Raw genomic sequence first — 115,343 nt, 5'->3', positions numbered from 1 at the left:
AAGTTGCACAAAAACTTGAGCAACGGTTAAAACGACAACAAGGCGAGAAAGTGCCAAGAGTGACGAAGCCAACCTGTACGGAATACCGCCTTGAACTGGATTTATCTCAACAGAGAGTCGAACTCGCCAGCAAAGCGTATTTTGAGTCTTTAGGCTGGACAGTATTTTACACCGAAAATGCACTGCTTAATGCATTACTTGGTCTCACTTTTTGGGATGCGATTTTCGCTCCCATCGAAGGCGCATTCATCAATGCCTATCAACATCGTCCTCTGGATTTGTACCATTCTGATTTTGTTACCAAGCGCCAAGCTTTGATAGATGCGACGTTTGATGAGTTGGAAACGGGCAATACTCATACGTTGTTAACTAGGTACGATGAGAAGTTTGGTATCAGCAATCCATTTGTGCATTGGAGCTTAATAAGTAAAGAGCTACTCGAAACGGCACTCGATACAATCCCAACTAGCATGTTGGTGGCGCTATTTAAAATACAATTGAGTGACCTAAAGCTTTACCGCAATGGGATGCCTGATCTGATTGCTTTCAAAGGAAACGAGTTCGAATGGATTGAAGTAAAAGGCCCAGGAGATAAACTCCAAGACAACCAATGGCGTTGGATTAAAGAGTTTACTCGCCTTAATGTCCCGTTTGCGGTGTGTTACGTCGCAGCAACTTAACTTACTCTATATAAAGAGCTTGGTGTTTGTTCACTCAAACCGCCCCTCGGTTATCGCCCCTTGCTCTTTTTTCTAAACATTTTTTCGTTTCTTCACGATCGCTTCACGCTTCTTCACACAAAATGCGCTTCTACTCACTAAGTTGATTTGAAGAGGCAAAATAAAATGAACAAAACACTTCTTGCGTTACTTGTTACCTGCTCAGTTTCAGTATCTGCGGCTCCTTATGTAGGTCTGGAATATGGACTAGGCACCACTGACCATGATTTGGAACCTCACTTTTCAACTGACAACGTAACACTCAACCCTGAGCTTGAAGACGGTATTTTCTCAGGCTTTGTCGGTTACGCATTTAATGACAACTGGGCATTGGAACTGGGTTACAGCCAGTTTGACCTTGATGATAGTCGTTCAAAAAACCTAGGTATCAAGTCAATCGATGGCAAAGATTACCATCATGAAATGGATTGGGATTCCTCTATCACAGCCAAACAAGTCTCGCTAGCACCAGTGTTTAGCTATGCATTAAGTGATAAATGGACAACAAAATTCAAAGCGGGTTTAACTTACACGCAATACGACGCCAAGGTTGCTCAACATCAAGAATATGAGCTTGTCGCGAATGACGATGTGGAAATAAGCAACACGCTTTTCCATAGCTCGGAGAAAAGCAACGAGTTAGGCGCAATGTTCTCTGTGGGCGCGGAATACCAAGTGTTGCCAAAGCTCACCATTGGCGCAAACGCTAAATACCAACTAGACAGCTACGCAAACACTGCATCCTTTAACGTAGGCACAACTTATTACTTCTAATATAAGGAGATGATAATGAAAAGAGTATTGTTAACATCCATGCTTGCCCTACTTTCAAGCTCGGTTTTCGCCGCGTTTAATGGTCCAGAAGTCAGTGCAATCAATACGGTGAAAGAGGCGCGCAACGCAACCGACGACAGCGCTGTAGTGCTAACCGGGCATATTGTTCAATCATTTGGTAACGAGACTTACTTGTTCAAAGACAACACTGGTGAGATCGAAGTAGAGATCGACAACGAAGATTGGATGGGTCAAGAAGTGACACCAAAAGATACCGTAATGATTCGAGGAGAGGTTGATTCAGATTGGACAACTACGCAAATAGACGTTGAGACCATTCAAAAACGTTAAGAAGTTGACTAATACCTCAACACAAATAACACAGCCACATTTTAGTGGCTGTGTTACGCAATAATCATGGAAAACGCTCGTTTAGCTAGTCAAGCAAGGGCAATCTTGCGGTACGACTAATCGTATACTCTTAGGCTGAACATCAAATCTAATGGTTCTCGAATGATAGGGTTCTCCATCTAAATTAAGAGGTAATGGATTCGGGAAGTCTATCTCCAACCAGCTTGCTCTTGTGTACTTCACAAACTCTCCTTTCTCACTCGGGTTATTGATCTCGTCGATTACTTTAGGCAGCTCATGAGGTAAAAATGGGCGCACCAATGTTAGATCCATCAGCCCATCATTAATCATCGCTTTTGGAGCTAACTCTTGCCCACCTCCAGCAAGGCGCCCATTACAAAACGCACCGAGCAACATTTCTCCCTGATACGCACCACCTTCAATCGTTATTGTTCCGTCATATGGTTTAAAGCCAAGTGCTTTTACAACACCAGTTAGCGTGTAAGCTCCACCGCCAAGAAAGTTTTTGAGTTCAACAGGCGTTTCTGCTGTAACTTCTGCGCCAAACCCTGCTGTTGCCACGTTAATAAAGCAGCGATCGTTCGCTTTGACGCAATCGACCAAAGCGGACTGCCCCTCAACAGCAAGAGATAAAGACGCCTTAATGGAATTAGGTACTTGAATAGCGGTAGCAAAGTCATTGGCGGTACCAAGGGGAATAATGGCTAACTCAGGGCGTTTTTCTTCGTCAATTTGAATAATCGCAGAAGCCGCCTCATTGACGGTCCCATCGCCACCAGCGACAACAATACGTTCAATGCCTTCATCAACCGCTTCTTTTACTAGCCGCGGCATGTCTTGAGATTCCCACGTCACACGCACCTGTACGTCGATGCCTTTGTCTCTCATTTTCATGATTGCATCTCTTAACTCTGGATTCCCAGCTTTTTTTCCGTTAAGGATGGCACGTATTGTCTTTTTCATTGCACTTCCTATTGGTTGATGACTTTTCCTGCTTGCTTAATCTGTGAACGCAACCACTGATGGGCGCTGTCGTTTGTGCGACTAGGATGCCAGATTGTGCAAAGCTCATACATTTGTTCATCAAATGGCATTGATAAAGATTTAACATGATAGGTGTTATTGAACAAGTTGATCATCGACTCTGGCATTAAACCAATGTATTCACTACCACAAATAATTGGGAGCATTTCTAGTACGCCTGAGGCTCGATACTTAATCTTTCTCTTATCCAAGTCGACAATGTCATCGGCGTTTAACAGGCTCTTACGACTCTGCCACTGCGAAACTACTACGTGTTCTTCTTCAAAAAATTGTTCAGCCGTAATCTCGTCATTCAGGCGGGGATGCGCTTCGCTACATACCACTACCAAACGCTCCGTAAGTACAGTTTCCAGTTTTAGCACCGTTCTTGCTCTTGGTGTGATATCAATGATCAAATCGTATCGTTGTAACCGCAGATCACTTTCAAAATCTTCCGTAAAAAGCGGATGTACTTCTAATGCAACATTTGGCGCCGACACACGGATTTGTTTCATGACTTGAGGTAGCAACTCAAAACTTGCAACGGACACACAGGCAATAGAAAACACTCTATTCGACACTTTAGGGTCAAACTCACTAGAGGCCGATAATGTCGAAGTGAAATTTTGTACTGAAGCTAGAAGAGCAGGATAAATATCCATCGCAAACGAGGTAGGCTCGACACCTTTAACGCAACGATGAAACAATGGATCATCGTAGATATCACGTAGCCTTGCTAGCGCTTTACTCACCGCAGGCTGGGTGATGTTTAAACGCGCCGCCGCCCGAGACAAGTTACGCTCTTCATAGATGGCAGTGAAAATGGGAATAAGATTAAGGTCGGTCGGTTTCATGCTATTAAATTTTTCAAAAGTCACTTTCTCTATTTTAATCTAACAGCATGATCCTTCACGTAGCCAAGTGCAATAAATGGGCGGTATCGCTTGTTTTAATGAGTTTTAACTCAATTTTGACGCACTTCATTCACCACATAAACTGGCACCATAGTGCAACGTAAAGCTTGACTTAGGCTTTGCCTAGGTAAGGGGTAAGAAACTCGCTGACTTCCTCGCCGCATAAACCAGTTTCTACCTCTATACCTGCTTGTTTTAGAATCTCGATACCTCGACCACTGTTGCGTGGGTCGGGGTCCAATATGGCTACGACGACTTTGCTTATGCCGGATTTGACTAATGTCACCGCGCAAGCTGGCGTGCGACCAACAAACGAACACGGTTCCAGCGTAACGTATGCCGTCACCGATTCTAACGAGCCTTGATACGCATTCAGCGCTTCCACTTCCGCGTGATTGCCACCAATCGCTTGAGTATGACCTTCAGAAACGATTTGATTGTCTTTCACTAACACGCAGCCAACCGGCGGGTTGGGTTGACATTCAGGAAGCGCATTTTTGGACACTTCCAATGCGCGGCGCATAAACTCTTGGCTCATTTGAACTCTATTCTCTAATAAAAACGAGGCGCTATATTAGCGCCCCGTTTTATTCATTGCCATCTCTTCCAATGACTTTGTCCAGTTCTGGTAACGCTCGCGGAATACGGAATTTAAAGCGTTTTTGTTTGGTCTGGATTTTGCGCCACATCGACTTCAGTAAATGAGCGCTATTTTCACCATTTTGCATTCGCGACGCACTTTTTTGCCACGATTCACTCGTATCGGCTTTGGTCATTTCTAGCTCGGCCGTATTTAAACGCAATTGTTTGTACAATATGGTCCTTGCTTCAGACCAACGTTTAGCCTTTAACAAACGGTGAAACGTCAGCCATGCTGGTGTCGGTCTGTTGCGGTAGTAACGTTTAATGGCTACCAATGAAATAATCACAAAACCCAGCAACACAAGCGTGGAAACAATCCATTCAAAGTACGTTCTGATGAAGGACTTCAACGTGTGCTTCGCGGCAAAAGTTTTGCCCTCTAACATCACCGTTTCCACTTGCTGAGTCTTACTGTTCCACCAACGGAACTCATAATCCGGCAGGGTTAATTCACCACCTTGTTGAATCACGTACACGCTCTCTTCTGTGCGTGTTGACTGGTAATCACCACGTGTTTGCGTATCTGTCAAACGGTGGGGTTGAGGATATGCTTGATAACGGGTTGTTGATTCTCCTTTCAACAAGTCTGGTAGCAATACAGATAGTGAATCTTGAGCCAAAATGGTGATTTTACGCGTGATTGCATCCCCAACTTTGAGTGACTCAGTGGAGGTTTCCCACTCTTGTTTTACGTCTACGTGCGTTGCAGAAAACCAAGGCGTATCACCGCTCAACAATCCCGATGGCAAGACAGTTTTGAACTTAATCGGCTGCGTATAAAGTGTGCCTGACACCTTCTCGCCATCCGGCGCCGACACCTGAACGCCCACAGCGACAGGTGGAATCACAAAATCACCAGATGCTTGTGGATACAAAGTCACTTCCCAGCGTTGACGCGACCAAGTTTGTCCCTCTTTTTGCTCAGTAAAGTTGGTTGCTAGTTGATTACGTTGTTTGGCGATAACATTGGGTATTTCAATATTGCCAATTCTCGTACCACCCGTAAACCAACGCGGCGTTGCCACTTCGATGGTTAAAATAACTTGCTCATTGACGCTAAAACTTGGTGTTTTACGCTTCTCTCCAGCCGTTGGTTGTTTACCAACCCACGCTTGTAACTCAACACCATGCTTTCGTTGAACGTCACGAATATCTTGAGCCAACACACTACTGCTCAGGAGGAAACCGAAACAGATAACTAACCACAAGGGTAAAGCAAAGTGCGTAAAACGGTGGCTTTTCATCATTGCACCGCCTCCTCTGTATTTTCGTTCGCAGTAGAGGTTGATTCTCCGGTTTCTATTGAACGCAATTGAATCTGAAACTTCGCATTTAAGAAGTATTTAGGATCCGCTTCGACTCGCTTTAACCATTTGTCGGCTAATTCTTGGCTACCTAAGATGTCGTCTGCACTTAACGTCTCTTTAATCATCAACTCCGCTGACGTTTTTTCATCCGCCCCTTCTGCGGTTTGAGGGTTATCGCCTAGCTCGGTTGATGCTTCTTGCTCTGTTCCTGCCTGACTCTCACTCATACGGTTGATGTCCTCTACAATACCACCAATCACTTTCAAGTTATGCTCAACATCCGGTCTTAGCCTCTCGCTCAACGTTGGCTTGTTGGCTAGGGATTTTAACAAGTCACGTGCAGCCAAATATTCACGCTGACGCGCCAATGCACTCGCCGCATTATAAAGACCGTAATCTCGAACCTCTTCAGACGGGTCGTTTTGCATTTCCAAAAACGCACTGTGCGCGAGCTCAAACTCGCTAGCGTAGTAGTACGCCGTGCCTTTGCGTAATGGATCGACAAAGTGTTTTGCAGCTTCTAAATACGCTTGTTGGTTGAACAAACGCTGTCCTTGTTGGTCTGGCGTCAGCCACAAATCCCACCACCATTGCGCCACCTTGTCGAAGGTCGTCACTTTTTGCACAACTTGTGGCTGCTCGGCTTTAACAGAAATGTTCTCCGCCATTGCACTGGTCGGCATCAACAGTGTACCGCTCATCATTACAATCACGCACCACTGCACTAACCACCCTTTTCTAAACCACAGCATCATGATCAACGCGATTGGAAACAGAAGTTGATAACCCATGTCTTTCCAAGGCATTGAAGATTCGCCATTAAGCTGCATATTGCGCTCAACGTATCGGTTCAGTTGCTCGATATCACTATTATCGACAGTCACTTCCACCAATCGACCGTTAGTCTGACTAGCCAGTTTTTGTAGAGAATCCAAATCCATTGGGTTGTTACTCACAATGTCAGCATTCCCTGCCGCAAGAATTAACAGTTGATAAGGTTTGCCCGAGAAATACGCTTGGTATTGCTCAATCGTGGCTGGATTAACGCCATCACTCACCAACAGAACGGTGGAGCCTGGTTGACCTTGCAATTGTTGATCAATTAACGGCAAGGCTTTTTCGGCAAGCTTACCTTGCACGGGCATAATTTCTGGCGTAATGGCCGCCAAAAATGGGTCAAATACTTTGCTGTCTTGAGTTATAGGCATTGCGACATGAGCACTGCCCGCGAACACGACTAAACCCGTTTTTCCGCCTTTTCGCACGGCTAGCAAATCGCGTACTTTCTGTTTGGAACGCTCAAGGCGGCTTGGTGGGAGATCTTTTTGCAGCATCGAGTCGCTGTTATCAAGCACCACAAGCATAGAGGCTTTATCTTCGCCAAAGGGAGAAGGTTCTCGTTGCCACGTTGGGCCTGCACAAATCACAATGGCGATGAACACAATCAGCATCAAGAGCTTAAGCGGCAGTTGCTTACGCCAGCCTCGCTCACCTATCGTCAAAGCATTGCGTAAATGTTCGGGCAGAATATCCTTCCAGCTTGGCTCGCTTTCTTCTCGCCAGCGTAACCACACCAAGAAAAACATGGGGATCAAAGCCAGTAACCACAGTGGTCGAATAAAATGAAACTGCGTAAAGAATTGCGTCCAACTAAGAGAATCAAACATCGCTCTCTCCTAATGATGATCGTGTAACAGCCCTTCTTTTAAGTGTTGCGACGCTGAACGCGAGCAAATGCATGATGACCACTAACGCCATCAAGTAATGGTGAAGGCTTTGTTTTGGGCGGTATGTGGTGCTTTCGTAAAGTTGAGGTTCCAGTTTGCCAATTTCGTCGTAGGCAGCCGATAGTTCATCACGGTTGAGTGCTTCAAACGCTTCACCGCCGGATTCTTTCGCAATGCGATGAATCGTGTCCATATCCAACGCGGTTTCACCTATCGTTTCCGGATCGCCCATCGCAATGACGTGTACTCTCACGCCTTTGGCTTTCGCAACTTTCGCCGCATCAATCGGTTCAACAAAACTGCCCGTGTCGTTACCATCGGTTAATACAATCGCGACTTTTTCACGGTTTTGGTCTTGTTCTAAAGCACTACGCGACTTATCGCTTTGCTCAAAAACTTTAATCGCTAAACCAATCGCATCACCAAGATGGGTACTCTGCCCTGCCATTGCCACATCGGTTTGGTTAAGCAGTTCGAGCCACACTTTTTGGTCTGCGGTAAATGGCGTTTGCACGAAAGCAGCATCACCAAAAAGCACCAAGCCTAATCGGTCACCTTTACGAGACTGAACAAACTCCGACAGCACTTCTTTTGCCGCATCAAGACGAGAAATTTTTTCGCCTGTACGTGAGGTGAAATCTGGCTCGGCCATGGAGCCCGAAAGATCCACCACCACCATCACATCGCGGCCTAAACTCTCGCGAACTTGAGGCTCGCCTAACACGGTGGGTTTTGCCATCGCACACACCACCAAAAGCCATGAAAGAATTAACGTTGCTCGTTGCCACCAACTCGGGGTCAACTGGCTTGCACCTTCTGATGGCGTCTCGCCAATCGCTTCCACCAGCTGACTAAAAAACGGCACTTTGATCGCCATTTGCTTAGTGCGATATGCAGGCACCAAGTAGTACACCACCAACGGCAAGGGCAAAACCAGAAACCACATTGGGTGAGCAAATTCAAAACCAGACAAACCAGTTATCGATGCAAGAAGATCATTCATGTTGACCTCCCTGATGTGCTTTGCGTTTCAATCGTGGTGATTTATTTGCCGCGCTTTTTTGAGCATCACAACGGTGCTCACTCACCCAGTTTTTCGCACGAGCAATAAGCGTTACACGATCTTCGTTGGTTAGCGTAACGCTTGGGTCGACAATACTTTGTAGCCAGCGCTTTGAAAGCTCATCGTTAAAGACCACAAGCGAGTTTGCTTGAGAATCTTCGGTTTGCGGATACAGCGCATCGAGCTTGCGCAGAAAGGCGGTATCAAACAATTTCGCGTTGCGGCTATCAATATGAATCAGCACTACTTTAAGCACAGAGAATAATACTTTTGGCATGTCTTTGTCGCTCGGGTTGATTTGCGAAATCGCCAGTAGAGCTTCTTTTCGGTAACGATTATGCCACCATTGCCGAGCCAAGCGATATGCGAAATATACCAATGCAATGAACGCAACCGCCGCTAAAATTTTCCAGCCAATAGTTTGCGGGTACCAACTCACGCTAGATGGTACGGCCACATCATGCAGCTCTCTGAGTATGTAGGTACTTGGAGGCGTAGGAAGATCACTCATTTAACGCCCTCCTACCAGTTTTTGGAATTGTTTAATGTGCTCACCTGTCGTATCGAGTTCGATGTGCGGAAGGTGTTTCATCGCCATAAGTTGAGAGAGTGATTGACGCTGTAAGCTAGTTCGAGCCTCAAGCTTTGCGCTCGCAGCCTCTACCTTTGCTTTGCTGTCTAAATTGAGTTGATACTGCCCATCACCAACCACCCATTTCGATTTTGCCAAATCGTCTGGTAGCGCTTGTTCTAATGGGTCACTGACCATCACTGCAAGAACATCGTTGTGCTGTTGTAGCTGTTTAAGGTGATCAAGGTGGTGCTCCTCGCAGTCGCTCCAGTCGCTGATAAAAATCAAAGTGGATTGCTTGAGCTTCATGCGTTTAATAAGCTCAATCCATTGACTGAACGTTACTTTTTCGGAATTGCAGGAGTCCACATTGAGCGATTGATTGGCTTTAGCGAGACGTTTAAGTTGCGCCAGAAGATCGTTTTGCGAACGCTGTGCCTTGCTGTGAAACAACGCCTGCGGGGATGCGATGACAAAACCGACTCGGTCTCCATCTTTTAATACTCGCCACCCACACATCGCTGCGATCTCTGCCGCGACAACCGATTTCATTACTTGCGTCGAAGCAAAAAACATTGTGCTTCTCTGGTCGACACACACGATTACGTTGCGATCTTTTTCTTCTGTATAGCTGCGCACGTGCGGCTTACCTGTACGCATCGTAACTTTCCAATCAAGGTTACGAATATCGTCACCCAATTGGTAATGGCGCAGCTCTTCGAAGTTCAATCCACGACCGCGAAACAACGAATTGTGTCGGCCAGAGAGTACGCTACCCGCTTTTAGGTGAGGGAGTAAACTGAATGATTCTGCTTGTGCTTGCAGACGTACTAAACGAGCGTAATCGCAGTACAAACGGGGGTCCATCCCCTGTGATTTTGGCGCAAGAGTTGGCTTAGCCATAATGCCTCCCACTTACCCAATTTCTACACAATCTAGCAGCTCTTGTACGACTCGTTGATGATCGACCCCATCTGCCAGTGCATCGTAGGTCAAAGAAAAACGGTGGCCCAATACAGACGGAACCATGGCACGCACATCGTCAGGAGTAACGTGGTCACGTCCTTGCATCCACGCATACGCACGAGCGCATTTGTCGAGTGCGATAGAAGCACGAGGACTAGAGCCAATCTCAATCCATTTTGCTAAGTTTGAATCGGCATAACGCTCTGGCTTACGAGTCGCCATCACTAACGCAACGATGTAGTTTTCCACTAGGTCTGATACCACGATGTTTGGTAACTGACGACGCGCTTCTAGCACCACGTCTGGCTCGATGTGTTTTGGCGTAACAATTTCGCTGCTGGTTTCCGCACCCAATTCTTCACTGCGCACCAAACGAATGATGTCACGTTCGGCGTCATCTTCTGGATAATCGACGGTAACCTTCATGATAAAGCGGTCCATTTGCGCTTCTGGCAGTGGGTACGTGCCCTCTTGCTCTACTGGGTTTTGCGTTGCAAGCACCATAAATAAGTCTGGCAATACGTGAGTTTTATCGCCTACCGTGATTGTGCCTTCGGCCATGGCTTCAAGCAGTGCCGCTTGTACTTTGGCTGGTGCACGGTTGACCTCATCAGCAAGTACAATGCTGTTAAAAATTGGCCCTGACTGAAAATGGAGTTGCGGCTTACCATCCAGCTCTTGATAAACCTCAGTACCCGTCACGTCAGATGGTAAAAGATCCGGCGTAAACTGGATTCGACCAAAACTGGTGTTTAACAAGTTCGCCAACGATTTTACGGAACGTGTTTTTGCCGTTCCCGGTAAACCTTCTAGCAGAATATGCCCATTTGTTAATAACCCAATGACTAAAGCTCGAACCACGTGGCTTTGTCCAATGACGCTTTTTTCTGTTTGTTCGATGAGTTCTTTTATCGCTTGTTGTGCGTGGTTCATAGGATACCTTTTCAATGGTTTAAGCCGTCTTTTCGATAGTTAAGTATAAGAACAAATGAAATAACTTAAGGTTATATTCACTATGTTATCTTTGCGGTTCTTGAGATTGGAGAAGTTGTGCAAGACCAACCAACATCGGTAACGCATAATCAAAGAACATTTTGATTCCCGAACACAAATAGTTTAGACCACTCTCACCATTCGGCGTTTTGATCAAACGGTTTTTTGGGCACTCACCCCAACAATAAGGCAAGTAAGGGCATTGCTTACAATACGTCGGCAATGAATCGCGTTTTGCCATGCCAAAAGTATATTGTCTTGTAGAGAAGGCCATTTCATTCAGTGAGTGTTCATGAATGTTGGCGAGTTTGTATTCTGGATACACATAGTGGTCGCAACTGAACACGTCGCCATTGTGCTCAATCGCCAACCCTTTGCCACAAAACTCCGCCGTCACGCAAAGCTGAGACGGTTTCCCCATTACTTGCGCCACCGCGGTTTCAAACAGATTAACCAGCACACGGCCAAGATCGTTATTCACCCACTCTTCAAAGGTCGCCATTAAAAAGCGTCCCCAGTCTTCAGGATCGACTGACCAATCCGTTACAATCGACATTGGATGCCCCGGTTTAGCCAGATCACTGCCTTTGGTTGGGATCATCTGTTCGTTCCAAAACTGCGGCGCGGTTGTTTGAAAGTTGTTGGCTTCTACCACCGGCGCAAACTGAATATAAGTCACACCCAATTCTTGGGTTAAAAATCGATATACTTCGAGCGGGTATTTCGCATTGTGACGATTCACCGTGACCAACGCGTTGAATTTCACGCCATGCGCTTTGAGCTTATCTACCGCTTTCATCACGAGATCAAACGTTGGCTTACCGCTGCGGGTTTTGCGATATTTGTCGTGCAGCTCTCGTGGTCCATCAATCGACAAGCCAACTAGGAAGTTGTGCTCTTTTAAAAACGCACACCACTCATCGTTTAGCAAAATGCCGTTGGTCTGAAGGTCGTTTTCAATGCGAACGCCTTTCGGCTGATATTTCTTTTGCAAAGCTACGACATTGCGGAAATAGTCCAACCCAAGCAGCGTCGGCTCCCCGCCCTGCCATGAGAATACAATTTCTTCGCCATCCTGACTTTCGATATAGCTTTTCACGAACGCTTCCAGTGTTGCGTCGTCCATTTTTGGCTGCTTTTCTTGGTGCAGTAGATTTTCTTTATGCAGATAAAAGCAGTACTGACAATCGATGTTGCACTTTGCTCCGCCTGGCTTTGCCATCACATGGAATCGACGGTCATACGCGCCCAGAACAGGCGCTTTAGACGCCGTTTTAAGAGGAACAATAGGCATAGTAGTAGAATGGCGAGGGGAAATCTTACTCATACGTTTCTCACTATTACATATACCCAAATAACCTCGTGAGCGCTGTACAGCAAAAGTGAAGCTATTTGGGTATATAGCGCTCCAAAAAGCGCTATATAATCTTAATTTACTTAGAAGACTTAGGTACGAACGAACCTGCTTCCATACGAGGCGGGAATTCTTTGAATGTACCCATCACCTCTTTCACTGTATCCATTGCTGGCATCATTAAGAATGAACGCTCGTACATCCAACGAGAATAACCCATGCCTTGATCGCCTCGTTCAAATGGATCAATGCTCAAGTCAAAGATCAGTGGCACACGAAGTTTAGTGAACGGCTTACGCCATACATCCATACCCGTTTCATTCTCTTGAATCATAAAGTGGAACTTGTACTTTCCTTGGCGCAATGCCACAAGATCGCCGTCGTCGCTCCAGTAAACGAACTCATTTCGTGCGGATTTGTCTGACTTACCCGTTAAATATGGCAGTTGGTTGTAACCGTCTAGGTGAACTTTGTAGTCCATATCACCAACTTTTTTGCCTTTTAGTAGCTCGTCTTTAACTTTGGTATCACCTGCCGCAGCAACTAGTGTCGGGAAAAAGTCCTCTAATGACATCATGCCGTTGAATGTTTTACCTGCCTCAATTTTTCCAGGCCATTTAATCAACATTGGCACACGGAAACTCCCTTCCCAGCCAGTGTTTTTCTCTGAGCGGAACGGTGTCATCCCTGCATCCGGCCACAAATCCACCATAGGGCCGTTGTCAGTGGTGTAAACAATGATTGTATTGTCATCCACACCTAACTCTTTGATCTTGTTAAGTAGCTGACCGATTTGGTCATCGTGCTGCTTAACACCATCCGCGTAGAAACCGGCACCTGTTTTACCTTGGTATTCTTCAGGAACATGCGTGAAGTTGTGCATGCGAGTGGTGTTAAACCAAGTAAAGAACGGCTTGTCCGCTTTTACTTGTTTTTCTATGAAGCTCTCTGCGGCATCAAGAAACTCACCATCAACATTTTCCATACGCTTACGCGTTAGTGGACCGGTATCTTCGATTTTGCCATCAGCGTAAGAATGGATAACGCCACGAGGGCCAAATTTCTTCTTGAACTCCGGATCTTTAGGGTAATCCACGTTCTCTGGCTCTTCTTCTGCGTTCAAGTGGTATAGGTTGCCGAAGAATTCATCAAAGCCGTGGTTGGTAGGAAGATGCTCGTCTCGGTCACCTAAATGGTTCTTACCAAATTGTCCGGTTGCGTAACCCATTTGTTTAAGCACGGTTGCAATCGTCGGATCTTTTTCCGAGATACCTTCCGGAGCGCCTGGTAAGCCCACTTTTGATAGACCTGTACGTTTTGGCATTTGACCAGTGATGAATGCAGAACGGCCTGCTGTCGAGCTTTGCTGCGCGTAGAAGTTAGTGAACTTCGCACCTTCTTTAGCAATGCTATCGATGTTTGGCGTGTTGTACGCCATCATGCCTTGGTTGTAGGTACTAAGGTTCCAGTAACCAACATCATCACCAAAGATGACAAGAATGTTGGGTTTGTCCGCTGCATGTGCAACTGCAGATGCAGCGCCCAAAGCTAACGTACATGCGTTAAGTACGAGTTTTTTACTGCTCGTTTTGGTCGCATTTTTCATATTATCTCCAAGAGTTCGCTAGTGCGTAAAAATGGTATTCGCCTTTCAATACCATTGTTGATATAAGATAAAGCACTAATTTCAGGCGATAAATGCAGTCAAAATTAGTTAACCTATAAATTAAATTTATGAGTGATGTTATGGACTTGAATTTGATCCAAACTTTTCTTGTTGTTGCGGAGTTTCAATCTTATACAAAAGCCGCGGAACAATTAGGGCTTACACAACCTGCTGTGAGCGCTGCAATAAAGCGTTTAGAGCAAGTCGTCGATAAGCAATTATTCGTTAAAAAAGGGCGAGGTATCGCACTAACCTCCACCGCTTATCAATTACTGCCGCAACTCCAGCAAGCGGTTAATATTATTGACAATGCGATATCTGATAAAAATCATTTTGAAGTGTGTTGTTCGGAAATTTTGTTGCACATTATGGACCCGATAAAGAACACTATTTTTTATGAATCACCACCCGAAAAATTCCTATTATTTGAGCTGTTAAGACAACAAAAAGTCGATCTAGTAATCGATACGGTGATCACGAAAGATGCAGCGTTTATTATTGAAGATGCCTATGAGGAAGAAGCCGTGGTTATCTGTAGTGAGAACCATCCCCGTGTACACGGCACGCTCACAAAAGAGCAATTTTATGAGGAAACTCACTGTTTATTTTCAGGAAAATGGAACAACATGTCGGGGTTCGAGCAACTAGCAAAGGAAACAATTCAAGAAAGAAAAGTCGACTTGATCACATCTTCGCTAGCGGGCATGGCGCTGTATGTCGCCCAAAGAGACAGTTTAGGGATCGTGTCTCAATCTTTTGCAAACAAGTGGAGCAAAGCGCTCAAACTTCAAATTTTGCCCTGCCCCATTTCGATACGCTCTATCCCTTACAAGTTCGTCTACCATAAGCGAGAGGTAAACAACCCAGCCCACATCGCTCTACGTGAAAAAATCAAAGCCAACTTAACGGCAGCCCACTACGAACCAATTTGTTTATAAATCTTGTCAATTGAAGCGTTAGGCGTTTTCGTCATCAAGCTTTCTACAAACCTTAATAGATAGAATTTTACAGATAAAAAAGAGGCTCACTTTAATGAGCCTCTTTCTAGATGTGGAACTTCACTTAGCTTTTCTTACTTATTTGGGTTCTCTTTTAGTTTCTCCATCACTTGATCGAGCGAGAAGCTTGCTGCTTTTTGCCTTGGTGGGAACTCTTTAAACGTTTCAAGGAATCTGCCTACGTAAGCTTGCGCAGGAACAAGCATGTAAGCACGGTCTAGCATCCAATCGTAGTAAGTGTTAGAAGTGATATCAGCCACTTCGTAAGGATCCATACGCAAGTTGAAGATCTTAGGAACACGAAGTGTGGTGAATGGTTCAGCCCAAATACGCAACGTACCTTTTGCTCGTTGCTCCATAAAGACCAGCTTCCATTTGTTATAGCGAAGTGCAGTTAAGTCTCCATCATCTGAGAAGTAAAAAATTTCTTCACGTGGGGCCTTATCCTCTTTACCAGTCAAATATGGTAGGAAGTTATAGCCGTCTAGGTGAACTTTGAATTTCTTACCATTCGCACTATAACCTTTGAGCAATTTCTCTTTGATATTGTCATCACCCGCGGCAGCAACGAACGTTGGCATCCAGTCCATGTGATGCATGATATCATTCGAAACAGAGCCAGCTTTAATTTTACCCGGCCAACGTACCATCGCAGGAACTCGGTACGCACCTTCCCAGTTGGTATTTTTCTCTCCACGGAATGGCGTTGTGCCTGCATCTGGCCACGAGTTCATGTGTGGGCCATTATCGGTGGAGTAAAAGACGATTGTGTTGTCTTTAATACCCAAATCATCCACTTTTTTCAGCAGCTGACCTACATGATTATCATGCTCGACCATACCATCTGCATACTCGCTGATGCCTGTTTTTCCAGAGTTCTCTTCTTTCACATGAGTACGGAAGTGCATACGAGTTGCGTTCCACCAGACAAAGAAAGGTTTTTCAGCCTTGACTGCACGATCCATAAAGTCGAGTGCCGCATCTAACGTCTCTTCATCCACGGTTTCCATGCGCTTGCGAGTTAGAGGTCCTGTATCTTCAATTTTGCCATCAGCGTACGAACGGATAACGCCGCGCGGACCGAACTTTTTACGAAACTCAGGATCTTTAGGATAATCGACGTTTTCTGGCTCCTCCTCGGCGTTCAAGTGATAAAGGTTGCCAAAAAATTCATCGAAGCCGTGATTAGTAGGAAGGTGCTCATCTTTATCACCTAAGTGGTTTTTACCAAATTGCCCTGTCATATAGCCCATCGGCTTCAGCATTTCGGCAATGGTTGCGTCCTCTTCCTTCAAGCCAAGATCAGCACCTGGAAGCCCCACTTTACTCAAACCTGTTCTAAGAACGGTTTGGCCCGTAATGAAAGTAGAACGGCCCGCTGTACAAGATTGCTCACCGTAATAGTCAGTGAACATCATGCCTTCTTTGGCGATACTGTCTATATTTGGTGTTTTGTACCCCATCAAGCCAAACGTGTAAGCACTGAGATTGGACTGGCCAATATCATCACCCCAAATGACGAGAATATTTGGTTTCTCTGCTGCGATACTGCTACTTGTCGCACCGATTAAAGCGGCGGCAAGAATCGCTAATCGGCGTTTAACGCCATATTTCGCTGTCATATAAACCTCTGTGTGTATTAGAAAAGTGCTTCCTGCAACAGAATGTATAGTTCACAAATAGCGGATAAGCGAATTTACTAAATGAGAATTCTTTCTATCTTTGCCTAACATTACACCGTTATTTGTAGCTAATACGCACTCCAATAGCACTTTAGTTCAGAGCGCCATCGCACCATTCATCACTACTGGTAATCTCAAGTATTAAGATTGTCTACGCATATCACAGTGCTCATAAAGTACCTGATTGCTTTTACATAAATATTAATGATAATACGTTTTACTACTATTAATAATTAAGGTACCCGTGTGCTTGACTCCAAGGTTTCAAATGGAAAAACTTCCCAATGCCAACACAACGGCGTTCACCATAATGATGAGGAGCTATTACTAGATAAGCGCACTCACTCTGTGGTACTCAATTACTTGCCAAACAAGAAATCTGTTCAGTTGACAAGCATTCAATTTAAGCTGCTGCAAACTCTCACTCACCATCAAGATCAAGTACTTAGTAAGCATTTTCTTTACGAAACAGTACTAAAACGTGAATTTACTGAACATGATCGAGCACTCGATATGCACATGAGCAGAATGAGAAAGCGTCTAGTTCACGAAGGCGTTCCAACAGACAGAATTCAGACAGTCCACCGCCAGGGTTACATTTTCAAGCGCTCAAACAATCAACAGAAAAATTAACGCTAATTGACCCAACTTTTGGTAATTGACCGCTTATTTTGCTTTAATTAATGCAAATTCTAATCACGTAAAGTAACTCAATGAATTTGCGCTTAATTTTTACACTTTGCATTGCTACTTTGTTTGCCGGCTGTGCAACCTATGCTGGTCTTAACTATGACCAACTGTTTGGTCCACAGCTCGTGCGTGAACGCACAGTTGACGTGGAAACCCCTCAAGCAAACTTCTTCCAAAGCGAAGTTAAACCCATTATGGATAACCGCTGTGTCGTCTGCCACGCGTGCTACGATGCACCATGTCAGCTTAAGCTCTCTTCTGTTGAAGGCATTGACCGTGGTGCGAGTAAAGCACTGGTATATGAAGGAACAAGACTCACAGCCGCAGCACCAACACGCTTATTCGAAGATGCAGAAACAACCCAAGAGTGGCGCGATGCGGGTTTTCATCCGGTTCTCAACGAACGTGATCAAAGCATGGCAGCCAACATTGACGCAGGCCTTATCGCACGTTTGCTACAGCAAAAAGAGCGCCACCCATTGCCTGACCAAGTCCAGTTAGAAGGCTTTGACTTTTCGATAGACCGAGAGCAAACCTGTCCAACGATTGAAGAATACGAGCAATACGAAAAGGATAACCCAACCTGGGGCATGCCTTTTGGTATGCCAAATCTATCAAACAGTGAATACCACACTCTCATGACTTGGTTGGAAAACGGCGCAATAATGAACGTTCACCAACCTGTTAGTGAGAATGAGCAAGCGCAAATAGATAAGTACGAAACATTACTTAACCACTCTGATTTGAAAAATCAGCTGATGGCTAGGTATATATATGAGCATTTGTTTTTATCTCATCTCTACTTTTCGGAACTCGATGAAGATCCCCGATTCTTCACGCTCGTCCGCTCTGCGACACCACCAGGACAGCCCGTCAAACGTATTTCAACGCGTCGCCCGTACGATGATCCAGGGGTTGAACGTGTGTTTTATCGAATTATTCCAGAGCAAGGGACCATAGTAGATAAAACTCACATGCCATTCGCGTTAAACAAGCAACGCATAGAGAACTGGAAAACTTGGTTTATTGATGCTGATTACATGGTTAGTAAGCTACCGAGTTATGAACCAGAAGTTGCTGCAAACCCGATGACATCATTCATCGACCTTCCAGTGAAGTCGCGCTTTAAGTTCATGCTAGATAATGCACAAAATACAATAATGGCATACATCAAAGGCCCAGTTTGTCGTGGCCAACTGGCATTGAATGTTATCAATGATCGCTTTTGGGTGTTTTTCCTTGATCCAGATAAAGCAGACATCCCAGAAGTAAATGAGTTTTACCGATCTCAGGCTGATAACCTAAAACTACCGGCAGAACAAGAAAGTAACACGCTACCTGTTACCAACTGGGTCAAGTACGCGCGCCAGCAAGCTCGCTACCTAGAGGCTAAATCTGAGTTCACTAATAACTGGTTTAAAGAAGGTGAAAACCTATCCACCGATGTAATTTGGGACGGTAATGGCACCAACCATAATGCGGCATTAACGATATTCCGCCATTTTGATAGTGCTTCTGTTGTTCAAGGGTTAGTTGGTGAGCAGCCTAAAACAGTGTGGATTCTTGACTACGCGTTACTAGAGCGTATCCACTATTTGCTTGTTGCTGGGTTTGACGTTTACGGTAACTTCGGCCATCAGCTCATGACACGAATGTTTATGGACTTCTTGCGTCTAGAAGGCGAAAGTAACTTTATCTCGTTGTTACCCGCCGATATGCGCCATGAACTGCAATCTAGCTGGTATAAAGATCAAAGCCCGCAGTTGAGTGACTTTTTACAACGAAATGTGAAGCCGTTTAACCAACCAACCAGCGTTCAGTATAAGAGTGACGATCCAAAAACGGAGTTGGTGGAGTTGTTGAGCGAACATGTTTCAGATGTGCTTCTGCCTCGCTACGAAATTCAAGGCACAGCTCTTTCTGCGAGTAGTGAAAAGCAACTAAAAAGTATTGACCACGTTCGTGGTGAAGGCCTAAAAACCGTTCCGCAAATCACTATGCTTATGGTGAGAAGTCAATCAGGGGAAGATGAACTGTTCACCTTACTTCACAACAATGCACACACAAACATCTCTAGCTTGTTTGATGAAGAAAGTAACCGTGACTTTGCTAACGATGATATGACCATTGTACGCGGCGTTGTGGGAAGCTACCCTGCGGCATTTTTCTCGATCAACGAAAACCAAGTAAAAGATTTTGTCGATCAATTTAGTGCCATCCAAAACGAGTCCGATTACGTTAAGTTATTGGATAATTTTGCGATTCGTAGAAGCTCAGAAAAATTCTGGTCATTTAGCGATCGTTTACACAATTGGTACCGTACAAAACAACCGATCGAATTTGGATTACTTGACTATAATCGTTTTGAGAATCGATGATGATTTAAGGGGGTTCTCATGGGTATCCGAGATAACATTGCCGCTCTTGAACAACAGATTTACGTTGCTTGTTCTGAGGGAGACTACGAAACGGTCAATATGCTTGAGCATCAACTCGAATACTTACGTGGCAAAGTGGAACATCCTTTTGATGATGACCCTTATGCCCTAGACACTCGATTCGAGTGGGAAGATGACATGACCGAATAGAAAAAACCTCCGGAAAGCCGGAGGTTTTTTTATTTTCAATGCTCGATGGATTACTTCGCCATTAACTCATCCAGAGCTTGAATTGATGCAGACACTTGAGAAACTAAATCATCTTTAGTCGCATTATAGGTATCTAGAGGTTGAGGCGCGGCTTCAATTGCTTGGCAAGCGTTCATTAGCGCAGTTAGTCCTAAACTTCCTGCACTGCCCTTTAATTTATGGGCAAGGTTCTTTACTTCTTTACTATCATTGTCCTCAGCAGACGCTTGCAGCTTGCTTAATACATCGGTGCTGGTGGCTCTAAACAGATTAATAATGTGCAACATCTTATCTCTGCCCAAGATTTTCATATCGGACTCAATCACGCTCGGATTAATGATAACCACATCGGGTTCCTTTATTTTAGGTGCTTGAACGACCTTTGATTGTAGCTCTTGTTCTTGAGGTGAAATTTGATCAAACGGGGTACAATCGGCATTTTGTGGCAACAACAACGGCTTTCCGTCTAGCGCATCCTGAATCAATGCCGCGAGTGCCTCTTTTGCCAATGGCTTAGGCAAGTATCCGTCAAAACCAGCGGCTAGATAGCGCTCAACTTCTTCCGCAAAAACGTGCGCAGACACTGCAATCATTGGCGTGACGGCAAGCGCTTTATTGGCCGGCTTATCACACTCAATCCGCTTTAAGCGTTGGATCAACTCAGTTCCATCACAATCAGGGAGGTTGATGTCGACCAAAGCGATATCAAAATCTTGTGTGCTGATCAGTTGCTCTGCTTGTGAGCCGTTTTCTGCCATCACGACTTGATGCCCCATGCTTTCTAGAAAGCCTTCCGCGACCACTCGGTTGACTTCATTATCTTCTACCAGCAAGACCTTTGCTTTCACTTTGCAACGTGCGGTTGCCACGGTTCCTGTTTCAACAGGTTCGCTTTCCTCTAACGGAATAGAGAACCAGAATCGGCTACCATTTCCCTCTTCGGAATCGACTTCTAAAACACCGCCCATCGCTTCAATGATTCGCTTACTGATGGCAAGTCCAAGCCCCGTACCTCCAGTTTGGCTCATCCCACCTTCAGCTTGCGTGAAGGCATCAAACAACGTTCTCTGGTATTTTTTGGCAATTCCTATTCCAGTGTCTGATACTTCAAACAGGACTTGCGACTCGTCCTCAGGGTTCAGGCTAACGTAGATATCAATTTCTCCTTCGTCAGTGAACTTAATCGCGTTACCAACAAGATTGTTCAGCACCTGACTGATTCTGGTGACATCCCCTTTCCAGTAGCGACTAACATCACTTTCAATATGGTAGGAGAACAGCAGCTTCTTCTCTTGTGCTCGACTGTTCATTAACTGGAAAGTGTCCTCCACCATTTGGTGTAAATCGAAGCCCATGTGACGAATTTCTAAATGCCCCGCTTCAATCTTGGAGTAATCCAGCACATCATTAAGGATCGCAAGCAACGTTTTACCACTACGATTAATGATTTCCGCATAACGCTTTTGAATTGGGTTGAGGCCTGAGTCAATCAGCAAGCGTGCTGTCCCCAACACTCCGTTCATTGGCGTTCTTATCTCATGGCTCATCGTCGCCAAGAATGCCGATTTTGCTCGGCTCGCTTGCTCTGCTTGCTTGCGAGCTTTAGCGTGATTCAAAACCTCTTCATTCAAACGGCGGTTGGCTTGTTTTAACTGCGAAGTGCGTTGCTCAACAAGCTCTTCTAAATGCTCTTTATGCTCCTCAAGCTCTCGCTTGGCTTGAGCTTCACCCTCTGCTACCACTTTTAGTGCTTGCGCGGTATTACGAGCCGTGATGATGGCCTGCCCCATATGCGCCAACTCATCTTTGCCTTTCACTTCCAACTCAACCGCTAAGTTACCCTGTGCCACAGACAGCAACGCAGCGGAATATTCCGCTAACCGCTTCACAACAGAAAGGTACACCACACGCCATAAAATCAGCACCAATACAATCAAACCAACAATTGAAATAACGGTTAGAGACCACTGAGCGAATTTCAATGTGCTGGTCAATTGGTCTACAGCGACGGTAGTGGTTTTGTTTGAATCATCAACCAATTTGTTGACCGTGCCATTAAGCTCTGAGAACAACTCTAATGTCTTTTGCATCAGCTGTTGTGACTGTTCGTTATTCTCGTATTGCTGCATCAGTATAGAAAATACGACCTGACGCTTACCAAGCTCTATGAGCAGTTGGCTCATTTGCTTAGAGCGCGTAGGATCTTCCACAGCGAGTACACGGCGTTGCATGATTTTGAGGTTGCTATCGAAATCACTTTGAACCTGTTGAATTCGCTCAATATTCGTTAATGTCCGAGCCTCTTCAATCTGATTCAACATTTTAAAGGCCAACAAGTGCAGTTCATGCAATCGCTCAGTCAGATCAAGATCGACCTCCACCAGTGCATCTAGCGCCTGATAAACTTGCGACTTTTTATTCGATTCTAATAAGTCATAAATATGCGTGACGTTAGCAACAGCAATGGTGCTTGTATTCTGAACTTGCGTACGAGTTAGTTGTTCTAGCTCTTCACTGAGCAGACGCATTTCTTCAACACGAGTATCTATCTCTTTTGCAAGCCACAGCTTTTTTTCAACCGAAACACCGAGTTCTGCCAAATTGTCGATAACGTTCTGGACGTTATTCTCTAAAGCTTCTAACAATTGAGAATCGAACGACTCACTCCCGAGCTCCTTGATGTGAGTGAGTAAAGACTCGAGCTGTTCGAACAGAACTCGCCCTGACTCCTTTCTTTCCTGCTCGTTTCTTGCGTTCGACAACATTTGTACAGACGAAATAATACGAGTACTCAACTCAGAGACTTGTCTCGCCTCAATCATGGCGGGAATCGCAGAATCCACGACATTTCTTTCGGTTTTGGCAACCAAAGAAAATCCAGACACACCAATAAGTGCCGATAACATGACCAGTATTGCCATCGCAATGAAAGACAACAAAAGTTTACGACCGATGCTTGCAGTTGCTAGCAGCATATTTTCATGACCTTAATGTTCGTGTTCAGCGACATATTACGTTATATTTTGCAGTGTTTACTTAATCTATGCCAACGAACTTCATTTCATGGTTAAAAATCAACACGCATTTCGCACATTTTTCAAACATTCTGCAGCCACTTTAACCCTAGTTGCTTCTTTGCCAGCGGTTGCCGCAGAGAAAATATGTGCAATATACCCTCACCTAAAGGATTCATACTGGTTGTCAGTAAACTATGGAATGGTGTCCGAAGCGAAAAGAGAAGGTGTCGAGCTACGAGTCCTTGAAGCGGGCGGCTACCCAAACAAAACCCGTCAAGAACAACAACTCGCACTGTGTAACCAATGGGGAGCAGATGCGGTTATCCTTGGGACCGTGGACCCACAGGCTTACGAGCATTCACTTAAAAATTGGGTGGGGAATACTCCCGTTTTTGCTACTGTGAACCAACTCGACTTGGATGAAGAACAAAGTGAGTTGCTAAAAGGGACTGTCGGTGTTGACTGGCATTGGATGGGATACGAAGCGGGTCAATATTTGGCAGCTCGCCATCCAAAGGGGTCAGGAAAAACCAACATTGCCTTACTTTTGGGGCCGCGAACTCGTGGTGGTACGAAACCCGTTACTGCCGGATTTTATGAAGCGATACAAGGAAGTGATATCAACATTGTTGACTCATTTTGGGCAGACAACGACAAGGAGTTACAACGTAACCTAGTTCAACGTGTGATCGATATGGGAAATATAGATTACATTGTTGGCAGTGCAGTGGCGATTGAAGCGGCCATCAGTGAGCTGCGCAGTGCCGGCAAAGCTGAGGAGATCGGTTTAGTTTCTGTGTACTTAAGTCATGGTGTATATCGAGGCCTGTTACGTAACAAAGTACTCTTCGCACCAACAGATAAAATGGTGCAGCAAGGTCGGCTTTCCGTGATGCAAGCAACGCATTACTTAAGAGGTGAAGCTTATGACAAACATGCCTCACCAACCATCAAACCACTGACTCCGAAGACGCTTCATGACGACACGATCGAAGAATCGTTATCTCCGTCAGAATATAGGCCGACATTCCGTGTTAAGGCTGTTGATTGAAAGACCAAAAACGTGTTCTATTGAGTCACAACAATTTTAAAATCATACAAACGGAAACATCTTGATGCAAAAAACCATTCGTACCATGCCAACCCATAAACATGTGGCTTTGGTCGCTCACGACAACTGCAAACCTGAGCTACTTCGCTGGGTAAAAGAAAACAAAGAAAAGCTACAGAGTCACTTCCTTTACGCAACTGGCACGACAGGACACATGCTGAGTAAAGAAACTGGACTTGCGATCAAGAGCATGATCAGTGGTCCGATGGGCGGTGATCAACAACTAGGCGCTCTCATTTCAGAAGGCAAAATCGACGTTCTCGTTTTCTTTTGGGATCCACTGAATGCCGTACCTCACGACCCAGATGTTAAAGCGCTTCTTCGTATTGCTAGTGTTTGGAATATTCCTGTAGCAACGAACCGAGCCACAGCTAAGTTCCTGTTTAACTCCCCTCTTCTTGAGCAAGAAGTAGACATCGAAGTACCGGATTACGAAGCCTATCTTGCTGAGCGCATGTAAGCTTTGATGCCAACCAAATAAAGCAAGGGCGATACCAAGTATCGCCCTTGCTGTTTTTAACATTCTAAACGTTGCATTTAACGGGAAGTCACGATGGGATAGTCACCATTAACGAGCTCTTGAACGAATGCAGATCCCGCGCCAGTATGCGTGATCCAAACCTTCTCTTTCGCACGTGTAATCGCCACGTAAAATAGCCTGCGCTCTTCTGCGTAAGGGAATTTGTCTTTGGACTCCGTCAACGCACCATCAATGTGAATTTGCTTCTTCTTAGCGGGGAATTGCCCCTCATCCACAGAAAGAATAATCACAAAGTCAGCTTCGCGTCCTTTACTCGCATGGCAAGTCATAAAGCGAATATCGAGATTAGGGAAACGTCGCAACCAATCGTCGAACAAATCGGGCTTATGATAATGGTTACGTCCTAGCAATAAAACTGACTTGGTTTGCTTGGCTTGCTGATTCAAGTGATCCAAGATCTTTTCCACTTGATTGCTCGGCGCGGTATGTACGCTCTTCTGCTTGCGTTGTTTGTGGCTGTTTAGTGTTTTCGGCAACTGCGATGGGTTTTGCTGCACGAATGTATTCGCTACATCACCAATCTGATTGTTGAAACGATAAGTTGTATCTAAGTGATGAACGGTAGAGTGAGCAAAGCGTTCTTTAAAGCCAGTGATAAGATCGACATCCGCTCCTGCAAACTGATAGATCGCTTGCCAATCGTCGCCAACAGCAAATAACGTGGCACCTGCTTGTTTCTGAGTGGATTCACACAGTGCTTCAATCAATGCCAGACGATCTGGAGAGATATCTTGATACTCATCGACCATAATAAAGCGCCATGGCGAGACAAACTTCCCTTTATTCACATAATCTGTCGCACGACTGATCATGGTTGGGAAATCCACTTGGTTGCTTTCTTTAAGCATTTTCTGCCACGCTGTAAAACATGGCCAGCATAAGGCGAGTTCACTATTTAAACGCGTATAGTCTTGGTGGTTTACGAGCTTTTCTTGTACTTGCTTTTTGGTCAACCCTACCGACGCTAAATGAGACAGCTGCGAATCTAGCCAAGCGATCAGTTTTGGATTTTCTGAATGGCTTCCTAACTCATCATCCCCTTTTAGGTACGCAATCGGCCATTTGTCTAAATGTTTTTGCCAACGTTTAAAGTTGGTGGGTGTCATCCAATGTTTTTTCAACCAGTCTACACACCATGCTGTTCGTTGATTTTCGTCCAACGCTAAAGGACTAATTTCGACAGGTTGCTGTTCGACTTGTTTAAGAATATACAAACCCAACTGATGGAATGTGTTTACGCGCACACCGTCTGCCGCCATGCCCACTTTATCTACTAAGCGTTCTTTCATTTCAGTCGCCGCATCACGACCGAACGCTAACATGAGAAGCTCTTCTGCTTGAGCTTGATGGCTTTGCAACAAATAGGCAACTCGTGCGGTTAAAACGCTGGTTTTGCCCGAGCCGGCCCCAGCAAGAACTAAGTTGTGGTCGTCGTTGAGCAATACCGCATATTGCTGGGATAAATTCAAAGGAGAGGATTCAATTTGATTAAACAGCACTTCCCAATTTGGACGTTCTGCTTCTAGCCAATCGCGATTACGCTCACCAAGCGCCTCAGAGGTATCAATGAGCCAAGGCTCTATTTGCGACATACGATTCGGCATTCGCATTTTGGCTTCTTCTAGGGTGGTTTTCATCTCGCTTAACTCTTGGTTAAGGCTTTCAACCCAGGAGACCACTTGAGAATGCGATAAGTAAGCAGGCAAGTGCTTTAGTTTGTAAAGCTCTTCTTCCCACTTAGGTAGATACTCAGCCAGTTTTCGGCACTGAGTGTTGTGCCACTCTTGATATTGACGAACGGCCTCAAGCGCGAACTTTCGGCATTGTGGCCACGGTAAACCTTGGACTAGCCAGCTTTGTTGTTTGCCTTCGTGTTCATGAGCAAAAAACTGTAAAGAGCTCCATAATAACCCACGCTTTACGCTAACTTTGCCATTCCAGATCGTAAAAGGAATATGTTCTTCACTGCCTATCGAGCTTAATAAAACACTGTTCTCTTTTATTTCGACGTGATGGTACTCATTTTGAATAAAAAACTGTGCTTTGCTAGTGGCAGTAAGCTGCATGAAACGTGCGCCTTTTAGTTTAGAAGTTGTCGATTTATATCATTTTAAGGCGCTAAATTGTAGCAACGGCGAGCTCCTAAGTAAGCTTCTTCTTCTATTCTTTAATAAAATTCACATTACTGTCGATTTAATAACCTAAAGCTGAGGTTATTTGAAGCTGGCTTTACAATCCTCAATACATGACCTGGCAGTTTTAATATAAGTCGATGACATCCCTGCTGATTTTATCAACAACCACGAATTTTTCTTAAAGTAAATCATAAACGCGCTATAGTGGGTCTGGTAGTATTCCCCCTGTTCTTCATCGGAAACATAAGGCGCATTGTGCAAGCAACTTCTAAATTTCGGCTATATTGGGCAAACAAGACGATAAATTACAGCGTTCTTATCCTTATTACCTTACTGGGTGTGGTTATCCCAACTTGGTACTTCGAGCAAAACACGCTGATAACGCCATTAATATTAGGTGTTATTGCTGCTGCTTTGGCTGAAAGTGATGACAGTTTCACTGGACGCATCAAGGCTCTGACTCTCACCTTTCTCTGTTTTGCGCTTGCTGCTTTTTCAATTGAAATCTTGTTCGATACCCCTTGGGCTTTTGCGTTGGGATTATTTATCTCAACCTTCGGCTTCATCATTCTTGGAGCGATAGGTCCTAAGTACGCGAGTATTGCTTTTGGTTCGTTGCTGATCGCTATTTATACTATGCTTGGCGCACATGAAAGCACCAACATTTGGTTTCAGCCACTACTGCTTTTAACTGGTGCCGCCTGGTATTACTTCATGTCCATGATTTGGCAGATATTTTGGCCTCTTCAACCGGTGCAACAAAGCTTAGCCAATGTGTTCTTCCAAATGGCGAATTATCTTGATGCGAAAGCCAAGCTTTTTCACCCTGTGACCAACTTGACGCCACAACCGCTGCGGATTGAAGCTGCAAAATGCAATGCTGCCACGGTTACGGCACTAAACGCTTGTAAAACCACATTACTTAACCGATCGAAACGGGGTCACATTGATGGGCCTAGTGACCGATTTTTAAATATTTATTTCATCGCTCAAGACATTCACGAACGCGTCAGTTCTAGCCATTATCGCTATCAGGATTTAGCGACCGAATTTGAACGTTCTGATGTGCTGTTTCGTTTTAAATATCTTTTGGAGTCTCAAGCCCAAGCGTGTCGTGATATTGCACTAGCCATTCAGCTAGGAAATGAATACTCCCATACCGATCAATCTATTCTGGCATTAGCTGAAGTACAAAACTCTCTTGCTTATCTAGAAGAACAAAAGCAAGGGCACTGGAAACGTCTGCTGATGCAGTTAACATATTTATTCAATAACTTAGCGACGGTAGAAAAACAACTTAATAACATTAACAACCCAGATGTTGAAGGCCTCGAAGAAGATACCCTCGCCGATACCAACCCACACACGCTAAAAGCGATGTGGCAGCGTATATCAGCAAATTTACACAAAGATTCGATGCTGTTTCGGCATGCATTACGTATGTCAATTGCCTTAACGATTGGCTATGGAATCATTCAAATATTCAACATCGACCGAGGTTACTGGATACTCTTAACCACTTTATTCGTATGCCAACCGAACTACAGTGCCACTCGCCAAAAATTGACGGCAAGAGTAATAGGTACATTAGCTGGTTTGTTGATTGGTGTACCATTGCTGACTTTTTTCCCTTCTCAAGAAAGCCAGTTAGTATTTATCGTTATCTCTGGTGTGATGTTTTTCGCCTTCCGGATGAACAACTATGGGTACGCGACTGGTTTTATTACACTGCTCGTCCTCTTCTTATTTAATCAACTAGGTGAAGGTTACGCAGTTGTCCTTCCTCGACTAGCAGATACCCTCATCGGGTGTGTGCTTGCAGTAGGAGCAGTATTAGTTATTTTGCCCGACTGGCAGTCGAGAAGGCTTCACAAAGTTATGTCGGATGCGATAGAGGCGAACAAGCAGTATCTCGATCAGATCATTGGTCAGTATAGAATCGGCAAGAAAGACAATTTGAGCTACCGTATCGCTCGCCGCCAGGCCCATAATAATGATGCCTCACTCTCTTCTGCGATTAGTACGATGCTGGCGGAGCCTGGCAAATATCGCGCAGCTGTTGATGAAAGTTTTCGCTTCCTAACGTTAAATCACGCAATGTTGAACTATATTTCTGCATTAGGCGCGCACAGAACTCGCATCGAAGATGAGTCAATTCATAAACTCGTTTTAGATGCTCACCGTTGTATTCATCAGCATCTGGATGTACTTCATAAACAGCTTCACCAGCATTGTGAGGAGTGTGACCTATCTAATATTGATGATGCTGGACTCGAGCAACGCTTAAACGAATGGCGCGATGAAGACGACAGCTCTGCCCGCATGGTATTGCAGCAACTTCATCTTATCTATCGCATGCTCCCAGAGCTTCATTCACTTGCTAGTAAGTTTGCCGTCAGGGTAAGTTAGTAACATTCAAACCATATGTAAGAGGGAAGCGCTATATCGCTTCCCTTTTTCTTTTTACGCTTCCATCTACCCCAAAGTGGGTAATTATGTACCTTCTTAGGAAAAATCTGACGTATCACTTAACACACCTTGACAATATTCGGACAAAAAGCAATCGATCAAATTCTAATCTATTTTGGTTGAATAAATATGTTGTATCCAAAGGATGAAGAATTTCGGGCAACGACGGATAAACCGAATCACGACGAAGGTATTGAGATGAACGCACAACAATTTAATGAACTTAAACAAAAGCTCAGTGATTTAACGGCAAGTCAGTTAAAGTCATTACAAGGTGAGATCAGCGTGAAACTAAATAAAGCGCAAAAACCGGTTCTATCTGGTGAAGAAAGAGAAATGCTTGCCAAACTGTTTGCCTAATCAAGTCATTGATATAAAACACTTGAACGTTTTATAAACTCCACCTATGCTCTCACTATCATAATGTTGGGAGTAGTGATATGCCTGTATCAGGAATTCAATCTGGACACCACATCGTTCAGATGTCACAACAAATGGCCGAGAAAGCTGCACATGGCATTTACAATAATGTAAGTAAGGTAAAAGAAGAGCTTTCTGATCACAACATCGATTTAGCTGCGGTTGCGGATGTCGCAATAACAGCCTCAACACCTAGCCTTCCCTCTCAAAAAGTTGAATCTCTCATCAACCTAGCACAAGCCGCTGGTTATAACCGAGTTGGCGCGTCTGTCATAGAGAAAAACAATGAAATCATTGGCAGCTTGCTAGACATCCACGTTTAGGCGATTTAACGTCAAATTATCGCTATTTTAATTTCCAACTATCACTATAACGTCGTAACAAGATAACCCCTTTGCTTCGCTCTTTCTTTCTATTTCGATTCAAATATCTCCTGTTTAAAATCAAGCTTTCCCGAAAAAAATGGGCGGCTTATCAGAGCCGCCCATTTTTGTGTTGTATACAGGTTTATCCGTTATCAATAACACCGTTGTTCAGCAATGACTCTACAATCTCGTTGGAGCTGAGACCGTTGAAGTCGATTGAAGTACCTAAGTTTTCCACGACAATAGTCTGCTGAACATTTGCATCCGTCGTAATGTTCAGAGAAACACTTTCCGTCGATGCATCGTAGTCTGCTGAAATGTGACCAAGCAGATCATCCATGTCGATCATTGAGTTATTGAGATCAGAGATAACTTCACGTAAATCGATACTGTCTTCGTTAACAGTGAAGTCAGTAATGGTATCCACTGCCCCTTCATCAACGGAATCTACCGTCCACTTGAAGATATCGCTGCCGTCTCCACCCGTTAAGATATCTGAACCTAAGCCACCGATAAGCACGTCATCACCATCACCACCCAGAATAACGTCGTCACCGTCTCCACCAATCAAGTTGATACCTGTGTCTCCGCCGACTAAATAGCTGTCGTCCACTGCGGTTGACTGGTCAATATCGTCGCTATCACTACTCACATCCAAACTAATTTGGACAGGTGAAGACTGCGCTTCATCGCCATTAGATTCCGTTGATATCGCCGTAAGCGAAATATCGTAAGAACCGACATCAATACCACTGTTAGTATCTGTTGCGACAATTTCTAGCGTATCAATTTCATCGCTTGGTACTGTCCAAGTGGTACCATCGAAGCTAATGCCTGATGGAGAAACGCCACTTGTTACCTCAGCACTAGCTGGTACGCCCGTTAGCTCCAAAGACAGCACCTCGTCAATATCAGTAAGCGCCGCCATGATTCCGACAATCGCTAAACCTTGACTGCTCGCGGTTTGGCTAGCCGCAATTTGACGAATGTAATTAAACTGAGGATTTATACTCAATGTAGGTGCATCAGCTACAGGTGTCACATTGATAGTGAAATCTTGATTCGCTTCCAATGCGGTACCCGCATTTTCGAAGTACACGCCGTTGTCTTCGACTTTCACCGATAAAGTGATTGAAGCTGCGTTGACATCTCCTGCATCCACAAATACACCCTCAGAAGCGTCTGTTGCTCCAAGAACGGAGTTAATATTATCTGGTGTGCCCATTAGGGTTATTTCACCAGCCATCCCCGCCCCAACAGTCACACCACTACCTGCTGGCGGCTCGACACGAAGGTCGCCCTCGGTAACTGTAAGAGTCACCGTCATGATTTCATTCGCCTGCGCACCAGTGAAGTCGATGTCACTTACACTAATACCCGTTATTTTCTGGCCATCGGCTTCGTTGATCGTATCCGTTACCGATGCTGCAGTGATTTCAGGTGCGTCATTGGTCGCTTCAACATTCAACACTGCTGTGCCCGCGATTGTAATTGGGTCTGGAGCGCCGTTAGTGGTTCCGTCATCTGTGATTTCATAAGTGAAATTAACGTCACCAAAGAAATCTGCTGCGGGTTCAAACGTCCACTCTGTCGCACTCACTTGAGTCAGCGTGCCGGAAGCTGGGTCCACTAACGCAACATTATCGACGGTCAAGTTGTCTGACTCAGGATCACTTGCGTTGCTCAGCAACTCAGTAGTCGTAATAGTTACCGAACCACCATCTTCTTCGGTACTACTCAACGTTACCTCTGATGTTACCGGTGCATCGTTCACCTCAGTGACTTCGAAGGTCGCCGTTCCTGACACCGTTTGAGGATCAGAAACACCGTTCGTTGTACCGTTGTCGGTAATGTCGTAGGTCAGATCGACCTTGCCGTTGTAGCCAGGCGCAGGAGTAAATGACCATGTACCTGTTACGTTGTCGAAATCCAATGTGCCGCTGCTTGGGTCAACCAACTGGACATTACTCACCATCAAGGTGTCGTTTTCAATGTCAGAAGCATTCGCTAACAAATCAGCTTGGGTAATTTCAACCGCCGTACTGTCTTCTGCGATATCAGAAAGTACCACTTCAGACGTCGTTGGAGCATCATTGACTTCCGTTACGTTGAACGATGCGTTGCCGTTAACCGATTTGGGATCGGATGCACCACTTGTCGTGCCATCATCTGTAATGGTGTACGTGATTTCAACTGGACCGTTGTAATCTGGTGCTGGGGTAAATTCCCACTCTCCCGTACCACTGTTGAAAGTAATGCTACCCGAATTCGGATCCGTTAACTGAACATTGCTGACCGTGAGGTTATCGTTCTCTACGTCTGTCGCATTCGCAATAAGATCCGCTTCAGAGATGGAGAACACACCACTATCTTCTTCAATATCCGGTAGCGTCACTGGCGTAGTTTCTGGGGTATCATTCACCGCTGTCACTTCAATATTGAAGCTGCTGCTGTTGGTATTTAGGGTGTCATCTACCCCACCAATTACGATACCTTCATTACCTTGGTCATCGACTGTCACGTCCACCTGAACGTCACCAAAGAAGTTCAGGTCTGGATTAAACTCAATCAGACCGTCTGCAATGGCATTGTTTAGATCGGCCACTGTACCTTTCAGTTCAACGGAGTCCGTACCATCACCGCTCACGGTTAGGTTGTAAGTAGCGATGAGCGTTGGATTAAGCTCCAAGATACCGCTGTCGACGTTCACATTGAGTACATATTCAGCATTCGGATCATCGAGTACGGCATCAATATCGGTAATGCTGAAACCATCAAGCAGCATTGGCGTATCTTCTGGTGTTTCCACATCCACGGTATTGACGAACTCTGGACGATCGTTCACTGCTTCAACATCAACAGTGACATCAAACTCCTCTGCGGAGCCCAAGCTTTGACTGCCATCGAGCCCAGTATCAACGGCTTGCACTTTGAAATGCAGCGAACCATCCCATGAGTTATCGTTGCGATCCCCAGAATTAAACACCACTTGATCCAAGTCTTGAGCATTGATTTCTAAGACAAAAATGCCGCCGCCTTGGTCAGTAAACACTGTCCCATCAGGTAATGAAACACTCGCCCCATCAGGGACATTGGAGACCTCAACTCTCAGCGTCTCTGGATCATTTTCCTGGTAGTTTGCACCATCTCCGATGGACTCTTTGTTATCAACCACTAACGCATTTACATTAATAACAATGTCTTCGCCCTCATTACCTGCAGCCGAAGTATCGGGATTCACATCAACATCATCACCAATAGGATTGACAATAAGCGTAAAGTTGTTGTTTCGTTCCGTTGGAACTTGTAGCAACTCCTCTTGAATGAAGACCGTAATACCTATCTCAGCCTCGCCACTAAAGTGTTTTGGCGGTTTAATTTGGATGTCACTCAGGTCAATGGACGTCTGAGTGAGATCTTTTAGTTGAATACTCCATTCGCCCCCACCGTTGTTCTTAACAACATAATCAGAGGAATTGGATTTAACGATAAAGTCATCAGGAAGCCCCGTTAACTTGAGTGAAACGAAACTCTCAGAACCGTCATTATCGTTCAGGCTGATCGAAACACCAGAGCCCGATTGATTCAGCGAAATTAAAGTATCTTCGTCACCAATCACCGTGATTGGCTGCGTCGGATCGGCACCTGTAATGGTAATGTCATCAACGACTGGCGTAACTTCAAATGTGACATCGTCAGTGAAGGTTCTCACATCTATATTATCGCCAGAGTTATTCAAGATAGACTGATCAAACACAGCTTCATCAGTAATTTCTCCCTCGATATTAATCTTGACGGTATTTTGGCCACCACCTACGGGGTAATTTTCTTTTGGCTTAAACAGAACATTGTCAAGCGCACCAGCTAAAATCTCAGCTTCATTAAACTCAATACTGGTTCCTAAGCTGTTACCATTGGCATCAACAAACTCACCTAATGTTGTGTCATCAAGCTCTAACTTGATGTTCGTTAGTGTTTCTCGACCACCTTGAGTGTTGTTAAATTGATCGGCAAAATCAACACTCAAGTTAAGTTGGATTAAGCCATCTTCGTAACCAACACCATCCGCCGTGGGAACGTCGTTATTTAGATCAGTTACAGGTTGTTTGTTTGCATCCAAGCCGAAAGTACCAACGATATCTACTTTTACATTCGGTGTGACATCGCTATCCAACGGCTGATCCCCGGCTGAACTCGGAACGTCTGCAACCGGTAAAACCTGAACTGGAAACTGGACATTATTTTCTTTTTCATCACCGGACTCAGTGTCTTTAGTGACAAACCGAATTGGTAATTCGAAATCACCTGCGTAATCTTCTGCCAAGTGCATCGTCAAGCCATCAAGGCCAGTAATATTTCCACTCGCATCGATATGGGCTTGGAACACGTATTTACCATTGACAAAATCAACATCCGTCCCCGTGATCACCAAACCAGGAGGAATGCCAGGAGCTGTCGGGTCGACGATAATAGTTAAGACATCTTCAACACCATCTGCATTAATCGCATCGACTTTCGACGTCAACTGAGCACCAAGGTTAATAGAATTGTCTTCCAACGCTTGAATTTGGACATCATCAGCCACCTGAATCTCTGCCGCTACACTCATTTTCGGTGTGAGGACGGTTGGAAACTCTAGTGTCACATCCGTTTGACGCACGACCGTCGCATCTTTTTCGTTGCCCAAATCTTCGCCCAAATCATTCACTTCTGCGTAAATGGTTAAGCCAATTTGAGAGAGACCACCGTTATCGCCATCGTCACTGTCATCGTTTGGTGTTAAATCAAGTCCAGACGGCGCTTTAATTGAGAAGTTGTCTTCATTAGTTACTGTCCAACGACCTCCACCTTCATTTAGTGCACCGACGATAACCAATTGGTTGAGGATCTCAGGGTCCACATTGTGAAATTGAACAACAAGTTGAGTCACCACTTCATCTGAAGACGCATCAAACTCTTGGTATTTAATGATATGAGCGCCAGATTCGCCCCCCATAGAAGTGTTGATCGTAAAGTCAATGTTACCTTGATCATCTGACTTCACGATATCGGTAGCACCACCACCACTTTCAGTGACAAGCAGACGGGTTTGGTCATCTATTGCCCCCGTATTATCCTCTGGCTCAACGATTGGATTAACTTGGACATTCACCGTACCATTGATGGTTTTCTCAGCGATACCTTCACCGGGATTCGAAGCGTCAACATATTCATGGTCAATCTCTTTCACAGTGACGGTCGTGGTCAAGTCAAAGTCAGTACTTGAATCCTGCTCCAACTGGACTTGAACATAGCCACTTTGAGAGATTTTAGCGGAAAAATCTTGCTCTGATTCACCGGCTTGCGGTGAAAGCGTTAGTGTTCCAGAAACAAGCGCTTGTGCCACACCATCTACATAGACCGTGCTGCCTGGAGGAAATCCAGAGATGGTTACATCACTAAAGAATTCATCGGTATCAGGGCTTTGTACGAGCGTCGGTTTCCAATCGATGTCAAAGCGCGTATCTTCATCTCCCTCCGATCGAACAACGTAGTTATCTTGAGCATCAATAACGGGTTCGACCTTGATCCTTACCTCTCTTTCAATCACACGACTATGACCATCATTCTCGGTAACAATGATCGTCCCTGTAATCGCAATGTTTTCGGTTGAAGAGGCTTCTGGAATAATTTGAATACCGGAATTAAAATTCAGCCCAGTGATGTTTGCTTCGTAAATCGGTTGACCGTTACCATCATAGCCAACAAAGGTGAGGTCAACGCTTGAACCGTCTGAATCTACGACACGAACACCGTCGGGGATGTTGGACAGGATAACAGTAATGGCTTCTGAATCATCCTGTGGTCTATCGGCAACTTCACCAGATACAACCGAGAAGTTGAGGTTTACAACACCATTCTCTTCAATAGTCGTCTCTATTCCGGCCACATCTCCGTCTACGAATCGGTTCCAAACGTTCCCCGCGTCAATTAATACCGTGTCTGGTATGTCAGCAACACCTTTTACACCAACGATGACGGTCTTACTGCCCAGTGACAACACATCTTCTGTCGTACCGGTAGACAATGATGCTGTGTCTTTCACAATGCCTTCGACATTGAAAGTAAAGTCATCATTGCTGTGCAACGGAGGAAGAACTTCGACGTTCGCTAATTCAGACTCTGGCACTTCGTAATAAAGTACATTGCCGCCTGAATCGGTCACTTCTACTATCTGACTTGGGTTTGCTGAGTCCAGCCACACCAAAGTAACCCCATCAATTGAGAAGTTAGAAATGCGCACAAATAACGCTTCAGAACCATCTAAGTCCGCTGATGGTTTCATGGTGATCACTTCACTTAATTGGAGTGGATCGTGATCAGTGACAGGGTCTACCGTATTTTGAGTTCGAGCATTATCCTCAAACACATTAATTCGGTTTACAGTAAAACTACCTTTATCCGCAACTGGGTTTACATCAATAATGATGGTTTCGGTTTCTGAGCGAGCGGTATCTTTCCCAAGCAGTGGATTGTTGTTTTCCGTCGTAATAGCGGTGACATCAATTCTGATTTCGCCCGAGAAGTTATCTATCGGATCAACTTGAACTTCATCAATTCGGCTTGCATCCACCAGATAAACACCACCGGATTTTGGTATCGCACTACCATCTGAATAGACTAACTCTGCGTTACCTTCTCCTTGTGTAAAGACAAGCTCGTACACAATGCCTTCTGGGTTACTAGTGTCTTGGGTTTCAGCCGTGATGTTAAGTGCGACATTGTTTCCATCTTCATCAACCGAGTAGTTAAATTCGCTGCTTGCCGTCCACGTTGCAATATCTGCTACGGCAGCAACTTCAATGTATAAACGACCATTAATCGTATGATCTGGCGTACCATTGTTAAGAATTTCCACGCGGATACGAGGATCGATACCAGAAGCATCGGTTGATGTATGACGATCTGGTACGAAGTACAAGTTATCTAACGAGACAAGCTCACCATTGAATGACTGCTCAACATTTGATGCGTCGAGAACAACCGTATTGCCCACAGATGTTAATTCAATGTAGTTGCCACTGCCGTCTCTGTAGTAGAACGTACCGTTGTGAGTATCAGCATCTCGAATAGTGATGTCACCTAAGCTCTCGTTACGGTCGATATCGTGTAAATTGATAACCAAGTCGACTTTCGCAGGGCTAACATCCAGCGTCGACAAGTTGTCCTGAGTATTTGCAGAGTCAACGCCCACAACGACACCATCACGCCCTTGGTCTTCGAACGCAGTAACGGTAGACGTGTCAATTTGCGCATTGCGGTCTCTTATCGAGATATCCACATCGGCATCTGCGATATCGCCATCACCATCGGTTGCAACAACGTTGATGGTGAAATCAATCGAGTCGGTTTCGGTATGGTCAAGGTCGTCATTCGGACGGAATGACACACTGCCATCGGTTCGAACAACCAAACGACCGATTTCAGTATCCACTCCGTCAAGAACCTTGTGAACAAATACGACTTGGTCGCTGCCGTTCAAATCGACAGAATCAGAATCAACACCATTTTGCTTAAAGTAAATGCCTGAATCATCAGCCGAGAATGAAGTCACTTGTGCGCCGTCAGCACCAAGGTCATCATCCCCCTCTACAGGGTCTCGGAATAAACGAACCGTGCGGCTGCCTTGCCCCTCAACACGCGAAATAGATGCATCGTGCAAGGTTGGAACATCATCGGTAATCGTCACTGGTAAGTTAATACCTGCCGTATCACCATCGACATCGGTCGCAAAGACTGGGAGATCAAGTATGAGTGTATCTTCGCCTTGAGTTGAGTGATCTAGCGCACCCTCAAGCGTAAACTTGTAAGAGCCGTCAGCGTTCAAAACTAGTGTGAACACTGAGTTACCATCAGGTGTTTGACCTTGATAAGTAAAGTTGTTGTTGCTTACCGCGGTTTGAACTAACGTCACCGCAAAACCACCTGAAGTTACTCCTGGTATCGGGTTAGAAGTAAGATCCAGCTGATAAGAGACAACGGTATCTGCCCCTTCCACCGTATCGAAATTGCCCGTTGCTTCTAGGCTGTCTTTGTTGGTTGCCTGAGAGCCGTTGGCAAGGTCATCCTCATCAACAGCCAAAGCATCTGCTGATTTAATTTCGGGAATGTCATCAACTACGGTAATTGGAAGATTCAGTGATGATGACGTGTCACCATCAAAGTCTGTTACTGTAATTGGAATATCAATGACAAGGTTGTTTTCACCTTGAACAGCGTCATGGTCGATTGGTCCCAACAGCTCAAATTGGTAGCTGTCATTATTCGCATCAAGAGACAGCGTGAAGATCTTAGTTGATGTGCCAGTAATAACCGCTTCGTAACTGGTTACTCCACCATTCGTGCTTACTAGATTCAACTCGATGCTGCTGCCGTTCGACGTTAAACCAGACACGACTGCATCGAGGTCTGAAACTTGGTAGCTGACAATCTTGTCTGCACCAGCAACGACCTCAAATCCGCCGTTCAATACCGTTGAATCACTACTTGTCGTGTCAGAGCCACCGGAAAGATCATCTTCATCAACGGTTTGTTGGCTAGAGTCTGTCACTTTCACAATAGCTGGGACATCGTCCACCACGGTGATCGGCAAGGTGATGTTATTGGACACATCGCCATCAAAATCAGTCGCGTTGACTGGGAAGTTAATGACCAACGAGTTTTCATCGTTACCCGCAGGATGATCAAGTGCACCCAACAGTTCAAATTCATAACTGTCTGCTGAACCATTTAGCGTCAGTTTAAAGACGGTGTCCGTCGTACCTTGTACATAAGCTCGGTACTCAATCACACCGTTTGAATTTGAAAACTCAACCAACTCAAGCGGTTGACCACCTGAGGTAAGGCCAGAAACAGGCGATGTTAAACTATCCAACTGGAAGCTAACGATAGAGTCGGCACCATCAGTAACGTCAAAGTTGCCACCAATGATATTGGATTCTGGCGTGTCGTCCGAACCTTGGCTTGGAATATCATCCTCATCCACAGACAAGGTACTACCAGAGCTAATAGCATCAATGGTTGGTTTGTCATCTACGATCGTCACTGGCAAGGTCGCAGTGATGGTATCGTTGTCGCCATCCGTGATCTTCACAGGTAGATTCAACAAAATCTCATCAGAGTTAACCGCGTGATCTAACTGACCAGATAACTCAAAGTCGTATTTACCATCTTGATGAAGTGTCAACGTGAAGACCGTCACTCCACCCGGTGTTTGTCCCACGTAAACAAGCGCGTCAGCAGTTGAAGCGCCAACGTCTTGAGAAAGTGTTACCTCTTCTCCACCCGATTTCAGATTCGGGATAGGATTTGAGCTTAGATCCAATTCGAAAGCATCAATACCATCTGCGCTAGTGACTTCGAACTCACCTGATACCGTTAATGGCTCTTTCGTTCCATCAGAACCAAGAGGTAAGTCATCTTCGTCGACACGTAGACTTTCAATATTGGTAACAACTGGAACATCGTCCACAACGGTAATTGGCAATGTGAAGGCTGGTGAAGTATCACCATCATTATCTGTCGCCGTCACAGGGAGGTTAATAACAATCTCGTTTTGCTGATTACCATCGGGATGATCAAGCGGCTTCTGTAAATCGAACTCGTAGGTGTTGTTCGTTGCATCCAACGTCAGTTCGAACACCACTTCAGCAGGATTGCCTGCGACACCTTGGTATACGTTCACGCCGTTTGCGCTAGAAGACAGAACTAAGGTGATAGCTTCACCATCTGAAGTCAGTGACGCAACAGGCGTGGTCAGGTCACTCAGCTGAATAGAAGCAACTTGGTCAGCACCTTCGGTGATATCAAAAGTACCTGAAATAACAGTATCTTCTGCACTTGCAGCATCCGTACCTGCTGGTAGGTCATCTTCATCAACGGTTTGTTCGCTGCCTGCTAGTAAACCGTCAATGGTCGGAACATCATCCACAACCGTAATTGGTAAGGTGATGTTGTTCGACACGTCTCCATCAAAGTCAGTCGCGTTTATCGGTAAATTGATGACCAGTTCATTTTGGCCATCAGCATTTGGATGATCGAGAGGAGCAAGCAAATCGAAAGTGTAGCTATCATCAGAAGCATCGAGAGTCACACGGAATACTGGTGTCGTCGTGCCATCAATACGAGCTTCGTAAACTGAAACGCCACCTGCGTTTGATACTTCAACCATAACCAGAGATTGACCACCAGAGGTCAGGCCTTGTACTGGCGTCGTTAGGTCAGAAACGCTGTACTCGACAATGCCATCAGAACCATCAGTCGCGATGAAGTTACCGGCAATGCTGTTCGACTGTGTACCATCAGATCCGATTGTTGGGATATCGTCCTCATCAACCGTTTGCACACTTGTTGCTTCGATGCCACCAAGTGTCGGTTTGTCATCAACGATCTTGACAGGAATTGTCTCAGCAGAGGTATCGCCATCAAAGTCTGTTGCGATGATTGGGAAGTTGAGCGTTAACTCATCACTATCAACAGCATGATCGATTGGGCCTTCAAGCGTGAAGTCATAAGAGCCATCAGTGTTCACTGTCAGTGTAAAGACCGACTCGGTGCCTGCTGTTGCTTGATAGGTAAAGCTGCCGTCGCCATTTGCGGTTTCAGCCAATGTGACTGCCACGCCTTGTGATGTGAGTCCAGCCACTGGTGTTGCTGAAGCATCAAGCTGATAGCTCACTACTCGGTCCGAGCCTTGTGTGGTGGTGAAGTTGCCATCGATTGAAATCGGGCCAGTCTGATCCGAACCAATCGTGCCTAAGTCATCTTCGTCAACGGTAATTGCATCGACATCGGTAATGGTTGGCTTATCATCCACGATGGTGACTGGGATCGTTTCTGTGGTGGTATCACCATCAAAGTCCGTCGCGATGATTGGGAAGTTCAGTGTCAGCTCATCACTACCCGTCGCATGGTCGATTGGACCTTGCAGCGTGAAGTTGTATGAACCATCCGTATTAACGGTCAGCGTAAATACTGCTTCAGTTCCTGCTGTCGCTTCATAAGTGTAGCTACCGTCGCCGTTTGCAGTTTCCGTCAGCGTGACGGCCACACCTTGTGATGTCAGACCATCAACTGGTGTTGCAGCAGTATCTAATTGGTAGCTCACTACCCCATCAGAGCCTTGCGTTGTAGTGAAGTTGCCATCGATTGAAATTGGATCTGAGCCATCAGAGCCAATCGTCGCTAGGTCATCTTCATCCACACGGATTGCGTCTACATCAGTGATGGTTGGTTTATCATCAACGATGGTGACAGGTAGTGTTTCCGTCGACGTGTCGCCATCAAAATCTGTTGCGATAATCGGGAAGTCGATTTGTAGACTGTCACTATTCACCGCATGGTCTAGTGGACCTTGCAGAGTAAAGGTGTAGCTGCCATCTGGCTTCACAACCAATTCAAATACGGCATTGCCATCTGCTGTGGCAGTGTAAGTAAAGCTGCCATCACCATTTGTTGTCTCAGTAAGCACGACAGGCTCACCATGAGAGGTCAACCCTGCTACTGGATCTGCTGTTGCATCAAGCTGGTATTTAACAACACTGTCCGAGCCTTCAGTTGTGGTGAAAGAGCCCGACATAAACGCATCATCGTTTTGGTCTGAGCCAATTGAGGCAAGGTCATCTTCGTCTACTGTTAGTGGGACAACGTTATCGATGGTTGGAACGTCATCAGTAATCGTGACTGGAATAGTCGCGGTTGTCGTATCGCCATCAAAGTCTGTTGCAATGATTGGGAAGTTCAGAACCAATTCATCGCTGTTTAACGCGTGATCGATTGGCCCTTCCAGACGGAAATTGTATGTGCCATCAGCATTAACATTCATGGTGAAGACCGGATTGCCATCCGCGGTAGCCACGTAAGTGAAGCTGCCATCAGCATTCGCATTCTCTACCAAAGTAACAGGCTCACCGTGAGAAGTTAAACCTGCGACAGGATCAGCCGTTGAATCAAGTTGGTAGCTCACTACACGGTCTGAACCTTGGGTAGTGGTGAACGCGCCTTCAACAAACACAGCGTCACTTTGGTCTGAGCCAATACCTGATAAATCATCTTCGTCTACAGCCAGAGGCACAACATTATCGATGATTGGCGCATCATCCGTAATGGTGACTGGAATGGTTGCCGTGGTCGTATCACCATCAAAATCGGTGGCAATAATTGGGAAATCAATCGTCAGGCTGTCGCTGTTAGCGGCATGGTCAATCGGGCCTTGCAGCGTAAAGTCGTACGTACCATCTGTTGCGACATTCAACGTGAAGACAGGATTGCCGTCAGCGGTGGCCACATAGGTAAAACTGCCGTCACCATTCGCGGTTTCCACCAAGGTAATCGCCTCACCTTGAGATGTCAGCCCCGCAACAGGATCAGCGGTTGAATCCAGTTGGTAGCTCACCACTCGGTCAGAGCCTTGTGTGGTCGTAAACGCGCCTTCAACGAACAGATCGCCGCCTGGGTCTGAGCCCACACCGCTAAGGTCATCTTCATCAACACTCAACGCATCCACCGCTGTAATGATCGGTACATCATCAACAATCGTGACTGGAATGGTTTCAGTAACGGTGTCGCCATCAAAGTCGGTTGCGATAATTGGGAAGTTAAGTGTCAACTCGTCACTATCAACCGCGTGATCAATTGGCCCTTCAAGCGTGAAGTTGTAAGATCCATCAGTATTCACTGTCAGCGTAAAGACCGCTTCAGAGCCCGCGGTTGCTTCGTAGGTAAAGCTGCCATCACCGTTTGCAGTTTCAGTTAATGTGACCGCCACACCTTGCGATGTTAAACCGTCAACTGGTGTTGATGAGCCATCTAACTGGTAGCTCACCACTCGGTCTGAGCCTTGTGTGGTGGTGAAGTTACCATCAATAGAAATTGGATTGCTTTGGTCTGAACCGATTGACGCTAGGTCATCTTCATCAACCGTAATAGCATCTACGTCAGTAATAACTGGCTTATCGTCCACGATGGTGACCGGGATAGTGGCATTTGTGGTGTCACCATCAAAGTCGGTCGCGATGATTGGGAAGTTGAGCGTTAACTCATCACTATCAACAGCATGATCGATTGGGCCTTCAAGCGTGAAGTTATAAGAGCCATCAGTGTTCACTGTCAGTGTAAAGACCGACTCGGTGCCTGCTGTTGCTTGATAGGTAAAGCTGCCATCGCCGTTTGCGGTTTCAGTTAGCGTGACTGCCACGCCTTGTGATGTAAGGCCATCAACTGGTGTTGAAGAAGCATCGAGCTGATAACTCACCACTCGGTCAGAGCCTTGTGTGGTGGTGAAGTTGCCATCGATTGAAATCGGGTCAGTCTGATCTGAGCCAATCGTGCTTAAGTCATCTTCATCAACGGTAATCGCATCGACATCAGTAATGGTCGGTTTATCATCCACGATGGTGACTGGGATCGTTTCTGTGGTGGTATCACCATCAAAATCCGTTGCGATGATTGGGAAGTTCAGTGTTAACTCATCACTGTCTGTCGCATGGTCGATTGGACCTTGGAGCGTGAAGTTATATGAGCCATCCGTATTAACGGTCAGCGTGAAGACAGCATCGGTTCCCGCAGTTGCTTCATAGGTGTAGCTACCGTCGCCGTTTGCGGTTTCAGTCAGCGTCACTGCCACACCTTGTGATGTTAGACCATCAACTGGAGTTGCAGCAGTATCTAATTGGTATCTTACTACCCCATCAGAGCCTTGCGTTGTAGTGAAGTTGCCATCGATTGAAATTGGATCTGAGCCGTCAGAGCCAATCGTCGCTAAGTCATCTTCATCCACGCGGATCGCGTCTAAGTCAGTGATGGTTGGTTTATCATCAACGATGGTGACAGGTAACGTCTTCGATGAGGTGTCGCCATCAAAGTCTGTTGCGATAATCGGGAAGTCGATTTGTAGACTGTCGCTATTCACCGCATGGTCTAGTGGACCTTGCAGTGTAAAGGTGTAGCTGCCGTCTGGCTTCACCACTAATTCAAATACGGCATTGCCATCTGCTGTGGCTGTGTAAGTAAAGCTGCCATCACCATTTGTTGTCTCAGCAAGTACGACAGGCTCACCATGAGAGGTTAGCCCTGCTACTGGGTCTGACGTTGCATCAAGCTGGTATTTAACAACGCTGTCTGAGCCTTCAGTTGTGCTGAAAGACCCCGACATAAACGCATCATCGTTTTGGTCTGAGCCAATTGTTGCGAGATCATCTTCGTCCACCGTGAGTGGAACAACGTTGTCAATGGTTGGAACGTCATCAGTAATCGTGACGGGAATGGTCGCGGTCGTCGTATCGCCATCAAAGTCTGTTGCAATGATTGGGAAGTTCAGTACTAATTCATCGCTGTTTAACGCATGATCAACCGGACCTTCTAGACGGAAGTCATATGTACCGTCAGCATTCACATTCATGGTGAAGACAGGATTGCCATCCGCAGTTGCCACGTAAGTGAAGCTGCCATCGGCATTCGCAGTCTCTACCAAAATAACAGGCTCACCTTGAGAAGTTAAACCTGAAACAGGATCAGAAGTTGAATCAAGTTGGTAGCTCACCACTCGGTCTGAACCTTGAGTGGTCGTAAACGCGCCTTCAACAAACACAGCGTCGCTTTGGTCTGAACCAATGCCTGATAAATCATCTTCATCCACAGCCAGAGGCACGACATTATCGATGATTGGTGCATCATCCGTAATCGTGACTGGAATGGTTGCCGAAGTCGTATCACCATCAAAATCGGTGGCAATAATTGGGAAATCAATCGTCAGGCTGTCACTGTTAGCTGCATGGTCAATCGGGCCTTGCAGCGTAAAGTCGTACGTACCATCTGTTGCGACATTCAACGTGAAGACAGGATTACCGTCAGCGGTCGCCACATAGGTAAAGCTGCCGTCGCCATTCGCGGTTTCCACCAAGGTAATCGCCTCACCTTGAGATGTCAGACCCGCAACAGGATCAGCGGTTGAATCCAGTTGATAGCTCACCACTCGGTCAGAGCCTTGTGTGGTCGTAAACGCGCCTTCAACGAACACAGCGTCAGTTTGGTCTGAGCCCACGCCGCTAAGGTCATCTTCATCGACACTCAACGCATCCACCGCTGTGATGGTCGGTACATCATCAACAATCGTGACTGGAATGGTTTCAGTAACGGTGTCGCCATCGAAGTCGGTTGCGATAATTGGGAAGTTGAGTGTCAGCTCATCACTATCAACCGCGTGATCAATTGGCCCTTCTAGCGTGAAGTTATAAGAGCCATCAGTATTCACTGTCAGCGTAAAGACCGCTTCAGAGCCCGCTGTTGCTTCGTAGGTAAAACTGCCATCACCATTTGCAGTTTCTGTTAGCGTGACAGCCACACCTTGCGAGGTTAAACCGTCAACTGGTGTTGATGTGCCATCGAGTTGGTAGCTCACCACTCGGTCTGAACCTTGCGTGGTGGTGAAGTTACCATCAATAGAAATCGGGTTGCTTTGGTCTGAGCCAATTGACGCTAGATCATCTTCATCAACCGTAATGGAATCCACGTCAGTAATAACTGGCTTATCGTCTACGATCGTCACTGGGATAGTGGCATTTGTGGTGTCGCCATCAAAGTCGGTCGCGATGATTGGGAAGTTCAGTATCAACTCATCACTATCTACTGCGTGGTCGATTGGACCTTCAAGCGTGAAGTTATAAGAGCCATCAGTGTTCACTGTCAGCGTAAAGACCGCTTCAGTACCCGCTGTCGCCTCGTAAGTAAAGCTGCCATCACCGTTTGCGGTTTCAGTTAGCGTGACTGCCACGCCTTGTGATGTAAGGCCGTCAACTGGTGTTGCAGAAGCATCAAGCTGATAGCTCACCACTCGGTCCGAGCCTTGTGTGGTGGTGAAGTTGCCATCGATTGAAATCGGGTCAGTTTGATCTGAGCCAATCGTGCCTAAATCATCTTCATCAACGGTAATCGCATCGGCATCGGTAATGGTCGGCTTATCATCCACGATGGTGACTGGGATCGTTTCTGTGGTGGTATCACCATCAAAATCCGTCGCGATGATTGGGAAGTTCAGTGTCAGCTCATCACTGTCTGTCGCATGGTCAATTGGCCCCTGAAGCGTGAAGTTGTATGAACCATCCGTATTCACGGTCAGCGTAAATACGGCTTCAGTTCCTGCTGTCGCTTCATAAGTGTAGCTACCGTCGCCGTTTGCAGTTTCCGTCAGCGTCACTGCCACACCTTGCGATGTTAGGCCATCAACTGGCGTTGCAGCAGTATCTAATTGGTAGCTTACTACCCCATCAGAGCCTTGCGTTGTAGTGAAGTTGCCATCGATTGAAATTGGATCTGAGCCGTCAGAGCCAATCGTCGCTAGGTCATCTTCATCCACACGGATTGCGTCTACGTCAGTGATGGTTGGTTTATCATCAACGATGGTGACAGGTAACGTCTCCGATGAGGTGTCGCCATCAAAGTCTGTTGCGATAATCGGGAAGTCGATTTGCAGACTGTCGCTATTCACCGCATGGTCTAGTGGACCTTGCAGTGTAAAGTTGTAGCTGCCATCTGGCTTCACAATCAATTCAAATACGGCATTGCCATCTGCCGTGGCTGTGTAAGTAAAACTACCGTCGCCGTTAGCAGTTTCAGCAAGCACGACAGGCTCACCATGAGAGGTCAACCCAGATACTGGATCTGCGGTTGAATCAAGCTGGTATTTAACAACGCGGTCCGAGCCTTCAGTTGTGCTGAAAGAGCCCGACATAAACGCATCATCGTTTTGGTCTGAGCCAATTGTAGCGAGATCATCTTCGTCTACCGTGAGTGGAACAACGTTATTAATGGTTGGAACGTCATCAGTAATCGTGACTGGAATGGTGGCGGTCGTCGTATCGCCATCAAAGTCTGTTGCAATGATTGGGAAGTTCAGTACTAGCTCATCGCTGTTTAACGCGTGATCGATTGGCCCTTCCAGACGGAAGTCATATGTACCGTCAGCATTCACATTCATGGTGAAGACCGGATTGCCATCCGCAGTTGCCACGTAAGTGAAGCTGCCATCGGCATTCGCAGTCTCTACCAAAATAACAGGCTCACCTTGAGAAGTTAAACCTGCGACAGGATCAGAAGTTGAATCAAGTTGGTAGCTCACCACTCGGTCTGAACCTTGAGTGGTCGTAAACGCGCCTTCAACAAACACAGCGTCAGTTTGGTCTGAGCCAATGCCTGATAAATCATCTTCGTCTACAGCCAGAGGCACGACATTATCAATGATTGGTGCATCATCCGTAATCGTGACTGGAATGGTTGCCGAAGTCGTATCACCATCAAAATCGGTGGCAATAATTTGGAAATCAATCGTCAGGCTGTCACTGTTAGCTACATGGTCAATCGGGCCTTGCAGCGTAAAATCGTAAGTGCCATCTGTTGCTACGTTTAACGTGAATACCGGATTGCCGTCTGCGGTCGCCACATAAGTAAAGCTGCCATCACCGTTGGCGGTTTCCACCAAGATAATCGCCTCACCTTGAGAGGTCAGCCCCGCAACAGGATCAGCCGTTGAATCCAGTTGATAGCTCACCACTCGGTCAGAGCCTTGAGTGGTCGTAAACGCGCCTTCAACGAACAGATCGCCGCCTGGGTCTGAACCCACACCGCCAAGGTCATCTTCATCGACGCTCAACGCATCCACTGCTGTGATGGTCGGTACATCATCAACAATTGTGACTGGAATGGTTTCTGTGACGGTATCGCCATCAAAGTCGGTTGCGATAATTGGGAAGTTCAGTATCAGCTCATCACTATCAACCGCGTGATCAATTGGCCCCTCTAGTGTGAAGTTGTAAGAGCCATCAGTATTCACAGTCAAAGTAAATACAGGGTTGCCACCCGCAATCGCTTCATAAGTGAAACTGCCGTCACCGTTTGCCGTTTCAGTCAGCGTTACCGCTACACCTTGCGATGTTAAACCGTCAACTGGTGTTGATGTGCCATCGAGTTGGTAGCTCACCACTCGGTCTGAACCTTGTGTGGTGGTGAAGTTACCATCAATAGAAATTGGATTGCTTTGGTCTGAACCGATTGACGCTAGATCATCTTCATCAACCGTAATGGCATCCACGTCAGTAATAACTGGCTTATCGTCCACGATCGTCACAGGGATCGTGGCGTTTGTGGTATCGCCATCAAAGTCTGTTGCGATGATTGGGAAGTTCAGTGTCAGCTCGTCGCTATCAACAGCATGATCGATTGGCCCTTCAAGCGTGAAGTTATAAGAGCCATCAGTGTTCACTGTCAGTGTAAAGACCGACTCGGTGCCTGCTGTTGCTTGATAGGTAAAGCTGCCATCGCCGTTTGCGGTTTCAGTTAGCGTGACTGCCACGCCTTGTGATGTGAGTCCAGCCACTGGTGTTGCAGAAGCATCGAGCTGATAGCTTACTACTCGGTCCGAGCCTTGTGTGGTGGTGAAGTTGCCATCGATTGAAATCGGGCCAGTCTGATCTGAGCCAATCGTACCTAAGTCATCTTCATCAACGGTAATTGCATCGACATCGGTAATGGTCGGCTTATCATCCACGATGGTAACAGGCAGTACGATTTGGCTTGTGTCACCATCGAAATCGGTAGCAATAACGCTAAAATCGAGGGTTAAGCTGTCGGTATTTGCCGCATGGTCGATTGGACCTTGCAGCTCAAAACTGTACGAGCCGTCGGTATTCAAAATCAATGTGAAGACTGCGCTGCCATTTGCCGTTGCGCTGTAGGTATAGCTGCCGTCTGCATTTTGCGTTTCGGCGATGGAGACGGTTTGACCTTGAGATTGCAGGCCATTTAAAGGATCAGCGTTTACATCCAACTGATACTGTACGACGCCATCAGAACCCTGAGTCGTCGTGAACTGACCTTCAACCAGCGTTGGCTGTGATTGGTCAGAGCCTACCGAACTTAAGTCATCCTCATCGACGGTAAGAGCAACAACGTTGTTAATGGTTGGCACATCATCAGTAATGGTAACCGGTAGAACAAGTGAACTGGTGTCACCGTCAAAGTCCGTTGCGACAATAGTAAAGTCTAGAGTTAAGCTATCGCTACCAACAGCATGATCGATTGGACCTTCAAGGGTAAATGAATAAGAACCGTCAGGGTTCACTTGTAAGGTGAAGATAGCGTCCCCTTCTGCCGTTGCAGAATAGGTAAAGCTGCCATCTGAATTGGTTGTTTCCGTCAGAGAGATAGATCTCCCCTGCGATTCCAACCCATTGAGTGGATCAGTGCCGCTCTCTAATTGATAACTTACAACACGGTCTGAGCCCTGAGTCGTCGTGAAGCTACCTTGCGCGAACACAGAGTCGCTTTGATCGGAGCCAATGCTTGATAAATCGTCTTCATCGACGGCTAGCGCATCAACGCCATCAATCGAAGGAACGTCATCTTGAACTTGAATGACAATTTGCGCAGCTTCTGGTGTGTTCGAACCTTCGGTAATAGAGGAGCGGTCACCATCCGCATCTACCGCGTAAACTGGCAGTGAGAAAGTGAGCGAGTCATCGTTAGCACCCGTATGGTCAAGTTGTTCATACAAGTTGAATTGGTATTCGCCCAATGCAGGTGCATCAATCGCCACATCAAATACGGTAATACGCACACCATCCAGCTCGATGAAGCCTTCGTAAGTACGTACGCCGTTACTCTCGGACGCTAGTTCTAGTTGAACAACCTGCCCTTGAGATTGGAGTTCTCCACCATCATTGAACTCTGTAGGTTCCAACTCATAGTGATCAATGATGTCACTTCCGACCGCTGTCGTGATCGACCCAGTACCACTTGTTACTGCCGCGCCTTCCTGTGAACCTTGGTCAACCCCCGCCTCGTCTAAAGACAAGCCCGTCACGTTTTCAATCACTGGATTATCGCCATCAAGGATGGTCATCGTAAAGGTGTTGCTTGCCGTATCTTGGTCATAGTCGACGATTGTGGTTGGTAAAGAGAGCTCAATCGTATCTTCACCGTTTGTTTGTTCTAACGGCTTAAATTGCTCAAATTGGTAGGTACCATCAGTATTCAGACTGATGGTTAAGACGGTTTCATTCGAGCCAGCAATGGACAAGGTGATAGTACTGCCGTCTTCAGAGAGTACCGCTTCTGTCGCCTGATTATCACTCAGTAGGCCATCGAACTGACTAAGTCCTTCTTGATTAAACGTGACTGTTGCCAATTGATCACTACCAATATCAACAAAGGTGCCAGTGATTGGTGTAGAAGAAGATTCAACGTTTTCAAAAGTAACGTTTTGCGGCGCAGGATCATCGCCATCAATAACGGTTGTCGTAAAATCGATAGGCGCTTGAATGCTATTACCACCAATATCTGCGCCTGTAATGTCAAAAGCGATATTGACTTGATCACCGACGATAGATACTTGGCCATCAGCGATGGACGCCACATGGTCAATACCCTGGCTAATCGTGGTAACGACCTCTAACTCTAAATCACGGCCTAAAGATGTCGCTTCGATCTCGATACGAAGCACTTCGTTACCACCTTGAGTGCCGATAATGGCATTTTGCGCTTCGTCGTAAACGAACGCCACTGGCTGACCACCAGAGGTAATGTCACTATTTAACTCGGTTAACAAAGACTCTAATGAGGACGTTTCAGGTACAAATGAAGCAGTATCAAGTGCGAGATCCCCTGCTTCAACCAGCACACTAGAAGAAATGGTTTGCGGGTAGCTAGATAGAGAAATTGAGCCTTCTGTTACGCTAGATTGCAGTGACTGCCCACCATCAGCAAAAATCGTGACATTCAAACCGTCATCTTCGTCGCGATCATCTTCTCCGCTGCGAGTCGCAGACGTTTCAAAAAAAGTAGAAGCGAGTACTTCCGGGTTATTATATTCAACCGTCACGTAGCCAGCATTAGCCGAGCCTTCAGCACCTGCGCCAGCAGCTGTTGCTTCTAAGATAGCAGTAGGGTCAGCTCCGTCTAAAATAGCTTGCTGGATAGCGGCAATATCGTTGGCGTCGAAGTCAGCACTTCCAATAGCCGTTGGGTCAAAAGTCACTAAGCCATTAACTGGAGATTGTACCAATACTGGTTCTAACGGTTCAGAAGAAGGCACAGGAAGACAAGCAACACAATTTGCGTCGACCAGATAAAGCTCATTATTTATCTGTACGTCGAGAGAGGCATTATTTTCTGTGATAATAATCTCGCCAGGTCTTAACTCATCCCCTGATTTTATGACCTTAACGTTTCCGTCCAGGCCCAAAACCAAAACTTCACCTTTGACAGCATTTACAATCGCGCTCTGCGGTACCGTGTGCGTACTCATCTGACCTCCGCTAATGGCTTACGTTTCCCATTAACCTTTTTAGATAATTTCTTATTAATTTAGTGCGGCATACTGCACACCTTTATGCGATTAAACTAAGTATTGAATCATTAAACAATCGATAAATACCCTACTACCGAGCAACATAAGTAAAACTTACTCGTAGTCACAGAAATGTGACACATGTGCTGACGCGTAGATATCGAATAATTATATGAAATTGATACCTTATTCTAATTAAGTGTAGTTGTTTTAAGAAAAGAAGAGAGATGAAATCATTCAGCTAAACGCCAGACTGCCGGTTGCGATCAATAATGGAAGAAAAGCAATGAGAATGTTGTATACACCGGAGCGTGATGACATCTTAATCAATATCGGTGACGAAAAAAACGTAACGATTAAATATTGAACAACATAAATTGCAGGACAAAATGCAACGATACAAAAGTGGCTTACGATATGAATCCCCGCACACCACGAGTTCGGTTTTGTTCTGATATACAGCAAAAAAAACACGACCAAGCTAATAATAAAATACATAAACACAGCACTTGAAAATAATTATCATTTTCAATCATATGTAAATATTCCCTTACTTTCAATGGTGTTTGAGCTATTAATGTCATCGTTATTATCAATCAACACAATAAGTAAAATTATCAGTAATTCCAGTCCTAAACGTTTGCGTAATCGCTAACCTTCTCTTAACCTTGATTTGAGGCTTTTATCACGGTTTTTCCATTGATATAGTGCGTCCATACAACAAAAAAAGACCATTCGAGGCATGGAGCTTCCTCATTAATCTCAAGATGAGAAGAATTGGTACCGACAAAATTCGGCAGATTTTAAGAGGGTCAAAAAATGGACATGAATATGGTTGAGATTTTAGGTTATGCAGCTTCAATCATGGTCGCTATTTCGCTAACTATGAAAGATATTGTTAAGCTTCGTATCCTTAACTTTATTGGTTGTGCGCTATTTACTGCTTACGGACTAATGATTGATTCTTGGCCTGTAGTATTAACTAACGGTTTTATTGCTTGCGTTAACATCTACTTCCTAGCAAAAATGCAGCAGGAAAAAAAAAGCCTAGAGCCTGAGAAAGCGCAATAGCATTCAAACAATAAAAGCCCGCAAATCATAAGATTGCGGGCTTTTGCTTTTAATATTCCATTTCTATCACAGCATCCCTAAACGAGCGCTAACGAACCCAGCTAAGTGCTAATGTTTCTCGACGAGAAAACATATCCATATGCGATGAAATGATCGCCTTAACCGTATTCAGTTTCTCTTCTGAATCCGCCTCACAGGTTATAGTTAAGCTAGATGCACAAAGGTTAAACTCCGCTTTTCCCGTCGGAAATGTCACCAAACCGCTATTTTCATTCCAAGTAGCAGGAACTTTTCGTCCAAAATGCCGACAAAGCGTCACTAAGTATTTGTCAGCGTGTTCGCTATCTATTCGGGTGCTTTCTTTAATCATGAACTTACTCGTTACTTTGAAACGTCCTATGAAGAACCTTGTTAGAATTGATAAGCTGCAGAGAGCTTGAAGTTGCGACCCGGCTCGTAGTCATCAAGCGTGAAGCCACGTGCAGTACCCGAACGAGACGCATGAGAGCTGTACAACTCGTCAAATACATTATCAATACCAAAGGTCACCGACAATCCATCAATATCAGACGGCACCCATTGAGCGTATAGATTATGTACATCATAACTTGCTTTCTTTGGCTGACCATCAAAGACGTTGTCTTCCTCTAGAACAAACATTGAGTTCCACCCGAAGATCGTTTCTAAAGCGTCTGACTGGTAATCCAAAGTTAGAGCAATGCTATCACCCATATCAATGCTACGCCCATTGCCCCCAGCAACAGGACCACCAGTATTCTTGTTTTTGGTGTCCGACTTAGAGTAAGAAAGTTTGCTGTTAAACTTGTCGTAACCATAAGAAGCACTAGCTTCAAAGCCTTTAATCTCAACATCACCTAAGTTGTAAATCAGGTAAGTTTGAGTCGCGTTTTGGTACTGATCTGCAATGTAATCATCAATTTCCGTTTGGAATACCGTAATATTCGCCCCAAAGGAATGCTTATCAAAGGTTTTATCAAAACGAACACCACCCTGCGTGTTCAATCCCGTTTCTGGCTTTAACCCATCCTCTAAAAATGCAACGTCTTGGTAAGCAATAAAGGTTTCCATTAGCTCTGGACCTTTAAATAGAGAACGTGCACTCGCAAACAACGTCCAATCTTGAGTCACCGCCCACTCTGCTGCTAGAGCCCAAGTCACATCATCATAATTACTGGTTCCTGTCTCAGCTTTGCGTTTGTAATCATCAAAGCGCATACCTGCGGTAATAAAGAAGGCATCAGAGAAGAAGAACTGATCTTCTACAAACAGTGCGGTTGAAATCGCCGATTCGTCCATAAACTTACGACTACCGTAGTAACTCGAAGACGTTTTATCCATGTAGTCGAAGCCATAAGTGACTCGATTATCAAACTCACCTAACATAACATCTGACTGGAATTTTCCATTCAAACCAAAGTTTTGGTTTTTGGCGGTGTTCTTTGATAAACGGTTCGAGGGCCAACGAGGGGCCATCACCGTTTCGTCACGTTTAATTTCTGTCTCGGTATTATAAAGAGTGACGTTTCCTTGGTGTTGTTCGCCTCGCAACTCGTAACTCAAAGTAACGGTATCGCGGTCATAATCCGTAGGGATAAGTAACTTGCTCGACAGGCTATTATTTGCACTACCAGACATATCAGGACGCGGACTGTAATCTCCACTGTCTCGGTACATGTCATAAGAGAGCTCAAAACGATGGATGTCATTTAGTTCATACCCCAGCTTAGCCAGAATGTTGTAAACATCACCTGCAGCACCATAGGTTTTATTGCCATCACCATCTTCAAAATCATCACGCGTAACGTAATGGCCATAGACCATCGCATCAATGTTTTCGGACAAAAGTCCGTACAGTGTCAACGAACCTTGTTGGTTGTCGTTGGATGCATAGCCGCCATAAACACGCGCACCAAACTTTTCATCGTAACGAAGTAAGTCACGAGCGTCTTTCGTTTCAAAGTAGACCGAACCGCCTAACCCGTTTTGAGTCACAGAGTTATTACCTACCTGAATGTCCGCAGATTTGAGAATGTCAGGGTTCAACGTCAAGTTACCAATATGATGGAACATGCTCGCATGCTGAGAAGCACCGTCAAGACGAATGTCCAAATCGGTTTCGCTCAAACCACGAATCGTAATACGTTGATTCACAGAGTGTGTGCCACCAACATCCACACCGGGAATATCGCGCAGTAAATCAGACATATGATCCGCTTGCTTCAGTGACATGTCGTCCGCAAACATCGACTCAGTGTTGCTGGAAACTTTCGTTCCCCATACAACGACCTCTTCAAAATGTGACTCAGTATCTTGAGCTAAAACAGGGGTTGATAGCGCCATTCCCACTGCAAGGCAAAGGCTTGAAAGCTTGATAGGTGAACAAGCAGGGCTTTCCATAACTTAATTCCTAAATATTAATGATAATAATTCTCAGGTATAATAAGCATGAGTTTTATAAATACAAAGGCGATTCGGTTATGCGAAATCGCACAAGTGTTATGAGGAAGTGTCAAATGCAGGAAGTCACAACAAAACGAACTAAAATTGCCAAGATAGCTTTAACCCAAAGACTAGAGGCGACAGAGAAACAATGGATTGTCACGCAAGGCCAACCTTGTCAAACTCAACTGGCCGAAGGTAAGTTCCTATCATATCAGTACAATGATCAAATTTTTGTTCATGGCGGGCGTTGTCTAGAACTTATTGATTCGAATATTGTTTCTACTGCACACGCCTCACTGCTGGTCACTATTCTTTTAGAAGGTAGACTCTCGTTTGGCTACGACGATTTGCAATTTGATTTAGACGCGAGCGACGGCCCTAAGGGTGTAGTGGTGAACTTACTCAAACCTGCAAATTTTCGTCGTTCACTGCTCAAAGATAACCTCATTAATAAGATCAACATATTGGTTAAGCCCCAATGGCTAGAGGCCCGCCTTGAGCAAAATTGTAGTCATCGAGCCTTTTTTAACTCTCATCAGGCGTTTCAACAGTTGGAGCCTAACCAGACGCTATGCGAGCTGGCCGAAACGTTAACAAATAGAGAAACACCGCAAGAGTTCCAAGAAAAGCTAGAGGTCGAAAGCTTGATCTATCAAATATTACATCAAGCCACCAAGCAAATTCCTAAGAATTTCAGTGCTAAAAACAGCAGTATTGAACGACACATTGATGGTCGAATTGAGGATATTGTCAGCTATATTGAAACTCACCTTGATCAAGAACTACGCTTGGAAAAGTTGGCGAGCCAATTCTCAATGAGTGTTTCAAACCTACAGCGTCGATTTAAACAATCACTTAATATGACCATAAACGGCTACATTCGTTTTCGACGTCTTGAGATTGCTAGGCAACATTTGGAACGTGGCCTAGTGACGATAACAGAAGCCGCCTATGAAGCCGGATACCACCACCCTTCTAACTTCACTTATGCCTTTAAAAAGGCATTTGGTGTGCCACCACATGAAGTGATTAAAGAGTAAGGAGACTCTAGGTAACTGACTGTTATTTAGGAGTGTCTTATCCACAACATCGGTATATACTCGCCTTAAACGTTATGGAGGTTAAACATGAATATTGGTGCCGTCGCGAAGCTCACTGGGCTTTCATCTAAGTCGATTCGATTATATGAAGACAAAGGGATCATATCTCCACCAGCGCGTAGCGACTCTGGCTATCGCGAATATTCAGATAATCATATTCAAGAGCTTAACTTGGTATCACGCGCAAAAAGCGCAGGCTTTTCGTTGCAAGAATGCAAAGAGTTCGTACAACTTGCTCATAACCCCAACCGCAAAAGTAGCGAAGTAAAAGCAAGAACCATGGACAAACTGAGAGAGGTTGAAGAAAAAATTGCACACCTCATGGAGATCAAAACGCAACTTGAAGGTTGGGTTTCTTCTTGTCCTGGAGATGCAGAGAGCCGATGCCCAATCATAGACGAGCTCACCAAGTAAGCCCGCCTATCTATTGATCTCGTTAAAAACGAACTAGCTCGCTTAATGATAGGTACACATGCGCTTACCGTTTAACTCTATGATGTTAAATGGCGTTTCGTAGATGTCCTCTAGCGTAGACGCTTGAATAACATCTTCAACCGCACCACTCGCCACAACCTTGCCTTTCTTAAGCGCCAATATGACATCTGAGTAACACGCCGCGAAATTAATATCATGAATCACGACCACCATGGCTTTATTCATGTCATGGGCTAACTGCTGCACAACTTTCATGATCTGAAGAGAGTGTTTGATATCTAAGTTATTAAGAGGCTCATCAAGAAAGACATAATCTGTATCTTGTGCAATCACCATAGCAATAAATGCAAGCTGTCGCTGACCACCACTTAATTCATCCAAGTATTTGTCTTGAATATCTTGCAAATCTAAGTAGTCGATTGCTTGTTCTATGACCTCATGATCTTCTTTAGTCAGATTTCCTTTAGAGTATGGGAAACGACCAAAAGAGACTAACTCTTTTACGGTAAACCGCATTGTAATCGAGTTAGCTTGGCGAAGTACTGCCAGTTTTTTCGCTAGCTCTTTTGTGTCCCATTCCGCGATTTCCTTGCAATCAATGATAACACTACCGCCATCTCGCTCCGTTAAGCGCGAGGCCATAGATAACAGCGTGCTCTTTCCCGCGCCATTTGGACCGATAATCGATGTTACCTTGCCCTTTTCAAACTGAGTATTGGCCTCGTCTACGACTTTGTTTGAACCGAAAGCCTTCGTTAATTTATCTATTACTATCATATTTATACAACTTTGTTTTTCAGCAGCAGGTATAAGAAATACGCACCGCCGATAAAGTTAATTACGACACTCAACGTCGTCTCAAAACTAAACACGTTTTCGATTATCCATTGCCCAGCAAGTAGTGAACTTATGGATAGAAACGAACATCCGACCAATAGCGTTTTATGTTGGTAACTTCGGAACATTTCTCGGCTTAAGTTGGTCACTAGTAAACCAAAGAACATGATTGGCCCTACCAAAGCCGTAGAAATAGCAATCAAAACCGCCGAGATAATAAACACATTTCTTGTCACTTTAGGTACATCAACACCCAAGCTTTTCGCATTGTCTTGGTCGAGCCAAAACACATCTAAAGTGCGATGCATCCTAAACAACAACCAACATGCAAACATCAAAGCCGGAGCACTAAAGTAAACCAAGTTCACTTTGACATTATTGAAACTGGCGTACAGTTTCGACTGAACAATTGCATATGTGTTTGGGTCCATCAGCAAAGAAAAGAATGACGCCGCATTGGAAAATAGCTGACCAAAGATCAAGCCGACCAATAGCAACGTAATCAGGTTCTTGCTTCCTTTTGAAAAGTAAAACCCAAACAGCAGTAGCGAAAACGACACCATTACAATTACTGCAATCGCGAAATTGACGTACAAGTTAAGAACTAAGGTACTCAACCCACCAAAAATCAACACGATCAAAATTTGGGTTAACACATACAGCGCATCAAAACCCATGATACTTGGCGTTAAAATTCGGTTGTGCGTAATGGTTTGAAATACAAGTGAAGACTGAGCAATGGCCACACCCGCTAGCACTATCGCCAATACTTTAGGAACTCTACGAGACAAAAAATATTGGTAGTTGTCAGCCGTTAGCCCAATACCAATAAACAGACACGCGAAAAGAATCGCAATGCCACCTAGCAGCAGGATTTTCGTTGAATCACGCATGTTGCTTACCTCGCAACAACATAGCGATGAATACCACGCCACCCAATATGCTGATCACGATAGAGATTGGCATTTCATGAGGGAAAATAATTAAACGACTCACCAAGTCGCAACACAACACTAAAATCGCCCCATACATGGCCGTAAGCGGAATGTTCTTTTTGAGATTATCGCCATAAAAGTGACTCACGAGATTCGGCACAATCAGCCCTAAGAATGGCAACTGGCCAACAATCATCACGACACTTGCTGACATGATGGACACCAATAGCACGCCAATCGTCACAACCTGCTGATAATTCAAACCCAAGTTAATCGCGAAATCTTTTCCGATACCTACGGCAGAGATCCTTGCGGCAAAAAGATAGCTGAGTATAACCATTGGTACCGCGATGTACAGCAGTTCAAAATCACCACGCAAGATGTTAGCGAAGTTTGCGACTGTCCAAGCATTCAGACTTTGAAGTGCATCATATTTGTAAGCGATAAACGTAGTCATGGATTGGATGACATTGCCGAAAATAATCCCGACAAGCGGCACAAAAACCACGCTCTTAAATTGAATGCGCTGAATAAAGAAAACAAACGCCAGCGTCCCAAATACCGAGATGCCGAACACGAGCCAAAGGTGATTATCATTACCAAAGAAAACCACGCTCAGTACGTAGCCCAACATGGCACATTCGATCGTACCAGTTGTAGAAGGTGCAGCAAATCGGTTCTGGCTGATTTGCTGCATGACAAGACCCGCAATACTCAAGCCAGCACCAGCAAGCAATATGGCAAATAAACGTGGTATACGGCTGGTAAAGAAAAGTTCTAATGCTTTCTCATCACCTGAAAAGAGTTGTTGGGGCGTCATGTTTGCCACCCCAACAAATAACGAAACCGTGCTTAAAACCACAAGGGTTAGCAATAACTTCTTCAAAGTTAACCTCTGCTATCTTGGATTACAGTTCAACGGTTTGCTTTATCTCACTGACCATTTTTTCTGTTGCTGTCACACCAGACATCGACAAGTACCAAGCGTCCACATCTAAATAGGTGATTTTATGATTTTTATATGCCGCAGTCGCTTTGACTAAGTCGTTATCCATGGATTTACGAATATCGTTATCCGGCGTACCTGTCAGAGAATTTCGGTCAACCACGAGGATATTTTTCGGGTTAGCTTCACGAATAAACTCATAAGAAATGACATCTCCGTGAGTGCCCGTTTTCACGTGCTCAACCGTTTCCAAGAAGCCAAAGTCGTTATAAATGACGCCAAATCGCGACTGGGCACCAAACGCGCTGATGTTGTCACCCATGCTTAAAATCGTTAATGCATCATTTTTGTTCGATTGGTTGTAGTCGCGGATTGCTTTGAATTGAGCATCTAGCGCTTCAATTTTCTGCTCTACTTTTTCTTCGATATTGAAGATCTTACCAATATTGCGCCATTGCGCTTGCGTGCCTTCCCAATAGCCTTGGTTTTCTTTCGCCGCGAAAACAACTGTAGGGGCAATTTCACTCAGCTCTTCATATTTCGCAGACGCTCGCGGACCAACCAAAATCAAATCCGGTTTTTGCATGTAGATGGTTTCAAAATCAGGTTCAAACAAACTACCCGCAGAGGTGTAGTTATCTTTGCTGTATTTTGAAAGGTAACTAGGAAGATTAGACGAGTTAGATACTGCAACAGGATCGATACCAAAGTTGTCCAGCGCATCTAGCGGGCCAAAGCCAATCACAACCACACGCTCTGGGGATTGCTCTAGCTCTGTTTGACCCATGTAGTGGTCAATCACAACTTTAGCAGCGAAAGAAGGAGAAACAGTAAATAACGACAGCATAGCCGCACCGACGAATTTTTTCATTTTGTTAAGCCTTAATGAGATCTATTATCATACGCGTTCGCAATATAACGCTACTCTTTAATGCATTCAACAAAATTTAAGGTACTTTACATTAGTTACGTTTACTCAAGACTTAGATATATCAAAGACTTATAAAACTCATCAATTTCAATACCTGGGCGTATCATTCATGCGCTTCAATAAACGCTTTGAGTGCCAGCTCATCAATAATCTCCAAACCGTTGTCCGTTTTGGTAATCAATCCCTTTTCAATCAAGTCCTTAACTGCACGTCGATAGACTCGGCCTGAGGTACCAAACCGCTCAGCCTCTTGGTTCACTTTATCAAAGCCACCAAGCAGCTTATCCGTCTGATTACGGACGAGAAGATCATAGGCAATGTTGTAAGTAATGGGATGCAACAAACGATTAGTGTAGATATCCATGGAGTCTTGATAATCCTCAGCCAATGCTGAAGCGAAGAACACCATCATTTGGGGATGATTTTGCAGTGCTTCGGTTAGTTTTTGGATACAGATAACATCAACCTGCATATGTTCATCTGCTATCACATTCCATTGACAAGGAGTCTGAGTGAAGAACTCCATTTCACCATAAATATGATAGTCGCAGTTAGCTTCCCCTAATTGAAAACGTCGTCCATTTGCGGCCAATATGTTCATCGAGACTCGACCTACTGGCACAACATACAAGTACTGAAGTTGCTCACCTTGGCGGAGAATTGCTTCCCCAGCATCAAAGTAACGCGAATTTATTTGGCATTGATAAATCAAATCGCGAAAGGTGGCATTCTTTTCTTCAAGGTATGTTTTGAAGCGACCAGTCGGATAAGGGCTGATTTTCATTTTCTGCTCTCTCAGAAAAAGTTACGGACAACTATTTAAGGTGGATTGTACCCCGTAACTCCAAATAAAAAAGCGACAGTGACCTGTCGCTTTACATCTATTCTGTTTATGTGACTTACTGAGATAGAGACTGGCTAACGCTGAGCAACCAAGGCTTCTAATGCCGTAATCGCGGCACTCTTCTCACCTTGCATCATTACTTTGGCCTCATCAACGTACTGACCAACACCTTCTTTCACATCTTGTTGATACAGCACCACGTTGTTTAATATCGAAGCCACATGAAGGCCTCGTAGTCGACCGACCGTAAACAGCGCAGAGGTTTCCATATCGGCACCTAAGATGCCTTTCTTGTTCCAATGTTGGCATATTGCATCCTCGTCATCGGTATAGAAACTGTCGTGAGAACGCACCACACCAAAATGATAATGCACTTTTTGCATCGACAAGTAACGCTCAACTTCCTTTAACAGTGAAAAGCTTGCGTAGGCTGGATAAGACGAATCGACATACGCTTTAGAGCCGCCCTCATCTCTTACCGCGCCTTCGGCAATGATCAACTCGCCAAGATGAATGCCTGATTGCATTGCCCCCGCCGATCCAACGCGTACCACATGAGTCACACCGCACTGTTTTAGCTCTTCCACTGCGATGATCATCGATGGCGCACCTATACCTGTACTACACACTGAAACAGGCTTGCCTTTGTAGTTGCCGGTAAACACACGGTACTCGCGGTTTTCCGACACCATTTCTGCATCATCAAATAATGCCGCGATACGATTCGCTCGATCTGGCTCGCCGCATACAATAACGAGGGGAGCGATTTGTGTTTCATCCACTCCGATATGAGGTTGTTTGGCCATTTTTCGTTCCTTACGCAGCAGCGTGCGCTAAGGTTTTATCGCCATTGCGCTTAGCGCTACGAGCCCACTCACGCGTGCCATTGGCAGCGATGAACATAAGAATCGCGTACTGAACAGACATTGCGTAAACACCTTGCGTCGCGTAGATACCCACACTGATAATGTTAATCACGACCCATAGAATCCAGTTTTCGACGTATTTACGTGTCATCAGAATTTGTGCAACAACAGAAAGCACTGTCATGGTTGCATCCCAGAACGGAAACGCGTCAGGTTCAAGCACTGGTTCAGCCAAGCCAGCACCAAAGAGATTCAAGCTATCAACAGCAATGTTTGCTAGCGCAAAGAAAAATGGGTCGATATAGATCGTTAATAATGCGATACATGCAACGCTAATAGAGGCAGTAGTAATAAGTTTCTGCTTATTTAACCAGCGAACTTCCAGCGTTTCACCTTGTGCGTTTGGACGGGTCCACGCATACCAGCCGTAAATGTTCGCACAGAAGAAAAACAATTGAAGAAGCAATAATCCGTATAACTGAATTTGAAAAAAGATAACGGCAAAAAGCGTGACATTCAGCAAACCGAATAAGTAGTTGATGGTTTTTTCTTGGCTGGCAAACCAAATGCAAAGCAGTCCAAAAACTGTACCGAAAGCTTCGATCCAACTCATTGCGTAGCCGTCGCCGATCGGAATGTTAACGAGAGTATTATTAATATCGAGTAAGGCAAAGAGGTCCATAACATGTCCTTTATTATTTTGTTTGGAATACGCTTATATTAGAGCGTGATCCCCAACAAAAAGGAGGACATTTGTCCTCCTCTTGATGCACTCGATCATAATTCAGATTCATTACTTACTTGAAAGTACCTATTTATCTCAATTATTCATTCCAAATGAACTAGGACTCGTGTCCTAGGTAGCGCTTTTTGAACGTCGATGCTGACGCGAACAGTAAAGTCGAAGCAAATGTAAACACCACGCCAGCCAAGTATACATACTCTTCATTCGCAAGTAGTTCATAAACACTCACGACAAACACCGTTAATACTAGTGAAATATTGAAACGGTGAAACCACGGCCTCTTTACTGAATACTGTGCATATCTCTTAACTAACATAAAGATTTTCCATTCATCTCAATAATTTATAAATCTAATTATAGGCTTTATTAATAATAAGCGTTTTAAGCACTATCGACACGAAATCTTTCGAGTTACTCGCAAAAAATCACACTTTTCAAATGTTGAGTTAATAAATTCGAACATCTGTTTTGCATGCTTATTTATTTTTTAGCCCATTTTTTATAAATTATATGCACTAAATTTGTTAACCATGCGTTTGTTTTTAATTAAGAGAAATTCGTCACACTGTTGCGTACAACCAATGTTGGTTCCAGTTGAACGACTTGAGCGTCGTTAGATTTGTCGTCCAGTCTTCGGACAAGAGTCTCAACGGCAGCCTGCCCCAAACGGTACTTAGGCTGATGAATGGTAGTTAGCGATGGCGACATAAATTTCGCGATATGGATGTCATCGTAACCAATAATGGACAGGTCGTCCGGCACTTTAATATCGAGCTCATTTGCGGCGTTAATCACCCCCATCGCCATCATATCGTTAGAGACGAAAATCGAGCTAGGTAATGCGCCACGCTGAGCCATTTTTTTGAACGCTTGATACCCACCCTCACATTCGAAGTCAGACTCAATGATCCAATTGGCATTAAATTCCAAGCCAGCTTCGTTCATTGCTCGCTTATAACCTTCGTATCGCATTTGCGCTTGGTGTTTAATCAAAGGGCCTGTGATGCACCCAATTTCGGTATGGCCGCAATCAATTAAGTATTTCGCCGCTAAGTAACCGCCACGAAGTGAGTTGTCTTGGATTTTATCGCTTGTAAATAGCATCGGCCCCCAGTCCATTACCACAACTGGGATATCTGGGTAACGCTCAAATACATCGATACGCTCTCCTTCTAGCGACGAGCACATCAAGATCAAACCATCGACACGCTTTTGCAATAGCGTATTAATGGATTGACGCATACGTTCGTTATCACCCTCGGTGTTACATAAAATGAGGCTGTAGCCTTTTTGGTAGCAGCTGCGTTCGACGCCTTTTACGACTTCGCCAAAGAATGGGTTGGTTGAGGTTGTCACGAGCATACCAATGGTTTTGGTACGATTGACTTTGAGGCTACGCGCCAACGCAGAGGGCGCGTAGTAGTTAAGCTCTTTTGCGGCATTGTTAACGCGTTCAGAGATCTCTTCGCTCACAAAACGCGTCTTGTTAATAACATGGCTCACTGTTGAAGTGGAAACCCCTGCCAGTTTTGCGATGTCTTTCATCGTCGCCATGTTACTACTCCTATTTTAATGAGGCGTTGTGCGCCTTATTGTTCAGCGAGAAACGCGTCCACCTCTTCGCGGGTTGGAATCGACGTTTGCGCGCCAAAGCGGGTCACAGAAATTGCAGCCGCCGCATGTGCAAACTTAATCGCTGATTCTAAAGGTAAACCTTCTAGGAGACCAGTGACGAATGCCCCATTAAATGTATCGCCCGCTGCGGTAGTATCCATCGCTTCAACGCGGAAACCCGAGATGATTTCGCCTCGACCGTTTTGGCTTAGCCAAACGCCTTTTGCACCGAGTGTGATCATGACAATTTCTATACCTTTACCATGTAGCACATTCGCCGCTTCTTGCGCGCTTTCGTTGTCTGTTACAGTAATACCTGTCAGAACTTCAGCTTCCGTTTCATTTGGCGTAATCACGTCAATGTAAGACAGTAATTCATCTGACAATTCACGAGCTGGCGCAGGATTCAAAATTACGTTGGTTTTGGCATCTTTCGCTACACGCGCAGCTTTCTCAATGCCGCACATCGGCGTTTCCAATTGCATTAGCAAGTAATCTGCTTGGCGAATACGCTCTAAATCTGGCTCAATCGCTTCTGCTGTCAGTTTGGCGTTCGCTTCAGCTGAAATGCAAATGCTGTTCTCACCACTGTCCGACACTTGAATCATCGCGATACCTGTCGGGCAATTTGGCTGCATCTTCACACCAGTGATATCGATGCCGTCCATTTTGAAGTTTTCGCGAATGTTAATGCCGAATGAGTCGTCGCCCACACAAGCGATAAAACCTATGTCTGCATTTAATCGCGCCGCCGCGACGGCTTGGTTGGCACCTTTGCCACCTGGGATAACTTGATAGTTGCGACCATGCAGCGTCTCGCCTGGGCGAGGGAAAGAAGGCACTTGAAGAACATGGTCAGCGTTTACACTACCTAACACCACTAACTTATTCATACGGTTATCCTCGGTTCTGAATGAACCCTTTTTAAAAACTGTTTAGGAAAATACATTAGATGACTTTAACTTCTCTTCCTGATGAAGGAGTCTCGATAAAAAGCCAAAGGCATCTATACCCCACACTTTGCAGTATTTTGGGTAAGTTTGCCCTCACCTCCTAAACGACAGATATAAACGGAGGAGAGAGCAAAAATTAGGATGATTTATTGAACTTAAAACTTACTTAGTGACTACTTTTAGTGGTACTGGGATGTACTCTTCTACTTCTTCACCTTTCAAAACTTTGTCAGCCGTTTCAACACCTAAAGCACCGATAAGGTCTGGTTGCTGAGCAATAGTTGCCGCTAGTTTGCCACGGTTAACTGCTGCAATGCCGTCTTCCGTACCATCAAAACCAACGATAACGACATCTTTGCCAGAAGCTTGAACTGCGCGAAGTGCACCTAGCGCCATTTCATCATTCTGTGCAAATACCGCTTGTACATCCGGGTTAGCCGCTAGCAGATTTTCCATTACGTTTAGACCTTTCGTGCGGTCAAAGTCAGCCGGTTGGCTAGCAAGAAGATCCATATCGCTGCCCTTCACGGCATTCATAAAGCCTTCACCGCGCTCACGCGCTGCCGATGTGCCCGCAATACCTTCAAGTTGAATGACTTTTGCTTTTTCGCCGACTTTTTCCATGATGTAGTGGCCTGCCATTTCACCACCAATTACGTTGTCCGACGCGATGTGACTCACGACTTCACCACGGCTTGCACCACGGTCTAATGTCAACACAGGGATCTTAGAACGGTTCGCCATACGAATTGCATTAGACACTGCATCAGAATCCGTTGGGTTGATAAGAATTGCTTTTACGCCGCGAATACTTAAATCCTCGATGTTCGACAGTTCTTTACTCGGGTCATTTTGCGAGTCCAGTACAATTAAGTCGTACCCCAATTCTTTCGCTTTTGCTTCCGCACCGTCTTTCATCGTTACGAAGAACGGGTTGTTTAGCGTCGAAACCACAATCGCCATGGTATCTTGAGCTTGCGCCGCTACCGATACGGTTGAAGAAAGAAGTGCAGCAGAGATAAGAGTTGCAAGTTTTTTCATCGTTCTAGTCCTTTGTGTAGGGTGAGCCAGTACACGTCCCCTGACTCGGTTTGTATTCACTGTTTTATATATACAGATTGTTATGAATTACTTGTTTTTGTTGTCTACCAATACCGCCAGCAAGATAACCACTGCTTTTGCAATCATTTGGTAGTAGGAAGAAACATCAAGTAGGTTAAGTGCATTGTTCAAGAAACCGATGATCAGCGCACCAATCAAGGTACCCATGATACGACCTTTACCGCCCATCAAGCTGGTACCGCCAAGAACAACCGCTGCGATAGCGTCTAGCTCGTAGCCCATACCCGCTGTTGGCTGCGCCGAAGAAAGACGAGACGTTACGATAATACCTGCAAGCGCTGCTAGCATACCGCAGATGGCGTAGACACCAATCTTCACTCGGTCTACATTGATACCTGATAGGCGAGTCGCAGACTCGTTGCCGCCTAGTGCGTAAACATAGCGACCAAAGCGCGTGTGGTTAAGTAAATACCAAGCCGCTGCGAACACAACCACCATTAACCAAACAGGAACCGGAATGCCTAGCGCGTAGCCAGTACCAAACCATGCAAACGCATCTGCGGTGTCAGTAAAGCCTGTCGAGATTGGTCGACCTTCGGTGTACACCATGGTCACACCACGTAGTAACGTCATGGTAACCAGCGTAGCGATAAATGCCTGCACCTTACCCTTCGCAATAATGATACCGCTGATCGCACCTAACGCTGCACCTGCGACTAAAGCAGTTGGAACCGCCACTAGCACCGGAACCTCAAGCGCAATCATGCTTGCCGCAAAGGCACCACACAATGCCAATACCGAACCAACACTTAAGTCGATGCCTGCTGTTAAAATAACTAATGTCATACCCACTGCGATAATGGCATTCACGGAGGTTTGACGAAGAATGTTGAGAATGTTGTCGACCGTAAAAAAGTTCGGGTTCAAAAATGACACAACAACGATCAGAAAGATCAAAGCTATCAGTGATTTTTGCTCAATCAGCCACTCTTTTGTGAACAACTTCTTGTTGCCAGTTTCGGTTGGTTTGCTCATGGTATTCGTACTCATGCTGCTTCCTCATTGATCTCTTTGCCTACGGCACAGGCGAGTAATTTTTCTTGATCGGCGTCTTTCGCATCAAATTCGCCAGTGATACGACCTTCATGCATCACTAAAATACGGTCGCTCATGCCGAGCACTTCAGGCATCTCGGAAGAAACCAAGATGATGCTCATGCCTTCGGCCTTAAACTTGTTGATGAGCTGATAAATCTCTTTTTTTGCTCCGACATCAACACCACGTGTCGGCTCATCCAGAATCAGAACTTTAGGTTTCGTCATTAACCCTTTCGCTATCGCAACTTTTTGCTGGTTACCACCAGATAAGTTGCCGATGATTTGATCTCGCGTTGGGGTTTTAATGTTGAATAACTTAATAAAATCTTCCACAGCAATCACTTCGTCGCTGTGTTGAATCTGGAAGCCTTTGGTCAGCTGGTTTAGCGAACAAAGTGACATGTTCTCCTTAACCGAAAGACCTAAAACCAAACCATCGCCTTTGCGATCTTCAGAGATGTAAGCGATACCATTTGCCAAGCCATCTTGCGGGCTAACCGGGTTAATAGTTTTGTTATCAAGATTGATAACACCATGCTCACTAGGTAATGCGCCGTAAATGACTTTCATGAGTTCAGTGCGGCCTGCGCCCATCAAGCCAGAAATTCCAAGAATCTCACCACGCTTGAGAGTAAAGCTCACATCCTGAACGCCAGACCCAGTCAAACCAATGACTTCAAGACAAGTTTCGCCATGTTGGACATCAATACGTGGATATTGCTCTTCTAATTTTCGGCCAACCATCATTTCAATTAGGCCATCTTCATCAGTGTCGGACACCTTGCACTCACCGATAAACTTACCATCACGAAGCACCGTAATATCATCACAGATTTCAAAGATTTCTTTAAGACGATGCGAGATGTATACGATGCCGCATCCTTGAGCACGAAGCTCATTAATCACTTTAAACAGTGATTCCGTTTCGGTATCGGTCAATGCGTCCGTTGGCTCATCCATAATGATGACTTTCGACTCAAACGAAAGTGCCTTTGCAATTTCCACCATTTGTTGTTCACCAAGGCTTAAATCGCCAAGCAATGTTTTTGATGAGTGCTTTACATTCAGACGTTTTAAAAGCTTGTCAGCTTCGTCATACATTTTGCCCCACTGGATACGCCCTAAGGAGCCAGTGAACTCTCGTCCCAAGTAAATATTTTCGGCAATCGTCAGTTCAGGAATCAGGTTCAGCTCTTGGTGAATAATGCTAATACCAGCTTCCTGTGAATCGCGTGGACCTTTAAAGGCCGCCGGCTGACCTTGATATTGAATGCTCCCCGCATCCATGTGGTAAATGCCTGTCAACACCTTCATTAACGTTGACTTGCCTGCTCCATTTTCACCCATCAGCGCCATCACACGGCCTGGATAAACATTCAGGCTTGCTTTGTCGAGTGCTTTTACGCCCGGAAACGCCTTCTCAATTTCGCTTAGTTGTAGAATGGCTTGAGTCATAATCTGTCCTCAATATCTCTGGCTTAAAAAACCACGCCCGCTTGGAAAATAACGTTCGCATATGGCGAGCATTCGCCCGTTCTTACGATAGCGCGACTTTGGGCCGTGCGTGCTTTAAACGCTTCATGTGACACGTAGCTCACCTCAATAGATTTGCCCGTTTCTTCACTCTCTTTGCTCAGTTCGTTGAGCAACGCTTCATGCAAAACTGGGCTTGCATCAGAGAACTCTTCCGCAATGATGACCCCTTCGATTTGGGACTCAGATAGAATTACGCGAACAGTATCAAGAAAACTTGGTACCCCATGCGTTAGCGCCAAATCGATTCGCTGAACATGCTCTGGGATTGGTAGACCAGCATCACATATCGTGATCTCGTCGGTGTGGCCTAGCGTCGCCACCAAGTAAGAAATATCTGAGTTAATTAGGGTACTTTTTTTCATCTCATCGACCTTTCGGTTACACGTTCATACAACCATGAGCGCCTGTTTTAAAGTGTTTTGTTATTAACAGAAAACTCATCGAAACGTTTCGATGAAATAATAATTCGTCATCGCAATTTGACCAGTGTGAGATCGATAAGGTGTGAGAATGATCTGTAATTCAATTGTCATTGAATAGGAAAAGTGCACTTAAGTCACACTTTATCATCGAAACGTTTCGATGACAGTATTTCCCTGTCATTACAGTTAGGTTTTATACAAGGAGGGAGGAAAAGAGACGTCCAACTACTGAGAAAACCTCTAGTTAATAAGCTCGAAACCTTTCACGTCATCACAATTCTTAGATAGCTGCCTGATTTTGGAGAACGCTCACCTTACAATCTGGTTACAATTTGCCAAAACACATCATCCGTTCAGTACCTTACCTGGTACGCGACGTTTGTAGGGACACAAACGGAAACTAAGAACCATAATGAAGTTAAGCAATAGAGTCATTTTGCTTGTCGCGCCAGTGATCTTATTAAGCGCGTTAGTATCTAGCTATATTATTTATAGCATTCAAAAAGTGACGCTCATCAAGCGGGAAGACAGCTATATTCAGTTGCAGATGGAAAAGCTCGCCGGGCAGTTTCGACAAGCGAATATTTTTCTTAATAGCTATGCCTATACGCTCAGTAAAAGTGATGTATTACAAGACTATTTGGTAAATCATAACAACCCCTATCGTGAACGAGTCTTGTTTAACCGATTAGACGAGACCGCTGAAGTATTGAGCCATGGTTACAAAGGCGATGCGAGCATGGCGATCCTCGACGGCAAACAAAACCTTCTCTACTACACAGAAAACAAATATTACGAATCATCGGGCGTGGTCGACCCAAAGGTGTTAGAGTACATATCACGAAGTTTCAATGAGAGAGAGGCTTTCAGTCACACTGGCTTTATTTATAACTCCAGTGGACAAAGCATTCTTCTTCAATATGAGGTCGTCGACAAAAGAACGGGGACTCACCCTTTGAGCTTTGACTCGAAAAATGTGTTTTTTGTGGTAGTTTCCGTATCACTTGAAGCCTTTAACGAGATTAAGCATGAAATCGAGTTTGACACACACAGCGTGATTACTTTCGCCGACAAACCCATTTATCTTGATATTTCTCTCGCTCAAACCATTGAGCTGCTGCCGCACTTTTATGCCGTGCTTTCTCCTGCCGAATATTTAATGTGGAATAAAGTCGATAAAGTGTGGCTAGAACTTGCTTTCTCCTTTGGCGTAGCGGCGTTTTTCACTATCACATTAATCATTTTGGTGTTGTACCGCTATGTGTTGCGCCCTGTTTCTCGCCTTGATAAGCAGCTGAACGAACTTGAATCTAATCAACGTGACAATATTGAAAAGCTAGAAACAAACGATGAAATAGGACGCCTCTCTGCACGCTTTTTTGATATGTATGAGGAACTTAATGTCATCTATAAAAAGACAAAACGCCTAGCTGAAACGGATCACCTGACGCAACTCGCCAATCGCCATCGTTTTCATGAGCTTGCCACTCGTGAACTTATCTCCCCTTCGCAGTTTCTGTGGGTTGTTTACGTCGATCTTGATAACTTTAAATACGTGAATGATAAATACGGGCATGAATTGGGAGATAACTTATTAAAAGTGTTCTCATCACACATCAAGAATGCTTGTCAAAAGTTCTCGCACGATTACAACAGCCCCTGCTTTGCCGCCAGGTTGTCTGGTGACGAATTTGCAATTTTGCTGAGCTCAAATCAAGAGGTAAAACGCTTGCCTGATTTGCTTGCATCAGAGTTACTAAAACCGATTAGTAATCTCAGTTCATCTTGGAGTAATTCATTTCCCGTTACGGCAAGCGTAGGTATTGCACAATATCCTCAAGACGGTACTGACATCGCGAAGTTACTCTCCAGTGCCGATGCGGCTATGTATCAAGCAAAACGGGCAGGGAAAAATCAATACGCCTATTATTCAGCCGCTCTCAATATTGAGTCTCAAAGACGAAGTCAGCTTGAACGTGCGCTCCGAAAAAGCAATGTAGAGGAAGAATTCCACCTTGTTTTTCAACCCTATATGAACAATCGAAGCAACGAAATTGAGGGGTTAGAAGTCTTGTTGCGCTGGGAAGCCGAAGGTATCGGCCCTATCCCCCCAAAGGAGTTTATTCCAATTGCAGAGCAAGCCGGATTATTTGATAAAATTGACCGCTGGGTTTTCGCCAATGCAACGGCGGAATACCATCAATTAAGGAATATTTTCGGTAAGGATATTGTTCTTTCGGTCAATCTTTCATCAGCAGAGCTAAACTCGATAGAAATGGCAAACTACATCCATGAACAAGCGACACTGCACAGTGTTAAACCAGAATGTATTGAGATAGAAATAACCGAAACCTTTGCCGCAGAACAACAAGGCACGGCTCTACTTGATGAGCTATCAAAACGTGGCTACCGTCTTGCAATTGATGACTTTGGTTCTGGTTACACATCGTTAACTCAGCTCGTTCAGTATCCGGTTCAAAAAATCAAATTTGATCGAGAGTTCCTCGTTACATTGATGAACACCAACAACGGCCATGTGATCAAACCTATTATTGAGCTATGCCATGCCCAAAATAAAACGGTTACAGCAGAAGGTATTGAACACAATATGATGCATGAATGGCTATCGGCATACCGCTGCGACTATATGCAAGGCTATTTATTTGGTAAACCAATGACTAAAGAACAATTGAGCTTGTGGTGGCAATCGGCAAATGACGACAGTCGATTTGATGCGTCCATGGTCAGCTCAATTAGGGTTTCAAGAACATAAGTTAAGGGGAGACGTACAGCAGTCACAACTGTGGCGGCTGTATATGAGCTTCATTGATAGATGCTCAGCTTTTGTTCCCCCATACCTATCTCTATGACTTTAGTTGAGTAAATCACTATTTATTCGTTTTTAAACCAGCACTTCCTTGAAATCCAAACCGGTCAAATTCAGCGCTTTGACGCTATCGTACAAGCCACCTTTTTTGTCCGTGCAAAACGTTCTGAGCCCAGCACCTTTTACTCTGAACAAGTTAGATTCATTAACGGCTTCTCTATTCAAAACGAGTTTCTTAAACGGTCTAGCACGACTTAGCTTACCATGACGAAGATTATACTCGGTAGCAGAGGCATCAATGGCATCAATTTGAGTGACAATGTTTAATGCTCGCCAAGGCTTTCCTTGTAGATTTAATGGTAAAAATTCGACATTCTCGCTCAAAACATCGAGCTTATCCGCAATAGAAGCGGATACAGCAAGAGTAAAAGATCCCCATGCTGCAATATCAGGCCTGGGTAATGGCTTTTCACCCTTAACGTCTAACCATTCAATATCAATACTTTTCCAACTGGCTTTAACAGACTCTCCATAGAGTTGGATAGGTTTGCTTGCCGTTACTTGAAGAGACATTTCCAATGGCGACTCTTGCAACATTGCAAAATCATTAACATTGGGAGTGACAATAAACACTTTATTAAATGCTGTCATAACCGTCCTTAAATAAATTTGAGCGCTTTTCTTAATGAGACGAGCGCTTTCACACCAAACCAAACATAATAGATAGAGTTTACTTTCATGTTCAAAAATTTAATGAATTAATATCTGGCGTTCTTATCTTTTAATTTCGAAGTTTTATTATTTATATATTTTATATCCACACGATAGAATTATTTTTTCAATTTTTACTATGTACCCTTCCTTATGTAATCGAATAAATTAGAAAATAAACAATAGCACGCATCACTTCACTTTTGTCGAGCTCATCACTCTCACTTAAACGATACATTCACAAGTTCAATTTTTGAACGACTTAGACTTAGCTTTGTCAATCGTGAATTAAAAACAACCGATTCACCGTTGTTTTACTGCCTTTTCTTACCACCCTGTTGTTTATTCATACATTATAAATGCATTTATACACATAACGATTCGGCGTTACGATTTGTTACGAGTTAAATCACAAACTTTTGAGGTATTGGATAAAGCGTAGAAAAAGAAAACACATTGAAATAAAAAGAGTTTCTAAAGTACGAAAAATAAAACACCGTTTTTATAAATTAGCAACTTCACAAATATCCTTAAACACAGTTTTATTAATTACATATATCAGATATTATTTACGCTGAAGTTTATAGAAACCATCGTTAAACTTCATATTTTATATAAGTTTCAATTAGTTAGTTTTTAACTCGAAAACTTATCGTCAACCCAATATCAAGCACCTAAGCGTGCAATAAGAAACATTGGGAATAGAATTATATTGATGTGCATGTTGTTTTAACGAATGCATGAAGCAATCGGTAGATTTGTAACACCATAGAGTTTTATTTAGCCAAGATGAAAAAGTTAATTTTATTATTTACATGTGCGCTGTTGTCTGTCTCACCTTTTGCTTTTGCAAAACAATCAGATAACGAACCCAGGGATCATTTACGACCAAAGCAAGCTGAACATGTGTTTAAACAAGCCAAGCTAGATGGCATAGTAGACTTTAAGTTGTTCAGTGACGCTTACATCGCTTATCAGAAGACACCCGATAGAAAGAAGTCGGTACTAACGATCATCGACTATAGTAAACCATCAACTGAAAAGCGTTTTTATGTGGTTGATTTAGATAAAAAGAAGCTAATCTACAATACGTATGTTTCTCACGGCGTGAACAGCGGAAAGAAAACAGCGACACAGTTTTCAAATGTCGTGAACTCGCGAAAAACATCATTGGGCACTTTTTTGACTGATACCACTTACTACGGCTCAAATGGCTATTCACTTCGATTAGATGGGCTAAGCTCTGGATTAAACGACAAAGCTCGCGAGCGTTACATTGTCGTGCACGGTGCCGATTACGCAAACCCTTCCTTCATCAAGAAGAATGGATACCTCGGACGCAGTTGGGGTTGCCCTGCTTTGCCAGAGAAGTTGTCTCGCGAGATCATTGACACTATAAAAGGCGGCAGCGTTATTTACGCAAGCGCGTAATACCGATGCGATACATATGGGGAAGAAAAAAGAAGATTCTATTTCTTCCCCAGTAATAATCCTGTTAGCTTAATCGTCCTTGTGCAACGACTCTCTTTCCATTTTCGCTTACTCGAAAGCGAAAACTATTGTGTTATTCGCTGATATACCTAAGTGCGATCAGAAAACTCTGTTCATCCCCCTTCCATCTCGTTAGTATACGCTGAGTTGATCAGACACTGGCTTTCATCGTTATCATAGTTCCACTAAGATTCCTTAATCATGGTGGGTAACTGTGGCTTTATATGTTTAGGGTTACTTCTTGCGTTATCTACACCGTATATTATTGATGCTTTCTTTTTCCCTGCTCTCAGGGCTCATCACAGCTTCATATGCGCATGAGTGGCACCACACCAAACATTACACTTCCGAGCGCCTACTTAAACTCTCTCAACAAGACGATTTTGAGCTAGCACACACTGATTTTCATGCCTCAGCTTCTCTGAGCTCTTGGGGTTCAGAAAGTTACTACCTACATATAAAGCGCGAGTTGTTCGGGCTTGTCTCCTGTCGCCGAACATCAGCTACTGATGGCGTTTTATCATCAGATTTTACTCCTGATTATTTTTTACTTATTGCTTTCTCTTCTCCACCACTACTGGAGTTGGCAAAACAAGCATCTCGCTTACCTCTAGACAGTTATGGCGGACTCATGAGTCAACGCTCTCTTTATCGCCTCTCAGGAAGAAAGGAAGCGAACTTAATGTACGTCTTTACTCATGGTCGCAACGCCTTCTCTGTTGTTTAACTTTTTATGACATACAGAGAACACGAAAATGTAACGATAAGAGCCAATATGCTCATTGTTACTAGAACCAATTTGAGGTCCATATAATGACAAGAATCGCTACAACCATCGCACTAGCATTACTATTTGCAGCGGGCTCAACCTTAGCAAACACAGAAACTAAGCCAGAAGAAATGAGTAACGACACTCTGTTAGAGTGTGCCAACGTTTCTAACGCACGTATTGCAGTTCCGGAACACAGAGCGATGTTCAGACACTACTTAATGTCTGAGAGAGACTACAGCTTTGACCAGCTATCGTCTGCCGAACTTGAATTTAAAGCAGCAGATAAGAATGAGTCTGAAGTAGAGAACATCTACAAGTCTCAGTGCAAAGAAGTTGGCGAATACTTATATAGCATTGGCTATTAAATTCGAAACCCTAACGACACTCAAAAAGAAAGGCGCAATGTATGCGCCTTTCTTTTTACTGATAAAAACCTGTCGATTAGATGTCTAATCTGCATACAAGCTTAAAAGTGCAAATCAAGTAAACTTACTGAGAAAACTCAGACACATCCTTGGGTTTACAGAACGCTCGACGTGCTTTAACAAACAAGAAACTAAGCACTCCAATCACAAGAGTAATTATTGGTGCCGCCATTAATAGCATTGTGATTGCTTTGCTCATATTTTCCGGTAGCAAAGGAAGTAATGAACCAAAACCGCATAATATCAGCGTCCATAAAATCGCACTCAGCCACGCAAAGTAATGGAATTTACTAATACGTTTCACTCGCAACCCCATCATTAATGGCAATAGGGAACGAACAACCGGAATAAACCGCGCGCACAAAAGCGCAACCAATCCATGTTTACTGAGTAATACGTCGACTTGTTCCAAACGCTTTTGAGGAACCGCACTCACCCAGCCTTGGACCTTAGGTAAGCGATTTAGCCACTTGCCTTGTAAATAAGCCGCCCAACTTCCCAACCCCGCACTAACAGCTATCACCAACATGATCATAATTGGGTCAAGGACGCTAACCGCCGCCAGCGTACCGGATAGTACGACGACACTGTCGCATGGGAAAGGTGCAGCAGGAATAAAACCACTTTCCAAAAAGATAATCACAGCAACAACAAAATAAACCAAACCTGCACTGCCTGGCGCCATTAACGCCGTGAAATCTTGATGCCAAAAAGCACTCAAGACCTGAATGATCGAATCAAACATAAACCGCTCCTAAGCATAATTAACCAAAAGTTGCAAAAACATGGAATGTGTTAGCGAGCATGTATAAAGCGGTATATGAAATTCGATTCTTTTCTCACGCCGATTCTGTATTTAGAGTGAGTAAAAATACATTCAATACAACAATCTAAAGCCTCATTGCCGATGCGTTTTAGCCACTTCATCGAGTAAATTGCCGAACGATGCGCCCACCATGCTACATCAAGCATTTCAAACCATTCGGGTTCTACATCGTCGTTCGAGCTCATTTCCTTAGCATGGCTAACCCTCACTACATTCCGGCTGTTTAAACTCGGATAGTCTTGTTGTATTGGAGAGATAGGATGTTCTGAAAAGTGCTTCGACTTAGCGTCAACAGCGATATGCTGGTTATGAAAGGAAAGAAAATTTGGGTGTGAGTGCGCCAGGCTCATGCTCGGAGCCAGCAAGCAGAAAAGTAGTCCGAGTAAAGCAATCAGAGTCGTACGCACAAAGGTAACCAAAACCAAAATAATAAGTTCTTTTAACCCTGTGCGTAGCTATTGGCAATTAGTATTCTTAATCGTTAAGAATACTAATTATTTTTCACCGTAAGGGTAGCTTTCAAACATCTTCGCGATTTCTTCTTGGATGAGAGATTCTCTTTTCTCAGAGCTCATTGACTCAGACAGTTTACGACTTGAAACGCCTTTCCAAACGACTTGATTAGCCTTTGCATCAACCAGTTCAACCACCAACTTCCCATACTTACGCTCTTTATATCTTTCTGGGCTTGAAGTGATCACACCAAAGCTATTCCAGCCATAGCCAAAGCTCACCGACGATCCTGAAGAAACAAGCTCGGATTCTTCTACGATATCATGATGTACGTAAAGGTCACCGCCACTATTTACCTTAATTAAACCCTTACCCTCAAGCTGTTCAGCAAGCCCTTGCTCAATACGTCGACCATCAATACTGGTAGGAGCTTCCGCCTGAGCACCGAAGTCAAACGTTCTGTAAGCTGAAAAGTCGGCTTGTTTATCTACATCGGTTGTAACGGTAGTACAAGCAGATACCAGCATCACCACCAGCCCTAATATCAAACCTCTCATCATGTTAAATCTCCTTTGGTTAAGCTGACTGTTTCAGCAGAATTACCCTGTGTTATACATACGCATCAACAGTAAAAAGTAATCATTTCAATATCTAGTCTTGACCATGAAACGTGACTGTTCAATAAACGAGATTAACCTTTACACAGAAAATCTTGAATATCATCAACATCTAAACACCTAAGAATTCGGTGTTTACGACCTAATTGGAAGCCCCTAGGCTTAGTAGCAGAATCGCGAGTGCCACAAAAAACCAGAGACAATGAACACTTTAACATCAGTCCGCTACTTTTTTAGGCAACTGACAAACATTTGATGAGAAAAGACTTTTCTTTTTCGTGCAGTGTGGCATATTAACTGAGTCCTATCGATGCGCGGGCATCGTATAATGGCTATTACCTCAGCCTTCCAAGCTGATGATGCGGGTTCGATTCCCGCTGCCCGCTCCAATCTCTTTATCCAATTTACTCATAAAAATCCGATGGCGGAGCGAACAAACGGCGGCAGCGTTGTTTCCATGATAAGTTTGGTCGAGTTACGTCATAAAACATGTCTTTCCATTCTGCAAACGTCACGCGGATGGGATTAAAGCTGTTTACAGGTTTAGAAACCCCATACCGAACCGTTTCCACCTCTGGTTCAAACGTTCCGAACATTCGATCCCAAATAATTAATACACCCGCATAATTTTTGTCGATGTACTGACGGTTCACACCATGATGAACGCGATGATGAGACGGCGTGTTAAATACCCACTCTAGTGGCCCGAGCGAACGAATTGATTGGGTGTGAACAAAAAACTGTAAGCCCAGATTAAACAACACAACGAAGACAACCCATTTTGGCTCAAAACCAATAATCACCAAGGGCAACCAAAAAATCCACATCCCCGCTAGCGGATACATTAAACTTTGACGAAATGCGGTACTGAAGTTCATTCTTTCCGAACTGTGATGAACAACGTGCGCGGCCCACATCCAACGAATACGATGGCTAGCCCGATGAAACCAGTAATAGAAAAAATCTTGCAGGACAACAAGTAAAAGAAAAGCTGAGACGCTCATTTCGATATCAAACAAACGCCAATCAAACCACCACAAATACAACTGAGCAATCAGTAAACCCGTGAGTATGTCTGTCGCTTGGTGTAAGCCCGCAAGAACAAAATTACACGCTACTTCAGGGAAGTAATACGTCGCGCTTTCAGGCAAGCGTCCCCTTCTTTGTCCGAACCAATATTCGGCAAGCATGCAGAAAAAGAAAACTGGGGCCAGAATCATCAGAAGTAATTCTGGGCGGTCCATCAACTGCGTCCAATCCATTGTGTTTCTACCATTTTGCATAGTGATCTTCAGTAAGACCCATAACTTCTTCTAACTGATGTTTGATGCCATTTCCATCGATAATATAGCCAGAGAAATAACCGATGTACTGACGAAAGTTACTTTTGAGAAGCCAAAAATTTTTCTTCTCTGAGCGTCGATTCAAAGGCGTGAACTGTAAGTTAACTCGTTTATCTTCAGACGTAATATGCCACTTTTGCCCTTCATCACTTCGTGAAAACTGAAACTGCACAGGTTGCAAAAAGTGACGCTGACCATTAATCCACAATACATTTTCGCAATAGCCAGTTTCATTAACGCCAGCTGCCAAGTTCAACCCCAGACGCCTGTCATCCTCAAAGCAATTGATACTCGCCCAGCGCCAACTTGTTTCTCGCCGCATGTACCCAGCGGAAAAATCGTAACCAGCAGCCACCTCTGAAAGATCTTGCTCTTTTCCTAATATGAACAAGTTACCGTCTACTGCTAACGCATTGTGCTTCTGAGTATATGTCCAACCCGCATAACCTGTTGGCGTACACAACATTAATGGCAAACTCATATTTTCTGGACGTAAATAGAGATCCGCATTGACTGACTCTGTCACAAAGTGGACGTGCCAAATACCATCCTTAATAGAAAACTGAACTCTTTTGTTAGCAAGATGGGCAAGACTGCACCAACTGGAAGGCTGAGTTTGATAACCTATATTAAAAGGTTTCAACCATTGTTGCTCAATCAACTTATTCTTTTTAATATCAAACAGGTAGCAAAAGCCGGATGCTAAATACCGTATATCAGCAATCGCTACTCCAATGACGTAATTAGGTGTGACCAAATTGACGAACTGAAACTGCTTATAATCGCGGTAACGGCGCCACTTAGACACCGGCTTATCCATCTCATCGAGGTAGGTAAATTTATCTAGCTGTAACGATGTTGGAATTCCATCAAGGTGGCCAAACGCTGGTAGGCCATTCTGCTGAATAAACGAGTTCAGAACCTTAAGCTCATCCATATAGTTGTCTTTTCACAAGTTATCACACACAAACTTTAACATGACGTTAACATAAACAATTTGCGTAACTGCACAACAACATCGACTAAAGTGATTTCTGCTTGTTATATGTGAAACTGATCACTCAACCACCCGCTTACTTAGCTAGCCCTACCTATCTCAACCAACACAGCCTGGGTTAGAAGCTGCACATTCTCATCCGCAGGAAAGACCACTACAACCATTGAATCTTGGTCAAAATCACTATTTAATGGAAATACATTCATATAAACTGATTGCTTATTCACATCAAGGAAGAAATCTATGTCATACATACACGATACTATTGTTGCGTTGCAACACAGTAGCCCTGCGCAAAAAGAATTTTACCAAGCGGTAGAAGAAGTATTAACTTCTCTCGCGCCGGTAATAGAAGGCAATAATAAATATAAGGAACAAGCGATTATCCAGAGGATCGTCGAGCCAGAACGTCAAATCATGTTTCGAGTTCCTTGGGTTGATGATGCTGGAAATGTACAAGTAAACAAAGGTTATCGAGTTGAATTCAACTCTGCTTTGGGGCCGTACAAAGGAGGATTGAGATTCCATCACTCAGTCAATGCGAGCATCATAAAATTTCTCGGCTTTGAGCAAATTTTTAAAAACGCACTGACTGGCCTTCCTATCGGTGGCGGCAAAGGCGGTTCAAACTTCGATCCTAAAGGAAAATCCGACGGCGAGATCATGCGATTTTGCCAATCATTTATGAACGAGTTGTACCGTCACATCGGTCCTACCACCGATGTGCCCGCAGGCGATATCGGTGTCGGGGCGCGCGAAATTGGCTATATGTTTGGTCAATACAAACGATTGACGGGCCGCTACGAAGGTGTGCTTACAGGCAAGAGTCTGCTTTGGGGTGGCTCACTCGCCAGAAAAGAAGCGACAGGATATGGCGCCGTCTATTTTGCAGAGTGCATGCTCAACGACCGCAACGATTCATTGAAAGGGAAAACTTGTCTCGTTTCTGGTGCTGGCAACGTGGCTATCTACGCCATTGAAAAACTGTACCATATGGGAGCAACGCCAGTTACATGCAGCGACTCTCGAGGTACGATCTATCATGAGCACGGTATTGATCTTAAGCTCCTAAAACAACTGAAAGAAGTGAAAAGAGCAAGCTTAGAAGAATATTTAGAAACTTACCCTGAAGCAGAATACACACCAGAGGGCGACTATCCTAATGAAGGACATGCTGTTTGGCGATATCAGGCTGATGCTGCCTTCCCTTGTGCGACTCAAAATGAATTAACGTCAGACGACGCACTGGCTCTTATCGAAAACGGATGTATTTTGATTAGTGAAGGGGCGAACATGCCAACCACCCGTGATGCTGCCAATATTATCGTGGACTCGGACATAGCTTATGGGCCTGCAAAAGCAGCCAATGCAGGCGGCGTTGCAACCAGTCAACTTGAAATGGCGCAAAACGCCAGCATGCAAAACTGGACGTTTGAACAAGTGGATAGTCAGTTGCAAACCATCATGAAAAATATTTTCATCAATGCAAACGAAACCAGTAAAGAGTTTGGCCAACCTGGAAATTTAGTTTTAGGCGCCAACATTGCAGGCTTTAGAAAAGTCGCTGATGCAATGATTGAGCAAGGTGTCGTCTAGATGAACGAGCCAGCAGGATGACTGCTGGCTTAATATAACTCCGCAATAGGCCGCGCTTTTTGATAAAGAGCTCCACTTAATTCGCAATAAGCGTTGTCACTTCTGTTTTAACGGAGTTGGCGATAAAGCAATTCTCATGGGCCATGTGATGCAGTTTTTCTAATTGAGATGGTGTCGGTTGTTTTTCACCTGAAAATGTTATCTTAGGGTTTAACGTTACCTTTGATACCCACTCTTTTCCGTTTTCGCCTTTTTCAAGCTCCCCTACCGCTTCATCGAAGTAACTGTCCACAACATAACGTCGCTTTGCTGCAATAGACAGGAAAACGAGCATATGACAACTAGAAAGTGCCGCGACAAACGCTTCTTCTGGATCAACGTTTTCTTCTACGGATAGTGGTAATGGTACTACGTGGGGAGATGGAGATGCTGGGACTTGCAACCCTCCATCAAATTGCCAAATGTGTGCCCGACTATACTTATTATCACTAAACTCTTCGCCAGCTTTACGATGCCATTTGATTAAAGCGGAATGCTTACTCATTCTAACTCCCTGATTTTCCGACGACGAATCAACACTATCCGTCCTTGCCACAGTAAACCACAACAAAATGAGTTAAGGAAAGCATCGCACTCACAGGGACTATAAAATCTGTTGAGGATCGGCATTGTTCTTCTGGATATCATCCAAAAGTCTATGAGACTGATGGATGTTGACCTGTAACCGATTGATCAGCATCTGCAACTGCTCAATCTCGGGACTTTGGTTGGCTTTAAGTTGAGTTTCCAGGGCCTCCGTTTGGCTCGCCAAAATAGGTAAACTTAGGTTCAGTGCCATCCCTTTCGTTTTGTGCAACGTCAGCTCTAATGAAGCAAAGTCTTCAGCCATAAAGTATTCAATAAGTTCATCAACAGAAGTCTCAAAATCGACAATAATGCTTTTTAGCAACTCGTCGAGCGCTTCTGGCTCATCTCGTAAAGAAGTAAACATGCCTGAACGGGAGAGTTCTTCCTCTGTTAACCTTAAGTTCTCGATTGGCTTACGTTGCAATTGAAGCACATTGCTGTCACTCGTTAGTGGCGGATTCTGTTTCGGTTCGAGTCTGGCGGCAAACTGTTTGAGAGCGTCTGAAAAGCTCTCATGCTGTAGCGGTTTCGTAAGCACATGGTCTGCTCCTGCTTCAATAAAGCTATCGTGAGCTTCACGAAATACGTCTGCTGTGTACGCAAAGAGTAATGTCTTGATACCTAACTCTTGTCGGATAACGCGTGTCGCCTCAACGCCATTCATCTCGGGCATATGGTTGTCCATCAAGATCAGGTCGTACTCGTTCTCTTTCGCCTTTTTAACCGCGATTAATCCATTTTCTGCAACTTCCACTTCATGCCCAAGCTTTTCGCAAAACCCTTTTGCCACAATGGCATTCACACGGTTATCATCAGCAAGTAGTATCTTTAAATGGTGTGATTTTGCGCGAGGTTTCGGTGCTTCTTGCTGCTTTTTCGGAGCAGATTCTACCCAAGGAATCGGCAACTCAACGATAAATTGACTTCCAACGCCTTCTATACTCTTCAGAGTAATATGGCCACCCATCAAATCGGTTAGTTTTTTGACGATGGCTAACCCAAGCCCTGTTCCGCCGAACCTTCGAGTCGTTGATGAGTCTGCTTGCTCAAACGAGTTAAAAATATGCTCGTGCTTGTCTGGCGCAATACCAATACCAGTGTCGCTCACGCGCATGACCAACAACTGATTCGATTCATCTAACTCGGTTCTAACCAGCACATGCCCTTCATTGGTAAACTTCACCGCGTTACCGGCGAGATTAAATAAGATCTGTCGTAAACGCGCACAATCCCCAGTAAATTCAGTATATTCAGAAACCTCGTTTTCCAAGATTAGCTCGATATTTTTTTCATCAACAAGTGGTTTTATTGCGCTACACACCGGAGAAAGCACTTGATCGAGCTTAAACTTAGCTTGCTCAAATTCCAGTTTGTTTTCTTCAACTTTAGAAAAATCCAAAATATCGTTGAGGATAGTCATCAGATGCTGGCCAGAATCAAGAATAACCCTAATGTGCTCTTTCGTCGTCGGCTCTTTGGTCTCTTCTGCAATCATTTGAGAAAGCCCTAGTACACCATTCATCGGCGTCCTTAGTTCGTGACTCATTGCAGCGAGAAAATTTGATTTCGCTTTTGCCGCTCGCTCGGCTTTGTTTCTCGCCTCTTCAATTTCAAGATTCAACTGTTTTAAGTTATGCATTCGGTGATGTGACTGATAAACAAACGCGCTAACTAGAAACATCACCGCAATAAATACAAACAACCACGTAAAACGCGCCTCACTTTGAGCAATATTGAGTAACCGATGCTCTGAGCTTTCGACAAACTCAATATAAGTGTGATCAAGCAGTTCATTCGTCAGCAATTCAATTCTTTTATCACTCGTTTGAAGCCGCTTAAGGAAGTTCGCTTCCTTTTCACTCTCAACTTCCGTTTGTGTTAGAAGCAACTGGTTGAGAAATTCAAAATAACGACTGCCACCCAATGATTGACCGCTCTCGATAGAAACATCTTGCTGATATAAATTGAACAACATGAGTAATGCATACCGATTTTCTACCTGAACACCAATTAACATATCAAGCTTCAACGTTGTTTGAAGCACTCGCTCCTTAAACTGTTCAAGCGTATCCCTAACTTTTATACGATTGGGTGTCACGGGAAACCAAACTGATTCCTTTGATGATTCCAACAGTGCCTGTGCTGCGATTTCTATCTCTACTAAAGATGTTGTTAACTCATAGTTTTTTCTATCTTCAACGGCATATCGGTTCACGATAACATCACGCTCTTCAATCAACTCATGTCCGATGTTCATTAGCTCTGCATGAAATTCTTGAGCGTTTTTTGAGTTCATATACGACATATACGCCAGTGTGCAGCACGTCAGTATCCCAATAAAAAAGCAAAAGTTGATCAGTTTGAATTTATTCATTTTCCAACACCTCTAAAATTATGGGTCTAGGTGCTGTCAACGACTGCAAGAATGCTTCAATGTCCGCGACATTCTCATCGTTCATCGTTATACCGAGCTGGGTTTTAGCCATGATTTGTATCGCGTCGGATAACTTATCGACTTGCCCATTATGAAAATAAGGACTCGTTAGCGCGACATTGCGTAAACTGGCTACTCTAAAATAGAATCGCTCTTCATCCTCTATCGTAACGAGCTGCCTGCCCGAGTCCTCTACTACTGGCTTATCCTTGAAATAGGCGAACCTTTGGATCATCGCTCCGCCGATATTTTTGCCCTGATGACACTGCACACAACCTGAAGTCTGAAATGTTTTCCAACCTCTGATTTGCTGTTCACTCAGTACATGCGTGTAACCCAATAAGTAAGCATCGAATGGTGCGCCAGGCGTCTGCAGCCCTTCAACAAACTCCACAATAGCGGACTTGATATTATGAACGTTAATCGGCAATTCACCGTCACGATTAAATAGAGCTTGATAATGTTCACTCTCTTTTACATATTGCTCTATTGTTTGCCAGTTTGAGTCCATTTCCATTGGATTATGGATTGGACCATCAATCTGAGCCATCAAGGTGTTTTCCGTACCATCCCATAAAAAACGATAATTTAACGCTGCATTAAACACTGTTATAGAATTTCTAATTCCATCACCTTTCACCCCCGTAGAGACTGGTGTATTTTCAGCGCCATTGGTTTGCAGATTATGGCATGTCGCGCAGCTGACATTACCATTTGACGATAATTGAGGATCGCGGAAGAGATGCCAGCCAATTCTCGCTAGCTTAATATCCACATTAGGATCACCCTGTATGGGCTGAACTAAGGAGATATCACCTAACATCTTCGCGTTTCTTGCGGTTGTTGTTTGGCTCAAAATGAGTGTTACAACAGCTAGTGCGATTGCGCTGAATTGCCTCATCAACTACATACCTTAAACTTGTCATTGATATGAATTTAGTTGCATTTTGGCGTTTTTTCCACCGACAGGAAGTTGAAAAAACGAGTTAAGTATTGCTTTGTTTAAGGCTTTGGTTGAAGAGGGAGTAATAAGGCGAATAGGAAGAAATCGATCGCCTTATGAGTAGCTAACGTATTGAAATCTGAGTTTAGTGTAGAAAAGCCAAAAACCGTTGAAACCAAGTCACCTCTCCATACGAGATCAGATCGAAAATAGTAAAGAATACGGCACAGATAACGGCCAACTTAATCAAACGCTGAACAATAAACATAAACATCACAATTACCAATAATTTGCTTTAGTTTACTATCTCACACAGCGTTTATATATAAAAAAGTAGTCTCCTAATTAGCCTCGGCAACTTATTCATTAGAACCTATACTCAAGCATCTCTAAGTTATTTGGATATACTTGAATTAGGATTTCAAAAAGTCCCTGTGACCACACAAGGAGGACTGCATGAAACGACTATGGATATGGTTCTTACCTTTACTCTTGATGGCCAGTCAAGCACTGGCGAATACCGTTTGGATTGTTCCTGTCAAAGGCGCTATAGGGCCTGCTACTAGCGACTATTTATCTCGTGAAATAGAAGAAGCTCAACTAAACGGTGTCAGTTTAGTGATCTTAGAGATGGACACACCAGGCGGCTTAGACAGTGCAATGAGAGATATTATTCACGCGATTACCACCTCCTCCACTCCAATTGCGACTTGGGTTGGCCCGTCAGGATCTAGAGCGGCTAGCGCAGGGACATACATTTTACTCGCCAGCCACGTTGCCGCAATGGCTGAAGCCACCAACCTTGGCGCGGCAACGCCCGTCGCGTTAGGTGGTGCCCCTCAGCCCCCTTCATCGGATGATGGCAAAGATCAAAACGCGGAAGAAACGCCAGAAGGAACCAACGAAAGCTCAGAGAAAGTTCCCGCGAAAACCGCAATGGAGAAAAAGGTGATTAATGATGCTAGAGCCTATATTAAAGGCTTAGCAAAGCTTCATGGCCGAAATGCAGAGTGGGCAGAGAAAGCAGTGAGCGAAGCAGCGAGTTTGGACGCCACAGAGGCATTGGAATTAAACGTTATTGATTATATAGCCAACTCACCAGAGGATTTAGTCAAAGCCATTAATGGACAAACTGTTAAAGTTAACAATCGTGATGTGACATTGTCACTGGAAAATCCCGTATGGATTGAAAGAACACCCGATTGGCGAGCAGAAATGCTAGCCGTTATCACCAATCCAAACGTTGCCTACATTCTAATGCTCATCGGCATCTACGGTTTACTTCTTGAATTTTACAACCCAGGAATTGGCTTACCCGGTGTGCTAGGTGGGATTTGTCTGCTTCTGGCCATGTACGCACTACAAATGATGCCCGTCAACTACGCAGGTCTTGGTCTGCTGTTACTCGGTATTGCACTAATGATAGCGGAAGCATTCAGCCCGAGCTTTGGTATTTTGGGCTTAGGCGGCGTTGTCGCCTTTGTACTCGGTTCGATATTTCTCATGGACAGTGAGTTACCAGGATTCCAGATCGCCCTTCCTTTGATTTTTGGTATTGCCATATTTTCCGTGGCTCTAATCGTGCTGACCGTCGGCCTGCTGCTCAAAATTCGTCGCCGGCGTGTAACGACGGGTTTAGAGACATACCCTGGGAAGGTCGCCGTGGTAAGCGATGACTTTATCGATGGCGAAGGACGCGTTCAACTCAACGGTGCGTTATGGCGAGCTAAAGCCAAAGACCATCAACAATTCAAACAAGGTGATCACGTCACCATTGTTAATGTTAAAGGGCTGACCTTAACTGTGATGCCTGATGACCGCCAAAATAAATAGGAGGCGCTTTATGATGCTCTATACCGTTGCGGTGATCGTGGTGCTGCTGTTCGCACTAGCGACCCAAATGTTCAAGGTTTTGAGAGAATACGAACGTGGGGTTGTGTTCTTTCTTGGTCGATTTCAAGAAGTCAAAGGACCTGGTTTGATCATCCTTATCCCATTTATTCAGCAAATGGTGAGGGTTGATTTACGTACTGTCGTTTTGGATGTGCCGACACAAGATTTAATTACAAAAGATAACGTTTCTGTGCGCGTCAACGCGGTCGTTTATTTTCGCGTAGTCGATCCTCAAATGGCGATTAACAATATTGAAAGCTACAACGATGCCACCAGCCAGTTAGCACAAACCACGCTGCGCTCGGTATTGGGTCAGCATGAACTCGATGAATTGCTATCAGAGCGAGAACGCCTCAATAAGGATTTACAATCCATTCTTGATCAACAGACTGATGACTGGGGAATCAAGATTGCTACGGTTGAAGTCAAACATGTTGATTTAAATGACAGCATGGTCAGAGCCCTAGCCCGTCAGGCAGAAGCAGAACGTAACCGTAGGGCGAAGATCATTCACGCTACTGGTGAGTTAGAGGCTTCAAATAAATTAAAAGAAGCAGCGCAAATGCTCAACGAAGCACCGAATGCACTGCAATTACGTTACATGCAGACACTCACTGAAATCACTACAGACAAAACATCCACTATTATTTTTCCAATGCCGATCAATCTTGTCGAAGCTGTCAGTGATATCGCCGAAGCGGTGAAAAAGAATAAAGAAACACAAGATAAGTAAGATTTTGCCCCTAGGAAGTAACGACCGCTCACGTTACTTCCTTATTTGGTACTCGCTTTAAGGATGTGCCCATCTTCTTTATCACATTCTTGTTTCATTACTTCTAAGCCCGTTTTAAAGCATGTTCGCCAAGCGGTTTCAACATCGGCATCGTACCCAGAATCACACTGTCGAACCGTTTCTAACAAACTCTCAAGCCAAACATCAAAATCCTGCGGCTCTATACCAATTTCGGCACTTGCATGCTTTTTCCCATACTTTTCCACCATTTTGTGCGCTTCGGTCGAGGTATCTGCCATCATAAAAAACACGATAGACCCTCTAAGCATTCTCACTTGTTGGTGCATGTCTATACCGTCAAACTTCTGTCTAAAGTTGGCACTTTTCGACCATAAATTTTTGTAGAACAAGTCGAAAAACTCCTGATCTGAAGTACAACGTTCATAGCTATCATTAAAAACTTCAATCACGTTCATGTTGCTTTCCCCTACTCCTCAATATGAGTTTAATTTAATATCAAATAAAAGCTTCCAAATAAGGACTTTTAAGTTTCAAATCGATCAACTCACATCGATTTTCAACAAAAAGTAAAAAGTGATTTAAATAAACACCCTCTTATCAATGAAAAAATATCCATTATCATGAACCCATATTCGAGGTACGCATGGTTGTCGATGCTAGTGCATCCTCATCTGTCATCACATAAAGAGGATATAAACGTGTCCCATCAAATCATTACCGATCTAAATAACCGTTACACTGCAAAAAAATATGATGAAACCAAGCGCGTTTCTCAAGAAGACATGGCGATAATCAAAGCAGCACTGCGTTTGTCGGCGTCTTCTATCAACTCACAACCATGGAAATTCATCGTTATTGAAAGTGATGAAGCGAAGCAACGTTTCCACAATACGTTTGCAAATATGCACCAGTTTAACCAACCACACGCGAAAGCCGCATCACATACGATTCTGTTTGCTTACGATCCTAAATTTACTAAAGAGAAATTTGCGAAACGTGTGGATGCAGAAGTAACATCTGGCCACTTGCCAGCGGAGATGTACAACAACTTTATGGGTGCTTACGCTTTTGCCGATGCAAATACGGACGAAAATGGCTTCAACGGAAACTGGACAAAAGCACAAGTCTATTTGGCACTAGGCAACCTACTACACACATTGGCACGACTAGGCATTGATTCAACACCGATGGAAGGTGTCGATCCGGCTCTGATTGGAGAAGAGTTTAAAGAAGAGCTCGAGGGCCATATTTGTGAAGTTGCGCTGGCGATTGGCTACCATAAAGATGGGGAAGATTACAATCATGGTCTTCCAAAAGCACGCCTTGCAATGGATGAGGTAATTACGACTCTATAGTCGACCATTGTCTTAGCTTAGCGACTTAACTCATTGTTTAAACTAAAAAGAGCCGCACTAATGTGCGGCTCTTTTTACTTGGTTCTGCGTCAACTTTACGCAACTTGCTCTGACTTAAAATTACCAAGCAATGCATCGTAAAGCTCATTGTCGCTTAACACACCAACCAGCTTATTATCTTCAACCATAAGCAGAGGCTGATTGCTACGCTGTTTAAGTTCAATCGCTTCTCGCATACTGATTTCTGGGCTAACCTGAACCAGAGAGTTTTCATTAACTTCGTCAAGGTTCGAAGAGTCGCTCTTCCATTGAATCAACGATTTATCTTTATCCGCTAAACTTAACCCCTTGCTCTCTTGTATCACCCAAATATTTTTATCAGGGCAAATCAGAACACGCGTATCTTCGCGAACCAAATCGTCACGCATTAAGGAACGTCCCTTCAGCACATTTAATGGATTAGTGTGAGCAACAAAGTCCGCCACATAATCGTTTTCTGGAGCAAGAATGATCTGTTCTGGCTTGCCATGTTGAATCAGCTTTCCTGATTCCATAATGGCGATGTTGTTACCGATTTTAAGTGCTTCATCTAAGTCGTGACTCACAAAAAGAATGGTTTTGTTTAGCTTTTCTTGCAGCAGAATCAGTTCATCTTGAAGCTGAGCGCGAATCAATGGGTCAAGCGCTGAAAACGGCTCATCCATTAACAAGATATCTGTGTCCATCGCGAACGCTCGCGCTAGGCCAACACGCTGCTGCATACCACCAGAGAGCTCGTGCGGGAATTTCGTTTCCCACTCAGACAAACCGACCATTTCGAGCTGTTCACGCGCTTTTTTACGGCGCTCAGCTTTACCAATGCCTTGCATCTCTAGACCAAACGCTACATTGTCTAACACCGTTAACCATGGCATCAATGCAAACTTCTGAAACACCATGGACACGCGGTGCGTACGAAGGTGGCGCAGCTTCTGTTCGTCACAGTTAGAGAGCTCAACCATATCGTCGCCATCTTTGATTTTCAGAGAGCCACGAGAAATATCGTTCAATCCGTTAACCGTTCGCAGCAAACTTGATTTACCCGAGCCCGAAAGCCCCATCAAGACACAGATCTCACCCTGTTTCACGTTCAGCGAAACATTATCAACCCCAACCACTTGGCCAGTTTCATCAATGATTTCTTGTCGAGACTTCCCTTGATCTAGTAGTGCTAGCGCCTGTGCTTGTTGCTGACCAAAAACGACATCAAGATTTTTAATAGTAATAGCGTCCATGATTATGCCTCCTTCTGGTTTGGTGCTTTACACAAGCGATCAAGAATGATGGCAACGAGTACAATCGCTAAACCCGCTTCAAAACCTTGTGAAATGTTTACCGTATTCAGTGCACGTACGACTGGCTTACCAAGCCCATCAGCACCAACAAGCGCCGCAATGACAACCATAGACAAAGACAACATAATACATTGCGTAACGCCAGCCATAATACTTGGCAATGCCGCAGGTAACTCCACCTTAAACAGTAGCTTCATTCGGCTGGCACCAAATGCTTTACCCGCTTCAAGTAGCTCCTCCGGCACTTTAATAATGCCGAGGTACGTCAATCGAATTGGCGCAGCGATAGCGAAAATGATGGTCGAGATTAGACCAGGGACAATACCTAAGCCAAACAGAACCAAGGTTGGAATTAGGTAAACGAATGTCGGTACGGTCTGCATCAAATCGAGTATTGGCCGCAACAAGGTGTATAACCAAGGACGGTGCGCCGCCATAATGCCCAACGGCACGCCAATTAATACGGAAATCGTTGTCGCTGCAAACACAAGGACAAAGGTTTCCAGCATTTCTTGCCAGTAACCAAGGTTGAGAATTGCGAGTAAGGCCAACACGATAAATACGACAAGAGGAATGCTGCGATGTAAGAACCAAGCAATTGCCGCCGTCATAATGATTGGCGCTGCAGGTGGCATCCATTTAAAAATGTCCACCACGAAAAGAATGATCGTTTCAAGTGTAATAGAGATTGCATCGAAAAAACCCGATGCATTGATGGTTAACCAATCGACGCCAGTTTCCATCCATTGGCCCAACGGTAGTTTGTTGTCCGTAATAAAATTCAAAATAAAACCTTTGTGTTAATGAAGCGGGCAAAACTCTGCCCACTTTCTTTTAAAAAAACGAGCTCAAATACTGCTTATTAAGCGTTTGTTTTTAAGTAGTTTGTAATAGCTGTTAGCGCATCTTGGCCATCTACCGTTTTCACGCCCTCTAGCCACGCTTCAATTTGCTCTTGGTTTGCATTCAACCATGCTTGCGCTGCTTTTGATGGCTTCTGTTTCTGGTTAAGAATCGCTTCCATCAGTTCATTTTCCATTTCTAGGTTAAACTCTAGATTTTTCACTAGCTGACCTACATTTGGACACTCAGCGAGGTAATTTTTACGTACGTTTGTGTAGACGTTCGCGCCGCCGTAGTTAGGACCGAAGAAGTCATCGCCACCCGCTAGATATTCCATTTCAACGTTACTATTCATTGGGTGCGGCGCCCAACCTAGGTACACAATCCATTGATTGCGGCGTGCGGCACGTGATACTTGAGACACCATGCCAGCTTCACTGGATTCAACTAGGCTGAAGTCTTTTAGGCCGAATGCGTTGCTATCAATCATTGACTGAATTAAGCGGTTACCATCGTTTCCAGGTTCAATGCCGTAAATGCGGTCTTTAAATTTGTCGGCATGTTTTACTAGGTCAGCGAAGTTGGTTACGCCTGCGTCATAAACGTATTTTGGAACCGCTAGCGTGTACTTTGCGCCAACGAGGTTCGCGCGTACGGTTTCAACAGTACCTGCATCACGGTATTTCGCGATATCACCTTCCATCGTTGGCATCCAGTTACCTAAGAAAATGTCGATATCGCCATTAGCCATAGAGGAGTAAGTTACAGGCACAGACAGAAGATCGGTCTTCGTTTTGTACCCCAACCCTTTAAGTAACTCTGATGTAACGGCAGTGGTCGCTGTGATGTCAGTCCAACCTACATCTGCGAAACGAACCGTTTCACATTGGTTGGCGTAAGCGCCTGTTGCTAAAGTACTTAGTGCAATTGTTGAGAAGATTTTTGTCATCTTAGACATGTTGAATTCCTTGTAATGATTACTGACTTTTTCATTTTATGAGATCGAATCGAGATCTCTTTTTGGCGGATGCATTCGTTGCATCTCTTGCCAGTCCGGTGCAATCCAAACTGGTACGTTGTTCGACGTTTCTAGGGCGTTATCCAAAATCATATCCGCGGCGCGTTCTGCCACCATAATCGTTGGCGCATTTAAATTACCGTTCGGAATGGTTGGGAAAATAGAAGAGTCCACCACACGCAAGCCTTGAATACCGCGTACTTGGCATCGCTCATTTAAGACGGCTAATGGGTCATTATCTGCGCCCATTTTGCAGGTACAAGATGGATGGTAAGCACTCTCGACGTTTTGCTTCACCCATTCATCAATCTGTTCATCCGTTGTGATGTTCAGACCGGGTTGGATCTCATCCCCACGAAACTCATCCATGGCTGGCTGATTGAGGATCTCGCGAGTAAGGCGAATACAATCACGCCAATCCTGCTTATCTTGTTCAGTGGAAATGTAGTTAAACTCAATCTTCGGCTTATCATTCGGATTCGCAGAGACAACTTCGACCGACCCGCGACTTTCTGGCTTGTTAGGTCCAACGTGCACTTGGAAACCATGACCATCAAAAGCAGCTTGCCCGTCATAACGCATTGCCGCTGGCAAGAAGTGATATTGAATATTTGGCCACTTTAGCCCTTCTCGAGAGCGGATAAATGCACACGATTCAAAGTGGTTAGTAGCACCAAGGCCTTTGCGAGTTAATATCCACTCAGTGCCAATCAAGCCCTTGCTCACCAAACCTAATTTGCTGTTGAGCGTGATAGGTTGCTTACAGTGATATTGGAAGTACACTTCTAAGTGATCTTGCAGGTTTTTACCTACCCCCTCCAACGAGTGTTTCACCTCAATGCCCGCTTTTTCCAATACTGCCTTAGGGCCAATGCCTGAAAGCTGCAACAGCTGAACGGAGCCAACCGAACCCGCACTCGAAATCACTTCATTATTCGCAAAACATTGCTGAATTGAACCTGACTTTTCAAATTCAACGCCTACCGCTTTCTTTCCTTCTGCACCCGTTTCTTCTAATAAAACTCGATGAACCGTCACCCTCTTCATTAGGGTGAAGTTTTTGCGTTTTTTAGCACGGCTTAAGTATGCATTAGAGGTTGAAGCGCGCACGCCTTTGTCGACGGTCATATGCATTGGACCAAAGCCCTCTTGCTGATAACCGTTGTAATCTTTTGTTTCTGGGTAGCCCGCTTCTTTGCCTGCATCAATAAAAGCTTGGTACAGCGGGTTGAGCTTCATATCGTTGCCGTTACATGTGCCGACTGGACCGTGATCGCCCCGATATTCATCAGCACCACCAATCCAAGACTCTGCTTTACGGAAATAAGGCAAACACGACTGATAGTTCCAGCCTTTCGCGCCTTCCTCTTCCCACTGGTCGAAGTCACAAGCGTGTCCGCGAACGTAAACCATGCCGTTGATAGATGAGCTACCGCCCAGAACTTTTCCGCGAGGGCAATGAAGTTGGCGACCATCCAACCCTTGCTCTTCAACCGTCTCAAACTGCCACGCGTATTTTTCAGTGTTCATCGGGTAAGAAAGCGCCGTTGGCATTTGGATAAAAATACTTTTATCCGACCCACCCGCTTCGAGTAATAGGACCGAATTTTGACCACTTTCACTTAAGCGATCCGCTAACACACAGCCGGCCGAACCCGCACCGACGATGATGTAATCGTAGTGTTGTTGCATTTTTATTCTCCTAGGAGTTAATACTCATCACCGTAGATAAGTGAACGAAATTAGCGTAGGAAAAATGCTTGAGAACAAGGCGGAAATTTTGATAAGTAGTTAACCTACAATCAAAATTGACAACGTAGTTATCGAGCATTTTAACAAGCTAAAGTGGTCAGTTATCTACTATGAGTAGTATCATTTGTAAGGGCTTTCGAAGTCGCTTAGCTGAACCAGAACACTCTTCGTTTGTGTGTAATGTTTAAGGGTTTCGACTCCGTTTTCACGGCCAACACCTGATTGCTTGTAGCCGCCAACTGGCATTTCCGCAGGTGAGTCACCCCATGTGTTCACCCAACAAATACCCGCTTGAATTTGATGGATCACACGGTGCGCACGAGATAGGTTTTGAGTAAATACACCTGCCGCTAAGCCATAATCGGTGCCATTTGCACGCGCAATCACTTCCGACTCATCGCGGAATTTCAGAACTGACATTACCGGGCCAAAGATTTCTTGTTGAACGTGGTTCATGTCATCATCGCAATCGACAAATACGGTTGGAGCAACAAAGTTACCATTAGCTAGGCCATTGTCTGTTACTTTGTAGCCGCCAGTGAGTAACGTCGCGCCACTCGCTTTCGCGGCTTCAATCGCTCCTAGAACTTTCGATTCATGATCTTTGGAGATTAGCGCGCCAATTTGCGTGTTCTCATCAAGCGGATCGCCGACGACTAACAACTCGGTTCGGGCTTTAAGCTGTGCGATAAAGTCGTCATAAATACCTTCATGGACAAATACACGTGTACCGTGCGTACAAACCTCACCTTGGGTGTAGAAGTTCGCCACCATGGCCGCAGAAACGGCATCGTTTAACTTCGCATCATCAAAAATAATCAGTGGAGACTTACCACCAAGCTCCATCGTTACTTGTTTTAGTGTCTTAGCGCTGTCACTCATGACGACTTTACCGGTGCCTGACTCACCCGTGAATGACACTTTTGCGATATCAGGATGCGCCGTTAGCATCTGTCCTACTCGGTAATCCCCTTGCACGACATTAAATACGCCATCTGGCATGCCCGCTTCTGAATAAATTTCGGCGAGCTTAAGCGCCGTTAATGGTGTTTCTTCTGATGGCTTGAAGATCATTGCGTTGCCCGCAGCCAGTGCTGGCGCCGATTTCCACATCGCAATTTGAATTGGATAATTCCAAGCGCCAATACCCGCGCAAATGCCCAATGGCTCACGACGTGTATAGAAAAACTGATCGTCGCTGAGTGGCTGCTGTTCACCTTGTAGACTTGGAGCAAGGCCAGCGTAGTACTCAAGAACATCGGCACCTGTTGTTATATCAACTGCGATAGCTTCTTGAATGGGCTTACCAGTATCTGCCACTTCCAATGCAGCCAGCTCGTCATTACGCTCACGTAAAATGGCAACGGCTTTGTGTAAAATACGGCTGCGCTCAATCGCAGTCATCGCCGACCATGCAGCAAAACCTTTCTTTGCCGATTCAATCGCTGCTTGAAGATCGTCTTGGTTCGCTTGTTTAATGTTGGCCAATGGCTCACCATTCGCCGGATTGTAAGTGGTGAAGTGTTCATCTGAACACCCGTCGTACATCGCACCATTGATATAGTGTGCTTTCATTTCCATTTTGAAGACCTGTAACTTTTATATTTTTTCAGAATAAAACGTAAGTTGTTTTTCGAGATAATCGTTGATGATGATTCTCGCTCTTTCTGCATCAATGCCTTGCGGGTTGAGCGTTCCGCGCAGCCAAATTCCATCAATAAGTGATGCAATACCATGAGCAACCAATTCAGCCTGCTCTGCATTTAATAATGCTTTGAGTTCTTTTCTTAGGTGGGACAATAGACGTCGTTCGTTGACACGCTGTAAACGCTTGAGCTGCTCGTCATGCATTGAGTACGACCAAAACGCCAGCCAAGTCTTAGCAACTTGGTTTTCTGCCTGATAGCCGACAAAGTTACCGTCAATGATTGCATTAATTCTTTGGTGATGAGCATCACTTGGCAGCTCACGTAACTTCTGTGTGATAGTGGACGAAAGCTGACGCAAGATTTCTCGCATCGTTTCCTCCAGCAATCCGTGCTTACCACCGAAATAGTGGTTGATAATCCCCGTTGATACACCGGCTTCTTTGCTGATTAACGAAATACTCGCCGCGTGTAAACCGACTCTATCAATCACTGACATTGTCGCTTTCACAAGCTGCGGTTTTCTGATTTCAGGCATCCCCACCTTTGGCATTTTGCGTCCCTGTTATTTTTAATTGAACGGTTAGTTAAATATAAAATGCCTGAAAATTAATTCGAACTCAAATTATTTTTAAAGAAAAATGTTAGTAAAAAAGGATGAAAAGTTGAGGGTGTACGAAAAATCGCTCGGTAAGAACTTGTCGGGATAACTAGATTTTAGTTTAAGAACAAACAAACAAGAAAAACAAAATCAAATACTTAACTCTTACTCTATTTTTAAAACGATTATGAACGAGTTGATTTTTGAACAACAAAAATCTGTGCCACAAAAAATTTATATCGACCACTAATCATTTCACCTGTACACGGTTTATTTGTACAAAGAATAGACACACTAGTTTGTTATAGTTTTGTAGACACAAGTGGCATTCGCACTTTGAAGGTGAAGAAGGCAAAGAGAGAGGTTATATTGAACGCCATGAATATGCGATTCGATATCCTTAAGCCATTTTTAAGTAATATCGCCAAGTGACTTTAAGATGTTAGATTCAGCGTTTTATATTCGAAGCAAGGATCTCAAAGTCACTTGGCTATCAAAGTAAATGGGAGGGATAAGTTCAGATTCATCGTGCGATGAGCCTGAACTCTTGATTTCTGTTACGCTAGCGAGCGACCTTTCACGCAGTTGCGTCCGTTCGCTTTCGCTTGATAAAGCAATTTATCGGCCTGATCGCAAAGTGATTTAAAACTCATCTCATTATCTTTAGTGGTAACGACTCCAAAACTACAGGTCACTCTCACTTCTTCTTTCTGTTCCGTAACAAAGCCATGTAGGGATAAAGCGCTACGTAAACGTTCTGCAGTAATAAGGGCGTTTTTATGGTCTGTATTGGGCATAACAACAACAAACTCTTCCCCACCAAAGCGAGCAACAATGTCGTTCTCACGTACAGTTTCCTCCAACACTTTGGCAACGCCCGTTAGTACGGTATCTCCAAACACATGCCCATAGGTATCATTTACCTGCTTGAAATAATCCACATCGATTAACGCTAAAGTTACTGGCCCCGATTGTGGTTTATTTGGCACCATTTTCTGTTTATCGAGTTTGCTATCTACCCATTTATTTAAAGCTAGATAACCGTACTTAACTTGCTCGACTTGCTCAAAAACAAAGTGTTGTATCTTTTCTTGCTTAGATTGAGGTACCGGTTTCTCTTTTCGCTCACGCCTCACTTCTACTGGCTTAGTGAACCAGTCCTCTAAAAAACGGCGATTGAACAACCCTGTCAATGTGTCTGTCTTTGCGAGGCGACGCATTCTCAAACGCGAGCGATTGACGACGAGAAATACTACCGCCATCAAAAATAGAACACCGATGAGCGCAAGTAGCGCTTCACCCAATAAGTAAAAAGTACGACGGTTATTTTCTAGCTCCATACGCTGCAACACATTGTTCCAGTTGAGATCTTCGTTCTCATATTCAAGTCGTTCCAATTCAAATAACGTCTGCTGGCGCTCAAGATTTTCAACTTCTCTTTGATTACTAAATTGGATAAATTTATCGTGATAGTTACCGTAAGTTTCGAATGCTAGTTTAAAGTCATTGCTCCCCGCATAGGCCATAGCGGCGACTTTTAGTAGCTCCATTTGCTGTTGCTTGACGTATCGACTCTCTATAATCTCCGGCAGCATTGGCGCGATCATCGCTAAAAGTATTTCAAATTGCTGCTGCTCTAACATATATTCGGCTTGTAACAACTTAAATGTTGCCAAATACGCGCTAGACGTTTCTCTGTACTGTAAATTCTCCGCCAGCTTCAAGTGGTTAACCATCTTCTTTTCTTGATTCGTCTCGCGATATAAAGCTGCAAGTTCAAGGTTAACTCGAAATCTAAAGCGTCCATCACCGATAATTTGAGCCAGCTTTAACGCTCGCTGATATGACGCTATCGCCTCTTCGTATTGGAACTGTGCTTTATGAAGTTTCGCTATCGTCAAAACGCTCAACAACTCATTGAACGACATACGCCTATCCCTAAAATAGCGATATGCTTGTTCCAAAAGCGCCTCAGATCGGTCGTAACCCTGAATTTTGACAAGTACGTCACCTAGCTCTAGTGCTGCACGTTCGACCAGCCCGTGAACACCTGAAGATTCAGCCGCATCCATGGACGACATAAGTGCAGCATAAGATTTTTTAAACTCACCTTGCTCATCGTAATAGCGTCCTTTTAGCAACAGGATTTCTGATTCAAGTTGCTTATCACCATTCTCACGCGATGTTTCCAACAAGCTATCCAACGCAGAAAGCGCGGTATCGATATCGCTCTTTCCAACCATAGTTCGCATCTGAATCAACTTAAACAGGAGATACTCATGGCTCTGTGGACGCACAAGCTCCAATCCTTTTTGAACGACACTCTGACTCTCTTCTACGCGCCCTAGCAGCTCTAAAACCGTGGCCTTGGCAAGCCAGTAACGCACCAACAGCGCTGTTGGTTGGTTTTGTAGCAAAGACTCTTCTTCTAACGCTTCAATCAAAGCTAAAGAACTCTGAGGTAATGCGTAAATTTGATTTTCGATGCCTTCTAACGACTGTAAAAACTTACCTTCCTGTTCCACCTTTTCTGTGGAGGCCTGAACAGAAAAACACAGACACCCCAATAATAGCGGCATCGTCCTAAGCGAATGAAATAGTGACATTATTGCTCTTCCCTAATGGGTAGTTACTTCAGTGTAATTGAGAATTCTGATTATTTATTATTAAGACAACTGAAGGTTATTCAGTCAGCCTCATATTCCCATGTATTTTGCGCTGAATAATAAATCACCATCTTTAGATGCCGAAATAGTTTTCGGTCACAATACAACCAATGAGAGTGTTTTTTACACACCAAGAATAACGATCTCGTTAGTGAGACAAAAGATCGTCTTAGTTGTGAGTTGATACATTTACATGACAAGCAATATAGAACTAACCATTCACATAAGAAATAGAATCAATTTTTATACCGTTCGATGAGATAGCAGTCGACCATGCATCCAATACATTTTTCAGATAGAAGCAATAAAAGAAAGAAGAAAGTGGAAGGAAGCGGACAATCAAACTCGCTCCCCTTTTTTTATGTTGCAGAGGGGGTTACATTCGCATTCCGCCATCGACTTCAAACACTCGTCCGGTCACGAATTCGTTGGTTAACACGTATTTTATGGTCGATGAAATTTCATCCGCCAAACCTAAACGTCCAACCGGAATCATTCCGATTAAACGTTCCATCGCTTCAGGTTTTATTTGGTCTGTCATGGCAGTTTTGATGACACCCGGAGCAATCGCCACTGAGCGAATTCCGAAACGCCCTAACTCTTTCGCCCACACCGTTGCCATGGTGGCTACCGCCGCTTTAGATGCTGAATAGTTGGTTTGACCAATATTCCCGGCACGCGCAACGCTGGATATGTTGATCAGAACCCCTTTGCTATCGGTGTTCAGCATTACCTTGCTCGCTTCACGGCCACACAGGAAAGTGCCTGTTACATTCACATCTAGAACAGACTGAAATTGTTCCAGCGACATCGTGTTAACCTGACCATCTTTGACTTTAATGAACATACCATCACGCATAATACCTGCGTTATTGATAACGCCATTGAGCTGCTTGAAATCTGCCTCAATTTGCTCAAAAGCAGTGCACACCTGCTGTTCGTCAGTCACGTTTGTCACATAAAAACGAGCGGTAACGCCGAGAGATTCACATTCCGCTTTCGTTTCAGCCAGTTGCTCTGAATTGAGGTCGATAAGCGCAAGATGAACGCCATTTTCCGCCAGTGACAGTGCCATTTGTTTACCCAGCCCCTGCCCTGCCCCCGTGATCGCAATGACCTTATTTGCTAACTCCATAAGCGCTCCTTAGGCCTGATTTTGCTTTTGGTAGAACTCAAACAAGCTTGAAAAATCTTTTTGCCCGTTGCCCTGACCGTTGTGAAAATTAAACAGATTACGAGCCAAGCTGCCCATTGGCGTTGATGTTTGACTGGCAACCGCCGCTTCCATCGCAAGACCCAGATCTTTAGCCATTAACTGGCTCATAAAGCCGCCTTGATAACCATTGCTTGCAGGCGTATTTTCCATCACACCTGGACAAGGGTTATAAAGCTCTAGCGCCCAGTTACGCCCTGAACTTTGCAACATGATGTCGGAAAGCACTTTGGGATCGAGTCCGTTTTCCATCCCTAAATTTAGTGCTTCACAGGTGCCGCTCATCAAAATGCCCAACATCATGTTATTGCAGATCTTCGCGACCTGACCAGCTCCAACATCGCCCGCATGGAAGATGTTTTTACCCATGTGGCTAAGCACCGCTTTGGCTTGAACAAAGTTCTCTTGCGAGCCGCCAACAATGAAAGTTAACGTACCTGCTGCTGCGCCCGCAACGCCACCAGATACTGGTGCATCAACAAAACTTATACCAAGTTGCGATGCTTTTTCGCCAACCAAACGAGCAGTCGCAGGATCGATGGTGGATGAATCAATCAGCAAGGTGCCTGATTCGACGCTATCTAATATGCCATCTTGACCAAGATAAACGCTTTGAACGTGTTGGCTCGCTGGCAGCATAGTGACAACCACATCAACACCTTGTACTGCCTGCTGAACGGAATCGGCACTTGAAGCGCCCAATGCGGTCAACTCCTCAACTGCGTTTGGGTTCAAATCAAATACTTCGACGTTCAAGCCCGCTTTAAGTAGATTCTTAGCCATAGGCGCACCCATGTTACCAAGGCCAATAAATGCAATTTTGTCCATATCGTATTTCTTCCTTGTACTAAAGTGCCGCTATAGCTACCGACGATGCGGTCAGTGGGTATTCTGCTGAGTCAATTGGCGAGAAGAAGCGCTCCAAAACTTGTGGCGTTACGTCAGAAACCGTGCGATGTTGCCAAGTCGGTTGATTGGTTTTATCAATAATCAGCGCACGAACCCCTTCTCTAAAATCACCTTCTAAGCCACAACGTAGTGTTAGGTTAAATTCCATATCAAAACACGCTTTCAAAGAGAGGTTTTGATACTGCGTTAACTGCTGATAAGTGATACTGAGCGACAACGGACTGCCATAGTTCAGTGACTTCTGCGCATTGACGAACCACTTGTTATCAACGTTAGCACGGCTGATTGCATCAACAATTGACGCTAAGTCACCCGAACATAACTGCTCAATCAATTCCGCATAGGGCATCAACATCCCTTCGGTTGGCTCGTCCACGTGTACCGAACGCAGCGTAGTGGCGATTTTTTCGTTGATGTTCGCTTCACCTTTCCAACTTACCGATGCAAGCAGATCCAGCAGCACTTGCTTGTTTTCTGGCTGTGCAATCCATTGGCTTAACCCCAACGCTTTCATATCTGTTGCGTTAATTTGACAAGCCGTCAAACTTAAGAACAGTGCCAAATGTTTTGGCAACTGGTTCAGGAAGTACGTCGCGCCTACATCTGGGTAAAGGCCAATTTTAATCTCTGGCATTGCAAAGCGTGTGGTGGTTTCTGCTACGCGATGGCTGGCACCCATAAACAGGCCAACTCCCCCGCCCATCAAATAACCATGTCCCCACGCGATGATCGGTTTTGGATAAGTATGAATAAGATGGTCACAGCGATATTCGAGGTCAAAGAAGGTTTCCATCGCTGAAAACGCAGAATCAAAGTCTTGCTCTTTGTTTTCAAGTGCACGGTAGATCGCTTGAATATCACCACCAGCACAAAACGCTTTTTCACCTTGAGCATGCAAGAATACCGCGATGACGCTGTCGTCCGTTTGCCATTCATTAAGCTGTTTGTACAACTTCTCAATCATCACGTAACTCAACGCGTTGAGAGCTGCTGGGTTATCAAGCTCTAGCACACCAATAACAGAGCCATCAGCGCACTTAAGCTTTGAAACATTTACTGTACCTGTCATTTGGCCTCCGCTAGCTGTTTGTCCATTGTGGCTTGCGCTTTTGCAAAAACGCATTCACACCCTCAGTCTGATCTTGTGTATTGAACAGCTGTAAAAACAGTTCACGCTCCAAAACCAATCCAGCTGCATGAGTTTGGCTGCGTCGACCTTGAATGAGCGTTTTGCACGCAGACACAGATTTCGGTGATTGACCTGCAACACGCTGTGCTAGCTCCATAGCCGCTTCGAGTGCTTGACCTTTCGCCACCACCTCTTCGACTAACCCAATTTTTTCCGCTCGCTCGGCCGTCACACGCTCGCCACACAGGATCATACGCTTCGCCCAACCTTCACCTACCAACGCGGTCAGGTTTTGCGTCCCACCCGCACACGGCAACAAACCTACCGATGCTTCAGGAAGTGCCATTTGTACTTGTTCTTCTGCGATACGAATGTCACACGCCATCGCCACTTCCAGACCGCCGCCCATCGCATAGCCATTAATCGCTGCGATAGAAACCCCATCGAATGCAGACAGCGCTTCAAACGCTTCACCAAATGCGAACGCCATGTCTGCTGCTTGTGATTTATCACCCGATGCAAAGTTATTAAGATCTGCTCCAGCAGAAAAGAACTTCTCGCCTTCGCCTGTTAAAACCAACGCATAAATAGAGCGATCATTGCTAAGTTCAATCGCCAACTCTTTTAGCTGATTCAAAGACTCAAGCGTCCAAGTGTTCGCTGGCGGATTACTAATCGTGAGCTTGGCAATATGCGCTTCGCGCTCTAATTTGATTTGTGCCGTCATAATCTTTCAGTCCTTTTTAATTTCTTTAGGTAAGGCTGTGTCTCGCTGACTAAAGCAGCTCAACGCCTTCCGTTAGTAATCGTCTTGCGACGATCAGACGCATGATTTCGTTGGTACCTTCAAGAATTTGGTGAACACGAACGTCTCGGAAATGGCGCTCGACTGGATATTCTTTTATGTAGCCATAGCCACCGTGAATTTGCAGCGCCTGATCGCAGACTTTAAAGCCCACATCAGTAGCAAAGCGTTTTGCCATGGCACAGTACGCACTTTTTTCTGCGTGCTGGGCATCGAGTTTAGCGGCAGCGAGTCGCACCATTTGACGCGCAGCGACCAGCTCAGTCGCCATATCAGCAAGCTTGAACTGCAACGCTTGAAATTGCGCCAGTGAACGGCCGAACTGTTTGCGTTCGTTCATGTATTGCTTGGCTTCGTTCAGTGCTTGTTGCGCAGTACCGACGGAACAAGTAGCGATATTGATTCGACCACCATCAAGGCCAAGCATGGCGAACTTAAAGCCTTCTCCCTCTTCACCCAACAGATAGTCAGCCGGAATACGAACATTTTCGAAGGTAATCATGCGAGTTGGCTGGCAGTTCCAACCCATTTTGGCTTCTTTTTTACCGTAGCTAATGCCTTCGCAATCAGCAGGAACAACGAATGCAGAAACGCCACCCGCTCCTTCGCCGCACGAACGCGCCATCACGACAAGAACGTCCGTATCACCCGCACCAGAGATAAACACTTTTGCGCCATTCAGGACAAACTCATCGCCGTCACGCACTGCACTGGTCGTCAGTGAAGCGGCGTCAGAGCCTGCATTAGGTTCGGTTAAACAGTAGGAAGCGAGCTTTTCACCCGAAATTAGATCCGCGCTAAACTGCTGCGCCACTTCGGCTTTGGCAAAGCTGGTGATCATCCACGTCGCCATGTTGTGAATGGTCATAAACGCAGTAGTCGCGGTACAACCCATAGCCAACTGCTCGAAAATGATCGCCGCATCCAAACGAGATAACCCCAAGCCACCATGCTCTGGCGGCGTATAGATGCTCAGAAAACCAAGTTCACCAGCTTGACGCAGTACATCTTTAGGGAAATGATGGTTTTCATCCCACTCGGCCGCATGAGGCGCTAACATTTGGTCTGCAAACTGCTTTGCTACTTCGGCAAACGCGAGTTGATCTTCGTTTAATTCAAAATCCATCTTGAAGTCCTAAGGTCTAATTCGTTGCATTTGTATCCGAGCCAAGCCCACTTAAACGGTGGCGCTTGGCTAGAGGTGTCGCTAATCCAGTAATTAGCTAAGTTGAATGGTCATGTTTGGACCGCTTGGAATGTCATCTTCAAACCAACGCGCGGTGACAGTTTTCGTCTCGGTGTAGAAGCGAACCGCTTGTTTACCGTAAGCATGCAGGTCGCCGTAGAAGCTGCCTTTCCACCCAGTAAATGAGAAAAATGGCAATGGCACCGGAATCGGCACGTTGATGCCTACGTTACCTACTTCGATATTGTGTTGATACTTTCTCGCGGCAGCGCCGTTCGCCGTAAAAATAGACGTACCATTACCAAAGCGGTTTGCATTGATCAGTTTAATCGCTTCATCTAGGTCATCCACTTCCATAGTTAACAGCACAGGCCCGAAAATTTCTTCCTGATAAATCGACATGTCTGTGGTCACGTTGGTAAACAGTGTTGGCCCCACCCAGTTACCGTTCGGGAAGCCAGGCACTTGGCAGTCTGTTCCATCCAGAACACAATTCGCGCCTGACGCTTTGCCTTCATTAATCAGATTCACCACTCGCTGCTTCGCTTGAGGGCTAATCAGCGGACCATAACCGGCGGTTTCATCATCCCACGCGCCAGGCTGAACCTGAGCTAACGCCTCTTTAAGCTCTGGAATCCATTCTTTGGTTTCGCCGACAAATACGGCAACCGAAATCGCCATACAGCGTTGGCCTGCAGCACCAACTGACGCGCCAACTAGGTTATTGATGACTTGCTGTTTGTTTGCATCCGGCATGATGACCATGTGGTTCTTAGCACCTGCAAATGACTGCACGCGTTTCAGGTTGTCTGTACCTGTTTTGTAGATGTACTCACCAACGGGCACAGAGCCAACAAAAGAGATCGCACGAACAACTGGATCAGTCAGAATGCGGTCGACTTGCTCTTTGGTCCCGTGAACAACTTGCAATACGCCTTTTGGTGCGCCAGCTTGTTCAAACAGCTCCGCCAGTTTCATTGCCGTTAGTGGCACTTGCTCTGACGGCTTCAAAACAAAGGTGTTGCCACAAGCGATCGCCATCGGGAACATCCACAATGGGATCATCGCAGGGAAGTTAAACGGTGTAATGCCAGCACAAACGCCGAGCGGTTGAATGTAAGAGTAACCATCAATATTGGTCGCGACGTTCTCAACCGTTTCGCCCATCATTGAGCTACAAATGTTTGCAGCTTGCTCTACCACTTCAATTCCGCGCCAAATGTCACCCTTTGCATCCGCGAGGGTTTTGCCTGTCTCACTTGAAAGCAGTATCGCCAACTCATCGTGTTGCTCTTTTAACAGATGTTGGTAGCGCAACATCAATCTAGCACGCTCCGGCGCTGCAACTTCTTTCCAGCGTTTGAACGTTTCTGTTGCGCTGGCAATCGCCGCATTCATTTCCGATTCCGTGGCACAAGGTACTTGTGCAATCACTTCGTTGGTTGCCGGGTTGGTTACATCTAGCCATTGTTTTGAATCGGAGATGGCAAATTCACCACCGATATACTGCTTTACTTGTTCTGTCATGATGACATCCTTGTATTTTTCAGCTTGTTACTGACTACTGTTATGTAAGTGAAACTTTGTTGAGAGTGATTTAGCAGATTTCAATCGCGATAGCGGTAGCTTCGCCGCCGCCAATACAAAGCGATGCAACGCCACGCTTACCACCAGTTTGTTTTAGCGCATGAATCAAAGTGACAAGGATTCGATTGCCACTTGCGCCTATTGGATGCCCCAGCGCACAAGCCCCTCCGCGAGGGTTCACTTTGCTCTCGTTCAGTTCGAGAGCTTTCACCGCGTATTGAGTCACGACAGCAAAAGCTTCATTGATTTCCCAAAGGTCCACGTCTGATTTGTCCCAGCCCGTTTTTTCCAGCAGCGATTCAATCGCGAAGACTGGTGCGATGGTGAACTCATCAGGCTGTCTTGCATGCGTGCTGTACGCGACAATTTTGGCTAGAGGCTGAAGGTTTTCCTGACGACCAAACTCACTATCGACTAAGATCATTGCCGACGCACCATCCGAAATGGAACTAGAGTTTGCTGCGGTTACGCCGCCATCTTTGGCAAACGCAGGGCGTAAGGTAGGAATTTTAGTGACGTCGAGTTTGCTCGGTTGCTCATCATCTACAACCAAGGTTTCGCCGCGTCGACTTTTTACGTTAACGGGCACGATCTCTTCTTTGAACAAACCTTGTTCGATTGCTTGCTGCGCACGAGTCACCGACTGCTGCGCCCAGGCATCCATACTTTCACGGCTGAACTGATACTTTTGCGCCGTCTGTTCTGCAAAGACACCCATCAGCTCGCCTTGGTAGGCATCCTGCAAACCGTCATAAAACATGTGATCAAGCACTTGCTCGTGACCTAAACGGAAACCATCACGCGCTTTCTTTAATAGATAAGGAGAAGACGACATGTTTTCCATGCCACCAGCGATGACAGCATGCGCATTACCAGATTGAATAAGGTCATATGCCAGCATCACGGTTTTCATACCCGATCCACAAACTTTGTTCAGTGTCGTACAACCAATCGATTGTGGCATTTCAGCTTTAAGGCTTGCTTGTCTTGCAGGCGCTTGCCCCACACCGGCGGGTAAAACGCACCCCATCAACACTTCGTCTATTTTGTGCACATCGAGTTGGCTTTCGGCTAGCGCCCCTTGAATGGCTTTCGCACCGAGTTCCGTGACATCTGTTGAAGCTAATGCACCTTGAAAAGAGCCGATAGGCGTTCGCTTAGCGGCAACAATCCATGTTTCATTTTTCATTCCATTAACCTTTTGTTGACGTTTACGTCATAACTATACTAACATTTACGTTAACGTCAAGTTTGAGGTTATTGTTTGTTCGAGTGATTCTTTGATTTCGAGTAAATGCGAGTGATATCAAGGCTCAAGAGTGAATGTTGTTTGTTTACTTTAACGTTAACGAATTGTATATTCATGTAAATGTTATACGAAAGTCGTAAGGTTAAGGAATGAACACATTTAAGATCAGCGAGCTCGCGAAAGAGTTCGACATTACTACTCGAAGCATTCGCTTCTACGAAGATTTAGGTCTCCTAACTCCAGAACGTAAAGGCAACACTCGAATCTACAATGGTCGTGATCGAATTAGACTAAAACTGATTTTGCGAGGTAAGCGATTGGGCTTTTCTCTTGCAGATATCAAAGAGTTATTTGAACTCTACGATACCGATCAAAGTACTGAGCAGTTGAACTATATGATTCGGTTGATCGAAGAGAAGAAGGCAGCATTGCAACAGCAAGCAAACGACATTCAAGCGGTAATGATGGAGTTAAATGCTGCGCAGTTGCGATGCCAAAACACACTGAGATCCATGAAAGGCGAAAAAGTCACCTAACACCTCAACTCTGGGATGTAGGTGACGTAAAGGCAAGGACACGCAATGAAATCTACCTACTCTTCCCTGAACTTTGTTTATGACGAAAATACCGATTTGCTTCGCGAGCAAATCAATAGTTTTGCTGCAAGAGAAATTGCGCCGCTAGCGCAATCTATCGACCAAACTAACGACTTTCCAAACCATCTTTGGTCCAAATTAGGTGACATGGGTCTTTTAGGTGTGACCACCAGCGAACAGTTTGGTGGTGCAGGCATGGGCTATCTCGCCCACGTTATCGCTATGGAAGAAATCAGCCGAGCATCCGCTTCGGTTGCGTTAAGTTACGGCGCTCACTCCAACCTTTGCGTCAACCAAATCCACCGTAACGGCACACAAGCGCAAAAAGAGAAATACCTACCTAAGCTCATCTCCGGTGAACATATCGGCGCCCTTGCAATGAGTGAACCCGGCGCCGGCTCTGATGTGGTCTCTATGCAGCTTAAAGCCGAACGTAAAGGCGATATTTTCCTGCTAAACGGCAACAAAATGTGGATCACAAACGGCCCTGATGCACACACCTATGTTGTCTACGCAAAAACCGACCCAAGCCAGCACTCCAAAGGCATCACGGCATTTATTGTGGAACGCGGATTCCCTGGATTTACTCAAGCACAAAAACTCGACAAGTTGGGTATGCGCGGCTCGAATACGTGTGAGCTGGTCTTCCAAAACTGCGAAGTCCCTGCGGAAAATATTCTCGGCGAAGAAAACCAAGGCGTGAAAGTATTGATGAGCGGCCTCGACTACGAACGTGTGGTGCTTGCAGGCGGCCCACTTGGCATCATGCAGGCGTGTATGGATATCGTTGTGCCTTACATTCACGACCGTAAACAGTTCGGTAAATCCATCGGTGAATTCCAGCTAGTTCAAGCAAAAATCGCGGATATGTACACACAAATGAATGCCGCTAAAGCGTATGTTTACGCCGTCGCTGCCGCTTGTGATCGCGGTGAAACCACACGTAAAGATTCTGCTGGCGCGATCCTCTACAGCGCAGAGCTGGCAACCAAGATGGCACTGGATGCGATTCAACTACTTGGCGGTAACGGCTACATCAACGAGTTTGATACGGGCCGTTTGTTGCGAGATGCCAAGCTGTATGAAATCGGTGCGGGCACTTCAGAAATTCGCCGCATGCTTATTGGTCGCGAATTGTTTAACGAAAGCGCCTAATCATCATACCTAGGCGGTTCGAACTCGAAACAACTTCCTTATTCAATCTAAATCTTATTCAACCTAAATAAAGACGGGTGGTGACACCCGTCTACCGAATGGAGATCGGCTATTTATGGCTTGTTTGACGACCAATATTAATACCCATTCAGAGCAGTATCAGGAAAACTACCGCTCTATGGCGTCACTTGTAGATCAACTTTATACCGTGACTGCCCAAATAGAAGATGGTGGCGGTGAGAAAGCCCGCGAGCATCAGCAGAAGAAAGGCAAACTTCCGGTACGTGAGCGCATTCTTGCCCTACTCGACCCTAGTTCGTCCTTTCTAGAAATTGGTCAATTTGCTGGCTGGGATGTGTATCCAGATTACGTTCCATGTGCTGGAGTGGTTGCCGGTGTGGGTGTAATTGACGGCACCGAGTGTATGATCGTTGCCAACGACGTGACGGTAAAAGGCGGCAGTTACTACCCACTCACCGTGAAAAAGCACTTAAGAGCACAAGAAATTGCAGAAAAATGCCAACTGCCGTGTGTTTACTTAGTCGACTCTGGCGGCGCTAACCTACCCCGCCAAGATGAGGTATTCCCAGATAAAGACCATTTTGGCCGTATTTTCTACAACCAAGCCCGTATGTCGGCCAAAGGCATTCCACAAATTGCGGTGGTCATGGGGCTATGTACCGCTGGCGGCGCTTATGTTCCTGCCATGTGCGACGTATCCATCATAGTCAAAGAACAAGGCACGATTTTTTTGGCAGGTCCACCTCTTGTAAAAGCAGCGACAGGTGAAGAAGTCAGCGCGGAAGATCTTGGTGGCGCAGACGTTCACTGTCGCACCTCTGGCGTGGCGGACTATTACGCAGAAAATGATCACCACGCGTTAGAGTTGGCAAGACAAGCGGTTTCTCAAATTAACCACTTGAAACCCGTCCAACTCAAGCAAAAAACGCCACTGGAGCCGCGTTTTCCTGCCCAAGAGCTGTACGGCATCGTCGGAACCGATCTCAAAAAGCCGTTTGATGTTAAAGAGGTCATTGCCCGAATTGTTGATGATTCCCAGTTCGATGAATTTAAAGCCTTGTTCGGCGAAACCTTGGTCTGTGGCTTTGCCCATATTCACGGTATGCCGATTGGCATTGTCGCTAACAACGGCATTCTATTTTCGGAATCAGCACAAAAAGGCGCGCATTTTATTGAGCTGTGCGCACAACGCAAAATTCCTCTGCTCTTCTTACAGAACATCACGGGCTTTATGGTCGGTCAGAAGTACGAAGCCGAAGGCATCGCCAAACATGGTGCGAAAATGGTAACTGCTGTTGCGTGTGCAGACGTGCCGAAGTTTACCGTGGTTATTGGTGGCTCGTATGGCGCTGGGAACTACGGCATGTGTGGCCGCGCTTATGATCCAACCATGATGTGGATGTGGCCAAACGCGCGCATCTCCGTCATGGGTGGAGAGCAAGCGGCTGGCGTGATGGCGCAAGTGACCCGCGATATCAAAACTCGCAAAGGTGAAAGCTGGAGCGTAGAGGAAGAAGAAGCGTTCAAACGTCCAATTGCGGAGCAATATCAGACTCAAAGCCATGCATACTACGCCAGTGCACGCCTGTGGGACGACGGCATTATTGACCCTGCGAAAACCCGTGATGTTGTCGGCATTGCTCTGTCTGCTGCGCTTAATGCGCCAATACCAAACAGTAAATTTGGCATCTTCCGCATGTAGCCGGATGCAAGGCAAACCTTAACTCCTCGCGAATACCGATGTTTAAAAACTAATGGTTAGCGAGCATTGAAATACAGACTGAAATGTCAGACAAAGGAAGTCACATGACCGGACTACTGCTTGAAAAAGACAGCAATGGCGTTGCTTGGTTGAGCCTCAATCGACCAGAGAAACACAACGCGTTTAATGATGAATTAATTGCTTCACTTATCGAAACCTTGGAAAAACTTGAGAGAGACAACTCTCTACGTGCATTGGTACTAACGGCGCAAGGTAAACACTTTTCTGCGGGTGCGGATCTTGGCTGGATGCAGTCAATGGCCACCAAAACCGAGGGGGAAAATCTGCAAGATGCACAGCAGTTAGCGTTGCTCTTGCACAAACTGGATACCTTTAGCAAACCAACCATTGCTATGGTGCATGGCGCTGCATTTGGCGGCGCACTTGGGCTTATCTGCTGCTGCGATATCGCTATTGGTACACCTGAAAGCCGCTTCTGTTTGAGTGAAGTGAAGCTCGGTTTGTTACCCGCCACCATCGGACCTTACGTAATCCGAGCGATTGGACAACGACAAAACCGACGCTACTTTTTAACCGCGGAACTGATTGATGCCGAAACCGCGCTATCGATGAGTATTCTTCATCAGATAGACGCTCAACCACGTGAAGCCGTCAATCGCACCATTGATCACCTGCTCAACAACGGTCCACAAGCCATGCAGGCTGCAAAAGCACTTTGTTTACGCTGTGATAACCAACCTATCGATCATTCATTAATTGAATACACCAGCCAAGCTATTGCAACCGCTCGCGTGTCCAGTGAAGGACAAGAAGGACTAGCTGCATTTTTTGAAAAGCGCGCCGCCAATTGGAGGAATCATGTTTAAAAGAATACTGATCGCAAACCGCGGTGAAATTGCCTGCCGAATCATTAAAACCGCAAAAAGCATGGCTATCGAGACGGTAGCCGTCTATTCCGAAGCGGATCGCAGCAGCTTACATGTTAAACAAGCGGATTTCGCTGAATTCATTGGCCCCGCTCCTGCGAGTGAATCGTATCTCGATATCGATGCGATTATCGGCGCTGCGAAAAAATGGCAAGCCGATGCTATCCACCCTGGGTATGGTTTTCTTTCCGAGAACCCGAAACTAGCCAAAGCGTGCAGCGAAAATGGCATTGTCTTTATTGGCCCTTCCACCAGCGCAATTGAGGCGATGGGTTCGAAGTCGCAAGCCAAAGCCATCATGTCTGAGGCGAACGTGCCCTTGGTTCCCGGCTATCACGGCACAGACAACAGCGTAGAGCACTTATTAGCGGAAGCTGAAAAAATCGGTTACCCAGTGATGCTTAAAGCAACCCAAGGGGGTGGCGGTAAAGGCATGCGAGTAGTCAATAGCGCAGCCGAAATGCCGCTGGCCATCGACGGTGCGCAGCGTGAAGCACTTTCAAGCTTTGGCGACAAGCGGCTTCTAATCGAAAAATGCATATTGCAGCCTCGCCACGTTGAAGTTCAGGTATTTGCTGACGAACATGGCAACTGTGTCTATCTTTCTGATCGCGATTGCTCCATTCAACGCCGTCACCAAAAAGTTGTGGAGGAAGCACCAGCTCCCGGTCTTAGTGATGAACTGCGTAAACAAATGGGTGAAGCTGCGGTTCAGGCCGCTCAAGCGATCGACTATGTTGGCGCGGGTACGGTGGAGTTCTTACTCGATAGCCGAGGTCAATTCTACTTCATGGAGATGAATACCCGTCTGCAAGTTGAACACCCTGTCACTGAATTGATCACCAGCGTTGATTTGGTGGAGTGGCAATTCAAAGTTGCAGCTGGCGAGCATTTACCTATTTCGCAATCTGAAATCACCCACAACGGCCATTCAATTGAGCTGCGAATTTACGCAGAAGATACAGACAATGACTTTATGCCGTCGACTGGCCGCATTGACTACTTAAAAGAACCCGTATCAGACAGTAATGTGCGCCTAGCGTGCGTACGCGTTGATAGTGGTGTTACCCAAGGCGATAGCATCAGCGAATATTACGATCCAATGATCAGCAAACTGATCGTCTGGGGGCAAACTCGTGATATCGCGCTAAAGCAGCTTAAGCAGGCGTTAACTCAATATCACGTACGTGGAGTAACGACAAACATTGGTTATCTGCACAGTATTATTTCGCAGCCAGCCTTTGCCGAGATTGAGCTCGATACAGGTTTCCTCGTAACACATCAACAAGGCATAAATGAGCAGCAAGACGTGTCGGATTCAATCTGGCTTACATTGGCGGCGGTTGCTCACCGGAATGATCTCATTTCAAAATCAGACAGCTCAACGTTACCCGCGCCAACCAGACGAGGTTTTAGACTGTCAGTTGACAACGTTTACCGATTTAACTTCACGGATGCCAATGCCAACCATCAGGTACGTTTGCAACAATCATCGCAAGATACAGGATCTCACTTCACTGTCCGATGTGGTGAGGAGCTGCATCAGGTCATCCTGCTTGAAAGTGACAACCAGATTATCGTCGATATTGATAATGTGCGTTACACCTTTAATGCACTTAGCGATGAACAAAGAACAACACTATTTTATCTTGGTCAGCAGCGTACGTTCGCTCATCAACCTAACTTTGACTCTGCAAAAGATGTAGATGATGAACTAAGTCCAACCGCACCACTCAACGGCATAATTTCAGCAGTTATGGTGGCTAAAGGTGACGAAGTGGCGGCGGGCGATCCGCTTTTGGTACTCGAAGCAATGAAAATGGAATACACCATCACGGCTCCGGTCGCAGCAACAGTCGACGAATTGTTTTATCAGCACGGGGACCAAGTACAGCACGGTTCCATACTGCTGAATTTGTCTTTGATATCGGATAACGTCAGTGAAGATAAGGAGCGCGAATATGCTACCAGCGAAGGTTAATATCGTCGAAGTCGGCGCTCGTGATGGTCTGCAAAATGAAACGGCAGTGACGCTGGTTGATAAAATCCGTTTGATTAACCAACTAAGCAGCAGTGGCTTAAAGCATATTGAGGCGGGATCTTTCGTCTCTCCAAGGTGGGTGCCTCAAATGGCCGATTCCGATCAGGTGTTTGCTGGTATCTCAAAAAAGCCTGACGTGGTTTATAGCGCGCTCACACCAAATCTCGCAGGGTTAGAACGTGCGCTGGAAAGCAGTGTAAAGCGAATTGCGGTGTTTGGCTCCGCTTCAGAAACGTTCAGCCAGAAGAACATCAACTGCAGCATTACCGAAAGTCTCGCTCGATTTGAACCCGTTATCGAATTGGCGAACCAGCACAACATTCCTGTACGCGGGTACTTGTCTTGTACCATGGTGTGTCCATATGAGGGAGTAATCAAGCCAGAGCAAACTACCAAGGTCGCCAATACGTTGTTTGATATGGGATGTTATGAGATTTCGCTCGGTGATACTGTCGGTAAAGCAACGCCTAATCGCGTTATCGCCATGCTGGATTCGTTGTTAACGCTACTGCCAAAAGACGCGCTCGCAGTACATTTTCATGACACTTATGGACAAGCATTAGCCAATATCTACCAAGCCTTGTTAATGGGCATCAACACCATTGATAGCGCAGTAGCGGGGCTCGGCGGCTGCCCTTACGCGAAAGGAGCCAGTGGCAATGTTGCAACGGAAGATGTACTTTATCTGTGTGAGCAACTTGGGATTGAAACAGGCGTTGACCTTGGCGTCATCAATGAAGCGGGTTGGCAAATTTGCCGTGCGTTAGGAAAGTCTCCTGCTTCTAGGGTCGCATTGGCTCTAGGCGATCCGTATAGCTTGTAAATCATCAACAACCAATCAGGTAATGTATTTCAACGGGCATGCAGACGTACGTGCCCGTTTTTTGTTGTTACTCATAAAAACCTTAACGCTCAACGGTCTTCATCACATTAATTAGTGTCTGATTTCAGCTACAATTTAGTTTCAAACCGAACATATAAAACAGGATCAGGTAAATGCTCATAACATTTCGTTGTCGAAGCCACTCAAACGTCACAATGTTTGGTGATATTGCATTAGATATGCTCAAAATGATGGGTCACAGCGGCACGGTGCCGGGATCAATTTCCGCTCAAGATGTTCCTGACGCGCTATCAAGATTAACTTCTGCTCTATCTGCGAAAAATGCAGCTGAAGAAAACCTCCCTACTGATGTAGACGAAGAGGAAGAACAAGCAGAGCCCGCGGTAAGCCTAGGACGCAGAGCGTTTCCACTGATTGAGTTGCTAAAATCAGCAATCAAAGAAGAATGCGAAGTCATGTGGGACAACCAATAACGCCTTCAAACTGGTTTCTAGCGAGGTGAATCCATATTGTGACCGCCTCGCTATCACTACTCGAAGCCAAGATAAGGGCACCTACACCGCTTATCGCCCTATCCGTTTCTCTCCCTAGACAACTTGATTTCCCCATCAATGTGCACATCTCGTTGTGGAAACGCGATTTCAATACCGTGCTTT

The 115,343-nt window shown here is 45.0% G+C and carries 86 protein-coding genes and 1 tRNA gene (2 of these 87 running past the window's edge); 31 read left to right on the top strand and 56 right to left on the bottom strand.

What is annotated here, in order from left to right:
• The 3 genes from IJ23_RS13170 to IJ23_RS13160 form a co-directional block, all read left to right on the top strand.
• On the top strand, positions 1-680 hold the 3' end of the coding sequence (locus IJ23_RS13170; RefSeq protein WP_033906488.1) for a VRR-NUC domain-containing protein. 934 nt of this gene lie to the left of the window's left edge; 680 of the gene's 1,614 nt are visible here — the last part of the coding sequence; its start codon lies off the left edge, out of view; its stop codon occupies positions 678-680.
• A 165-nt stretch (positions 681-845) separates the two neighbouring features.
• Positions 846-1,493, top strand: coding sequence for an AcfA family outer membrane beta-barrel protein (locus IJ23_RS13165; protein WP_033906487.1), 648 nt, complete (start codon positions 846-848; stop codon positions 1,491-1,493).
• Positions 1,494-1,508: 15 nt separating this feature from the next.
• On the top strand, positions 1,509-1,844 hold the full coding sequence (locus IJ23_RS13160) for a YgiW/YdeI family stress tolerance OB fold protein (protein ID WP_005376539.1): 336 nt from the start codon (positions 1,509-1,511) through the stop codon (positions 1,842-1,844).
• Positions 1,845-1,925: 81 nt separating this feature from the next.
• Here the strand turns inward: IJ23_RS13160 and yegS are convergent, their stop codons facing one another.
• The 11 genes from yegS to IJ23_RS13105 all read right to left on the bottom strand — a co-directional run bounded on the left by yegS (position 1,926) and on the right by IJ23_RS13105 (position 14,031).
• A complete protein-coding gene (yegS, locus tag IJ23_RS13155; protein WP_033906486.1) occupies positions 1,926-2,828 on the bottom strand; it encodes a lipid kinase YegS in 903 nt (300 codons plus the stop codon).
• A gap of 8 nt (positions 2,829-2,836) precedes the next feature.
• The gene (locus tag IJ23_RS13150; protein WP_005376541.1) at positions 2,837-3,742 is read right to left on the bottom strand and encodes a LysR family transcriptional regulator; all 906 of its coding nucleotides are present in this window, start codon (positions 3,740-3,742) and stop codon (positions 2,837-2,839) included.
• Positions 3,743-3,914: 172 nt separating this feature from the next.
• Positions 3,915-4,340, bottom strand: coding sequence for a bifunctional diaminohydroxyphosphoribosylaminopyrimidine deaminase/5-amino-6-(5-phosphoribosylamino)uracil reductase RibD (locus IJ23_RS13145; RefSeq protein ID WP_005376542.1), 426 nt, complete (start codon positions 4,338-4,340; stop codon positions 3,915-3,917).
• 49 nt (positions 4,341-4,389) lie between these two features.
• Positions 4,390-5,691, bottom strand: coding sequence for a BatD family protein (locus IJ23_RS13140; protein WP_033906485.1), 1,302 nt, complete (start codon positions 5,689-5,691; stop codon positions 4,390-4,392).
• A complete protein-coding gene (locus IJ23_RS13135; protein WP_033906483.1) occupies positions 5,688-7,418 on the bottom strand; it encodes a vWA domain-containing protein in 1,731 nt (576 codons plus the stop codon). Before IJ23_RS13135 ends, IJ23_RS13140 begins: the two co-directional genes overlap by 4 nt.
• Positions 7,411-8,481 carry a vWA domain-containing protein gene (locus IJ23_RS13130; protein WP_033906482.1) on the bottom strand — a complete coding sequence of 357 codons (1,071 nt, stop codon included), beginning with the start codon at positions 8,479-8,481 and terminating at the stop codon, positions 7,411-7,413. The genes IJ23_RS13135 and IJ23_RS13130 overlap by 8 nt, the downstream gene beginning before the upstream one ends.
• Positions 8,474-9,052: a DUF4381 domain-containing protein gene (locus IJ23_RS13125; RefSeq protein ID WP_033906481.1), complete on the bottom strand. Its 579-nt coding sequence runs from the start codon at positions 9,050-9,052 to the stop codon at positions 8,474-8,476. Before IJ23_RS13125 ends, IJ23_RS13130 begins: the two co-directional genes overlap by 8 nt.
• A complete protein-coding gene (locus IJ23_RS13120; protein WP_017821549.1) occupies positions 9,053-10,015 on the bottom strand; it encodes a DUF58 domain-containing protein in 963 nt (320 codons plus the stop codon).
• A 12-nt stretch (positions 10,016-10,027) separates the two neighbouring features.
• A complete protein-coding gene (locus IJ23_RS13115; RefSeq protein ID WP_033906480.1) occupies positions 10,028-11,011 on the bottom strand; it encodes an AAA family ATPase in 984 nt (327 codons plus the stop codon).
• 85 nt (positions 11,012-11,096) lie between these two features.
• Positions 11,097-12,398, bottom strand: a complete 1,302-nt coding sequence (locus IJ23_RS13110) for an anaerobic sulfatase maturase (protein WP_033906479.1) — start codon at positions 12,396-12,398, stop codon at positions 11,097-11,099.
• 106 nt (positions 12,399-12,504) lie between these two features.
• Positions 12,505-14,031, bottom strand: coding sequence for an arylsulfatase (locus IJ23_RS13105; protein WP_017635363.1), 1,527 nt, complete (start codon positions 14,029-14,031; stop codon positions 12,505-12,507).
• 140 nt (positions 14,032-14,171) lie between these two features.
• Between IJ23_RS13105 and IJ23_RS13100 the strand changes: the two genes are divergently transcribed.
• Positions 14,172-15,029 (top strand): LysR family transcriptional regulator, encoded by an 858-nt coding sequence (locus tag IJ23_RS13100; protein WP_200877253.1) that lies wholly within the window; start codon positions 14,172-14,174, stop codon positions 15,027-15,029.
• A 134-nt stretch (positions 15,030-15,163) separates the two neighbouring features.
• On the opposite strand, the gene IJ23_RS13095 is transcribed toward IJ23_RS13100, so the two are convergent.
• Positions 15,164-16,711: an arylsulfatase gene (locus tag IJ23_RS13095; RefSeq protein WP_005376560.1), complete on the bottom strand. Its 1,548-nt coding sequence runs from the start codon at positions 16,709-16,711 to the stop codon at positions 15,164-15,166.
• A gap of 306 nt (positions 16,712-17,017) precedes the next feature.
• Here IJ23_RS13095 and IJ23_RS13090 point away from each other — a divergent pair, with 306 nt between their 5' ends.
• The 3 genes from IJ23_RS13090 to IJ23_RS13080 all read left to right on the top strand — a co-directional run bounded on the left by IJ23_RS13090 (position 17,018) and on the right by IJ23_RS13080 (position 20,049).
• Complete coding sequence (locus IJ23_RS13090) at positions 17,018-17,404, top strand: winged helix-turn-helix domain-containing protein (RefSeq protein WP_025767860.1); 387 nt, start codon at positions 17,018-17,020, stop codon at positions 17,402-17,404.
• 80 nt (positions 17,405-17,484) lie between these two features.
• A complete protein-coding gene (locus IJ23_RS13085; protein ID WP_033906477.1) occupies positions 17,485-19,839 on the top strand; it encodes a fatty acid cis/trans isomerase in 2,355 nt (784 codons plus the stop codon).
• 18 nt (positions 19,840-19,857) lie between these two features.
• Positions 19,858-20,049: a hypothetical protein gene (locus IJ23_RS13080; protein WP_005376565.1), complete on the top strand. Its 192-nt coding sequence runs from the start codon at positions 19,858-19,860 to the stop codon at positions 20,047-20,049.
• Between the two features lie 50 nt (positions 20,050-20,099).
• Here the strand turns inward: IJ23_RS13080 and torS are convergent, their stop codons facing one another.
• A complete protein-coding gene (torS, locus tag IJ23_RS13075; protein ID WP_033906476.1) occupies positions 20,100-23,063 on the bottom strand; it encodes a TMAO reductase system sensor histidine kinase/response regulator TorS in 2,964 nt (987 codons plus the stop codon).
• 43 nt (positions 23,064-23,106) lie between these two features.
• On the opposite strand from torS, the gene torT reads away from it, so the two are divergent.
• Together torT and IJ23_RS13065 are read left to right on the top strand one after the other, a co-directional pair.
• Positions 23,107-24,156, top strand: a complete 1,050-nt coding sequence (torT, locus tag IJ23_RS13070; protein WP_080960073.1) for a TMAO reductase system periplasmic protein TorT — start codon at positions 23,107-23,109, stop codon at positions 24,154-24,156.
• A gap of 64 nt (positions 24,157-24,220) precedes the next feature.
• A complete protein-coding gene (locus IJ23_RS13065; protein ID WP_005376571.1) occupies positions 24,221-24,676 on the top strand; it encodes a methylglyoxal synthase in 456 nt (151 codons plus the stop codon).
• A 77-nt stretch (positions 24,677-24,753) separates the two neighbouring features.
• Here IJ23_RS13065 and helD read toward each other — a convergent pair whose 3' ends face one another.
• The gene (gene helD / locus IJ23_RS13060) at positions 24,754-26,823 is read right to left on the bottom strand and encodes a DNA helicase IV (protein ID WP_033906474.1); all 2,070 of its coding nucleotides are present in this window, start codon (positions 26,821-26,823) and stop codon (positions 24,754-24,756) included.
• A 324-nt stretch (positions 26,824-27,147) separates the two neighbouring features.
• Between helD and yccS the strand changes: the two genes are divergently transcribed.
• From yccS to IJ23_RS13045, 3 genes are all read left to right on the top strand, one after another.
• The gene (gene yccS / locus IJ23_RS13055; protein ID WP_033906473.1) at positions 27,148-29,301 is read left to right on the top strand and encodes a YccS family putative transporter; all 2,154 of its coding nucleotides are present in this window, start codon (positions 27,148-27,150) and stop codon (positions 29,299-29,301) included.
• Between the two features lie 189 nt (positions 29,302-29,490).
• Positions 29,491-29,721, top strand: a complete 231-nt coding sequence (locus IJ23_RS25415) for a hypothetical protein (protein ID WP_005376575.1) — start codon at positions 29,491-29,493, stop codon at positions 29,719-29,721.
• Between the two features lie 80 nt (positions 29,722-29,801).
• Positions 29,802-30,104, top strand: a complete 303-nt coding sequence (locus IJ23_RS13045) for a hypothetical protein (protein WP_017635368.1) — start codon at positions 29,802-29,804, stop codon at positions 30,102-30,104.
• A 184-nt stretch (positions 30,105-30,288) separates the two neighbouring features.
• Here the strand turns inward: IJ23_RS13045 and IJ23_RS13040 are convergent, their stop codons facing one another.
• A complete protein-coding gene (locus tag IJ23_RS13040; protein ID WP_033906472.1) occupies positions 30,289-51,480 on the bottom strand; it encodes a retention module-containing protein in 21,192 nt (7,063 codons plus the stop codon).
• 861 nt (positions 51,481-52,341) lie between these two features.
• On the opposite strand from IJ23_RS13040, the gene IJ23_RS13035 reads away from it, so the two are divergent.
• On the top strand, positions 52,342-52,593 hold the full coding sequence (locus IJ23_RS13035) for a YgjV family protein (protein WP_005376619.1): 252 nt from the start codon (positions 52,342-52,344) through the stop codon (positions 52,591-52,593).
• Positions 52,594-52,681: 88 nt separating this feature from the next.
• Here the strand turns inward: IJ23_RS13035 and IJ23_RS13030 are convergent, their stop codons facing one another.
• Both IJ23_RS13030 and IJ23_RS13025 read right to left on the bottom strand, forming a co-directional pair.
• Positions 52,682-52,963, bottom strand: coding sequence for a DUF2218 domain-containing protein (locus IJ23_RS13030; RefSeq protein WP_033906471.1), 282 nt, complete (start codon positions 52,961-52,963; stop codon positions 52,682-52,684).
• A gap of 41 nt (positions 52,964-53,004) precedes the next feature.
• Positions 53,005-55,011, bottom strand: a complete 2,007-nt coding sequence (locus tag IJ23_RS13025) for a TonB-dependent siderophore receptor (RefSeq protein WP_033906470.1) — start codon at positions 55,009-55,011, stop codon at positions 53,005-53,007.
• 116 nt (positions 55,012-55,127) lie between these two features.
• On the opposite strand from IJ23_RS13025, the gene IJ23_RS13020 reads away from it, so the two are divergent.
• Both IJ23_RS13020 and cueR read left to right on the top strand, forming a co-directional pair.
• Complete coding sequence (locus IJ23_RS13020; RefSeq protein WP_005382609.1) at positions 55,128-56,096, top strand: helix-turn-helix domain-containing protein; 969 nt, start codon at positions 55,128-55,130, stop codon at positions 56,094-56,096.
• Positions 56,097-56,183: 87 nt separating this feature from the next.
• The gene (cueR, locus tag IJ23_RS13015) at positions 56,184-56,570 is read left to right on the top strand and encodes a Cu(I)-responsive transcriptional regulator (protein WP_005376627.1); all 387 of its coding nucleotides are present in this window, start codon (positions 56,184-56,186) and stop codon (positions 56,568-56,570) included.
• 42 nt (positions 56,571-56,612) lie between these two features.
• Here cueR and vctC read toward each other — a convergent pair whose 3' ends face one another.
• The 14 genes from vctC to rbsD all read right to left on the bottom strand — a co-directional run bounded on the left by vctC (position 56,613) and on the right by rbsD (position 69,319).
• Positions 56,613-57,368: an iron chelate ABC transporter ATP-binding protein VctC gene (vctC, locus tag IJ23_RS13010; protein ID WP_025767868.1), complete on the bottom strand. Its 756-nt coding sequence runs from the start codon at positions 57,366-57,368 to the stop codon at positions 56,613-56,615.
• A 2-nt stretch (positions 57,369-57,370) separates the two neighbouring features.
• Positions 57,371-58,321 carry an iron chelate uptake ABC transporter permease subunit VctG gene (gene vctG / locus IJ23_RS13005; protein WP_005376631.1) on the bottom strand — a complete coding sequence of 317 codons (951 nt, stop codon included), beginning with the start codon at positions 58,319-58,321 and terminating at the stop codon, positions 57,371-57,373.
• A complete protein-coding gene (gene vctD / locus IJ23_RS13000; RefSeq protein ID WP_017820306.1) occupies positions 58,314-59,249 on the bottom strand; it encodes an iron chelate uptake ABC transporter permease subunit VctD in 936 nt (311 codons plus the stop codon). The genes vctG and vctD overlap by 8 nt, the downstream gene beginning before the upstream one ends.
• Before the next feature lie 22 nt (positions 59,250-59,271).
• A complete protein-coding gene (locus tag IJ23_RS12995) occupies positions 59,272-60,180 on the bottom strand; it encodes a siderophore ABC transporter substrate-binding protein (RefSeq protein ID WP_005376635.1) in 909 nt (302 codons plus the stop codon).
• Between the two features lie 163 nt (positions 60,181-60,343).
• On the bottom strand, positions 60,344-61,024 hold the full coding sequence (locus tag IJ23_RS12990) for a Crp/Fnr family transcriptional regulator (RefSeq protein ID WP_033906468.1): 681 nt from the start codon (positions 61,022-61,024) through the stop codon (positions 60,344-60,346).
• Between the two features lie 134 nt (positions 61,025-61,158).
• Entirely contained in the window at positions 61,159-61,890 is a 732-nt protein-coding gene (locus IJ23_RS12985) for a nucleoside phosphorylase (protein WP_017635382.1), read from the bottom strand.
• Between the two features lie 10 nt (positions 61,891-61,900).
• The gene (gene pnuC / locus IJ23_RS12980) at positions 61,901-62,632 is read right to left on the bottom strand and encodes a nicotinamide riboside transporter PnuC (RefSeq protein WP_025767870.1); all 732 of its coding nucleotides are present in this window, start codon (positions 62,630-62,632) and stop codon (positions 61,901-61,903) included.
• Positions 62,633-62,792: 160 nt separating this feature from the next.
• Positions 62,793-63,011: a hypothetical protein gene (locus IJ23_RS25570; protein WP_005499106.1), complete on the bottom strand. Its 219-nt coding sequence runs from the start codon at positions 63,009-63,011 to the stop codon at positions 62,793-62,795.
• Between the two features lie 230 nt (positions 63,012-63,241).
• The gene (locus tag IJ23_RS12970; RefSeq protein WP_033906467.1) at positions 63,242-64,249 is read right to left on the bottom strand and encodes a substrate-binding domain-containing protein; all 1,008 of its coding nucleotides are present in this window, start codon (positions 64,247-64,249) and stop codon (positions 63,242-63,244) included.
• A gap of 35 nt (positions 64,250-64,284) precedes the next feature.
• Positions 64,285-65,202, bottom strand: coding sequence for a ribokinase (gene rbsK / locus IJ23_RS12965; RefSeq protein WP_033906466.1), 918 nt, complete (start codon positions 65,200-65,202; stop codon positions 64,285-64,287).
• 222 nt (positions 65,203-65,424) lie between these two features.
• Positions 65,425-66,303 carry a ribose ABC transporter substrate-binding protein RbsB gene (gene rbsB, locus IJ23_RS12960; protein WP_005373143.1) on the bottom strand — a complete coding sequence of 293 codons (879 nt, stop codon included), beginning with the start codon at positions 66,301-66,303 and terminating at the stop codon, positions 65,425-65,427.
• An 87-nt stretch (positions 66,304-66,390) separates the two neighbouring features.
• The gene (gene rbsC / locus IJ23_RS12955) at positions 66,391-67,374 is read right to left on the bottom strand and encodes a ribose ABC transporter permease (protein ID WP_005382618.1); all 984 of its coding nucleotides are present in this window, start codon (positions 67,372-67,374) and stop codon (positions 66,391-66,393) included.
• The gene (gene rbsA, locus IJ23_RS12950) at positions 67,371-68,876 is read right to left on the bottom strand and encodes a ribose ABC transporter ATP-binding protein RbsA (protein ID WP_025767874.1); all 1,506 of its coding nucleotides are present in this window, start codon (positions 68,874-68,876) and stop codon (positions 67,371-67,373) included. Before rbsA ends, rbsC begins: the two co-directional genes overlap by 4 nt.
• A gap of 23 nt (positions 68,877-68,899) precedes the next feature.
• Positions 68,900-69,319 (bottom strand): D-ribose pyranase, encoded by a 420-nt coding sequence (gene rbsD / locus IJ23_RS12945; RefSeq protein WP_005382620.1) that lies wholly within the window; start codon positions 69,317-69,319, stop codon positions 68,900-68,902.
• A 472-nt stretch (positions 69,320-69,791) separates the two neighbouring features.
• Between rbsD and IJ23_RS12940 the strand changes: the two genes are divergently transcribed.
• Entirely contained in the window at positions 69,792-72,152 is a 2,361-nt protein-coding gene (locus tag IJ23_RS12940; RefSeq protein WP_033906465.1) for an EAL domain-containing protein, read from the top strand.
• Between the two features lie 129 nt (positions 72,153-72,281).
• Here the strand turns inward: IJ23_RS12940 and IJ23_RS12935 are convergent, their stop codons facing one another.
• Positions 72,282-72,857 (bottom strand): imm11 family protein, encoded by a 576-nt coding sequence (locus tag IJ23_RS12935; protein WP_033906464.1) that lies wholly within the window; start codon positions 72,855-72,857, stop codon positions 72,282-72,284.
• Between the two features lie 849 nt (positions 72,858-73,706).
• Between IJ23_RS12935 and IJ23_RS12930 the strand changes: the two genes are divergently transcribed.
• The 3 genes from IJ23_RS12930 to IJ23_RS12920 all read left to right on the top strand — a co-directional run bounded on the left by IJ23_RS12930 (position 73,707) and on the right by IJ23_RS12920 (position 75,545).
• A complete protein-coding gene (locus IJ23_RS12930) occupies positions 73,707-74,348 on the top strand; it encodes a murein L,D-transpeptidase catalytic domain family protein (RefSeq protein ID WP_033906463.1) in 642 nt (213 codons plus the stop codon).
• A gap of 328 nt (positions 74,349-74,676) precedes the next feature.
• A complete protein-coding gene (locus IJ23_RS12925) occupies positions 74,677-75,135 on the top strand; it encodes a hypothetical protein (protein ID WP_033906462.1) in 459 nt (152 codons plus the stop codon).
• An 86-nt stretch (positions 75,136-75,221) separates the two neighbouring features.
• Positions 75,222-75,545: a hypothetical protein gene (locus tag IJ23_RS12920; protein WP_005373158.1), complete on the top strand. Its 324-nt coding sequence runs from the start codon at positions 75,222-75,224 to the stop codon at positions 75,543-75,545.
• Positions 75,546-75,669: 124 nt separating this feature from the next.
• Here the strand turns inward: IJ23_RS12920 and IJ23_RS12915 are convergent, their stop codons facing one another.
• From IJ23_RS12915 to IJ23_RS12905, 3 genes are all read right to left on the bottom strand, one after another.
• Positions 75,670-76,350, bottom strand: coding sequence for a DedA family protein (locus tag IJ23_RS12915; protein ID WP_033906460.1), 681 nt, complete (start codon positions 76,348-76,350; stop codon positions 75,670-75,672).
• A gap of 50 nt (positions 76,351-76,400) precedes the next feature.
• The gene (locus IJ23_RS12910; RefSeq protein ID WP_230238006.1) at positions 76,401-76,838 is read right to left on the bottom strand and encodes a hypothetical protein; all 438 of its coding nucleotides are present in this window, start codon (positions 76,836-76,838) and stop codon (positions 76,401-76,403) included.
• Between the two features lie 87 nt (positions 76,839-76,925).
• Positions 76,926-77,444 (bottom strand): DUF4136 domain-containing protein, encoded by a 519-nt coding sequence (locus IJ23_RS12905; protein ID WP_005382627.1) that lies wholly within the window; start codon positions 77,442-77,444, stop codon positions 76,926-76,928.
• Between the two features lie 371 nt (positions 77,445-77,815).
• Here IJ23_RS12905 and IJ23_RS12900 point away from each other — a divergent pair.
• A tRNA-Gly gene (locus tag IJ23_RS12900) sits at positions 77,816-77,890 on the top strand.
• Between the two features lie 15 nt (positions 77,891-77,905).
• On the opposite strand, the gene IJ23_RS12895 is transcribed toward IJ23_RS12900, so the two are convergent.
• Together IJ23_RS12895 and IJ23_RS12890 are read right to left on the bottom strand one after the other, a co-directional pair.
• A complete protein-coding gene (locus tag IJ23_RS12895) occupies positions 77,906-78,763 on the bottom strand; it encodes a sterol desaturase family protein (protein ID WP_005373167.1) in 858 nt (285 codons plus the stop codon).
• A gap of 7 nt (positions 78,764-78,770) precedes the next feature.
• Positions 78,771-79,781 carry a DUF2804 domain-containing protein gene (locus IJ23_RS12890; protein ID WP_033906458.1) on the bottom strand — a complete coding sequence of 337 codons (1,011 nt, stop codon included), beginning with the start codon at positions 79,779-79,781 and terminating at the stop codon, positions 78,771-78,773.
• 303 nt (positions 79,782-80,084) lie between these two features.
• On the opposite strand from IJ23_RS12890, the gene gdhA reads away from it, so the two are divergent.
• Entirely contained in the window at positions 80,085-81,437 is a 1,353-nt protein-coding gene (gdhA, locus tag IJ23_RS12885; protein WP_005373174.1) for an NADP-specific glutamate dehydrogenase, read from the top strand.
• A gap of 76 nt (positions 81,438-81,513) precedes the next feature.
• Here the strand turns inward: gdhA and IJ23_RS12880 are convergent, their stop codons facing one another.
• The 3 genes from IJ23_RS12880 to IJ23_RS12870 form a co-directional block, all read right to left on the bottom strand.
• Positions 81,514-81,981 carry an OsmC family protein gene (locus IJ23_RS12880; protein ID WP_017820322.1) on the bottom strand — a complete coding sequence of 156 codons (468 nt, stop codon included), beginning with the start codon at positions 81,979-81,981 and terminating at the stop codon, positions 81,514-81,516.
• A 99-nt stretch (positions 81,982-82,080) separates the two neighbouring features.
• Complete coding sequence (locus tag IJ23_RS12875) at positions 82,081-84,438, bottom strand: ATP-binding protein (RefSeq protein WP_033906457.1); 2,358 nt, start codon at positions 84,436-84,438, stop codon at positions 82,081-82,083.
• On the bottom strand, positions 84,431-85,399 hold the full coding sequence (locus IJ23_RS12870) for a cytochrome-c peroxidase (RefSeq protein ID WP_017820324.1): 969 nt from the start codon (positions 85,397-85,399) through the stop codon (positions 84,431-84,433). The genes IJ23_RS12875 and IJ23_RS12870 overlap by 8 nt, the downstream gene beginning before the upstream one ends.
• 498 nt (positions 85,400-85,897) lie before the next feature.
• On the opposite strand from IJ23_RS12870, the gene IJ23_RS12865 reads away from it, so the two are divergent.
• Together IJ23_RS12865 and IJ23_RS12860 are read left to right on the top strand one after the other, a co-directional pair.
• Positions 85,898-87,274 (top strand): NfeD family protein, encoded by a 1,377-nt coding sequence (locus IJ23_RS12865; RefSeq protein ID WP_033906456.1) that lies wholly within the window; start codon positions 85,898-85,900, stop codon positions 87,272-87,274.
• Positions 87,275-87,284: 10 nt separating this feature from the next.
• Positions 87,285-88,067, top strand: coding sequence for a slipin family protein (locus tag IJ23_RS12860; protein WP_005382637.1), 783 nt, complete (start codon positions 87,285-87,287; stop codon positions 88,065-88,067).
• Between the two features lie 41 nt (positions 88,068-88,108).
• On the opposite strand, the gene IJ23_RS12855 is transcribed toward IJ23_RS12860, so the two are convergent.
• Entirely contained in the window at positions 88,109-88,543 is a 435-nt protein-coding gene (locus IJ23_RS12855) for a globin (protein ID WP_031780773.1), read from the bottom strand.
• A gap of 243 nt (positions 88,544-88,786) precedes the next feature.
• Between IJ23_RS12855 and IJ23_RS12850 the strand changes: the two genes are divergently transcribed.
• Complete coding sequence (locus tag IJ23_RS12850; RefSeq protein ID WP_033906455.1) at positions 88,787-89,443, top strand: NAD(P)H-dependent oxidoreductase; 657 nt, start codon at positions 88,787-88,789, stop codon at positions 89,441-89,443.
• Between the two features lie 95 nt (positions 89,444-89,538).
• Here IJ23_RS12850 and choV read toward each other — a convergent pair whose 3' ends face one another.
• From choV to IJ23_RS12780, 14 genes are all read right to left on the bottom strand, one after another.
• Entirely contained in the window at positions 89,539-90,717 is a 1,179-nt protein-coding gene (gene choV, locus IJ23_RS12845) for a choline ABC transporter ATP-binding protein (protein ID WP_033906454.1), read from the bottom strand.
• Between the two features lie 2 nt (positions 90,718-90,719).
• Positions 90,720-91,562 carry a choline ABC transporter permease subunit gene (gene choW / locus IJ23_RS12840; protein WP_005392552.1) on the bottom strand — a complete coding sequence of 281 codons (843 nt, stop codon included), beginning with the start codon at positions 91,560-91,562 and terminating at the stop codon, positions 90,720-90,722.
• Positions 91,563-91,639: 77 nt separating this feature from the next.
• Positions 91,640-92,578, bottom strand: a complete 939-nt coding sequence (locus IJ23_RS12835; protein WP_005382646.1) for a choline ABC transporter substrate-binding protein — start codon at positions 92,576-92,578, stop codon at positions 91,640-91,642.
• A gap of 36 nt (positions 92,579-92,614) precedes the next feature.
• On the bottom strand, positions 92,615-94,330 hold the full coding sequence (betA, locus tag IJ23_RS12830; protein ID WP_005373209.1) for a choline dehydrogenase: 1,716 nt from the start codon (positions 94,328-94,330) through the stop codon (positions 92,615-92,617).
• Positions 94,331-94,510: 180 nt separating this feature from the next.
• Positions 94,511-95,971 (bottom strand): betaine-aldehyde dehydrogenase, encoded by a 1,461-nt coding sequence (gene betB / locus IJ23_RS12825; RefSeq protein ID WP_033906452.1) that lies wholly within the window; start codon positions 95,969-95,971, stop codon positions 94,511-94,513.
• A gap of 18 nt (positions 95,972-95,989) precedes the next feature.
• Complete coding sequence (betI, locus tag IJ23_RS12820; RefSeq protein ID WP_017820329.1) at positions 95,990-96,589, bottom strand: transcriptional regulator BetI; 600 nt, start codon at positions 96,587-96,589, stop codon at positions 95,990-95,992.
• A 605-nt stretch (positions 96,590-97,194) separates the two neighbouring features.
• Positions 97,195-99,216 carry a GGDEF domain-containing protein gene (locus IJ23_RS12815; protein WP_033906451.1) on the bottom strand — a complete coding sequence of 674 codons (2,022 nt, stop codon included), beginning with the start codon at positions 99,214-99,216 and terminating at the stop codon, positions 97,195-97,197.
• Positions 99,217-99,679: 463 nt separating this feature from the next.
• Positions 99,680-100,438, bottom strand: coding sequence for an SDR family oxidoreductase (locus tag IJ23_RS12810; protein ID WP_033906450.1), 759 nt, complete (start codon positions 100,436-100,438; stop codon positions 99,680-99,682).
• A gap of 9 nt (positions 100,439-100,447) precedes the next feature.
• Complete coding sequence (mmsB, locus tag IJ23_RS12805; protein ID WP_033906449.1) at positions 100,448-101,344, bottom strand: 3-hydroxyisobutyrate dehydrogenase; 897 nt, start codon at positions 101,342-101,344, stop codon at positions 100,448-100,450.
• A gap of 19 nt (positions 101,345-101,363) precedes the next feature.
• Positions 101,364-102,494 (bottom strand): enoyl-CoA hydratase/isomerase family protein, encoded by a 1,131-nt coding sequence (locus IJ23_RS12800; RefSeq protein WP_033906448.1) that lies wholly within the window; start codon positions 102,492-102,494, stop codon positions 101,364-101,366.
• A gap of 10 nt (positions 102,495-102,504) precedes the next feature.
• Positions 102,505-103,281, bottom strand: a complete 777-nt coding sequence (locus IJ23_RS12795; protein ID WP_005382662.1) for an enoyl-CoA hydratase — start codon at positions 103,279-103,281, stop codon at positions 102,505-102,507.
• Between the two features lie 49 nt (positions 103,282-103,330).
• Positions 103,331-104,485: an acyl-CoA dehydrogenase family protein gene (locus IJ23_RS12790; protein WP_005373226.1), complete on the bottom strand. Its 1,155-nt coding sequence runs from the start codon at positions 104,483-104,485 to the stop codon at positions 103,331-103,333.
• A 93-nt stretch (positions 104,486-104,578) separates the two neighbouring features.
• Positions 104,579-106,072: a CoA-acylating methylmalonate-semialdehyde dehydrogenase gene (locus IJ23_RS12785; RefSeq protein WP_033906447.1), complete on the bottom strand. Its 1,494-nt coding sequence runs from the start codon at positions 106,070-106,072 to the stop codon at positions 104,579-104,581.
• A gap of 70 nt (positions 106,073-106,142) precedes the next feature.
• A complete protein-coding gene (locus tag IJ23_RS12780) occupies positions 106,143-107,321 on the bottom strand; it encodes a thiolase family protein (RefSeq protein WP_033906446.1) in 1,179 nt (392 codons plus the stop codon).
• Positions 107,322-107,530: 209 nt separating this feature from the next.
• Between IJ23_RS12780 and IJ23_RS12775 the strand changes: the two genes are divergently transcribed.
• From IJ23_RS12775 to IJ23_RS12745, 7 genes are all read left to right on the top strand, one after another.
• Positions 107,531-107,917, top strand: coding sequence for a MerR family transcriptional regulator (locus tag IJ23_RS12775; protein WP_005373242.1), 387 nt, complete (start codon positions 107,531-107,533; stop codon positions 107,915-107,917).
• A gap of 45 nt (positions 107,918-107,962) precedes the next feature.
• Positions 107,963-109,132, top strand: coding sequence for an isovaleryl-CoA dehydrogenase (locus IJ23_RS12770; RefSeq protein ID WP_033906445.1), 1,170 nt, complete (start codon positions 107,963-107,965; stop codon positions 109,130-109,132).
• Positions 109,133-109,247: 115 nt separating this feature from the next.
• A complete protein-coding gene (locus IJ23_RS12765) occupies positions 109,248-110,855 on the top strand; it encodes a carboxyl transferase domain-containing protein (RefSeq protein WP_033906444.1) in 1,608 nt (535 codons plus the stop codon).
• Positions 110,856-110,959: 104 nt separating this feature from the next.
• The gene (locus tag IJ23_RS12760) at positions 110,960-111,742 is read left to right on the top strand and encodes an enoyl-CoA hydratase-related protein (RefSeq protein WP_033906443.1); all 783 of its coding nucleotides are present in this window, start codon (positions 110,960-110,962) and stop codon (positions 111,740-111,742) included.
• The gene (locus tag IJ23_RS12755) at positions 111,735-113,783 is read left to right on the top strand and encodes an acetyl/propionyl/methylcrotonyl-CoA carboxylase subunit alpha (protein WP_033906442.1); all 2,049 of its coding nucleotides are present in this window, start codon (positions 111,735-111,737) and stop codon (positions 113,781-113,783) included. The genes IJ23_RS12760 and IJ23_RS12755 overlap by 8 nt, the downstream gene beginning before the upstream one ends.
• Entirely contained in the window at positions 113,764-114,666 is a 903-nt protein-coding gene (locus tag IJ23_RS12750) for a hydroxymethylglutaryl-CoA lyase (RefSeq protein WP_033906441.1), read from the top strand. The genes IJ23_RS12755 and IJ23_RS12750 overlap by 20 nt, the downstream gene beginning before the upstream one ends.
• Positions 114,667-114,839: 173 nt before the next feature.
• Positions 114,840-115,160 (top strand): DUF1840 domain-containing protein, encoded by a 321-nt coding sequence (locus tag IJ23_RS12745; protein WP_005373256.1) that lies wholly within the window; start codon positions 114,840-114,842, stop codon positions 115,158-115,160.
• A gap of 98 nt (positions 115,161-115,258) precedes the next feature.
• Here IJ23_RS12745 and IJ23_RS12740 read toward each other — a convergent pair whose 3' ends face one another.
• On the bottom strand, positions 115,259-115,343 hold the end of the coding sequence (locus IJ23_RS12740; RefSeq protein WP_005463614.1) for a mechanosensitive ion channel family protein. It continues 782 nt past the right edge of the window; only the last 85 of its 867 coding nucleotides appear in the window; its start codon lies off the right edge, out of view; its stop codon occupies positions 115,259-115,261.

This window comes from Vibrio sp. OY15, from assembly GCF_000742455.1.
Classification (GTDB): Bacteria; Pseudomonadota; Gammaproteobacteria; order Enterobacterales; family Vibrionaceae; genus Vibrio; species Vibrio alginolyticus.
This window is presented reverse-complemented; position numbering and strand designations above follow the sequence as displayed.

What these genes read in the sequence shown, in the direction of transcription:
- IJ23_RS12870 (WP_017820324.1), bottom strand. Translation starts at nt 85,399, where the DNA reads ATGAGGCAATTCAGCGCAATCGCACTAGCTGTTGTAACACTCATTTTG.
- mmsB (WP_033906449.1), bottom strand. Translation starts at nt 101,344, where the DNA reads ATGGACAAAATTGCATTTATTGGCCTTGGTAACATGGGTGCGCCTATG.
- IJ23_RS12970 (WP_033906467.1), bottom strand. Translation starts at nt 64,249, where the DNA reads ATGGCGACGATGAAAGACATCGCAAAACTGGCAGGGGTTTCCACTTCA.
- IJ23_RS12790 (WP_005373226.1), bottom strand. Translation starts at nt 104,485, where the DNA reads ATGGATTTTGAATTAAACGAAGATCAACTCGCGTTTGCCGAAGTAGCA.
- IJ23_RS12890 (WP_033906458.1), bottom strand. Translation starts at nt 79,781, where the DNA reads ATGGATGAGCTTAAGGTTCTGAACTCGTTTATTCAGCAGAATGGCCTA.
- vctC (WP_025767868.1), bottom strand. Translation starts at nt 57,368, where the DNA reads ATGATAGTAATAGATAAATTAACGAAGGCTTTCGGTTCAAACAAAGTC.
- IJ23_RS12835 (WP_005382646.1), bottom strand. Translation starts at nt 92,578, where the DNA reads ATGTCTAAGATGACAAAAATCTTCTCAACAATTGCACTAAGTACTTTA.
- IJ23_RS12905 (WP_005382627.1), bottom strand. Translation starts at nt 77,444, where the DNA reads ATGATGAGAGGTTTGATATTAGGGCTGGTGGTGATGCTGGTATCTGCT.
- rbsC (WP_005382618.1), bottom strand. Translation starts at nt 67,374, where the DNA reads ATGAGTACGAATACCATGAGCAAACCAACCGAAACTGGCAACAAGAAG.
- IJ23_RS13100 (WP_200877253.1), top strand. Translation starts at nt 14,172, where the DNA reads ATGGACTTGAATTTGATCCAAACTTTTCTTGTTGTTGCGGAGTTTCAA.
- rbsK (WP_033906466.1), bottom strand. Translation starts at nt 65,202, where the DNA reads ATGAATAAGTTAGTGGTGTTAGGTAGTGTAAACGCTGACCATGTTCTT.
- IJ23_RS12880 (WP_017820322.1), bottom strand. Translation starts at nt 81,981, where the DNA reads ATGAGTAAGCATTCCGCTTTAATCAAATGGCATCGTAAAGCTGGCGAA.
- IJ23_RS12765 (WP_033906444.1), top strand. Translation starts at nt 109,248, where the DNA reads ATGGCTTGTTTGACGACCAATATTAATACCCATTCAGAGCAGTATCAG.
- IJ23_RS13115 (WP_033906480.1), bottom strand. Translation starts at nt 11,011, where the DNA reads ATGAACCACGCACAACAAGCGATAAAAGAACTCATCGAACAAACAGAA.
- betI (WP_017820329.1), bottom strand. Translation starts at nt 96,589, where the DNA reads ATGCCAAAGGTGGGGATGCCTGAAATCAGAAAACCGCAGCTTGTGAAA.
- rbsD (WP_005382620.1), bottom strand. Translation starts at nt 69,319, where the DNA reads ATGAAAAAAAGTACCCTAATTAACTCAGATATTTCTTACTTGGTGGCG.
- IJ23_RS13035 (WP_005376619.1), top strand. Translation starts at nt 52,342, where the DNA reads ATGGACATGAATATGGTTGAGATTTTAGGTTATGCAGCTTCAATCATG.
- cueR (WP_005376627.1), top strand. Translation starts at nt 56,184, where the DNA reads ATGAATATTGGTGCCGTCGCGAAGCTCACTGGGCTTTCATCTAAGTCG.
- IJ23_RS12915 (WP_033906460.1), bottom strand. Translation starts at nt 76,350, where the DNA reads ATGTTTGATTCGATCATTCAGGTCTTGAGTGCTTTTTGGCATCAAGAT.
- IJ23_RS13045 (WP_017635368.1), top strand. Translation starts at nt 29,802, where the DNA reads ATGCCTGTATCAGGAATTCAATCTGGACACCACATCGTTCAGATGTCA.
- IJ23_RS13165 (WP_033906487.1), top strand. Translation starts at nt 846, where the DNA reads ATGAACAAAACACTTCTTGCGTTACTTGTTACCTGCTCAGTTTCAGTA.
- IJ23_RS12815 (WP_033906451.1), bottom strand. Translation starts at nt 99,216, where the DNA reads ATGCCGCTATTATTGGGGTGTCTGTGTTTTTCTGTTCAGGCCTCCACA.
- IJ23_RS12760 (WP_033906443.1), top strand. Translation starts at nt 110,960, where the DNA reads ATGACCGGACTACTGCTTGAAAAAGACAGCAATGGCGTTGCTTGGTTG.
- IJ23_RS12750 (WP_033906441.1), top strand. Translation starts at nt 113,764, where the DNA reads ATGCTACCAGCGAAGGTTAATATCGTCGAAGTCGGCGCTCGTGATGGT.
- IJ23_RS13120 (WP_017821549.1), bottom strand. Translation starts at nt 10,015, where the DNA reads ATGGCTAAGCCAACTCTTGCGCCAAAATCACAGGGGATGGACCCCCGT.
- IJ23_RS13080 (WP_005376565.1), top strand. Translation starts at nt 19,858, where the DNA reads ATGGGTATCCGAGATAACATTGCCGCTCTTGAACAACAGATTTACGTT.
- IJ23_RS12990 (WP_033906468.1), bottom strand. Translation starts at nt 61,024, where the DNA reads ATGAAAATCAGCCCTTATCCGACTGGTCGCTTCAAAACATACCTTGAA.
- gdhA (WP_005373174.1), top strand. Translation starts at nt 80,085, where the DNA reads ATGTCATACATACACGATACTATTGTTGCGTTGCAACACAGTAGCCCT.
- torS (WP_033906476.1), bottom strand. Translation starts at nt 23,063, where the DNA reads ATGCTGCTAGCAACTGCAAGCATCGGTCGTAAACTTTTGTTGTCTTTC.
- IJ23_RS25570 (WP_005499106.1), bottom strand. Translation starts at nt 63,011, where the DNA reads ATGTTAGTTAAGAGATATGCACAGTATTCAGTAAAGAGGCCGTGGTTT.
- IJ23_RS12770 (WP_033906445.1), top strand. Translation starts at nt 107,963, where the DNA reads ATGAAATCTACCTACTCTTCCCTGAACTTTGTTTATGACGAAAATACC.
- IJ23_RS13065 (WP_005376571.1), top strand. Translation starts at nt 24,221, where the DNA reads ATGCAAAAAACCATTCGTACCATGCCAACCCATAAACATGTGGCTTTG.
- IJ23_RS12755 (WP_033906442.1), top strand. Translation starts at nt 111,735, where the DNA reads ATGTTTAAAAGAATACTGATCGCAAACCGCGGTGAAATTGCCTGCCGA.
- betB (WP_033906452.1), bottom strand. Translation starts at nt 95,971, where the DNA reads ATGGAAATGAAAGCACACTATATCAATGGTGCGATGTACGACGGGTGT.
- IJ23_RS13105 (WP_017635363.1), bottom strand. Translation starts at nt 14,031, where the DNA reads ATGAAAAATGCGACCAAAACGAGCAGTAAAAAACTCGTACTTAACGCA.
- IJ23_RS12810 (WP_033906450.1), bottom strand. Translation starts at nt 100,438, where the DNA reads ATGGAGTTAGCAAATAAGGTCATTGCGATCACGGGGGCAGGGCAGGGG.
- IJ23_RS13040 (WP_033906472.1), bottom strand. Translation starts at nt 51,480, where the DNA reads ATGAGTACGCACACGGTACCGCAGAGCGCGATTGTAAATGCTGTCAAA.
- IJ23_RS12800 (WP_033906448.1), bottom strand. Translation starts at nt 102,494, where the DNA reads ATGACAGGTACAGTAAATGTTTCAAAGCTTAAGTGCGCTGATGGCTCT.
- IJ23_RS13135 (WP_033906483.1), bottom strand. Translation starts at nt 7,418, where the DNA reads ATGTTTGATTCTCTTAGTTGGACGCAATTCTTTACGCAGTTTCATTTT.
- vctG (WP_005376631.1), bottom strand. Translation starts at nt 58,321, where the DNA reads ATGCGTGATTCAACGAAAATCCTGCTGCTAGGTGGCATTGCGATTCTT.
- IJ23_RS25415 (WP_005376575.1), top strand. Translation starts at nt 29,491, where the DNA reads ATGTTGTATCCAAAGGATGAAGAATTTCGGGCAACGACGGATAAACCG.
- IJ23_RS12920 (WP_005373158.1), top strand. Translation starts at nt 75,222, where the DNA reads ATGACAAGAATCGCTACAACCATCGCACTAGCATTACTATTTGCAGCG.
- IJ23_RS12775 (WP_005373242.1), top strand. Translation starts at nt 107,531, where the DNA reads ATGAACACATTTAAGATCAGCGAGCTCGCGAAAGAGTTCGACATTACT.
- IJ23_RS12940 (WP_033906465.1), top strand. Translation starts at nt 69,792, where the DNA reads ATGAAGTTAAGCAATAGAGTCATTTTGCTTGTCGCGCCAGTGATCTTA.
- IJ23_RS13140 (WP_033906485.1), bottom strand. Translation starts at nt 5,691, where the DNA reads ATGATGAAAAGCCACCGTTTTACGCACTTTGCTTTACCCTTGTGGTTA.
- betA (WP_005373209.1), bottom strand. Translation starts at nt 94,330, where the DNA reads ATGCAACAACACTACGATTACATCATCGTCGGTGCGGGTTCGGCCGGC.
- rbsA (WP_025767874.1), bottom strand. Translation starts at nt 68,876, where the DNA reads ATGACTCAAGCCATTCTACAACTAAGCGAAATTGAGAAGGCGTTTCCG.
- IJ23_RS13130 (WP_033906482.1), bottom strand. Translation starts at nt 8,481, where the DNA reads ATGAATGATCTTCTTGCATCGATAACTGGTTTGTCTGGTTTTGAATTT.
- IJ23_RS12925 (WP_033906462.1), top strand. Translation starts at nt 74,677, where the DNA reads ATGCTTTCTTTTTCCCTGCTCTCAGGGCTCATCACAGCTTCATATGCG.
- IJ23_RS12930 (WP_033906463.1), top strand. Translation starts at nt 73,707, where the DNA reads ATGAAAAAGTTAATTTTATTATTTACATGTGCGCTGTTGTCTGTCTCA.
- IJ23_RS13030 (WP_033906471.1), bottom strand. Translation starts at nt 52,963, where the DNA reads ATGATTAAAGAAAGCACCCGAATAGATAGCGAACACGCTGACAAATAC.
- pnuC (WP_025767870.1), bottom strand. Translation starts at nt 62,632, where the DNA reads ATGGACCTCTTTGCCTTACTCGATATTAATAATACTCTCGTTAACATT.
- IJ23_RS12895 (WP_005373167.1), bottom strand. Translation starts at nt 78,763, where the DNA reads ATGGATTGGACGCAGTTGATGGACCGCCCAGAATTACTTCTGATGATT.
- IJ23_RS13095 (WP_005376560.1), bottom strand. Translation starts at nt 16,711, where the DNA reads ATGACAGCGAAATATGGCGTTAAACGCCGATTAGCGATTCTTGCCGCC.
- IJ23_RS13085 (WP_033906477.1), top strand. Translation starts at nt 17,485, where the DNA reads ATGAATTTGCGCTTAATTTTTACACTTTGCATTGCTACTTTGTTTGCC.
- IJ23_RS12995 (WP_005376635.1), bottom strand. Translation starts at nt 60,180, where the DNA reads ATGAAAAAATTCGTCGGTGCGGCTATGCTGTCGTTATTTACTGTTTCT.
- IJ23_RS13150 (WP_005376541.1), bottom strand. Translation starts at nt 3,742, where the DNA reads ATGAAACCGACCGACCTTAATCTTATTCCCATTTTCACTGCCATCTAT.
- IJ23_RS12855 (WP_031780773.1), bottom strand. Translation starts at nt 88,543, where the DNA reads ATGAACGTGATTGAAGTTTTTAATGATAGCTATGAACGTTGTACTTCA.
- yegS (WP_033906486.1), bottom strand. Translation starts at nt 2,828, where the DNA reads ATGAAAAAGACAATACGTGCCATCCTTAACGGAAAAAAAGCTGGGAAT.
- rbsB (WP_005373143.1), bottom strand. Translation starts at nt 66,303, where the DNA reads ATGAAAAAACTTGCAACTCTTATCTCTGCTGCACTTCTTTCTTCAACC.
- IJ23_RS12860 (WP_005382637.1), top strand. Translation starts at nt 87,285, where the DNA reads ATGATGCTCTATACCGTTGCGGTGATCGTGGTGCTGCTGTTCGCACTA.
- IJ23_RS13110 (WP_033906479.1), bottom strand. Translation starts at nt 12,398, where the DNA reads ATGAGTAAGATTTCCCCTCGCCATTCTACTACTATGCCTATTGTTCCT.
- IJ23_RS12745 (WP_005373256.1), top strand. Translation starts at nt 114,840, where the DNA reads ATGCTCATAACATTTCGTTGTCGAAGCCACTCAAACGTCACAATGTTT.
- IJ23_RS13160 (WP_005376539.1), top strand. Translation starts at nt 1,509, where the DNA reads ATGAAAAGAGTATTGTTAACATCCATGCTTGCCCTACTTTCAAGCTCG.
- IJ23_RS12865 (WP_033906456.1), top strand. Translation starts at nt 85,898, where the DNA reads ATGAAACGACTATGGATATGGTTCTTACCTTTACTCTTGATGGCCAGT.
- IJ23_RS12875 (WP_033906457.1), bottom strand. Translation starts at nt 84,438, where the DNA reads ATGAATAAATTCAAACTGATCAACTTTTGCTTTTTTATTGGGATACTG.
- IJ23_RS12780 (WP_033906446.1), bottom strand. Translation starts at nt 107,321, where the DNA reads ATGAAAAATGAAACATGGATTGTTGCCGCTAAGCGAACGCCTATCGGC.
- IJ23_RS13025 (WP_033906470.1), bottom strand. Translation starts at nt 55,011, where the DNA reads ATGGAAAGCCCTGCTTGTTCACCTATCAAGCTTTCAAGCCTTTGCCTT.
- helD (WP_033906474.1), bottom strand. Translation starts at nt 26,823, where the DNA reads ATGCAGCTTACTGCCACTAGCAAAGCACAGTTTTTTATTCAAAATGAG.
- IJ23_RS12935 (WP_033906464.1), bottom strand. Translation starts at nt 72,857, where the DNA reads ATGACAGCATTTAATAAAGTGTTTATTGTCACTCCCAATGTTAATGAT.
- IJ23_RS12795 (WP_005382662.1), bottom strand. Translation starts at nt 103,281, where the DNA reads ATGACGGCACAAATCAAATTAGAGCGCGAAGCGCATATTGCCAAGCTC.
- IJ23_RS13020 (WP_005382609.1), top strand. Translation starts at nt 55,128, where the DNA reads ATGCAGGAAGTCACAACAAAACGAACTAAAATTGCCAAGATAGCTTTA.
- IJ23_RS12985 (WP_017635382.1), bottom strand. Translation starts at nt 61,890, where the DNA reads ATGGCCAAACAACCTCATATCGGAGTGGATGAAACACAAATCGCTCCC.
- IJ23_RS13125 (WP_033906481.1), bottom strand. Translation starts at nt 9,052, where the DNA reads ATGAGTGATCTTCCTACGCCTCCAAGTACCTACATACTCAGAGAGCTG.
- IJ23_RS13145 (WP_005376542.1), bottom strand. Translation starts at nt 4,340, where the DNA reads ATGAGCCAAGAGTTTATGCGCCGCGCATTGGAAGTGTCCAAAAATGCG.
- choV (WP_033906454.1), bottom strand. Translation starts at nt 90,717, where the DNA reads ATGGACGCTATTACTATTAAAAATCTTGATGTCGTTTTTGGTCAGCAA.
- IJ23_RS12785 (WP_033906447.1), bottom strand. Translation starts at nt 106,072, where the DNA reads ATGACAGAACAAGTAAAGCAGTATATCGGTGGTGAATTTGCCATCTCC.